Annotated in this window: 98 protein-coding genes and 1 riboswitch (2 of these 99 running past the window's edge); of the genes, 66 read left to right on the forward strand and 32 right to left on the reverse strand. The window is 72.2% G+C overall.

The genetic code is table 11. The features are described 5' to 3' along the window. The 4 genes in view from ACLJOK_RS23195 to ispG are tightly spaced (at most 43 nt apart) and all read left to right on the forward strand, a layout consistent with a single transcriptional unit that may run on beyond the window. Positions 1-251, forward strand: partial view of a Uma2 family endonuclease gene (locus ACLJOK_RS23195; RefSeq protein ID WP_410820748.1) — the end only. The gene continues 385 nt to the left of window position 1, outside the view; the window shows 251 of its 636 coding nt (coding positions 386-636); its start codon lies off the left edge, out of view; its stop codon occupies positions 249-251. Positions 252-294: 43 nt separating this feature from the next. Next, complete coding sequence (gene dxr, locus ACLJOK_RS23200; protein ID WP_410820749.1) at positions 295-1,506, forward strand: 1-deoxy-D-xylulose-5-phosphate reductoisomerase; 1,212 nt, start codon at positions 295-297, stop codon at positions 1,504-1,506. Next, complete coding sequence (locus ACLJOK_RS23205) at positions 1,506-2,756, forward strand: M50 family metallopeptidase (protein WP_410820750.1); 1,251 nt, start codon at positions 1,506-1,508, stop codon at positions 2,754-2,756. The genes dxr and ACLJOK_RS23205 overlap by 1 nt, the downstream gene beginning before the upstream one ends. Positions 2,757-2,765: 9 nt before the next feature. After that, positions 2,766-3,938, forward strand: a complete 1,173-nt coding sequence (ispG, locus tag ACLJOK_RS23210; RefSeq protein ID WP_210787026.1) for a flavodoxin-dependent (E)-4-hydroxy-3-methylbut-2-enyl-diphosphate synthase — start codon at positions 2,766-2,768, stop codon at positions 3,936-3,938. 114 nt (positions 3,939-4,052) lie between these two features. Here ispG and ACLJOK_RS23215 read toward each other — a convergent pair whose 3' ends face one another. Continuing rightward, a complete protein-coding gene (locus ACLJOK_RS23215) occupies positions 4,053-4,646 on the reverse strand; it encodes a PadR family transcriptional regulator (protein WP_357200254.1) in 594 nt (197 codons plus the stop codon). 112 nt (positions 4,647-4,758) lie between these two features. On the opposite strand from ACLJOK_RS23215, the gene ACLJOK_RS23220 reads away from it, so the two are divergent. Continuing rightward, positions 4,759-6,099 carry an MFS transporter gene (locus ACLJOK_RS23220; RefSeq protein WP_410820751.1) on the forward strand — a complete coding sequence of 447 codons (1,341 nt, stop codon included), beginning with the start codon at positions 4,759-4,761 and terminating at the stop codon, positions 6,097-6,099. Next, positions 6,029-6,868 carry a GNAT family N-acetyltransferase gene (locus ACLJOK_RS23225; RefSeq protein ID WP_410820752.1) on the forward strand — a complete coding sequence of 280 codons (840 nt, stop codon included), beginning with the start codon at positions 6,029-6,031 and terminating at the stop codon, positions 6,866-6,868. Before ACLJOK_RS23220 ends, ACLJOK_RS23225 begins: the two co-directional genes overlap by 71 nt. A 185-nt stretch (positions 6,869-7,053) precedes the next feature. On the opposite strand, the gene ACLJOK_RS23230 is transcribed toward ACLJOK_RS23225, so the two are convergent. Next, positions 7,054-7,620 carry a hypothetical protein gene (locus ACLJOK_RS23230; RefSeq protein ID WP_410820753.1) on the reverse strand — a complete coding sequence of 189 codons (567 nt, stop codon included), beginning with the start codon at positions 7,618-7,620 and terminating at the stop codon, positions 7,054-7,056. Between the two features lie 1,057 nt (positions 7,621-8,677). Here ACLJOK_RS23230 and ACLJOK_RS23235 point away from each other — a divergent pair. Beyond that, a complete protein-coding gene (locus ACLJOK_RS23235) occupies positions 8,678-12,220 on the forward strand; it encodes an ATP-binding cassette domain-containing protein (protein WP_410820754.1) in 3,543 nt (1,180 codons plus the stop codon). A gap of 48 nt (positions 12,221-12,268) precedes the next feature. Here ACLJOK_RS23235 and ACLJOK_RS23240 read toward each other — a convergent pair whose 3' ends face one another. The 4 genes from ACLJOK_RS23240 to ACLJOK_RS23255 all read right to left on the reverse strand — a co-directional run bounded on the left by ACLJOK_RS23240 (position 12,269) and on the right by ACLJOK_RS23255 (position 16,508). Beyond that, complete coding sequence (locus ACLJOK_RS23240; protein ID WP_410820755.1) at positions 12,269-13,336, reverse strand: NADH:flavin oxidoreductase/NADH oxidase; 1,068 nt, start codon at positions 13,334-13,336, stop codon at positions 12,269-12,271. Between the two features lie 69 nt (positions 13,337-13,405). Next, a complete protein-coding gene (locus tag ACLJOK_RS23245) occupies positions 13,406-14,698 on the reverse strand; it encodes a dicarboxylate/amino acid:cation symporter (protein ID WP_410821570.1) in 1,293 nt (430 codons plus the stop codon). 168 nt (positions 14,699-14,866) lie between these two features. Next, entirely contained in the window at positions 14,867-15,550 is a 684-nt protein-coding gene (locus ACLJOK_RS23250; protein ID WP_410820756.1) for a DUF998 domain-containing protein, read from the reverse strand. Further along, complete coding sequence (locus ACLJOK_RS23255) at positions 15,543-16,508, reverse strand: glutathione S-transferase family protein (protein WP_410820757.1); 966 nt, start codon at positions 16,506-16,508, stop codon at positions 15,543-15,545. Before ACLJOK_RS23255 ends, ACLJOK_RS23250 begins: the two co-directional genes overlap by 8 nt. A 107-nt stretch (positions 16,509-16,615) precedes the next feature. Between ACLJOK_RS23255 and pcaF the strand changes: the two genes are divergently transcribed. The 5 genes from pcaF to ACLJOK_RS23280 all read left to right on the forward strand — a co-directional run bounded on the left by pcaF (position 16,616) and on the right by ACLJOK_RS23280 (position 23,604). Then, positions 16,616-17,821, forward strand: a complete 1,206-nt coding sequence (gene pcaF / locus ACLJOK_RS23260; RefSeq protein WP_410820758.1) for a 3-oxoadipyl-CoA thiolase — start codon at positions 16,616-16,618, stop codon at positions 17,819-17,821. 104 nt (positions 17,822-17,925) lie between these two features. Next, positions 17,926-18,744 (forward strand): SAM-dependent methyltransferase, encoded by an 819-nt coding sequence (locus ACLJOK_RS23265; RefSeq protein WP_410820759.1) that lies wholly within the window; start codon positions 17,926-17,928, stop codon positions 18,742-18,744. Between the two features lie 4 nt (positions 18,745-18,748). Then, positions 18,749-20,965 carry a putative bifunctional diguanylate cyclase/phosphodiesterase gene (locus ACLJOK_RS23270; RefSeq protein ID WP_410820760.1) on the forward strand — a complete coding sequence of 739 codons (2,217 nt, stop codon included), beginning with the start codon at positions 18,749-18,751 and terminating at the stop codon, positions 20,963-20,965. Positions 20,966-21,090: 125 nt separating this feature from the next. Next, positions 21,091-21,591: a DUF456 domain-containing protein gene (locus tag ACLJOK_RS23275; protein WP_238679981.1), complete on the forward strand. Its 501-nt coding sequence runs from the start codon at positions 21,091-21,093 to the stop codon at positions 21,589-21,591. A gap of 426 nt (positions 21,592-22,017) precedes the next feature. Further along, on the forward strand, positions 22,018-23,604 hold the full coding sequence (locus ACLJOK_RS23280; protein ID WP_410820761.1) for an amino acid permease: 1,587 nt from the start codon (positions 22,018-22,020) through the stop codon (positions 23,602-23,604). An 18-nt stretch (positions 23,605-23,622) separates the two neighbouring features. On the opposite strand, the gene ACLJOK_RS23285 is transcribed toward ACLJOK_RS23280, so the two are convergent. Then, on the reverse strand, positions 23,623-24,765 hold the full coding sequence (locus ACLJOK_RS23285) for a PQQ-dependent sugar dehydrogenase (protein ID WP_410820762.1): 1,143 nt from the start codon (positions 24,763-24,765) through the stop codon (positions 23,623-23,625). Between the two features lie 90 nt (positions 24,766-24,855). On the opposite strand from ACLJOK_RS23285, the gene ACLJOK_RS23290 reads away from it, so the two are divergent. The 6 genes from ACLJOK_RS23290 to ACLJOK_RS23315 all read left to right on the forward strand — a co-directional run bounded on the left by ACLJOK_RS23290 (position 24,856) and on the right by ACLJOK_RS23315 (position 33,682). Then, positions 24,856-26,220 carry a glutamine synthetase family protein gene (locus ACLJOK_RS23290; RefSeq protein WP_410820763.1) on the forward strand — a complete coding sequence of 455 codons (1,365 nt, stop codon included), beginning with the start codon at positions 24,856-24,858 and terminating at the stop codon, positions 26,218-26,220. A 111-nt stretch (positions 26,221-26,331) separates the two neighbouring features. Next, positions 26,332-27,705, forward strand: a complete 1,374-nt coding sequence (locus ACLJOK_RS23295; protein WP_410820764.1) for an aldehyde dehydrogenase family protein — start codon at positions 26,332-26,334, stop codon at positions 27,703-27,705. A 5-nt stretch (positions 27,706-27,710) separates the two neighbouring features. Beyond that, positions 27,711-28,478, forward strand: a complete 768-nt coding sequence (locus ACLJOK_RS23300; RefSeq protein ID WP_030489498.1) for a 3-oxoacyl-ACP reductase — start codon at positions 27,711-27,713, stop codon at positions 28,476-28,478. A 20-nt stretch (positions 28,479-28,498) separates the two neighbouring features. Next, complete coding sequence (locus ACLJOK_RS23305; protein WP_410820765.1) at positions 28,499-29,230, forward strand: gamma-glutamyl-gamma-aminobutyrate hydrolase family protein; 732 nt, start codon at positions 28,499-28,501, stop codon at positions 29,228-29,230. Positions 29,231-29,277: 47 nt separating this feature from the next. Further along, positions 29,278-29,829, forward strand: a complete 552-nt coding sequence (locus ACLJOK_RS23310; RefSeq protein WP_410820766.1) for a pyridoxamine 5'-phosphate oxidase family protein — start codon at positions 29,278-29,280, stop codon at positions 29,827-29,829. Positions 29,830-30,022: 193 nt separating this feature from the next. Then, entirely contained in the window at positions 30,023-33,682 is a 3,660-nt protein-coding gene (locus ACLJOK_RS23315; protein WP_410820767.1) for a SpoIIE family protein phosphatase, read from the forward strand. A gap of 22 nt (positions 33,683-33,704) precedes the next feature. Here ACLJOK_RS23315 and ACLJOK_RS23320 read toward each other — a convergent pair whose 3' ends face one another. Then, positions 33,705-34,019 carry an STAS domain-containing protein gene (locus ACLJOK_RS23320; protein ID WP_238671738.1) on the reverse strand — a complete coding sequence of 105 codons (315 nt, stop codon included), beginning with the start codon at positions 34,017-34,019 and terminating at the stop codon, positions 33,705-33,707. Positions 34,020-34,114: 95 nt separating this feature from the next. Between ACLJOK_RS23320 and map the strand changes: the two genes are divergently transcribed. Together map and ACLJOK_RS23330 are read left to right on the forward strand one after the other, a co-directional pair. Continuing rightward, positions 34,115-34,972: a type I methionyl aminopeptidase gene (map, locus tag ACLJOK_RS23325; protein ID WP_410820768.1), complete on the forward strand. Its 858-nt coding sequence runs from the start codon at positions 34,115-34,117 to the stop codon at positions 34,970-34,972. After that, the gene (locus ACLJOK_RS23330) at positions 34,969-35,682 is read left to right on the forward strand and encodes a VIT1/CCC1 transporter family protein (RefSeq protein WP_410820769.1); all 714 of its coding nucleotides are present in this window, start codon (positions 34,969-34,971) and stop codon (positions 35,680-35,682) included. The genes map and ACLJOK_RS23330 overlap by 4 nt, the downstream gene beginning before the upstream one ends. A gap of 6 nt (positions 35,683-35,688) precedes the next feature. Here ACLJOK_RS23330 and ACLJOK_RS23335 read toward each other — a convergent pair whose 3' ends face one another. The 7 genes from ACLJOK_RS23335 to ACLJOK_RS23365 form a co-directional block, all read right to left on the reverse strand. After that, on the reverse strand, positions 35,689-36,417 hold the full coding sequence (locus ACLJOK_RS23335) for a nucleotidyltransferase domain-containing protein (protein ID WP_410820770.1): 729 nt from the start codon (positions 36,415-36,417) through the stop codon (positions 35,689-35,691). A 151-nt stretch (positions 36,418-36,568) separates the two neighbouring features. Continuing rightward, a complete protein-coding gene (locus ACLJOK_RS23340; protein WP_410820771.1) occupies positions 36,569-37,069 on the reverse strand; it encodes a nitroreductase/quinone reductase family protein in 501 nt (166 codons plus the stop codon). 75 nt (positions 37,070-37,144) lie between these two features. Further along, positions 37,145-39,922, reverse strand: coding sequence for an FtsX-like permease family protein (locus tag ACLJOK_RS23345; RefSeq protein WP_410820772.1), 2,778 nt, complete (start codon positions 39,920-39,922; stop codon positions 37,145-37,147). Further along, positions 39,919-40,653, reverse strand: coding sequence for an ABC transporter ATP-binding protein (locus tag ACLJOK_RS23350; protein WP_410820773.1), 735 nt, complete (start codon positions 40,651-40,653; stop codon positions 39,919-39,921). Before ACLJOK_RS23350 ends, ACLJOK_RS23345 begins: the two co-directional genes overlap by 4 nt. Continuing rightward, positions 40,650-41,252: a PadR family transcriptional regulator gene (locus ACLJOK_RS23355; RefSeq protein ID WP_410820774.1), complete on the reverse strand. Its 603-nt coding sequence runs from the start codon at positions 41,250-41,252 to the stop codon at positions 40,650-40,652. The genes ACLJOK_RS23350 and ACLJOK_RS23355 overlap by 4 nt, the downstream gene beginning before the upstream one ends. 53 nt (positions 41,253-41,305) lie before the next feature. Then, positions 41,306-41,743 carry a ferritin-like domain-containing protein gene (locus ACLJOK_RS23360; RefSeq protein WP_410820775.1) on the reverse strand — a complete coding sequence of 146 codons (438 nt, stop codon included), beginning with the start codon at positions 41,741-41,743 and terminating at the stop codon, positions 41,306-41,308. Then, on the reverse strand, positions 41,740-42,267 hold the full coding sequence (locus tag ACLJOK_RS23365; RefSeq protein WP_410820776.1) for a hypothetical protein: 528 nt from the start codon (positions 42,265-42,267) through the stop codon (positions 41,740-41,742). The genes ACLJOK_RS23360 and ACLJOK_RS23365 overlap by 4 nt, the downstream gene beginning before the upstream one ends. A gap of 154 nt (positions 42,268-42,421) precedes the next feature. Between ACLJOK_RS23365 and rimP the strand changes: the two genes are divergently transcribed. The 9 genes from rimP (at position 42,422) to ACLJOK_RS23410 (ending at position 50,397) form a co-directional block, all read left to right on the forward strand. Further along, complete coding sequence (rimP, locus tag ACLJOK_RS23370) at positions 42,422-43,111, forward strand: ribosome maturation factor RimP (RefSeq protein WP_410820777.1); 690 nt, start codon at positions 42,422-42,424, stop codon at positions 43,109-43,111. After that, complete coding sequence (gene nusA, locus ACLJOK_RS23375) at positions 43,108-44,151, forward strand: transcription termination factor NusA (protein ID WP_410820778.1); 1,044 nt, start codon at positions 43,108-43,110, stop codon at positions 44,149-44,151. The genes rimP and nusA overlap by 4 nt, the downstream gene beginning before the upstream one ends. A gap of 16 nt (positions 44,152-44,167) precedes the next feature. After that, positions 44,168-44,500, forward strand: a complete 333-nt coding sequence (locus ACLJOK_RS23380) for a YlxR family protein (RefSeq protein ID WP_112624296.1) — start codon at positions 44,168-44,170, stop codon at positions 44,498-44,500. A gap of 93 nt (positions 44,501-44,593) precedes the next feature. Then, entirely contained in the window at positions 44,594-47,617 is a 3,024-nt protein-coding gene (infB, locus tag ACLJOK_RS23385) for a translation initiation factor IF-2 (RefSeq protein WP_410820779.1), read from the forward strand. A 90-nt stretch (positions 47,618-47,707) separates the two neighbouring features. Then, positions 47,708-48,004: a DUF503 domain-containing protein gene (locus ACLJOK_RS23390; protein ID WP_091400377.1), complete on the forward strand. Its 297-nt coding sequence runs from the start codon at positions 47,708-47,710 to the stop codon at positions 48,002-48,004. 126 nt (positions 48,005-48,130) lie between these two features. Further along, complete coding sequence (gene rbfA / locus ACLJOK_RS23395; RefSeq protein WP_112624086.1) at positions 48,131-48,631, forward strand: 30S ribosome-binding factor RbfA; 501 nt, start codon at positions 48,131-48,133, stop codon at positions 48,629-48,631. Continuing rightward, the gene (locus tag ACLJOK_RS23400; protein WP_410820780.1) at positions 48,628-49,677 is read left to right on the forward strand and encodes a DHH family phosphoesterase; all 1,050 of its coding nucleotides are present in this window, start codon (positions 48,628-48,630) and stop codon (positions 49,675-49,677) included. Before rbfA ends, ACLJOK_RS23400 begins: the two co-directional genes overlap by 4 nt. A gap of 103 nt (positions 49,678-49,780) precedes the next feature. Next, on the forward strand, positions 49,781-50,188 hold the full coding sequence (locus ACLJOK_RS23405; RefSeq protein ID WP_410820781.1) for a hypothetical protein: 408 nt from the start codon (positions 49,781-49,783) through the stop codon (positions 50,186-50,188). Continuing rightward, positions 50,188-50,397: a DUF6186 family protein gene (locus ACLJOK_RS23410; protein WP_181548655.1), complete on the forward strand. Its 210-nt coding sequence runs from the start codon at positions 50,188-50,190 to the stop codon at positions 50,395-50,397. Before ACLJOK_RS23405 ends, ACLJOK_RS23410 begins: the two co-directional genes overlap by 1 nt. 444 nt (positions 50,398-50,841) lie before the next feature. On the opposite strand, the gene ACLJOK_RS23415 is transcribed toward ACLJOK_RS23410, so the two are convergent. Then, the gene (locus tag ACLJOK_RS23415; RefSeq protein ID WP_410820782.1) at positions 50,842-51,678 is read right to left on the reverse strand and encodes a hypothetical protein; all 837 of its coding nucleotides are present in this window, start codon (positions 51,676-51,678) and stop codon (positions 50,842-50,844) included. A 204-nt stretch (positions 51,679-51,882) separates the two neighbouring features. On the opposite strand from ACLJOK_RS23415, the gene ACLJOK_RS23420 reads away from it, so the two are divergent. Next, positions 51,883-53,205, forward strand: a complete 1,323-nt coding sequence (locus tag ACLJOK_RS23420) for an MATE family efflux transporter (RefSeq protein WP_410820783.1) — start codon at positions 51,883-51,885, stop codon at positions 53,203-53,205. 21 nt (positions 53,206-53,226) lie between these two features. Here the strand turns inward: ACLJOK_RS23420 and ACLJOK_RS23425 are convergent, their stop codons facing one another. Both ACLJOK_RS23425 and ACLJOK_RS23430 read right to left on the reverse strand, forming a co-directional pair. Continuing rightward, positions 53,227-54,222: a hypothetical protein gene (locus ACLJOK_RS23425; protein ID WP_410820784.1), complete on the reverse strand. Its 996-nt coding sequence runs from the start codon at positions 54,220-54,222 to the stop codon at positions 53,227-53,229. Between the two features lie 10 nt (positions 54,223-54,232). After that, a complete protein-coding gene (locus ACLJOK_RS23430; protein ID WP_410820785.1) occupies positions 54,233-54,535 on the reverse strand; it encodes a hypothetical protein in 303 nt (100 codons plus the stop codon). 201 nt (positions 54,536-54,736) lie between these two features. Between ACLJOK_RS23430 and truB the strand changes: the two genes are divergently transcribed. From truB to ACLJOK_RS23470, 8 genes are all read left to right on the forward strand, one after another. Then, positions 54,737-55,621 (forward strand): tRNA pseudouridine(55) synthase TruB, encoded by an 885-nt coding sequence (truB, locus tag ACLJOK_RS23435; RefSeq protein ID WP_410820786.1) that lies wholly within the window; start codon positions 54,737-54,739, stop codon positions 55,619-55,621. A gap of 76 nt (positions 55,622-55,697) precedes the next feature. Continuing rightward, positions 55,698-56,627 carry a bifunctional riboflavin kinase/FAD synthetase gene (locus ACLJOK_RS23440; RefSeq protein ID WP_410820787.1) on the forward strand — a complete coding sequence of 310 codons (930 nt, stop codon included), beginning with the start codon at positions 55,698-55,700 and terminating at the stop codon, positions 56,625-56,627. Positions 56,628-56,826: 199 nt separating this feature from the next. Next, entirely contained in the window at positions 56,827-57,096 is a 270-nt protein-coding gene (gene rpsO / locus ACLJOK_RS23445; RefSeq protein WP_030337594.1) for a 30S ribosomal protein S15, read from the forward strand. A gap of 227 nt (positions 57,097-57,323) precedes the next feature. Beyond that, positions 57,324-59,714: a polyribonucleotide nucleotidyltransferase gene (locus ACLJOK_RS23450; RefSeq protein WP_410820788.1), complete on the forward strand. Its 2,391-nt coding sequence runs from the start codon at positions 57,324-57,326 to the stop codon at positions 59,712-59,714. Positions 59,715-59,761: 47 nt separating this feature from the next. Further along, a complete protein-coding gene (locus ACLJOK_RS23455; RefSeq protein ID WP_410820789.1) occupies positions 59,762-61,186 on the forward strand; it encodes a M16 family metallopeptidase in 1,425 nt (474 codons plus the stop codon). Between the two features lie 108 nt (positions 61,187-61,294). Continuing rightward, positions 61,295-62,062, forward strand: coding sequence for a 4-hydroxy-tetrahydrodipicolinate reductase (gene dapB, locus ACLJOK_RS23460; RefSeq protein ID WP_410820790.1), 768 nt, complete (start codon positions 61,295-61,297; stop codon positions 62,060-62,062). A gap of 69 nt (positions 62,063-62,131) precedes the next feature. Further along, entirely contained in the window at positions 62,132-62,602 is a 471-nt protein-coding gene (locus ACLJOK_RS23465) for a GNAT family N-acetyltransferase (protein ID WP_410820791.1), read from the forward strand. A 164-nt stretch (positions 62,603-62,766) separates the two neighbouring features. After that, the gene (locus tag ACLJOK_RS23470; protein ID WP_410820792.1) at positions 62,767-63,231 is read left to right on the forward strand and encodes a carbohydrate ABC transporter permease; all 465 of its coding nucleotides are present in this window, start codon (positions 62,767-62,769) and stop codon (positions 63,229-63,231) included. Between the two features lie 41 nt (positions 63,232-63,272). Here the strand turns inward: ACLJOK_RS23470 and ACLJOK_RS23475 are convergent, their stop codons facing one another. Further along, on the reverse strand, positions 63,273-63,854 hold the full coding sequence (locus ACLJOK_RS23475) for a GNAT family N-acetyltransferase (protein ID WP_410820793.1): 582 nt from the start codon (positions 63,852-63,854) through the stop codon (positions 63,273-63,275). A gap of 35 nt (positions 63,855-63,889) precedes the next feature. On the opposite strand from ACLJOK_RS23475, the gene ACLJOK_RS23480 reads away from it, so the two are divergent. Then, positions 63,890-65,164, forward strand: a complete 1,275-nt coding sequence (locus ACLJOK_RS23480; protein WP_410820794.1) for a glycosyltransferase family 87 protein — start codon at positions 63,890-63,892, stop codon at positions 65,162-65,164. Here the strand turns inward: ACLJOK_RS23480 and ACLJOK_RS23485 are convergent. Continuing rightward, on the reverse strand, positions 65,063-65,614 hold the full coding sequence (locus ACLJOK_RS23485; RefSeq protein WP_410820795.1) for a GNAT family N-acetyltransferase: 552 nt from the start codon (positions 65,612-65,614) through the stop codon (positions 65,063-65,065). The genes ACLJOK_RS23480 and ACLJOK_RS23485 overlap by 102 nt on opposite strands. A gap of 79 nt (positions 65,615-65,693) precedes the next feature. Between ACLJOK_RS23485 and ACLJOK_RS23490 the strand changes: the two genes are divergently transcribed. From ACLJOK_RS23490 to ACLJOK_RS23510, 5 genes are all read left to right on the forward strand, one after another. Then, on the forward strand, positions 65,694-66,923 hold the full coding sequence (locus ACLJOK_RS23490) for a winged helix-turn-helix domain-containing protein (protein WP_410820796.1): 1,230 nt from the start codon (positions 65,694-65,696) through the stop codon (positions 66,921-66,923). Between the two features lie 4 nt (positions 66,924-66,927). Next, positions 66,928-67,560, forward strand: coding sequence for a DUF2752 domain-containing protein (locus ACLJOK_RS23495; RefSeq protein WP_410820797.1), 633 nt, complete (start codon positions 66,928-66,930; stop codon positions 67,558-67,560). A 632-nt stretch (positions 67,561-68,192) separates the two neighbouring features. Then, positions 68,193-68,933 (forward strand): FAD-dependent thymidylate synthase, encoded by a 741-nt coding sequence (gene thyX / locus ACLJOK_RS23500; protein ID WP_124816891.1) that lies wholly within the window; start codon positions 68,193-68,195, stop codon positions 68,931-68,933. A 47-nt stretch (positions 68,934-68,980) separates the two neighbouring features. Then, positions 68,981-69,907 (forward strand): 4-hydroxy-tetrahydrodipicolinate synthase, encoded by a 927-nt coding sequence (dapA, locus tag ACLJOK_RS23505; protein ID WP_410820798.1) that lies wholly within the window; start codon positions 68,981-68,983, stop codon positions 69,905-69,907. Between the two features lie 52 nt (positions 69,908-69,959). Beyond that, the gene (locus ACLJOK_RS23510) at positions 69,960-71,648 is read left to right on the forward strand and encodes a ribonuclease J (RefSeq protein ID WP_091400429.1); all 1,689 of its coding nucleotides are present in this window, start codon (positions 69,960-69,962) and stop codon (positions 71,646-71,648) included. Positions 71,649-71,727: 79 nt separating this feature from the next. On the opposite strand, the gene ACLJOK_RS23515 is transcribed toward ACLJOK_RS23510, so the two are convergent. From ACLJOK_RS23515 to ACLJOK_RS23525, 3 genes are all read right to left on the reverse strand, one after another. Beyond that, positions 71,728-72,768 (reverse strand): LPXTG cell wall anchor domain-containing protein, encoded by a 1,041-nt coding sequence (locus tag ACLJOK_RS23515; protein ID WP_410820799.1) that lies wholly within the window; start codon positions 72,766-72,768, stop codon positions 71,728-71,730. 123 nt (positions 72,769-72,891) lie between these two features. Beyond that, positions 72,892-74,490, reverse strand: a complete 1,599-nt coding sequence (locus ACLJOK_RS23520; RefSeq protein WP_410821571.1) for a YbjN domain-containing protein — start codon at positions 74,488-74,490, stop codon at positions 72,892-72,894. A gap of 62 nt (positions 74,491-74,552) precedes the next feature. After that, a complete protein-coding gene (locus ACLJOK_RS23525) occupies positions 74,553-75,032 on the reverse strand; it encodes a YbjN domain-containing protein (RefSeq protein WP_410820800.1) in 480 nt (159 codons plus the stop codon). Positions 75,033-75,145: 113 nt separating this feature from the next. On the opposite strand from ACLJOK_RS23525, the gene ACLJOK_RS23530 reads away from it, so the two are divergent. Then, complete coding sequence (locus tag ACLJOK_RS23530) at positions 75,146-77,605, forward strand: DNA translocase FtsK 4TM domain-containing protein (protein WP_410820801.1); 2,460 nt, start codon at positions 75,146-75,148, stop codon at positions 77,603-77,605. Between the two features lie 68 nt (positions 77,606-77,673). On the opposite strand, the gene ACLJOK_RS23535 is transcribed toward ACLJOK_RS23530, so the two are convergent. Continuing rightward, positions 77,674-77,919, reverse strand: coding sequence for a hypothetical protein (locus ACLJOK_RS23535; protein WP_410820802.1), 246 nt, complete (start codon positions 77,917-77,919; stop codon positions 77,674-77,676). Between the two features lie 83 nt (positions 77,920-78,002). Next, complete coding sequence (locus ACLJOK_RS23540; RefSeq protein WP_091400443.1) at positions 78,003-78,317, reverse strand: DMT family transporter; 315 nt, start codon at positions 78,315-78,317, stop codon at positions 78,003-78,005. A gap of 62 nt (positions 78,318-78,379) precedes the next feature. Next, positions 78,380-78,449: riboswitch (guanidine-III (ykkC-III) riboswitch) on the reverse strand. Between the two features lie 92 nt (positions 78,450-78,541). Here ACLJOK_RS23540 and ACLJOK_RS23545 point away from each other — a divergent pair. The 7 genes from ACLJOK_RS23545 (at position 78,542) to pspM (ending at position 84,951) form a co-directional block, all read left to right on the forward strand. Continuing rightward, positions 78,542-79,465 (forward strand): ornithine cyclodeaminase family protein, encoded by a 924-nt coding sequence (locus tag ACLJOK_RS23545; RefSeq protein WP_410820803.1) that lies wholly within the window; start codon positions 78,542-78,544, stop codon positions 79,463-79,465. A gap of 80 nt (positions 79,466-79,545) precedes the next feature. Next, a complete protein-coding gene (rimO, locus tag ACLJOK_RS23550; RefSeq protein ID WP_410820804.1) occupies positions 79,546-81,054 on the forward strand; it encodes a 30S ribosomal protein S12 methylthiotransferase RimO in 1,509 nt (502 codons plus the stop codon). Positions 81,055-81,131: 77 nt separating this feature from the next. Further along, positions 81,132-81,722 (forward strand): CDP-diacylglycerol--glycerol-3-phosphate 3-phosphatidyltransferase, encoded by a 591-nt coding sequence (gene pgsA, locus ACLJOK_RS23555; RefSeq protein WP_410820805.1) that lies wholly within the window; start codon positions 81,132-81,134, stop codon positions 81,720-81,722. Positions 81,723-81,892: 170 nt separating this feature from the next. After that, on the forward strand, positions 81,893-82,417 hold the full coding sequence (locus tag ACLJOK_RS23560; RefSeq protein ID WP_410820806.1) for a CinA family protein: 525 nt from the start codon (positions 81,893-81,895) through the stop codon (positions 82,415-82,417). Between the two features lie 219 nt (positions 82,418-82,636). Then, a complete protein-coding gene (locus ACLJOK_RS23565; RefSeq protein ID WP_091400451.1) occupies positions 82,637-83,071 on the forward strand; it encodes a helix-turn-helix domain-containing protein in 435 nt (144 codons plus the stop codon). Positions 83,072-83,269: 198 nt separating this feature from the next. Then, positions 83,270-84,142, forward strand: coding sequence for a PspA/IM30 family protein (locus tag ACLJOK_RS23570; RefSeq protein WP_410820807.1), 873 nt, complete (start codon positions 83,270-83,272; stop codon positions 84,140-84,142). Positions 84,143-84,165: 23 nt separating this feature from the next. Next, complete coding sequence (gene pspM / locus ACLJOK_RS23575; protein WP_410820808.1) at positions 84,166-84,951, forward strand: phage shock envelope stress response protein PspM; 786 nt, start codon at positions 84,166-84,168, stop codon at positions 84,949-84,951. A gap of 38 nt (positions 84,952-84,989) precedes the next feature. Here the strand turns inward: pspM and ACLJOK_RS23580 are convergent, their stop codons facing one another. Beyond that, positions 84,990-88,601 carry a hypothetical protein gene (locus ACLJOK_RS23580; protein ID WP_410820809.1) on the reverse strand — a complete coding sequence of 1,204 codons (3,612 nt, stop codon included), beginning with the start codon at positions 88,599-88,601 and terminating at the stop codon, positions 84,990-84,992. Between the two features lie 165 nt (positions 88,602-88,766). Beyond that, positions 88,767-89,576: a DNA-formamidopyrimidine glycosylase family protein gene (locus ACLJOK_RS23585; RefSeq protein ID WP_410820810.1), complete on the reverse strand. Its 810-nt coding sequence runs from the start codon at positions 89,574-89,576 to the stop codon at positions 88,767-88,769. Between the two features lie 109 nt (positions 89,577-89,685). Here ACLJOK_RS23585 and ACLJOK_RS23590 point away from each other — a divergent pair, with 109 nt between their 5' ends. Then, positions 89,686-90,945, forward strand: coding sequence for a hypothetical protein (locus tag ACLJOK_RS23590; protein WP_410820811.1), 1,260 nt, complete (start codon positions 89,686-89,688; stop codon positions 90,943-90,945). Between the two features lie 33 nt (positions 90,946-90,978). Here ACLJOK_RS23590 and ACLJOK_RS23595 read toward each other — a convergent pair whose 3' ends face one another. Beyond that, a complete protein-coding gene (locus ACLJOK_RS23595; RefSeq protein WP_238671784.1) occupies positions 90,979-91,221 on the reverse strand; it encodes a CPCC family cysteine-rich protein in 243 nt (80 codons plus the stop codon). A 173-nt stretch (positions 91,222-91,394) separates the two neighbouring features. Between ACLJOK_RS23595 and ACLJOK_RS23600 the strand changes: the two genes are divergently transcribed. Continuing rightward, entirely contained in the window at positions 91,395-91,952 is a 558-nt protein-coding gene (locus ACLJOK_RS23600) for a hypothetical protein (RefSeq protein ID WP_410820812.1), read from the forward strand. A 75-nt stretch (positions 91,953-92,027) separates the two neighbouring features. Here ACLJOK_RS23600 and ACLJOK_RS23605 read toward each other — a convergent pair whose 3' ends face one another. After that, complete coding sequence (locus ACLJOK_RS23605) at positions 92,028-96,698, reverse strand: DEAD/DEAH box helicase (protein WP_410820813.1); 4,671 nt, start codon at positions 96,696-96,698, stop codon at positions 92,028-92,030. A 178-nt stretch (positions 96,699-96,876) separates the two neighbouring features. Here ACLJOK_RS23605 and ACLJOK_RS23610 point away from each other — a divergent pair, with 178 nt between their 5' ends. From ACLJOK_RS23610 to ACLJOK_RS23645, 8 genes are all read left to right on the forward strand, one after another. After that, positions 96,877-97,263 carry a hypothetical protein gene (locus tag ACLJOK_RS23610; protein ID WP_410820814.1) on the forward strand — a complete coding sequence of 129 codons (387 nt, stop codon included), beginning with the start codon at positions 96,877-96,879 and terminating at the stop codon, positions 97,261-97,263. A gap of 271 nt (positions 97,264-97,534) precedes the next feature. Further along, on the forward strand, positions 97,535-100,369 hold the full coding sequence (locus ACLJOK_RS23615; protein ID WP_410820815.1) for a Na+/H+ antiporter subunit A: 2,835 nt from the start codon (positions 97,535-97,537) through the stop codon (positions 100,367-100,369). Beyond that, positions 100,366-100,845 (forward strand): Na(+)/H(+) antiporter subunit C, encoded by a 480-nt coding sequence (locus ACLJOK_RS23620; RefSeq protein WP_410820816.1) that lies wholly within the window; start codon positions 100,366-100,368, stop codon positions 100,843-100,845. Before ACLJOK_RS23615 ends, ACLJOK_RS23620 begins: the two co-directional genes overlap by 4 nt. Then, on the forward strand, positions 100,845-102,350 hold the full coding sequence (locus ACLJOK_RS23625) for a Na+/H+ antiporter subunit D (protein ID WP_410820817.1): 1,506 nt from the start codon (positions 100,845-100,847) through the stop codon (positions 102,348-102,350). Before ACLJOK_RS23620 ends, ACLJOK_RS23625 begins: the two co-directional genes overlap by 1 nt. After that, a complete protein-coding gene (locus tag ACLJOK_RS23630; protein ID WP_410820818.1) occupies positions 102,347-102,958 on the forward strand; it encodes a Na+/H+ antiporter subunit E in 612 nt (203 codons plus the stop codon). The genes ACLJOK_RS23625 and ACLJOK_RS23630 overlap by 4 nt, the downstream gene beginning before the upstream one ends. Further along, positions 102,955-103,218 carry a monovalent cation/H+ antiporter complex subunit F gene (locus ACLJOK_RS23635; protein ID WP_030489433.1) on the forward strand — a complete coding sequence of 88 codons (264 nt, stop codon included), beginning with the start codon at positions 102,955-102,957 and terminating at the stop codon, positions 103,216-103,218. Before ACLJOK_RS23630 ends, ACLJOK_RS23635 begins: the two co-directional genes overlap by 4 nt. Next, the gene (gene mnhG, locus ACLJOK_RS23640; RefSeq protein WP_410821572.1) at positions 103,218-103,547 is read left to right on the forward strand and encodes a monovalent cation/H(+) antiporter subunit G; all 330 of its coding nucleotides are present in this window, start codon (positions 103,218-103,220) and stop codon (positions 103,545-103,547) included. Before ACLJOK_RS23635 ends, mnhG begins: the two co-directional genes overlap by 1 nt. Positions 103,548-103,726: 179 nt before the next feature. Beyond that, the gene (locus ACLJOK_RS23645) at positions 103,727-108,742 is read left to right on the forward strand and encodes a fibronectin type III domain-containing protein (protein WP_410820819.1); all 5,016 of its coding nucleotides are present in this window, start codon (positions 103,727-103,729) and stop codon (positions 108,740-108,742) included. Here the strand turns inward: ACLJOK_RS23645 and ACLJOK_RS23650 are convergent. After that, on the reverse strand, positions 108,706-108,849 hold the full coding sequence (locus tag ACLJOK_RS23650; RefSeq protein WP_410820820.1) for a hypothetical protein: 144 nt from the start codon (positions 108,847-108,849) through the stop codon (positions 108,706-108,708). The genes ACLJOK_RS23645 and ACLJOK_RS23650 overlap by 37 nt on opposite strands. A 93-nt stretch (positions 108,850-108,942) precedes the next feature. Between ACLJOK_RS23650 and ACLJOK_RS23655 the strand changes: the two genes are divergently transcribed. The 3 genes from ACLJOK_RS23655 (at position 108,943) to ACLJOK_RS23665 (ending at position 112,437) form a co-directional block, all read left to right on the forward strand. After that, positions 108,943-110,298, forward strand: a complete 1,356-nt coding sequence (locus ACLJOK_RS23655; RefSeq protein WP_410820821.1) for a hemolysin family protein — start codon at positions 108,943-108,945, stop codon at positions 110,296-110,298. Then, complete coding sequence (locus tag ACLJOK_RS23660; RefSeq protein WP_410820822.1) at positions 110,295-111,359, forward strand: hemolysin family protein; 1,065 nt, start codon at positions 110,295-110,297, stop codon at positions 111,357-111,359. Before ACLJOK_RS23655 ends, ACLJOK_RS23660 begins: the two co-directional genes overlap by 4 nt. A 148-nt stretch (positions 111,360-111,507) precedes the next feature. Further along, positions 111,508-112,437, forward strand: a complete 930-nt coding sequence (locus tag ACLJOK_RS23665) for a sporulation protein (RefSeq protein WP_410820823.1) — start codon at positions 111,508-111,510, stop codon at positions 112,435-112,437. A gap of 8 nt (positions 112,438-112,445) precedes the next feature. Here the strand turns inward: ACLJOK_RS23665 and leuE are convergent, their stop codons facing one another. After that, on the reverse strand, positions 112,446-113,117 hold the full coding sequence (leuE, locus tag ACLJOK_RS23670) for a leucine efflux protein LeuE (protein ID WP_410821573.1): 672 nt from the start codon (positions 113,115-113,117) through the stop codon (positions 112,446-112,448). Next, complete coding sequence (locus ACLJOK_RS23675; protein ID WP_410820824.1) at positions 113,117-114,361, reverse strand: bifunctional pyridoxamine 5'-phosphate oxidase family protein/GNAT family N-acetyltransferase; 1,245 nt, start codon at positions 114,359-114,361, stop codon at positions 113,117-113,119. Before ACLJOK_RS23675 ends, leuE begins: the two co-directional genes overlap by 1 nt. A 36-nt stretch (positions 114,362-114,397) precedes the next feature. Here ACLJOK_RS23675 and ACLJOK_RS23680 point away from each other — a divergent pair, with 36 nt between their 5' ends. After that, a protein-coding gene (locus ACLJOK_RS23680; RefSeq protein WP_410820825.1) for an aminotransferase class I/II-fold pyridoxal phosphate-dependent enzyme crosses the window boundary here: on the forward strand, positions 114,398-115,343 show its 5' portion. It continues 395 nt past the right edge of the window; only the first 946 of its 1,341 coding nucleotides appear in the window; the start codon lies at positions 114,398-114,400; its stop codon lies beyond the right edge, outside the window.

The raw sequence follows: 115,343 nt of genomic DNA on the forward strand, positions 1-115,343 counted from the left end.
CGGGTAACTGGCGTAAGGACGTGATCGACCGGCCCCGCGAGTACGCCGCCGTCGGGGTGCCGTTCTTTCTCCGGGTGGACCTGCGTAACCGGGTGCCGACCATGGCCCTGTTCGAGCTTTCCGACGGGGAGTACCGGCCGCTGGCCGCCGCTGCGGCGGGCAGCACCTTCGCGATGCGGGAGCCGTTCGAATTCTCCATTGACCCCGCCGAGTTGCTGGACGAGGAGGAGCTGGCGGAGGGGGAGGGCTGAGGCTCCCAGCGGGCGTGCAGCGGGGGTGGGGAAGAATGGCCCTGTGACTTCCCCCCGCGACCTTGTTCTGCTCGGGTCCACCGGCTCGATCGGCACCCAGGCCATCGACATCGTCCGGCGCAACCCGGACCGGTTCCGGGTGGTCGCCGTGGGTGCCGGCGGCGGCAACGTTGAGCTGCTCGCCGCGCAAGCCCTCGAAATGGGCGTCGAGGCGGTCGGGGTGGCCAAGGCGTCCGCCGCGCAGGACCTGCAACTCGCGTTCTACGCCGAGGCGAGCCGGCGCGGGTGGGCCACCGGCGACTTCAAACTTCCCAAGATCGTGGCTGGCCCGGACGCCATGACCGAGCTGGCCCAGTGGCCGTGCGACATCGTGCTCAACGGGGTGGTCGGCTCGCTGGGTCTCGCTCCTACGCTGGCCGCGCTGCGCGGTGGTCGTACTCTCGCGTTGGCAAACAAGGAGTCGCTCGTGGCCGGCGGCCCGCTGGTCAAGGCCGCTGTGACGCGGCCGGGGCAGATCGTCCCGGTCGACTCGGAGCACTCGGCGCTGGCCCAGTGTCTGCGCTCCGGGACGCGCGGTGAGGTGCGCCGGCTGATCGTCACGGCCAGCGGCGGCCCGTTCCGGGGTCGGCAGCGTGACGAGTTGACGCAGGTCACACCCGAGCAGGCGCTCGCTCACCCGACCTGGAACATGGGGCCGGTCGTCACGATCAACTCCGCCACCATGGTCAACAAGGCGCTGGAGGTGATCGAGGCGCACGAGCTGTTCGACGTGCCCTACGCCGACATCACAGTGATGGTGCACCCCCAGTCGGTCATCCACTCGATGGTCGAGTTCGTCGACGGGTCGACGATCGCCCAGGCCAGCCCACCGGACATGCGGCTGCCGATCGCGCTCGGCATCGGTTGGCCGGACCGGGTGCCCGAAGCGGCCACCGCCGTCGACTGGACGGCCGCGCACAGCTGGGAGTTCGCGCCGCTCGACGACGAGGCGTTCCCGGCCGTCGCCCTGGCCAAGGCGGCTGGAGAGACCGGGCGTTGCCGGCCGGCGATCTACAACGCGGCGAACGAGGAGTGCGTGGCCGCGTTCGTGGCGGGCCGGCTGCCGTTCCTCGGCATCGTCGACACCCTCGAACGGGTCTTGGAGGAGGCTCCGGACTTCGACGAACCAGGTACCGTCGAGGACGTGCTCGCGGCCGAGTCGTGGGCACGCGCGCACGCGCAGGAGATCATCGCGGGTTCGGTGGAAGGAGCTTGATGTCGTACCTGCTCGGGGTGGTCCTCTTCGCCCTGGCCATTCTCATTTCGGTGAGCCTGCACGAGGCGGGTCACCTGCTGACCGCCAAGGCGTTCGGGATGAAGGTCACGAAGTACTTCGTCGGTTTCGGCCCCACCATCTGGTCGTTCCGCCGGGGTGAGACGGAGTACGGCCTCAAGGGCATCCCCCTCGGCGGCTTCTGCAAGATCGTCGGGATGACGCCGCAGGACGACGACGTCGAACCGGGCGACGAGTCGCGCGTGATGTGGCGCTACCCCGTCTGGAAGCGGACGATCGTGATGGCCGCCGGGTCGATCACGCACTTCGCGCTCGCCCTGGTCACGATCTGGATCCTCGCCGTCTCCGCCGGCCTGCCCAACCCCGATTTCCCGACCACCGACGCGCAGGCCCGCCAGGAGCCCGCCGTCATCCAGCTCAGTGAGTGCGTGGTTCCGGAGAACGCGGTGCGGGCGTGCACCCCCGCCGACGCGGCCAGCCCGGCCGCCCAGGGGCAACTGCGCAACGGCGACCGGATCACCTCGGTCAACGGCACCCAGATCAACTCCTACGGCGACCTGCTCACCACGCTGCGCGGGCTCAAGCCGGGCGACACCGCGCAGATCGCGTACGTCCGCGACGGGCAGCCGGGCACCACCAGCACGGTGCTCGCGCAGACCCAGCGTCCACCGCTGAACGACCCCACCGGCGCCGCCGCACCGGTGGCCGCGCTCGGCGTCGGGCTCGTCCCCAGCACCCCGACCCGCGTGACGTACGGCCCGATCGGCGCCTTCGGCGCCACCGCCGACTTCACGGGTCAACTGGCCGTCGGCACCGCCCAGGCGCTCCAGCGCCTTCCGCAGAAGGTCCCCGCCCTGTGGACCGCCCTCACCGGCGGCGAGCGGGACATCGACACCCCGATCAGTGTGGTCGGCGCCAGTCGACTCGGCGGCGAGGCGGTGGAGAACAACGCCTGGCTGGTCTTCTTCATGCTCTTCGTGTCGCTGAACTTCTTCATCGGTGTGTTCAACCTGCTGCCGCTGCTCCCGGTGGACGGCGGCCACATCGCCATCGCCTGGTTCGAACGGGCCCGCTCCTGGCTCTACGCGCGGATCGGCCGGGCCGACCCCGGCCGGGTGGACTACCTCAAACTGATGCCCTTCACGTACGCGGTGATCCTGATCGGCGGCGCGTTCACGCTGCTGACCATCGCCGCGGACGTCGTCAACCCCATCACGCTCTTCTCAAGGTGAGTGCCTGAAGTGACAGCTATCAGTCTCGGTATGCCCGCCGTGCCGCCCCCGCCGCTCGCTCCCCGTCGGGCCAGCCGCCAGATCATGGTCGGTTCGGTCCCGGTCGGTGGTGGCGCGCCGGTGTCCGTGCAGTCGATGACCACGACCCTCACCTCCGACATCAACGCGACCCTTCAGCAGATCGCCGAGCTGACCGCGTCCGGCTGCCAGATCGTCCGGGTTGCGGTGCCGTCCCAGGACGACGTCGAGGCATTGCCCGCGATCGCCAAGAAGTCGCAGATCCCGGTGATCGCCGACATCCACTTCCAGCCCAAGTACGTCTTCGCCGCGATCGACGCCGGCTGCGCGGCCGTCCGGGTCAACCCGGGCAACATCCGGCAGTTCGACGACAAGGTCAAGGAGATCGCTCGTGCCGCGGGAGCGGCGGGGACGCCGATCCGGATCGGCGTCAACGCCGGGTCGCTGGACAAGCGCCTGCTGAGCAAGTACGGCAAGGCCACCGCCGAAGCGCTTGTCGAGTCGGCGCTGTGGGAGTGCTCGCTGTTCGAGGAGCACGGCTTCCGCGACATCAAGATCTCGGTCAAGCACAACGACCCGGTCGTGATGATCCGGGCGTACCGGCAGCTCGCCGAGCAGTGCGACTACCCGCTGCACCTCGGCGTCACCGAGGCCGGGCCGGCGTTCCAGGGCACCATCAAGTCGGCGGTCGCCTTCGGCGCGCTGCTGGCCGAGGGGATCGGCGACACGATCCGGGTGTCGCTGTCCGCCCCGCCGGTCGAGGAGATCAAGGTCGGCAACCAGATCCTGGAGTCCCTCGGTCTGCGCGAGCGGGGCCTGGAGATCGTCTCGTGCCCGTCCTGCGGGCGGGCCCAGGTGGACGTCTACAAGCTCGCCGAAGAGGTCACCGCCGGCCTGGAAGGGTTGCCGGTGCCGCTGCGGGTCGCCGTCATGGGCTGCGTGGTAAACGGTCCGGGCGAGGCCCGGGAAGCCGACCTCGGCGTCGCCTCCGGCAACGGCAAGGGCCAGATCTTCGTCAAGGGGCAGGTCGTCAAGACGGTGCCCGAGGCGCAGATCGTCGAGACGCTGATCGAAGAGGCGCTGCGGATCGCCGACGAGATGGGCGCCGAGCTCCCCGAGGAGCTGCGCGGGCTGGTCACCGGCCCGACCGTCACCGTGCACTGATTTTCCATTTGGAAAAAGCGGCCGTTCCCCGTGTGGGGAACGGCCGCTGTGGTTTGTGCTGATCTTGCGTTGCCGTGCTGCTCGTGCCGTGCCGTGCTGTGGTGCGGCCTGGCGTCACTCGGATTCGGCGAGGATCGCGTACAGCTTGCGCCGGGTCTCGTCGAGCACCTGGGCGGCCCGCTCACGCTGGTCGTCGGTGCCGTTCATCATCACCTGGCGCAGCGCGTTCATCGCCTGAGTGCCGGAGTCACGGATGTCGTGCCAGCTGCTCACCGTGCCCTGGGCGACGTCTGCCCACGGCGGGGTCTGCGCGGCCTCGGTGGCCTCCGCCTGACCGGCCTCGGTGACAGTGAAACGCTTCCGCCCGCCACCGGACTCCTCGGTGCTGGCGACGATCACGCCCTCGTCCTCCAGTAGCTGGAGGGTGGGGTAGATCGAGCCCGGGCTCGGCCGCCACGCACCGCCGGTGCGGGAGTCGATCTCCTGGATCATCTCGTAGCCGTGCATCGGCCGTTCGGTGAGCAGGGCCAACACGGAGGCTCGAACGTTGGGGCGTCGGCCCCGACCCCGTCCACGACCCCGGCCGCCCCAGGGGCCGCCGTGTCCGTGCTCGTGGCCATGACCGTGCGGACCGGGCGGAACCGGCGGGAAGCCGAACCCCCGCATCCGGGCCTCGTGCATCGGGTGGTGCTGTCGGTGGAACCTCATCGGGTTCTTCCTTCCGTAGGACTATCGCTGATGCATCAACGATATATCGGCAATGCATCGCTGACAACCCCGATTTACCAAACCGTACGTACGTCTTGTTAGAGTGTCGGTCATGCGCCTGCTTCCCCCGCCGGGTCCGGCCCGGGTCCTCACCCTCGGCACGCTGGTCAAGACCGTTGGACGGGGCCTCTGGCTCGTCGCCAGCGCGCTCTTCCTCACCCGGTCGGTCGGTCTGTCGGCAACCCAGGTCGGCATCGGACTGACCATCTCGGCCCTGGTCGGTGTGTTGGCCAGCGCCCCGAGCGGCTACCTGGCCGACCGCGTCGGCCCACGCGGTGTGCAGGTCGGCGCGCTCTTCGTCGCCGGCACCCTGACCATCGGCCTGATCGCCGTCCGGTCGTTTCCCACGTTCGTGCTGGTGGGAGCGGCCACCGCGCTTGCCGACGCGGTCGAGCGTGGTGCCCGCGGCGCGCTGATCGCCGGAGCGATCCCAGCCGACCAGCGGGTCCGCACCCGCGCCTACCTGCGAGCCACCACGAACGTCGGGATCTCCGTCGGCGCCGTCCTCGGGGGGTTCGCCATCGCCGCCGACACCCGAACGGGGTACGTCGCGCTGATCCTGGCCTCGGCGGCGACGTCACTGGCCGCAGCGGTGGTCTTCCTCCGACTGCCCGCCGTCTCCCCGGTCGCCGCCCCGACGCAGGGCCCTCGGCTGGTCGCCCTCCGGGACCGCCCGTTCCTCGCCTTCACCCTGGTCGACGGGCTGATGTCGATGCACTTCAGCCTGCTCACCATCGCCCTGCCGCTGTGGATCGCCGGCCACACCCGGGCGCCCGCCTGGATGATCTCCGCGTTGACGCTGGTCAACACCGTGCTGGTGGTGCTCCTTCAGGTACGCGCCGCGGGTGCCGCCGCCACACTGCCCGGGGCCGCCCGCGCCGCCCGTCGAGCAGGCGTGGCCATCGCCCTGGCCTGCGTACTCTTCGCCGCCAGCGGCGCGCTGCCCACCGCCGGAGCGGTGGGCCTGCTCGGCCTCGGGGCACTCGCGCACGTCACCGGGGAACTGTGGCACTCCGCCGCCGGCTGGGGGATCTCCTTCGGGCTAGCGCCAGCGGACGCCCAAGGGCAGTACCAGGGGGCGTACGGCATGGGCTACGAACTGGGCAAGATGCTCGCACCGGTAGTGGTGACCACCCTCGCGCTCGGCTGGGGCGTACCCGGCTGGCTCGTACTCGGTGCCCTGTTTCTCCTGCTCGGAGCCCTGGTGCCCCCGGTCGTCCGCTGGGCCGGGCGGACCCGGCCGCTCAGCGGGCCAGCAGAACCGGTGCCGGCCTCGGCACTCGACCGGCGGAGCGGGGGGTCGATCTGGCAGGCTGATAGTCGTGCTGACGGTGCCGGTACGCCAACTGGGGGAATCGGAGCGCCGCGCGGTCGAGCGACTGCTCGACCATGACCCGTTCGCGGGTGCGCAGGTCGCCGAGCGGATCTCCGCGCGCGGACTCTCCTGGTGGCGGGCCGAGGGCAGAATCCTGGGGTACGGGGCCCGCCGCAACCTCGAATCACTCTGCTGGCTCGGCGGCAACCTGACCCCGGTGCTGGCCAGTGATGCTGCGGTGGCTGCCTTCGCCGACCTGCTCGCTGGCGAGGAAAGGCTCTGCTCCTCCATCGTCGGTCGCGCCGATGCCGTCCTCGGATTGTGGGACCGCCTCTCCGACACCTGGGGGCCAGCGCGAGACGTTCGCCCCAATCAGCCACTGCTGGTCACCGACTCGCTGCCACCCGTACCGGCCGATCCGGAGGTACGCCAGGTTCGCTCCGGCGAGGTCGACCGGCTCTTCCCGGCGGCGGTCGCCATGTACACCGAAGAGGTCGGCGTCTCCCCGCTGGCCGAGGACGGCGGACGCAGCTACCGCCGGCGGGTCAACGACCTGGTCCGGACCGGTCGCGCGTACGCCCGCATCGTCGACGGCAAGGTCGTGTTCAAGGCCGAACTCGCCGTGGTGACCAAACGGACGGCCCAGGTCCAGGGCGTCTGGGTGGCACCGGAATGGCGAGGTCGGGGGATCGCCACCGCCGCCATGGCCGCCGTGGTCCGCGACGCGCTGCTCCGGGTCGCCCCCACCGTCAGCTTGTACGTCAACGACTTCAACCTCCCGGCCCGCCGCGTCTACGAGCGCTGCGGCTTCCAGCCGATCGGCACCCTGGCCACCGTCCTCTTCTGACCGCTGCGGGTTGGCTCGCGGTGATGCATCGCCGCAGATCTTGGACACTATCCGTTCGCGCGGAACGAAAAGTGTCCAAGATCTGCGGGCTCCGAGCGCAGAAAGGCCGCTGGCCGGCACCCGGTGTTGCGGGTGCCGGCCAGCGGTCGGTGTCGTGCTGCGGTGCTGCGTGCTTATCGTGTGGGTCAGCTGTTCCAGTGCTGGGCGACGAGGTCGGTGGCCTGCTGCTCCCACTGGGCGTAGGCGTCCGGGTAGGCCGACACCTGCACGGTCTGCGCCGCCTGGGTCAGGGGCATGTCCTGCCACCCGTCGACCTGCTTGAGGCCCTTGAGGAACGCGGTGGTGGAGTACTCAGGGTTGGTGATCTGCTCCGGGGTGCCCCAACCGCTGGAGGGGCGCTGTTGGAACAGGCCCAGCGAGTCGTGGTCGTTCATGTCGCCCAGGTGGCCGAGGTTCTCCAGCTTGGACTCCTGCAGGCTCGTCGCGATCGAGATGACCGCGGCCCGCTCGGGCAGGCCGGCCTTCTTCGTGGCGGCGATGATCGCCTTGGCGTTCGCGGTCTGCTCGTCGTTGAGGCTGATGTGGGACTGGTCGCCCTGCGGCTTCGGCGCCGACTGCTGCACGGCCACGGCGACGGGCTTGGCGTCCACGGCCGGGGTGGCGGCGTGGGCGGCGATCGGACCGGCGAACACACCACCGGCGAACGCGAGACCAGCAACAGACAGCATGCTCTTACGGAAGATCGTGTTCATGGGGGGAGCTCCTTCGGGGGTAGGACACCCGCACATACCGATCGGGGAAACGGCAGTCACGGGTGTGAGCACCTCGTCCGGCGCTGCACTAACAAAGGGGGGAAAGTCTGGGGGGTGACGCCTGTCGGGCGTCGGGGTCGGCGGCCTGGCGAGCGGAGGGCTCGTGGCGCCGGGTCCATGTGTAACGACCGGGGGGCCGGGGTCATTCCGGGGTTGGCCCATCCGTTGGCACCCTCGTCGGGGCGGTGCCCGTCGGTCGTTCGTGGGGACTGCAACGACCGGGTGCTGGCTGGCATTCCCACCTGCGCGACCAGCCCCCAGCGCTCGGGCGGCGGGTCGGTGGTACTGCGATCGTCAGGGTATGTAACGACCCCGACCCCGCCAGGATTCCGGCCCACGGGTGCGGCCGGTCACCGGCCCAATCGACACCCCAGCGGACAAACCGCCCACACGGCCCCGCCAGCACGGCCCCAGACGGGGCTGATCCACTCGGGTTCACGGAAGTCGGGGCATCCCGGACGGCCGGACACCCCGACATCAAGGAACCCGAGTCGATCAAGGAGCCCCGGACGGCGTCGCGGTTGGCTAGATCGCATCAGATCGGGCAAAACGTCTAGGGTCCGGCACCCCGCAGGCGTTCTGCCGGCGCTGACCCAGGCCTGTCGGACCTGGCCTGCCCACCGCGCCGGCTTCGATCCGGGTCTGCCGGCTTCGATCCGGGTCTGCCGGCCTTGGCTCCGGCCTGTCGGCACTGACCTGCCCACCGCGCCGGCTCTGGCCGGGACCGCAGCGGTGGCCCGAGACCATCGGCCTCGGTCCGCTCACCGTGCCGGCTCTACCTCGCGGCTGGCGGGGCTGACCCGAAAACCGCCGGTTCGGTGCCCCCTGTCTGGTTCAGGCATCGGGCGGCGCGGCTGTGGCCGCGGCATCGAGCAGGTCGGTCGCCGCCGCTGGCGAAACTGATGGATGCCCTGCTCAGGACCGGAAAATCGGTTGAGTTGGCGGGGTGGTGCCGGCAGGCTGAGGTCTCCGCCACCCACGTCCCGGAGGACTTCCCATGCGCCTGCTCCGTGATCTGTGGGGTACTTCGACCCGTCGTATGACGATCGTGGCCGTCCTGATCGTGCTGGGGGCCGCGGGGCAGGCGGGCGCGTCGGCGCTGGCCGGCGCGGTGCTGGTGCATCGCTCGGCGGGCTTCTTCGCCGTACTGGCCGTGGCCCTGGTCGCCGTGGTCCTCAGCGACCTCGCGGTGAGTCTGCTGATGGCCGGTCTGACCGCCGACTGGTCCGCTGACGTGCGTCGCCGGCTCTGTCGCGTCGCTTTCGGGCAGGACCTGCCCACTCTGGAGACCACCCCGGTGGGCGAGTTGCTGGACCGGATCGACGGGGACGTCTATCAGGTGGCGTCGGCAATTCGTAACCAGGGCACCCGACTCGCCCAGGGCCTCTGCGTCGGTCTGCTGTCGATGGTCGTGGCGCTGTTCGTGTGGTGGCCGGCGGGGATCGCGATGGTGCTGCTCACTGTGGTGCTCGCGGTCGGCCTGCGCCGGCCCACGGCACGGATCGGCCCGGCCCGGATGGCCGAGGAGGAGGCGTGGTCCGACCTGGCCGCCGTGATGGAGGAGGCGGTGCACGGCCAGGACGACGTACGCACCAGTTTGGCGCGGCCGTACGTGCTGCAGTTGTACGCCCGGCGGGCCGCCGCCGTGCTGTCCCGGGGCCTGGTGGTCTGGGTGCTGTCCGCCCGGGTGGCGACGGTGGCCACCGCGACGATCCGGGCGGGCATCGGGGCGGTGGTGCTCGGCGGTGCCTGGGCGTTGGCCACCGACCGCATCGACGCCGCCCGTCTCACGGCTATCTGGCTGCTCGCCCTGGCCTTCGGGGCGACCGCGGAGCACGTCAGCCGGATGGTGCCGGAGATCCAGGAGGCCCTCGGCGCGTGGGCGCGGGTGCAGTTGCTCTACAAGGCCCGCCAGGAGCCGGTGGGCGGGGCCAGCCCGAGCGAGGGTGACCTGCGCATTCGGGACCTGACATTCGGGTACGGCGAAAGTGACCGGGGGGCCGCGCTGCGCGGGCTCAGCCTCACCTTCGCGCGCGGTCGCTCGTACGCGCTGATCGGACGGACCGGTTCGGGCAAGTCGACGCTGGCGAAGGTGCTCACCCGGGCGGTCGACGTGCCGCCGGGCACTGTCTTCCTCGGGGGCACCGACCTGTGCGACCTCGACGTCGAGCAGTTGCGCCGCTGGGTGGCGTTGGTGCCGCAGCGCACCGAGATCCTGGCCGGCACGCTCGCCGAGAACGTGGCGCTCTTCGACCCGGAGTTGCTCGACGCGGCGGCAAGGGCGCTCGACGAGCTGGGCCTGGCCGGTTGGATCGCCGAGCTGCCGGACGGGTTGACGACCCGGTTGGGGGAGGGCGGGCATGTGCTCTCCGCCGGTCAGGAGCAGTTGGTGGCGTTCGCCCGGATCCTGGTCCGGGAGCCGCACGTGGTGATCCTCGACGAGGCCACCGCGCGGCTGGATCCGGTCACCGAGGCACGGGTGCAGCGGGCCACCGAACGACTGCTGCGCGACCGGATCGGCATCGTCATCGCGCACCGACTCTCCTCGGTGCGCCGCTGCGACGAGGTGGTCGTCCTGGCCGACGGCGCTGTGGTCGAGGCCGGTCCGCTGGAGACGTCGACGCGCTTCGCCGAACTGTTGGCGACCAGCCACGCCGCCGCGTACGCCACTGTGGCGCCAACCGGTCGCACCGGCGTCGGCACTGACCTGCTGGTCGGCCCCGGCCCGGCCGACCCCTGGCCGACCGAGCCGGCACCGACGCGGGTCGAGCCGAATGAGCAGGCCACGCGGCAGACACCGCCGGACAGCACGCAGGGCGCGGTCGGGCCGACCCGGGCCGACCCGCCGCCACTGCCGCCGGTGCCGCCGGCTCGGACGCTGCGGGAGATCTTCCGACTCTGCACCAACGATCCCCGGTACGGGGCGGCGGCGATCGTGCTGTTCCTCGGGCTCAGCCTGCTCGGGCTGGATGGCCCGGTGCTGCCCTGGCTCTGGGCGGACCTGGTCGACGGGACCGGCAACCCGTACCTGCCGGCGATGGGGATCGTCGCCGGGCTGCTGGTCACCCTGCCGCTGCCGTTCTACACCCACGTCTGGTTCCCGCAGTGGTGGGTGCGGCAGATGCTGCGGATCGGCCTTCGCCTGGTGCACGGCCAGACCGGGCCGCGTCGGGTCAGCTCCCACACTCCCGCCGAGGTGGTGGCGCAGGGTGGGGACACCGAGCGGGTGGTCCAGCTCGCCGACAACGTGCTGGACCAGACCGTGGCGCTGGTGCTCGTGGTCGCCATGACGGCGGTCACCGGCAGTGTCGTACCCGGGCTGTTCTTCCTCGGCACGATGGTCGTCTCCGGGCTGGCCGCGACGTTGTTCGGGCCGAAGCTGGAGCGCGCGGCCCGGGCGACGGTGGCGGCGCGGGCGGCGTTCGCCACGGCGCTGGTCTCCGCGCTCTCCGCGGCGCGGACGGTGAAGCTCGCCGGCGCGACCGCGGCGGTGCTGCGCCATCTGGCCGGCCTGGACGTGCTGCGCAGCGACCGGCAGCGGCGGGAGATCTCGGTGCAGGTGTGGGCGCGCTCCACACCGTCGATGGCCAGTGGGCTGTTGCCGATCGGCGCCTGGGCGCTCTACCTGAACGGTTCGCTCTCCGCCGGGGCGGTGCTGGTGGCCGTCTCCACACTGGGCGCGGCCCGCTGGTTCGCCTGGACGACGGCGTCGTTGATCTCGCAGCTGCCCTCGGCGCGGGTGTGGACCCGCCGCACGGCGGCGATGACCGGTGTGAGCGCGTACTCCGCGGGGGTGCCGGAGGTCGACCTGACCGCAGGGACGGCGCCCGCGCCGACCATGCCGCCCCGGCATCCGCTGCGCCGGCTGGAGCTGCGTCGCTTCGGGGTGGTGCACTCCGACGGCACGGTGGCCGTCCGGGACGTGGACCTGACCGTGCAGCGGGGGCAGTTGGTGCTGGTCGTCGGGCCGGTGGGGTCGGGCAAGTCCTCGTTGCTACGGGCGCTGGCCGGGATCGTGCACCACACCGGCGAGCTGGCCTGGAACGGTGACCCGGTCACCGAGCCGGAGCTGTTCCTGCGTCCCAACCAGGTCGGCTACGTCGGTCAGTTGCCCCGGGTGCTCTCCGGCACTGTGGCCGACAACATCGCCCTCGGGCACCAGGTGGACGCGGCGGGGGCGGTCAGCACCGCCCAGCTCGACCATGACCTGGCCGCCGCCGGTGGCGGGCTGGGCCTGCTCATCGGGCACAAGGGCACCCGGCTCTCCGGCGGGCAGTTGCAGCGGTTGGCGCTGGCCCGGGCGCTGGCCCCACGTACCGAGCTGCTGGTCGCCGACGACGTGTCGTCGGCGCTGGACGTCACCACCGAGCTGGCGCTGTGGCAGGCGTTGCGCGGCCACGGGGTGACGGTTGTCGGCTCGACAGCGAAACGCGCCGCGTTGGTCCGGGCCGACCACGTGGTGGTGCTGCTCGGGGGCACTGTGGCCGCCCAGGGCACCTGGCAGGACCTGGAGGGCGACTGGTCGCACCTGGCCGGCTGACCGACGGTCGGGCGGCCGCTCACGCGGCGGCCGCCCGACCGGTCGGGATCAGGCGGCGCGGGCGTACTGGGCGGGCCCGGAGTACGCGACGCCGAGCTTCGCGGCGGCCCGGCGCGGCCAGTACGGGTCGCGCAGCAACTCCCGACCCAGCAGCACCAGGTCGGCCTCGCCGCTGGCGACGATCTGCTCGGCGTGCTCGGGCTCCACGATGAGGCCCACAGCGCCGGTCGGCACGCCGGCCTCGCGGCGGATCTGGGCGGCCAGCGGCACCTGGTAACCCGGGCCGAGCGGGATGCGCTGGTCCGTGCTCACCCCACCGGAGGACGCGTCGATCAGGTCGACGCCGACGCCGGCCAGCTCACCGGCGAGCGCCACGCTGTCATCGATCGTCCAGCCGCCCTCGACCCAGTCGGTGGCGGAGATCCGGGTCAGCACCGGCACGTCCTCGCCGACCGCGGCGCGCACCGCGCGGGCCACCTCGAGGGTGAGCCGCATCCGGGCGGCCCGGTCGCCGCCGTACGCGTCGGTGCGGTGGTTGGTCAGCGGCGAGAGGAACTCGTTGAGCAGGTAGCCGTGGGCGGCGTGGATCTCCACGGCGGCGAAGCCCGCGTCCAGGGCGCGAACGGCTCCCGCCGCGAACGCCTCGACCACACCGGCGATGCCGGCCTCGTCGAGGCTGGTCGGCGTCCGGTAGTCGGCGGTGAACGGCTCCGAGCCGGGGGCGACGGGCGTCCAGCCGCCCTCGGCGTCCGGCACGCCACCGCGCTCCGGCGCCCACGGCCGGTAGGTGGAGGCCTTGAATCCGGCGTGCGCGAGCTGTACGGCCGGCACTGCGCCGTGAGCGGCGACGAACGCCGTCACCGGTCGCCAGGCGTCGACGTGCGCACCGGACCAGAGGCCGGTGTCCTGCGGGCTGATCCGGCCCTCGGGGAGTACTGCGGTCGCCTCGGTCAGCACCAGGCCGGCGCCGCCGACCGCGCGGCTGCCCAGGTGGATCAGGTGCCAGTCGGTGGGCAGACCGTCGGGGCCGGCGGAGTACTGGCACATCGGTGCCATGGCGATCCGGTTGGGCAGTGTGACCCCGCGCAGGGCCAGGGGAGTGAACAGGGAACTCATGGGGTCATCCTCTCCGACACGGCGACGGGCCCCCGGGGAGAGGGGCCCGTCGCCGTACTGGTGAATCGGTCAGGCGGGAACAGGGGTGAGCTCGGGCCGGGTGTCGGCGACCGGCTCCGGGTCGGTCAGGTCACGCCGGCCGGCGGACTCGTACGCGGCCCGGTCGAGGGTGCCCTCGCGGGCGGCGACCACTGTCGGCACCAGCGCCTGCCCCGCGACGTTGGTGGCGGTGCGGATCATGTCCAGGATCGGGTCGATGGCCAGCAGCAGGCCGGCGCCGGCCAGCGGCAGGCCCAGCGTGCTGAGGGTCAGGGTGAGCATCACGATCGCGCCGGTCAGGCCGGCGGTGGCCGCCGAGCCGACCACCGAGACGAAGGCGATCAGCAGGTAGTCGCCGATGCCGAGCTGCACGCCGAACACCTGGGCCACGAAGATCGCGGCGAGCGCGGGGTAGATGGCGGCGCAACCGTCCATCTTCGTGGTCGCGCCGAAGGGCACCGCGAACGAGGCGTACTCGCGGGGCACACCGAGACGCTCGACGGAGCGCTGGGTCACCGGCATGGTGCCGACCGAGGAGCGGGACACGAAGCCCAGCTCGATCGCCGGCCAGGCGCCGGCGAAGAAGCGCAGCGGGTTGAGGCGGCCGGCGAGGATCAGCACCAGCGGGTAGACCACGAACAGCACGATGGCGCAGCCGACGTAGACGGCGGTGGTGAACTTCGCGAGGGGGGCCAGCAGGTCCCAGCCGTACGAGGCGACGGCGTTGCCGATCAGGCCGAGGGTGCCGATCGGGGCGAGCCGGATGACCCACCAGAGCGCCTTCTGGACGATCTCCAGCAGGGAACGGTTCAGCGCCACGAACGGTTCGGCGGGCTCGCCGACCAGCAGGGCCGCGGCACCGATGACGACGGCGAGGAAGACGATCTGGAGGACGTTGCCCTCGACGAACGCGCCGACCGGGTTGGTGGGCACGATGCCGGTGAGGAAGTCGGTCCACGATCCGGTGTTCTTCGGCGGTGCCGCGCCACCCAGGTCGAGGGTCACGCCCTTGCCGGGGTTGGTGAGCAGGCCGAGGCCGATGCCGATGCTCACCGCGATCAGCGCGGTGATGCCGAACCACAGCAGGGTCTTGACGGCGAGCCGGGCGGCGTTGGCGACGCCGCGCAGGCTGACCACGCTGACCACGATGGCGGTGAAGACCAGCGGCGGCACGGCCAGCTTGAGGAGCTGGACGAAGAGGCTACCGACGGTGTGCAGGGTGCTGGTCAGCCAGCTCAGGTCGTTGCTGCGGGCCAGGAAGCCCAGCGCGACACCGAGCACGAGGCCGAGCAGGATCTGCACGGAGAAGGGAATTTTGCGCAGGCTGAAGGGCATGAGGATGTATCCAATTGTCCGGTCCGATCGGGGCAGGCGTAGGAACGCGGCTAGCCCGGACAGATGCCACTGGCCTGCAGTCGGAGATCGACATACAGGCGGACAGTGAGGCCCCAGACATTGGTCATCGCTGGCCGACGATACGCCGATTCCCGCTCATCGGAAGGACCGGACGGCGTGAGGCTCCTTACAGAGGGCCAGCGCGGTGGCGGTGCCCAGGCCCCACAGCACCGAGAGAGCGAGGATCAGCCGTTCCAGCACCCCCACCACCGGGCCCCGACCGATCACGAGCATCGCCAGCCCCACAGTGGCACAGAGCGGCAGGGCCAGCGCGGCGACCACGCCGGCCAGCCGACGCACCGTCCGTCCGGCTGGCCCGGAGACGGCCAGCGTGATCATGGCGAAGACCAGCGCCGCGGTCGCCGCGATGCTCGCGCCGCCGTGCACCAGGTCCGCCGTCGTGGCGCGCTCGAACGGCGGCAACGGGCAGCCGTCGGAGCAGGTCACCGCCCCGGACACGGCGGTGAACACGGCGCTGGTGGCGAGCAGCGCCGGGGCCGCCGCCCACACCCCGGGGGGCAGCGCCGCGCCGATCAGCAGCAACGCGCCGGCAAGGGCCAGGACCCCGATCCGGTACGTCGCGGCGTGGGCGCTGCCGGCGATGCCCGCCTCGCTGACGTACCCGGTGAGCCCTGGACCGGGACCGGCGACCACGGCGAGCGTCACCGCCACCGCACCGGCCAGGGTGCAGCCGGCCGCGGCGGACCCGGCGACCCGGCGGGCGACGTCGCCGCGGGCCCTCGGCACGGTCGGGGCGGCGGGCCGACCCGGCTCAGCCACGCCCGTGCGGCATGCTCCAGCCGGACTCGTCCGGCCCGAGTGGCACGATGCCGCTGGGATTGATCTCCCGGTGCGTGCCGTAGTAGTGCCGCTTGATGTGGTCGAAGTCCACCGTCTCGCCGAAGCCCGGCGTCTGGAACAGGTCCCGGGCGTACGCCCAGAGCACCGGCATCTCGGTCAGCTTGTCGCGGTTGCACTTGAAGTGCCCGTGGTACGCGGCGTCGAAGCGGACCAGCGTGGTGAACAGCCGCACGTCCGCCTCGGTGATCGCGTCACCCATCAGGTAGCGCTGCCCGGCCAGCCGCTCGGACAGCGCGTCCAGCCGGGCGAAGAGCGCCCGGAACGCCTCCTCGTACGCCTGCTGGGAGGTGGCGAACCCGCACCGGTAGACGCCGTTGTTCACGTCGGTGTGGATCTCGGCCATCAGCGCGTCCATCTCGGGGCGCAGTGCCTCCGGGTAGAGGTCCGGCGCCCCCGCACGGTGCAGCGACCGCCACTGCGTGGAGAAGTCGAGGGTGAGCTGCGGATAGTCGTTGGTGACCACCCGGCCGGTCAGGGTGTCGACGAGCGCCGGCACTGTCACCCGGCCGGTGTAGTCCGGGTCGGTGGCCAGGTACGCCTCGGAGAGGAAGCTCACGCCGAGGACCGGGTCGAAGCCGTCCGGGTCGAGGGCGAACGCCCAGCCCCGCTCGTCCCGGATCGGGTCGACGGTGCCCAGCGAGATCGCGTCGTCCAGCCCGAGCAGGCCACGCACGATCCGAGCCCGGTGCGCCCACGGGCAGGCGCGGCACCAGATCAGTCGGTAACGGCCGGCCTCCAGCGGCCAGCGGCCCTGCTCGTCCGGGCCGCCGCCGGGTGGGGAGGTCGAGTCGGCGGAGACCCGACCGGTGAACCGGTTCGGCTGGCGGACGAACGCGCCGCCGCCGCTGGTCTCTGCGCTGAACTGGGCCCGGGCCATGCCGTCAACCTATCCGCTGCCGGCGCGGATATCCTGGCGGCCGGCAGCCCTCGTGACCCGGTGGGCGTGCCCCACCCCCCGCCGTCTGCACTCCCTAAGGACTCGCGATGACCGTGGCATACCTGGTGGCCGGTGTCCGCACCCCGATCGGCCGGTACGCGGGCGCGCTGGCCGGCGTCCGCCCCGACGACCTGGCCGCGCACGTGATCCGTGAACTGGTCGCCCGCCACCCGTCGGTGGACTGGTCCCGGGTCGACGACGTCGTGCTCGGCTGCGCCAACCAGGCCGGCGAGGACAACCGCAACGTGGCCCGGATGGCGGCGCTGCTGGCCGGCCTGCCCGAGGAGGTGCCGGGCAGCACTGTCAACAGGCTCTGCGGCTCGGGCCTGGACGCGCTCGCCACCGCCGCCCGATCCATCGTCGCGGGGGACGCGGAGCTGGTCATCGCCGGCGGGGTGGAGAGCATGAGCCGGGCGCCGTTCGTCATGCCGAAGGCGACGTCGGCGTACTCCCGCTCGGCCGAGGTGTACGACACCACACTGGGCTGGCGGTTGGTGAACCCGTTGATGCGTGACGGGTGGGGGGTCGACTCGATGCCGGAGACGGCGGAGAACGTGGCCGCCGAGTACGGCGTCAGCCGGGCCGAGCAGGACGCCTTCGCGTACCGGTCGCAGCAGCGCGCGGCCGAGGCGCAGGCCGACGGCCGGTTCGCCGAGGAGATCGTGGCGGTGTCCGTGCCGGCCGGTCGTCGGGAGACCCGGCTGGTCGAGGTCGACGAGCACCCCCGGGAGACCTCGCTTGCGAAGCTGGCCGCGCTGCCCACCCCGTTCCGCGACGGTGGCACTGTGACCGCCGGCAACTCCTCGGGCGTCAACGACGGCGCGGTGGCGCTGCTGGTGGCCAGCGAGGCGGCGGTTGCCCGGTACGGCCTGACCCCGCTGGCCCGGATCGTCGGCGCGACGGCGGCCGGTGTGCCGCCCCGGATCATGGGGATCGGTCCGGTGCCGGCCACTCGCAAGCTGCTCGACCGCCTCGGCGTCGAGATGGGCGCGGTGGACGTGGTGGAGCTGAACGAGGCATTCGCCGCGCAGTCCGTGGCGGTGCTGCGCGAGCTGGGGCTGCCCGTGGACGCCGACCATGTCAACCCGAATGGTGGGGCCATCGCGCTGGGGCACCCGCTCGGCGCCAGCGGCGCGCGGCTGGCGCTGACCGCCGCCCTGGAGCTGCGCCGCCGCGGCGGCCGTCGGGCTCTGGCCACCATGTGCATCGGCGTTGGTCAAGGCATCTCGCTGTTGCTGGAGTCAGCCGCCTAGAGTGGTCCACACCACACGACCCGCGGGTCGACCGGTGCCCACGCGTGCCCGCTGCGCGACCCGACGCCGGTGCCGTCCCGCGACGCGGCGATGAACTGGGGAGCATGCTGATGCCGGACGGACTGCCGACCGAGATCGATCTGACCAGGCCGAGCGCGGCCCGGGTGTACGACTACTTTCTGGGTGGGGCGCACAACTTCGAGATCGACAGGCAGTTGGCCGAGCAGATCGCCAGCATGACCCCGAATCTCGCCGCCACCATGCGCTCCGGCCGGGAGTTCCTGCGCAGGGCCGTCCGGGTGCTGCTCGACGCCGGCATCGACCAGTTCCTCGACATCGGCTCCGGAATTCCCACCGTGGGCAACGTGCACGAGGTGGCGCAGGGGGTGAACCCCAAGGCCCGCGTGGTGTACGTCGACATCGACCCGGTGGCGGTCGCACACAGCCGGGAGTTGCTGGCCGGCAACGAGCTGACCGGGGTCATCCACGCCGACCTGCGTGAGCCGGAGCGGATCCTCGCCGAGACCCGACAGCTCGGGCTGATCGACTTCGGTCGACCGATGGGCATCCTGCTGGCCGGGGTGGTGCACTTCATCCCGGACACCGACCGGCCCGAGGCGATCCTGGCCACCCTGCGGGCCGCCGCCGCGCCGGGCAGCTTCCTGGTCGTCTCACACTCCACCTTCGAGGACCAGCCGCAGGAGATGCTGGACGCCCAGCGCCTCTCCGCCCGCACCGCCACCGAAATCACCCTGCGCTCCCGCGCACAGGTCACCGGCTTCTTCGGCGACTGGACCGTCCTGGAACCGGGCGTTGTGCACATGCCGCTCTGGCGCCCGGACTCACCGTCCGACGTGGACGAGCACCCGGAGCGGTTCGGCGCCTTCGGGGGCGTCGCCCGGTACGACCAGCCCGCCGGCTGATCTCGTGGCCGCCGTCCCGGACCCGACCGGGGTCGACGCCGGCCGGGACCCCGCCGGGGTCAACTCCGGCCGGGACCCCGCCGGGGTCGACGCCGGTCGGGCGGACGCCCAGGGGTACGCCGCCGACTGGGCCCGCGCGGTGCGCCGGCTCGGTTTCGTGCCGCTCAGCGTGGCCGAGACCGAGCGGCTGCTGCTGGCGCACACGCGCCGGCTGGCCCAGGCGGTACGGACCGAGCCGTTCAGCGCTCACCCGGCCGAGGAGGTCGGGCGGGCCCTGGTGGAGGCGCAGATCACCGAGCCGCAGGCCCTGGAGTGGACGCTGCATGCGCTCGGCGCGACCTTCGGGCGTCAGGTACTGGGCGACGGTGACTGGCCGGCCGACCTCGCCGACCGGGTCGCGGCGGTGCAGGGCGGGCTGGCCGCCGGGTTCGCCCGTGCGCTGCGCGACCGCACCTTCAGCCAGCAGGAGCGGATCGCCCGGTCGGCCTGGCAGGCGCGCGACGAGGTCGAGCAGGCGCTGCGTGCGAGCGAGGCACGGTTCCGGGCGGTGTTCACCGGCGCCGCGGTCGGGATCGGGATCGCCGGCGTGGACGGTCGGATCATCGACGTCAACCAGGCGTTCGCCGACATGCTCGGCTACTCGATCGAGGAGTTGCGCGAGATCAACGTGGCGGCGCTGTTCCACGCCGACGACGCGGCCGGGATGTGGGACCTCTACCAGGAGATGATCGAGGGCAAGCACGACGCGGCCCGGGTGGAGAAGCGCTACCACCGCAAGGACGGCACAGTGGTCTGGACGGATCTGGCCGTCTCGCTGATCCGACACGAGGGCCGGCCGCGATTCACCGTCGCGATGATCGAGGACATCACCGAGCGGTACGAACTCCAGCAGCGGCTGCGCTTCCAGGCGCTGCACGACCCGCTGACCGGGCTGCCCAACCGGACGCTGTTCTTCGAGACGTTGGGACGGGTGCTCGACACCGCGGGCGTCGGGCAGCAGGTCGGGGTGTGCTTCCTCGACCTGGACGGCTTCAAGGCGATCAACGACAGTCTCGGCCACGACCTCGGTGACCGGCTGCTCGTGATGATCGGCCGACGCCTGGCCGCGTGCGTCGCCGACCACGGCCACCTGGTCGCCCGGATGGGGGGCGACGAGTTCGTGATCCTCGTCGACGGAGGGGACGACACCGACGACCCGGTCGCCGTCGCGGAGGCCGCACTGGCCGCCGTCGCGGCCCCGGTCCACGTCGGTGAGCACCAGTTGGCCGTTTCGGCCAGTGTGGGCATCGTGCAATGCCCGGCCTCGGAGACCAGCGCGTCCGAGCTGATGAAGGCCGCGGACACCACGCTCTACTGGGCCAAGGCGGCGGGCCGGGGCCGGTGGGCGGTCTACGACCCGGAGCGCGGCGCGCGGGACATCGCCCGCTCGGCGCTGGTCGCCGGGCTGCCCGCCGCACTGGACCGGGGCGAGTTCGTGCTGCACTACCAACCGATCGTGTCGCTGCTGGAGGGCACCATGCTCGCCGTGGAGGCACTGGTGCGTTGGGAGCATCCGGAGCTGGGCCTGATCGGGCCGGACCGGTTCATCGGCCTGGCCGAGGAGACCGGTCTGATCGTCCGGCTCGGCGAGTGGGTGCTGCGGCGGGCCTGCGAAGACGCCGAACGGTGGTGGCGGGAGTTCCCCGACGCCAGGCTGGTCGTCAGCGTCAACCTGGCCGCCCGGCAGGCCGACGAACCGGCCATCGTGGACACCGTCGCCGACGCGTTGCAGACCAGCGGGCTGCCCGCCGAGCTGCTCCAACTGGAGCTGACCGAGAGCGCCGTGATGGGCAGCGCCGGTGAACCCCTGCGCAGCCTGCACCGGCTCGCCGCGCTCGGCGTCCGGCTGGCCGTGGACGACTTCGGCACCGGGTACTCCAACCTGGCGTACCTGCGCCGGTTGCCGATCCACTGCCTGAAGCTCGCGGGTCCGTTCGTCGAGGGCATCCGCGCGGACGGGACCGACGTGGCGGCCGACCACCGCGACGAACGGATCGTCGACGCGTTGGTCCGGTTGGCGCATGCCCTGGAGTTGTGGGTCACGGCCGAGGCGGTGGAGACCGGCGTGCAGGCGGAACGGCTACGGGCGCTGCGCTGCGACACCGGGCAGGGCCGGTACTTCGGTGCACCGGCCCCGGCCGACGTGATCACGGCCCGGCTGCGCGGCGGGGTGCTGGCGTGAGCGAGCGCAGCGAGCGAACCAGCAGGCACAGCAGCGTGGCGCGAAGCGACAGCAAGGAGCGAGTGGAGTGCTGGCGTGAGTGAGGGATTGTTTCGATCCGGAGGGTGGCGACGGAGGGTGGCGGCGTGGACCTGACGGACTCGCAGACGGCGGTGACAGTGGTGGCCGGCCTGGCCATCCTGGCCGGGTTGGCCGGCGTGGTGGTGCCCGGTCTGCCGGCGCTGCCGCTGTGCTGGGGCGGCGTGCTGCTCTGGGCGGTCTTCGGCGGCGCCGGCCTGGGTGGCTGGGCGGTGTTCGCCGCCGCCACGCTGGTCGCCGGGGGTGGCGCCGTGATCAAGTACGCGTGGCCGGGCCGGAACCTGAAGCGCACCGGTGTGCCGACGTCCACGCTGCTCGCCGGCGGGGTGCTCGGCATCATCGGCTTTTTCGTGGTGCCGGTCGTCGGCCTGGTGCTCGGCTTCGTCGCCGGGGTGTGGGCGGCCGAACGGCTTCGGCTGGGCAGCAACCAGCTCGCGTGGCCCTCCACGGTGCAGGCCCTGAAGGCCGCCGGCCTGTCGATGCTGGTGGAGTTCCTGGCCGGCCTCGTGGTCGCGGCCCTTTGGGTAGCCGGCCTCCTTTTGACCTGACCCCCCACCCACCGCCCCGACCCTGCCCCGCCCCCGGCCCTGCCCCGCGATCTTGCACTTACTGCGCCGGCATATGGGACATCCCGCCGATATCGACGACCGAAACTGCAAGATCGGCGGGGCGGAGGGCGGGTGCGCAGGGGGCGCGGGGGTGGGGTGGGGCGCGGGGCACTTTTTTGGGTACGGCGGAGTGGCCGTACGTGAGAGAGAGGCGTGCCCCGCGCCACCGGGTCGGGCGGTCCGAGCGCCCGGGTTGGGCCCTTGTCGGGCCTGGTCACCGGTCCAGGATGCCGGCCGGGGCGGCCGGTCGGCAACGCAATTAGCCCGACGGTGGTGAGATTCCCACCTACTACGTATTGACCGCCTTGATCGGCCGGGTCGACACTTTGCCCACTCGCACGCGGAACCACCTCAGGGAGGTGTGCAGTGGCTACGACGCCCGTGCCGACCGCCGAGCAACCTTTGGACGACGACGCCCGGCGGCTCGCCGAACTCGGCTACAAACAGGAGTTGCGCCGCAAGTGGAGTGGCTTTTCCAACTTCGCCATCTCCTTCTCGATCATCTCGATCCTGGCCGGCTGTTTCACCACCTTCGGTCAGGCGTGGAACAACGGCGGGCCGGTCGCCATCTCCTGGGGCTGGCCGCTGATCTCGCTGTTCATCCTGATCATCGGCTTCTGCATGGCGGAGCTGGTGTCGGCGTACCCGACAGCTGGTGGGATCTACTGGTGGGCGGCCACCATGGGCCGCCCGGTGCACGGCTGGTTCACCGGCTGGCTGAACCTGATCGGTCTGGTGGCGGTCACCGCCTCGGTCGACTACGGCTGTGCGACGTTCCTCAACCTCACCCTGTCGGCGCTCTTCGACGGCTGGGCCGGGACGCTGCGTCAGGCGTTCATCCTCTTCGTGATCATCCTGGTGCTGCACGGGATGATCAACATCTTCGGGCACCGGATCATCGACGTACTCCAGAACGTCTCGGTCTGGTGGCACGTGGCCGGCGCGGCCGTCGTGGTGGCCATCCTGGTCTTCGTGCCCGACAACCACCAGAGCTTCCAGTTCGTGTTCACCGAGCGGTTCAACAACTCCGGCTTCGGCGACGGGGACATCGGCGGGCTGACGTTCTGGTTCTACGTGCTGCCGCTGGGTTTCCTGCTGACCCAGTACACGATCACCGGCTTCGACGCCTGCGCGCACGTCTCCGAGGAAACCCGGGGCGCCTCACAGGCAGCGGCCCGCGGACTCTGGCAGTCGATCTTCTATTCGGCGGTCGGCGGCTGGATCCTGCTGCTGGCGTTCCTCTTCGCGGCCACCGACGTCGAGGCGGTCAACGCCGCGGGCGGCTTCTCCGGGGCCATCTTCGAGTCCGCGCTGACCCCGGTCTTCTTCAAGATCGTCATCATCATCTCGACCATCGGTCAGTTCTTCTGCGGCATGAGCTGCGTTACCTCGATGAGCCGGATGGCGTACGCGTTCAGCCGGGACCGTGCCGTACCCGGATGGCGGCTGTGGTCGAAGGTCGACCGCAACGGCACACCGGTCAACGCGATCATCGGCGCCACACTGGCCGGCCTGGTGCTGACCCTGCCGGCGCTGTACGAGAGCTCCGCCGGTATCCCGATCGCCTTCTATGCGGTCGTCTCCGTCGCGGTGCTCGGGCTCTACCTGTCGTTCCTCATCCCGATCGCGCTCCGGCTGCGGATGGGCGACCGGTTCGTCCCCGGGCCGTGGACGCTGGGCCGCAAGTACAAGCTGCTCGGCTGGATCGCGGTGATCGAGATCGCGATCATCGCCGTCTACTTCGTGCTGCCGATCGTGCCCGCCGGGGTGCCCGGCAACGACGGGTTCACCTGGTCGGCGGTGAACTACGCGCCGCTCGCCGTCGGCGGGGTGCTACTGGTGGTCGCCGTCTGGTGGTACGCCTCGGCCCGCAAGTGGTTCACCGGCCCGGTTCGTACCGTCGAGGAACCCGCTGACGAACGACGGTCGGCGGCGGTCGACGGGTCGGAATGACCGGTGTCCAGCGGTGGGTCAGGGCTGCGCCGCGTCAACGGCGTGGGATCCGGCACGGCCGGCGGGCGGCGGCTGCCGCTCGCCGGTCGTGAACCGCAGGATGCGGTCGTCCGCCGGCGCCGGCGTGCCATTGGCGTCGCGGTTGCTGGTGGCCACCCAGAGCGAGCCGTCCGGTGCTGCGACGACGGTACGAAGGCGGCCGTAGGCGCCCACGAGCTCGGCGACCGGGGTGCCAACCTGTCCGGAGGCCCTCACCGGCACGGTCCAGAGCCGTGTGCCTCGCAGAGCGGCGACGAACAGGGTGCCGTTGGTGAAGGCGGCACCACTCGGCGACGCCTGCGCCGGCGGCCAGACGACCACCGGGGCGCGGAACCGGGGGTCGTTGCTCGGGCCCTCCACGATCGGCCAGCCGTAGTTGCCGCCCCGGACGATGACGTTGACCTCGTCCCAGGTGGCTTGACCGAACTCGGTGGCGAACAGACGACCGCGCGGGTCCCAGGCCAACCCCTGCACGTTGCGGTGCCCGTAGCTGTAGACCGGCGAGCCGGGGAACGGGTTGTTCGCCGGGATGCCGCCGTTCGGCCGGACCCGCAGGACCTTGCCGTTGCGGCTGGCCAGGTTCTGCGCGTTGGAGGCGACACCGGCGTCGCCGATGCCTGCATACAGGAGCCCGTCCGGGCCGAAGGCGATCCGCCCACCGTTGTGTACCGACGCCCGCGTGAGCCCGCTGAGGATCACCTGCTGGGTCTGCGGCGTGCTGAGCCGGAACCGCGTGATCCGGATGTCGGAGGCGGTGGTGAAGCAGACGTACACCCACCTGTCCAGCCAGTAGCGGGGGGAGACGGCCAGGCCGAGCAGCCCCGCCTCGCCGCCGGCGACCACCCCGGGGATCCGGGCGACCTGCACGGGAGGCTGCCCTGGTCGTATCCGCACCACGGTGCCCAGGTCGCGCTGCGCCACGAGGGCGCTGCCGTCAGGAAGGAAGTCGAGCCCCCAGGGGACGTCGAGACCCGTTGCGACGACCTCCGGGTCGGTGAAGTCGAAACCGCCGGCACCCAGTGCGATGACCGGCCCAGGCGTTGGCTGCGCCTCCGCCTCGGCCTTAACCGTGCCCAGCCCGGTGACGAGGACGGCGACGGCCAGGATTGCTCGAAGACGCATGACAGCTCCTCGCGGGTTTGCCGCCGACCGGGCCGGGGGCATTGACGGTGATCCGGATTGCCAGTAGACCTTGGTGATGGAGGCCCCCTGATGAGCAGAACGCCGTTTTCGCTGGAAGAGTTGCGGGTCGCCGTCCAAGCCGGCGAGATCGATACGGTGGTGCTGGCCCTGGTCGACATGCAGGGCCGCTTGCAGGGCAAACGGTTTCACGCGCCGTTCTTCCTCGACCAGGTGGCCGAGCACGGCAGCGAGGGCTGCAACTACCTGCTCGCCGTGGACGTCGACATGAACACCGTCGACGGGTACGCGATGTCGAGCTGGGAACGCGGTTACGGCGACTTCGCGATGGTGCCGGACTTCGCCACCCTGCGCCGGATGCCCTGGCAGCCCGGCTCCGCACTGCTGCTGGCCGACCTGGCCTGGCTCGACGGCTCGGGTGATGTGGTCGCCTCGCCCCGGCAGATCCTGCGCCGGCAGCTGGACCGGCTGGCCGAGCACGGGCTGACCGCGTACGCCGGCACCGAGTTGGAGTTCGTGCTGTTCCGCGACTCGTACGAGGACGCCTGGCAGCGTGGCTACCGCGACCTCACCCCGGCGAATCAATACAACGTCGACTACTCCTTGCTCGGCACCGCCCGGGTGGAGCCGCTGCTGCGCCGCATTCGCGTCGAGATGGCCGGCGCGGGGCTCACCCCGGAGAGCGCCAAGGGCGAGTGCAACCTCGGGCAGCACGAGATCGCCTTCCGGTACGACGAGGCGGTGGCCTGCGCTGACCACCACGTGATCTACAAGAACGGCGCCAAGGAGATCGCCGCCCAGGAGGGGATGGCGATCACCTTCATGGCCAAGCCGAACGAGCGGGAGGGCAACTCCTGCCACATCCACTTCTCACTGCGGGACGAGTCCGGCTCGTCGGCGATGCTCGGCGACGGGCCGGCGCACCTGTCGCAGACCGGGCAGCGGGTGCTCGCCGGGCTGCTGGCCACCATGCGGGAGTTCAGCCTGCTCTTCGCCCCGAACATCAACTCCTACAAGCGCTACCAGCCGGGATCGTTCGCCCCGACCGCGCTGCGCTGGGGTGTCGACAACCGCACCTGCGCACTGCGGGTGGTCGGGCACGGGCAGGGCATGCGGGTGGAGAACCGGGTGCCCGGCGCCGACGTCAACCCGTACCTGGCGATCGCCGGGCTGGTCGCCGGGGCGCTGCACGGCATCGACGGCGAGCTGGAGCTGGGCGCGGAGTGCACCGGCAACGCGTACGACGACCCGGAGGCCGAGCGGGTCCCCGGCACCCTGCGCGACGCCCTGACCCTCTGGGAGAACTCCACGGTCGCCCAGCAGGCGTTCGGCCCCGAGGTGGTGGCCCACTACGCCAACCAGGCGAGAGTCGAGCTGGCCGCCTTCGACGCCGCGGTGACGGACTGGGAGCTGACCCGTGGCTTCGAACGCCTCTGACCACGTGCCGCTCCCGCCCGCGCCCTGCCCGCGCCGATCATGGACTTGTGGTGGGCGGAATGTCGGTCGAGGCAGCTTTTGTGGGGCACCACAACTCCATGATCGACTGGAATGGGCAGGGGTGGGCGTGTGACGGTTCTGGTGGACCCGGCTCGCGGGGTGAAATTTCGGGAGATTGCCGCGGCCTCGGTGGACGAGGTGGACTCCGCCATCTCGCGGGCGGCTGCCGCTTTTGAGACCTGGCGTCAGGTGGGGGCGGGGGATCGGGCGCGGTTGTTGCGGCGGTTCGCCGCCGTGGTCGACGCCCATTTGGACGAGCTGGCCCTGCTGGAGGTGCGGAACTCCGGGCACACCATCGGCAACGCCCGGTGGGAGGCGGGCAACGTCCGCGACGTCCTGGACTACTACGCCGGCGCGCCCGAGCGGTTGACCGGGCGGCAGATCCCGGTGTCCGGCGGGTTGGACGTCACCTTCCACGAGCCACTCGGTGTGGTTGGCGTGATCGTGCCGTGGAACTTCCCGATGCCGATCGCCGCCTGGGGGTTCGCTCCGGCGCTCGCCGCTGGCAACACAGTGGTGCTCAAGCCCGCCGAACTGACCCCGCTCACCGCGCTGCGCCTGGCCGAACTGGCCCGCGAGGCGGGCCTGCCCGACGGCGTCTTCACCGTCATCCCGGGCGAGGGCTCGGTGGTGGGGGAGCGGTTCGTCAGCCACCCGGCGGTCCGCAAGATCTGCTTCACCGGCTCCACCGAGATCGGCACCCGGATCATGGCCGGCTGCGCCGCCCAGGTGAAGCGACTCACCCTGGAGTTGGGCGGCAAGAGCGCGAACATCGTGTTCGCCGACGCCGACCTGGAACGCGCGGCCGCTACCGCGCCGGGCGCGGTCTTCGACAACGCCGGCCAGGACTGCTGCGCACGGTCGCGGATCCTGGTCCAGCGTTCGGTGTACGACCGGTTCCTGGAACTGCTCGAACCGGCGGTACGAGCGGTGCGCGTCGAGGACCCGTCCCGCGACACCGCCGAGATGGGCCCGCTGATCTCCGCCGCCCACAGGGACCGGGTAGCCGGTCACCTCGCTGGGGCGACCGTCGCCTTTACCGGCTCCTGCCCCGACGGCCCCGGGTTCTGGCACGCGCCCACCGTGCTGCTGGCCGACTCGCCGGCCGACCGGCACTGGCGGGAGGAGATCTTCGGCCCGGTGGTCTCGGTACTGCCGTTCGACGACGAGGCGGACGCGGTCCGGCTCGCCAACGACACCGAGTACGGCCTGTCCGGCTCGATCTGGACCCGGGACGTGGGTCGGGCCCTGCGCCTGGCCCGCGCCGTCGACTCCGGCAACCTCAGCGTCAACTCGCACTCCTCGGTGCGCTACTGGACCCCGTTCGGCGGGATGAAGCGCTCCGGGCTCGGCCGTGAGCTGGGCCCGGACGCGCTGCACTCCTTCACGGACGTCAAGAACGTGTTCATCGCGACAGAGGAGTGACGCCAGTGCAGGGTCGGTTGCAGGACCGGGTGGCAGTGGTCACCGGAGCGGGCAGTGGCATCGGGTTGGCCACCGTGCGGCGGTTCGCCGCCGAGGGGGCCCGGGTGGTCTGCGTGGACATCGACGCGGCGGCCGGTACGAAGGCCGCCGAGGAGTGCGGCGGCGAGTTCGTGGCCACCGACGTGGCCGACGAGTCGGCGGTACGCGACCTGTTCGACGGGGTGGCCGACCGGCACGGCCGGGTGGACATCGCGTTCAACAACGCCGGCATCTCACCGCCGGACGACGACTCCATCCTGGACACCGGCCTGGACGCGTGGGAGCGGGTGTTGCGGGTCAACACCACGAGCGTCTACCTGTGCTGCAAGTACGCCATCCCGCACATGCGTCGACAGGGCAAGGGCTCGATCATCAACACGGCCTCGTTCGTGGCGTTGATGGGTGCGGCGACGTCGCAGATCGCGTACACCGCGAGCAAGGGCGGGGTGCTGGCGATGACCCGGGAGTTGGGTGTGCAGTTCGCCCGCGAGGGCATCCGGGTCAACGCCCTCTGCCCCGGCCCGGTGGCCACCCCGTTGCTGCTGGAACTCTTCGCCGCCGACCCGGAGCGGGCCGCCCGTCGGCTGGTGCACGTGCCGATGGGTCGCTTCGGGCAACCGGAGGAGATCGCCGCCGCTGTGGCGTTCCTGGCCAGCGACGATGCCTCGTTCATGACCGCCGCGCAGTTCGTGGTCGACGGCGGGATCACGGGCGCCTACGTCACGCCGCTGTGAGCGCGAGGAGTGAGCCGGTTTTGCGAGCCCCGCAGTCGCGAACCGCGCCAGCCCTGAGGAGAAGGCCGCTGATCGGGATCAGCGCGTACCTCGAACCCGCCGACTGGGCGGCCTGGCGGGGTGTGCGGGCGGTGCTGGTACCGGAGGCGTACTCGCGGGCGGTGGCGGATGCGGGTGGCCGGGCGGTGGTGTTGCCGCCGGACGACGTGGACGCGGACGTGGTGGCCGTCCTCGACGGGCTGCTGTTGGCCGGTGGCGCGGACGTCGGCCCGGGGCGGTACGGCCAGCCGCCCGACCCGCGTACCGAGGACCGGCCGGACCGGGACGCCGGCGAGCTGACACTGTTGGCCGCCGCGCTCGCCGCCGAACTGCCGGTGCTGGGTGTGTGTCGGGGGATGCAGTTGCTCGCTGTCGCGTACGGCGGCGCCCTGCACCAGCACCTGCCCGACGTGGTGGGTCACGAGGCGCACCGCCCGGCGCCGGGCGTGTACGGGGCGCACGCGGTGCGGTTCGCGCCGGGGAGCCTGGCCGCCTCGGTGCTGGCCGGGGTCGACCAGGTCAACTCGTACCACCACCAGGCGGTCGCCGATCCGGGCCGGCTCACGGTGACCGGTTGGGCGGGGGACGGCGTGGTCGAGGCGGTTGAGGACCCGGCCCTGCCGTTCGTGCTCGGGGTGCAGTGGCATCCGGAGAACGAGTCGGATCCCCGCCCGATCACGGCGTTGGTGCGGGCCGCCGGCCGGCGGGTGTGACTGAGATCGCCCCCGCCGGTCGATGGCACCGGTGGGAGGATCGGCGCATGGGCAAGGTTTATCCGGAGATCGACGGTCGACTGCGTGACTTCATCGTGGCCCAGCCGCTCTTCTTCGTGGCGACCGCCCCGTCCGGCGTCGAGGGGCACGTCAACGTGTCACCGAAGGGCATGCGGGGCACATTCGTGATCCTCGGACCGCACCGGGTGGCCTACCTCGACTACCACGGCAGTGGGGCGGAGACCATCGCCCACCTGCGGGACAACGGCCGGATCACGTTGATGTTCTGTGCCTTCGACGGCCCGCCGAAGATCGTCCGGTTGCATGGTCGGGGCAGCAGCGTCGCGGTGACCGAGGACGCCTTCGCCGATCGGCTCGCCGAGTTTCCCGCACCACCGGACGTGCACGCCGTCCGGGCGGTCATCACTGTCGACGTGGAGCGGGTCAGTGACTCCTGCGGATACGCGGTGCCTCTGATGGACTTCCGGGCCGAACGCGATCTGTTACTCACCTCACACTCCCGCCGTAGTGCCGATGATCTGGTCGCCTACCGGGCCACCAAGAACGCGGCAAGCATCGACGGACTGCCGGTCTTCTGACTCGTCAGAGCGTTCCCGCCACCACCGTTCGAAGCCGCCGTCCACCCGCACTGTCCGGTGCCAGACGGCTCCGGCGTACGTAAGCAGCGTCCATCGCGCGTGATGCGTTACGTTGCTCGTTCGCTGGGGTACAAGTCGGAGCACGGCGGGTGAAGATCAACGGTCGAGGGGTACGGCCGGAGTGGGAGGCTGCATGAGCTCGGCCCAGGGGGGCGCGGACATCGGGCATCCCGCCCTGTCCGGCCGCGAGACCCCACCGATGCTGGCGGCCGCGTTCGCGGCCGGCGGCGAGATGGGCGAGCGGCTGGCCTCCTTCGACTGGTCCTCCGGCCCGCTGGGTGAGCCCGGTCAGTGGCCCCCGGCGCTCTCCAGCGCGGTTGGGATGATGCTCGCCTCCAGCGCGCCGATCGTCATGTTCTGGGGCGACGAGCAGTTGGCCTTCTACAACGACGCCTACCGGCCGACCATCGGTGGCAAACACCCGGACGTGATCGGCCAGCCGGCCCGCTCGAACTGGGCGGAGACCTGGGCGGTGCTCGGCCCGCTGCTCGACGACGTCCGGAGCGCCGGCCGTTCCTACCGGGGTGAGGACCATCCCTTCCTGCTGGACCGTTACGGCTTTGTCGAGCAGACCTACTTCAACGTCTCGTACGACCCGATCCGCGGTGACGACGGCTCGGTCAGTGGCGTTTACTGCATCGTCAGCGAGACCACCGGGCGGGTGCTCGGCGAGCGTCGGCTGCGGGCGTTGTCCGAGTTGGGCGCCGAGCTGAGCGACATCGGCAGCGCCACGGAACTGGGCCGGGCCGCCGCCGGGGTGCTCGGCCGGCACCGGGCGGACGTGCCGTTCGCCCTGATCTATCTGGCCGACGACAACGACCAGCTCACCCTGGCCGGTTGCACCGGCACCACCCCGCCCGCCGTCGATGTCACAGCGCAGTTGTCGGCCCGGCTGACCGCCGACGGCGCGCCCGCCACGATCGAGGTGGCCACTCTGCTCGACGTGTTGCCTGTCGACGCCGCCGACCAGGCGCTCGTGCTGCCGCTCACGGCGACCAGCCAGACGGTCGGCGCGCTGGTCGTCGGCGTGGCCCGTCAGCTGCCGCTCAGCGACGACTACCGCGACTTCCTCGGACTGGTCGCCGCCCAGATCTCCCGGGCGGTCGGCACCCAGCGGGCGTACGAGCAGGAACGGGCCCGCGCCGCCGAGTTGGCCGCGCTGGACCGGGCGAAGACCAACTTCTTCGCCAACGTCAGCCACGAGTTCCGCACCCCGCTGACCCTGGTGCTCGGCCCACTGGAGGACATGCTGGCCGACCCGGAGCTGCCCGCCACCGAGACCGACCGGCTCACCATGATGCACCGCAACGCGCTGCGCCTGCTCAAGCTGGTCAACACCGTGCTGGACTTCTCCCGACTGGAGTCTGGTCGGCTCGCCGCCCGCTACCAGCCCACCGACCTCGCCGGTTACACCGCCCGGCTGGCCAGCACCTTCCGCTCGGCCACCGACCGGGCCGGATTACGACTGGTGGTGGACTGTCCGCCGCTGCCGACGCCGGTCTTCGTCGACCGGGACATGTGGGAGAAGATCGTCCTCAACCTGGTGTCGAACGCTGTCAAATTCACCTTCGACGGCGAGATCCGGGTGCGGATCCGGCCCGTCGGGGGCGCGGCCCGGCTGGAGGTGACGGACACCGGCATCGGCATCGTCCCGGACGAGCTGCCGCACGTCTTCGAACGATTCCACCGGGTCCCCGGGGCGCGGGCCCGCACCCACGAAGGCACCGGCATCGGCCTCGCGCTGGTCCGGGAACTGGTCGAGATGCACGGCGGTGAGGTCGGGTTGACCAGCCAGGTCGACGTGGGCAGCACCTTCACGGTGACCGTGCCGTTCGGCTCGGCGCACCTGCCGGCGGACCGGGTGGCGGCGTTCGACCCGCTGCCCGTGGGTGAGCCCGAGCAGGCCCGGCTCTTCGTGGCGGAAACCGCGCTGTGGGCCGGTGTCGCGGCGACACCCGAACTCGACCGTCAGCCGGCGAAGGGCACCTCGGCCGGCCGGATCCTGGTCGTCGACGACAACGCCGACCTGCAGGAGCACGTCAGTCGGCTGCTCTCCCCGACCTGGGACGTGGTCACAGCGAACGACGGGCTCGATGCCCTGTCGCTGGCCCGCGAGGGCGGGTTCGACCTGGTGCTCACCGACGTGATGATGCCCCGGCTGGACGGGTTCGGGCTGGTGAGCGCGCTGCGCTCGGACTCGCGTACCCGGCATGTGCCGATCGTGCTGCTCTCCGCCCGCGCCGGCTCCGCGGAGGCCGTCGCCGGTCTCGGCGTCGGCGCCGACGACTACCTCACCAAGCCGTTCTCCGCGCAGGAGCTGGTCGCCCGGGTGCGGGCCAACGTCGAGCTGGGCCAGCTGCGGGGGCAGATCATCCGCCGGCTCCGGGCGCTGGCCGACGCGGCGGTGGCGGTGAACACCGCCCGATCCACCGCCGACGTGCTCCAGGTCGCCGCCCGGCACGCGTTGAGCCTCGCCGAGGCGGCTCGGGTGGTGGTCACCGCGGCCGAGGCCCGCTTCGAGGCGGACGCCGGCGGCACCACCGCCGCCGACCCGTCCTTTGTGGCCGAGCTGACCGGCACCACCGGCAAGCAGCTCGGTGAGTTGCAGGTCTGGCGGGCGGCCGGCGACGAGGCGCAGGCCGACGACGCCGCGCTGACCCAGCTGGCCAGGCTCGTCGGGGTGCGACTGGAGAACGCCCAGCTCTACGAGGCCGAACACCGCATCGCCACCACCCTTCAGCACAGCCTGCTGCCCCGGTCACTGCCCCAACTGCCCGGCGCGGTGGTGGCCAGCCGTTACCTGCCCGGCAGCGCCGACGTCGAGGTGGGCGGCGACTGGTACGACGCGATCGCGCTGGACAGTGACGAGCTGGTGCTGGTCATCGGCGACGTGGTCGGCAAGGGCGTCCGGGCCGCCGCGGCGATGGGGCAACTGCGCAACGCGCTGCGGGCGTACGTGCTGGAGGGCTTCGATCCGGGTGAGTCGCTGACCCGGCTCAACCGGCTGGTCGGCTCCACCGAGGGCCACTCCTTCGCGACAGTGGTCTGCCTGCTGTTCAACCCCCGCACCGGTCGGCTGCGGTACGCGAGCGCCGGTCACCCGCCCCCACTGTTGATCACCGGAGGTGACGTGGCGTTCCTGCACGACCGGGCGCTCGGTCCACCGGTCGGCGCCCTCCCCGCAGCGACGTACGAGTCGGTCGAGGGCGAGTTGCCGGCCGGCACTCGACTGCTGCTCTACACCGACGGGCTGATCGAGGACCGTCAGCTGGGCATCGATGCCGCACTGGCCCAGCTCCGCGTTGACGCGGCCACCCCGAGCGAGCACGTGGTGGACCTGATCGACGCGGTCGTCGAGCGGGTCACCGGACGGCCACGCCGCGACGACGTGGCGGTCCTCGCCCTGGAGGCGGCGGAGCTGAACCGCTTCGCGCTACGGCTACCGGCGGACCCGACCCGGCTCAGCGTGCTGCGGAAGCGGCTGGAGGACTTCCTGGTCGCGCACTCCGTCGGCGAGACCGACCTGTTCGACCTGACCGTCGCCGTCTCCGAGGCCGCCGCCAACGCCATCGAGCACCCGGTCCACCCGGCCGAGGCCATGATCAGTGTGGAGGTGGCCATCGAGGATCGGACGGTGACGGCCACTGTGCGCGACAGCGGGCAGTGGCGGGAGTCGACCGGCTCCGGCTTCCGGGGCCGGGGCCTGGACCTGATCAGAGCGCTGGGCGAACTGTCGGTACTGCGTACCGCTCAGGGCACCGAGGTGACGCTGCGCCGGCAGTTGCAGGACTGACCGCGCGCGGCGGGCGCCGGCCCTAGGCCGGGTCGAGCCAGCCCTGCTCGCCGAGGCCGGAGATTTCCAGCACCCGACGGACCTGCCGGGACGGACGAACGGTGAGCCGCCCCGGAAACTGCTGGGCGAGTCGGACCAGGGCGTGGATGGCGGCCGAGTCGAAGAAGGTGACAGCACTCAGGTCGAGAGTGATCTTCCCGGCGGGCTCACGCAGCGCCGTCTGGAGCATCGTGTCCGCGGTCGCCATGTCGACCTCGCCGGCCACCACGACGTGGAGGTGGTCACCGTCGATCTCGGCGCTGGCGGAGAAGACGGGCGGTGCTCCCCCTTGATCCACGCTGACACCATGGCACAGCCACCCTGGCAGGGCAACAACCTCCACCGGGCGGCCGTGGCGCGGGTCACCAGCGGCCCCGGCGATAGGCTTGCGGCATGACCGTCCGTCCGCCGCTGACACCAGGCACGCTCTCCCCGATGCGACCGGTGCCATCTCAGATCGCCCGACCGGAGTACGTGGGCAAGGCGCGCCCGCAGGAGTGGCGTGGCTCGCACGTGCAGACGCCGGAAACCATCGAGAAGATGCGGCTCGCCAGCCGGCTCGCCGCCCAGGCGACCCAGCTCGCCGGCGAGCACTGCAAGCCCGGCGTGACCACCGACGAGATCGACAAGGTGGTGCACGAGTTCCTCTGCGACCACGGCGCGTACCCGTCGACGCTGGGCTACAAGGGCTTCCCGAAGTCCTGCTGCACCAGCCTCAACGAGGTCATCTGCCACGGCATCCCGGACACCACGGTCCTCCATGACGGCGACATCATCAACGTCGACGTGACCGCGTACATCGGTGGAGTGCACGGTGACACCGACGCCACGTTCTGCGTCGGCGAGGTCAGCGAAGAGGCCCGGCTGCTGGTCGAGCGGACCCACGAGGCGATGATGCGCGGCATCCGCGCCGTCGCCCCGGGTCGCCAGATCAACGTGGTGGGCCGCGTCATCGAGTCGTACGCCAAGCGGTTCGGTTACGGCGTGGTCCGCGACTTCACCGGCCACGGCATCGGCGAGACCTTCCACAGCGGCCTCTACGTGCCGCACTACGACAGCCCGCGCCCCACCGACATCATGGAGCCGGGCATGACGTTCACCATCGAGCCGATGATCACCCTCGGCACCTACCAGTACGACATGTGGGACGACGGGTGGACCGTGGTCACCAAGGACCGGAAGTGGACGGCGCAGTTCGAGCACACCATCGTGGTGACCGACGACGGCCACGAGATCCTGACCCTGCCGTGACCGACACCCCAGCGGCGCTGCGCGAGGCGCACCACGCGGACGTCTCCGGCGGCTGGCTTCGCCCGGCCGTCTTCGGCGCGATGGACGGCCTCGTCACCAACATCGCCCTGATCGCCGGCGTCGGCGGTGGCGGAGTGTCGCCGCGCAGCATCGTGCTCACCGGCAGCGCCGGCCTCGTCGCCGGTGCGATCTCCATGGGGCTCGGCGAGTACACCAGCGTGCGCTCCGCCAACGAGCAGGTCGCCGCCGAGGTGGCCAAGGAGCGACGGGAATTGGAACGGCACCCCGAGGCGGAGGCCCGGGAGTTGGCCGACGCGTGGGTGGCCCGGGGTCTGCCCCGGGACCTTGCCACCCAGGTCGCCGAGGCGGTGCGGCGCGACCCGGAGGAGGCGCTGCGGGTGCACGTCCGCGAGGAGCTGGGCGTCGACCCCGACGACCAGCCCAGCCCGTGGGCCGCGGCGATCTCGTCGTTCCTGTTCTTCTCGGTCGGCGCGCTGGTCCCGCTTCTGCCGTACCTGCTCGGCGCCACCGAGTTGTGGCTGGCGCTCGCCGTCGGCGGGCTCGGGCTGTTCGCCGCCGGTGCCGTGGTGGCCAGCTTCACCAACCGTCCTTGGTGGACCAGTGGGCTGCGCCAGCTGCTGCTGGGCGCCGCAGCGGCCGGCGCCACCTACCTGATCGGCTCGCTGATCGGCGTACCGGGCGGGCTGTGACGCGCCTCAGGTGCTGAGCAGCTCGTCGATCGTGCCGTCGACCGCGCGACCACGGGCGGCCAACTCCTCGGCCTGCCGGGCCAGCACCACACCCACCTCGGTCATGTCCGCCCCGGCCAACCCGGTGCGCCGCACCGCGTCCCCCGGGTCACGGAAGTAGGTGCGACTCAGCAGACCGGTCACCGTGGCCGCCGCCAGCCGGGCCTCACCGAGCATCAGCAGAGCCTGATCGGTCTCGTACCACTCGGCGAGCCGGGCCGCCCGGGAGTGCGCCGCGCTGCCCCGGTACCACGCCTGCCGGGCCGCCGTGCTGAACTCCGCCGGCCGGGCCCGGGCCAGCCGGCCGAGATGCTCGTCGCGCAGCGTCCGCAACCAACCCGTCGGATCGTGCAACGCCTGCGTGGTGACGTACCGGTCGGCGGTCAGCGGCCAGAGCGGGGAGAGCACCCGGGCCTGGGCCAGGTAGTCCTCGGCGGCGGCCACTGTCAGGTCGACGAGCACCCCGTCCACCCGCCGGGTCGCCGGCGGCGGGCCCGTCCCGGGCCGATAGGTGACCACCAGCATTCCCGCCTCGCGGTCCCCGCCGCCGTCGTCGTCACCGTGCGCCAGAGGCCCGTGCACCGCGATCGCTAGCGCATCGGCCGGGAACCGCCGTCGGACCGCCCCGGCGACCTGCTCCGCGACCGTCCACCGTCGATCGTCGACGCCCCGGTCGACGCCGGCCTGCTCACTCACCGGACCAGCTCTGTTCGCGGCTGCGGGGCTCGCAACCCCGGCTCACTCCTCGCGCTCACGGGACCGCCTTTGCTCGCGGCTGCGGGGCTCGCAACCCCGGCTCACTCCTCGCGCTCACGGGACCACCTCGCCTTGACTACCGAGCGTCAGCCTAGCCAGCCGGCGGCGGAGCTTCGGGCGCGCCGCGCCCGGTCGGGGCCAGCCGGAAGATGTGGATCTCCCGGCCGCCGGCCCGCTGCACGTACGTGCGGTACGCGGGCCACTCGGTGACCAGCAACTGCCACAACCGCTCCCGTTCGGCGCCGGACGCCCGCTCGGCCCGCACCGCGACCCGCCGCCCCTTCACGTCCACCTCGGCGGCGGGATCGGCGAGCAGGTTCATCGCCCAACCGGGGTGCTGGGTCTGCCCCCAGTTGGAGCCGATCACCACGAACGCGTCGCCGTCGGGCACGAAGACCAGCGGATTGCTGCGGGGCTTACCGGAACGGCGGCCGGTCGTGGTGATCACCAGGGACGGGATCAGGCCCAGCGCGACCACCCGGCCCCGGGTGAGGCGACCGACCACCCGATCGGCGGGGACCAGCAGACGCGCCGCCTTGCCGAACCAACGATGATGACCGAGCCGACGGGTGACTCTTCCCAGCACTGACACGCCGATCAGTCTGCCGGCTGCCCGGCCCCGGCGGCACCCCCGCCCGGTCCCCCTTTCGGCCGCCCGGCGGATCGGTCAGTCCAGTCGCCGTTCGATCGGCAGCCGGGCCCGAGTGAACAGGCCCGCCCCGAGCATCGCCACCACCGGCACCAGCACCAGAACCCCGAGCGCGGGCCACGGCACCAAAAAGGGGTACGGGTCTGATGCCGGCCAGTCACTGGCGTACTGCCGGTTCACCGAGACCAGCACGATCGCGGCGGTGCCGAGGCCGGCCACGATGCCCAGCACCGAGCCGAGACCGGCGATGACACCGGCCTGGCAGATCGCCAGCAGCCGGCGTACCGCTGGGGCCGCGCCGACGGCCGCGAGGGTGGTCAGCTCGGCGCGTCCCTCGGCGGCGGCGAGCGCGGTGGCGATCCCGGCCGCCCCCACGGTGATCAGCCCGGCCGCCGCCGCGAGCAGCAGGAGCAACGGCGAGACGTCGCGGGGGGCACCGCCGTTCTCCACGCTCAGCGCGAGCGTCCCGAATGGCCGCAGGACGGCGGCGAACCGTGCCTGTTGCTCCTCGTCGGGCGGGGTCGTGGTGCCGATCACCCAGCCGGTCTGAGACCAGCTCACGCCGAGTTGCCGGGCGGCGGCGGCGGACAGCAGCAGACGGGACTGGCCGGTCGCCCGCGGCAGCGCGTACCCCGGAAGGTCGTGGGCGGTGACCGGCGCGTCCGGCCCGGCCTCCACCTCGGTGACCCGGACGGTCACCAGGCCGTCGTGCAGGTAGCGCGGGTCGGTCACCACCACGCCACCGGCGCGCAGCACGGCCGCGGCGGCGGCGGTCGTCGCCGGGTCTACGCCGGTGAGCAGGGGGAGTGCGGTCCCGTCGTCGACTCCGGGTTCCACGTAGCCGCCGAAGTAGTCCGCCTCGCGGTTCTGGCAGCGGGGGTCGGCGCGGGCCTGCTCGCGCTGCGCCGCAGGGAGTTGAACGCCGGGCTGCCAGGGGCAGGCCCGGTTCAGGGGAAGCACTGGTGCGATGTCGCAGTAGCCGGTGCGCCCCGCCCCGCAGCTCGGTGTCTGCACCGGGGCGACCGCGCCGACCCCGAGGTGATTCCGGGCCGCGTCGGTGATCTGGGCCAGCGTGGGCTGCCCGGCCGATCCGACCGGGCTGACCATGACGTGGCCGGTCGGCAGCGCCGGCCGGTAGGCGCGCGCGTCGCGGGCGCCGTCACTGGCCAGGTATCCGCCGAGGGCGACGCTGCTGGCGACGGCGGCCATCACGGCGCAGATGGCCGGTGCCGCGGCGGCCCGGTTGCGGCTGGCATCGCGCAGCGCGATCCGTGGGGCCAGCGGCAACACCCGGCCGAGGCGGGCGAGCATCCCGAGGAGCGTGGGCGTGCAGCAGACCAGGCCCAACTCGCCGAGGATCAGCCCGGTGAGTACCACCGCGGGGGAAATCCGGGTGGCTCCGAACGCCGCCAGCCCCGCACCGCCGACCACCAGCGCCAGCCCGAGAGCCAACCACCGGCCCGGGGATTTCGCTGGGGTGCGTCGTCCGGCGAGCCCGGCGCTGACGTCCTGCCGGGCGGCGGTCCAGGCCGGCGCCAGCGCGGCGAGCACCCCGGCCAGCACCGCGACGCCCCCGAGCAGGACCAGCGCGGCCGGCCAGCAGCGGTAGCCGCCGAAACGGGCGCTGAAGACGTACTGCTCCATCAGCGGGCGACCGGCGAACGCCGCGCCGACGCCGACCAGCAGGCCGGCGGCGGCCCCCAGCACACCCAGCACCACACCGTCGGCCAGCACGACCCGGCGAAGCTGGGCGGCGTCCCCGCCCGCCACCGCGACCAGCGCCAGATCGCGTCGGCGGCGACGGACGCCGACGGCGAAGGCCGGCCCGACCAGCAGGACGACCTCCAACAGCCCGAGGCCGGCGATCAGGACGCCGGTGCTCAGGTCGTTCGGGTTGTCCCCCATGATCGACCCCAGCCACGTCCGGTCCGCTCCGGTCGCCGCGCCGATCCGGTGTCGCGCGGTGACCACCACCCCACTGTCGTTGAGCCGGGACACCAGCGCCGCGTCGACGGTGCCCGGCACGTCCGCCAGCCAGACTCCGTCCGGCTCCGGACCGGTCGATGGCACGGCCCCCGGGTGCAGCGCCACCACCGGTCCGAGGTCGTCGGGAAACTCGACCACCCCCACCACTGTGTACGCCCTGCTGCCGTCGGCGGCGGCCACGGCGTGGCCGAGGCGCAGGTCCAGGCGACGCAGCGCCCTCGGACTGACAGCGACCTCACCGGGCTGCTGCGGCGCCCGGCCGGCCCGGAACCGCACCAGCCCACGGGCCAGCGGGTCGGTGAGGTCCAGCACCCGACCATCCACTACCTCGTCGCGGTGCGGGCCGCGCAGGGTCAGCGGGACGTGCGGACGCACCTCGGTGACCCGGCTGCCCGGCCCGAGCAGTGCGGTCAGCTGGGCCGCGGTGACCTTCGCGGGGAGTTCCCCATCGCGGGTGTACCAGCCCTCACCCCACTCGTCCTGCCTCACCGGGGCGTTGGCGATCCACTGCAACTGCGCGTCGGCAACGCCGAGCCGGCGGTCGACGCGTTCCTGTGGGGTCAGCTCGGCCATGTCGTAGCTCGCCGCCAGGAAGGCCAGCGCCGCCACCGGCATGGCGATCATCGCGAGCACCAGTGCGGTCCGCCGCCGGGACCGGCGTGACTCCCGCCGGGCGATCCGCAGCGCGGCCCGCCAGGAGCCGGTCAGCTCGGCGAACCGCCGCCGGCCGACCGGGGCAGGCGGCGCGACCGGCCGCGGCGTCGCGATGTCGGCCCGACCGGGGGCCCGCGTCGGACGGCGACTGGTCACCGGTCGCTGCCGGACAGCAGCTGCTCGACACTGCCCAGCGGTGCCGTCGTGTCGACCAGCACGCCGTCGCGGAGGAACACCACCCGGTCGGCCCAGCCGGCGTGCCGCGCCTCGTGGGTCACCAGCACTCCGGCGGCGCCCGCGTCGATCCGGCGGCGCAGCAGGTGCAGCACCGCCTCACCGGTCTGGGAGTCCAACGCCCCGGTGGGCTCGTCGGCGAGGACCAGCCGGCGTTCGCCCACCAGCGCGCGGGCGATCGCCACCCGCTGCTGCTGCCCGCCGGAGAGCTGGTCCGGGAAACGGTCACCCATCGCGGGTAGGCCCACCTCGGTGAGCGCGGCCATGGCCAGTGCGCGGGCCCGACGTCCGCTGGTTCCGTCGAGTTCCAACGGGAGCGCCACGTTCTCCAGTGCGCTCAGACTGCCCAGCAGGTTGAGCTGCTGGAAGATGTAGCCGATCCGACGGCGGCGCAACTGGGCCAGCCCGCGGCGGTCCAGTGCCCCCAGTGGTTGCCCCTCGACCCGGACCTCGCCGCCGGTCGGACGGTCCAACCCACCGGCGAGAGCCAGCAGGGTCGATTTGCCGGAGCCGGACGGCCCCATCACGGCGACCAACTCGCCGGGCCGGACGACCAGGCTGACGCCGCGCAGCGCGTGCACCGCCGCCGGCCCGGCGCCGTGGGTGCGGTGGACGGCGCGTAGCTCCAGCACCGCGTCGTCCGATCCGCTCACCGTCTTGCCTCCTCGCCGGCCCATCGAGCCGCGTCCCGCACGTCAGGGCCATCGGCTCGGGGAGCGGGAGGCGCCGGGCCGCTGGGTTGGTGCCGGACCAGACTGGTCTCGCAGTGGTCCAGCCAGCGCACCTCGGCCTCGGCCTGGAACACCATCGAGTCCAGTACGAGGCGCCAGGGAAGGTCCTCCGGCCGGTTGCTGCCGTACTTCAACCGGGTCAACTCCTGAAGGGCCCGCATCGTCGCGCTGCGTTGGGCCTGCACCACCGACCGCACGTCGACCCCCGGGGTGGTCAGCGCCAGCGCCAACTTGATCGCCAGCTCGTCGCGGGGTCGGTCGTTACGGCTGATCGGGGTGGCGAACCACAGCGCCAGGTCCGCCCGGCCGGCGTCAGTGATCTCGTACGGGCGCTGCCCGGCCTCGCTCTCCGGCAGCGGGCGCACCAGACCGTCCCGTTCCAGCCGGGACAGCGTGGTGTAGACCTGCCCGATGTTCAGTGGCCAGGTCGAGCCGGTCGACTCCTCGAACGCGGCGCGCAGCTGGTAGCCGTACATCTGGCCGCGTTCGAGCAGGGCGAGCAACCCGTGACGGATGGACATGGCAACGGAGTATGCATACCTGGTATGCGCACCGCAACCGGAGTGGACCGGGTTCAGGTGGGTCGACCGGGAAACGGGACAGTCAGCGGGCTCTGCCCGGCCGTCTTCCGCCACCGGGTGGCCCGCACCGCGTACTCGACAAGGGCGGCCAGCGCCTGGTCCCGGTCGGCGCCGGTGGTGGACGCCAGGGCGGCCCGCCAGTGCGCAGCCGTGCGCTCCTCCACCTCGGCGGCGAGCCGCAGGGCGCTGGCCCGATCGGTGACCGGGAACGGCAGGGCGTACCCGGCGCGGTCCGGTGGGACGACGCCACCGGCCGTGGTGAGCTGCACCACCAGCGCGTCACGCCGACGTCGGTGCGTGGCCTCGGCCTGGCGTGCCGCGTCCCGTGCCGCCCCGCTGAGCCGGACACCGATCCGTCCGTAGGCGTAGATGGCCGCGTACTCGGCGGACAGGGCGGCGGCGAGTGCCTCCCCGGCGGACGGCTGCCTCACTTCAGTGCCTCCTGGTGAGTTGCCCGGGCGGCGACGATCGACCCGAGTAGCGCCGCCCGCTCGGCGGGCGCTGCGGCGCAGGCGGCGGTGGCGGACTGCTGAGCGGTCTTCTCCAGCGCCCGCAGAGCGGCGCGCGCGCCGCTCGGATCGGCGGCCGGGGCGGCGGTCGGGGCTGCGGAGGCCGCCGACGGCACTGTCACACCGATCACCCGGGCCAGCTCGGTGGCGTGCGCTGTGTGCGTCTCGGCGATCGGGTTGAGCCGGTCGGCGAGCTCGGGATGGGCGGTCGCGCTCGCCCGGTACGCGGCGGCCAGCGCGAGTGACTCGTCCACCATCGGCCGCAGCGGGTCGGGCGGCGGGGCTGGTTGGTCGTCGCGGTCGAAAAGATCACAGCCGGTCAGCGGCGTCACGGCGCCACCGAGCACCAGCAGCGCCCCGGCACTCAGGAGCTTTCGCCGGGAATGTCCGGATACTTGGTCGCGCTGTGTCGTTCTGCCGATCCCCACCGGCCAAGTCAACACCATCCGTGCCGGTCCGGGGGGCACCGGCGTCGGTGCGCCGCCCGGTCCGCCGCCGGGCAGGCGCGTTACGCTCTGCGCAACCACCGGCGTGTCCACTCCGGTGGCGTGCCGGCATGGCGGGACGACCGGCCCCGTCGACCAGGGAGAGGGTGCGGAGATGACGCAGCGTGGCCGTGCCACCAGGCCGACGGGTCGACCCCGCGGTGCTGCGGGCCCCCGCGGCGGTGACCTCGCCGCCCGACGGGACCGACTGCGGGCCGTGATCGAGCCGGTGGTCAACGACGCCGGCTACGACCTGGAGGACCTGTCGGTTTCCCGGGCTGGCCGACGACACGTGGTGCGGGTGATGGTGGACACCGACGGCGGGATCGACCTGGACGCCGTCGCGGACGTCTCCCGCGCGGTCTCGGCCGCGCTGGACGCCGCGGAGGAGACCGGTGGCGACATCGTCGCCGGCGAGTACCAGCTGGAAGTCAGCTCGCCCGGCGTCGACCGGCCGCTCACCCTGCCCCGCCACTGGCGGCGCAACGTGGGCCGACTGGTCAAGGTCACCGCCCGGGGCGCGGCCGCGCTGCCCGGCCAGCGGGGCGAGCAGCCCGCCGGTGACCGTCAGCTGACCGGCCGGGTGGTCGCGGCCGATGACGAGAACGTGCACCTGGAGACCGATGGCGGCCGCGCCGCCTGGGCGTACGCCCAGCTGGGCCCCGGCCGCGTGCAGGTCGAATTCACCCGGCTCGCCGAGCTCGGTGAGCCGGACGACGAGTTCGCCGACGCGGACGATTCCGACGAGATCGACGATTCAGACGACATCGACGACGAAGATGATGTGGAGGACGAGGAGAGGTGAACATCGACCTCGCGGCGCTGCGCGCACTCGAGCGCGAGCGGGAGATCCCGTTCGACACGATTCTCGCGGCGATCGAGACCGCGTTGCTGACCGCCTACCGGCACACCGACGGGGCCGAGCCGCACGCCCGTGTGGAGATCGACCGCAGGTCGGGTGCCGCCCTGGTGTACGCGCAGGAAATGGATGCCGACGGCAGCCTGGTGCGGGAGTGGGACGACACTCCGCACGACTTCGGCCGGATCGCCGCCATGACCGCCAAGCAGGTGATCCTCCAGCGGCTGCGGGAGGCCACCGACGAGGTGCACTTCGGTGAGTACGTCGGCCGCGAGGGTGACCTGGTCACCGGCGTGGTGCAGGCGCACGAGACGCGTACCGAGAAGGGCATCGTCAGCGTCGACCTGGGCAAGCTGGAGGGCGTGCTGCCGCAGTCCGAGCAGGTGCCCGGCGAGCGGTACACGCATGGCGAGCGGGTCCGCTGCGTCGTGGTGCACGTGGCCAAGGGCATGCGCGGGCCGCAGATCACGCTGTCCCGGTCGCACCCGGCGCTGGTCAAGAAGCTCTTCGCGCTGGAGGTGCCGGAGATCGCCGACGGCACCGTGGAGATCGGCGCGATCGCCCGTGAGGCGGGCCATCGCACGAAGATCGCCGTCCGCTCCACAGTGCCCGGGGTGAACGCCAAGGGCGCCTGCATCGGCCCGATGGGTCAGCGGGTGCGTGCCGTGATGAGCGAGCTGCACGGTGAGAAGATCGACATCATCGACTGGTCGGACGACCCGGCCACCTTCGTCGGTAACGCTTTGTCGCCGGCCAAGGCGCTGCGGGTCGAGGTGGTCGACCTGGCCAACCGGGCGGCGCGGGTGACCGTTCCCGACTTCCAGCTCTCGCTCGCGATCGGTCGGGAGGGGCAGAATGCCCGACTCGCGGCCCGATTGACCGGTTGGCGGATCGACATTCGCTCCGATGCGGAGCAGACCGCACCGGCTGCTCGTGGGGTAACTGATCACGTGCGGGAGCCGGGCGGCGCGATCTCGGGGAGCTAGGGGTAGACTTCCTCCAGTGGTACGACGCGCGCAGCCGGAGCGCACCTGTGTGGGTTGCCGGCAACGTGCGCCGGCCAGCGAATTGCTGCGGATCGTCGCGGTCAGGGACGAGGCTGGTCACAGCCTCCGGCCTGATCCGCGCCGCAGGCTGCCGGGTCGGGGAGCGAACATGCACCCGGATCCGGCCTGCTTCGCGCTGGCAGTGCGCCGCCGCGCCTTCGGGCGTGCGCTGCGCAGCACCGAGGTCCTCGACCACGGTGCGCTGGCGGAACACGTCGATGCGCCAACCACTACGTCCGGTCAGCCCGACCGGGCGAGGGTCGCTAGCAGGGTAGGACGACCGACATGAGCACACGATGAAGTCCCTGAAATGACCAGGCTTCAAGTGCACGAGTGAGGTCGCTGCGGGTGCTGCCCGCACGACCTCGGAGTGAGGAGTGCAGTGGCAGGCAAGGCCCGCGTACACGAGCTTGCAAAAGAGCTCGGGGTCGAGAGTAAGACCGTTCTCGCCAAGCTGAAGGAAATGGGCGAGTTCGTGAAGTCCGCGTCCAGCACCGTCGAGGCGCCCGTCGCCCGGCGGCTGCGTAACGCATTCGTCGCGTCCGCCGGAGCCCCGGCTCCGGCCGCCCCGTCGGCGCCCGCGTCGACGCCGGCTTCAAACCCGACCCCGACGCCAACCCCGGCCCCGGGCGCGCCCCGGGTTTCGGCCAAGCCGATGCCGCCTCGGCGGCCGGCCGCGCCGGCACCCGGTCCGAAGCCCAAGGGTCCGGTTCCCGGTGCACCGCAGACGGTGACCCCGGTCGCCAAGCCGGCGAGTGCCCACGACATCGAGGTGGCGGCCGCGGAGGCGCGTGCCGCCGCGCTGAAGGCTGAGCAGGAGGCTGCGGTCAAGGCCGCGCAGGCCGCCCGCCAGCAGCAGCGGGACAACCCCGTTCGCCGGGAGCCTCCGGCAGACGGTGGCAACCGCCCCGGCCCTCGGCCGGGTCCTGCGGCGATGCCGCCCCGTCCCGGTTCGCCGGCAGCTCGTCCGAGCACGCCGGCTCCCGGTCCGGGTGCCCGGCCGGGCGGTCGTCCGCCGGCGCGCGGTGCCGGTAACAACCCGTTCGGCATCCAGGGTGGCCAGCAGCAGCGGCCCCCGGCCGCCGGTGCGGGTGGCCCTCGGCCCAACAGCCCGGCGGGCATGCCGCCGCGGCCGAGCCCGAACTCCATGCCGCCGCGGCCCAGCCCGGCGTCCATGCCGAGCCAGCGGCCGGCTGCCGGTCGCCCCGGTCCCGGTGGCGCCGGTCGTCCCGGTGGCGGTGGCGGCGCAGGTCGTCCCGGTGGCGGTGGCGGTGGCTTCCGCGGTGGTCCCGGCGGCGGCGCCGGTGGCGGCGGCGGTTACCGAGGCGGCCCTGGTGGCGGCGCGGGTGCCGGCGGTGGCGGTGGCTACCGTGGCGGTCCCGGCGGCGGTGCTGGTGCTCCCGGTGGCGGTTTCCGTCCGGGTGGTCCGGCTGGTGGCGGCGGTCGTCCGGGTGCGGGCGGTCGTGGCCGTGGCGGCGGCGCCGCGGGTGCCTTCGGGCGTCCGGGTGGTCGGCCGACGCGCGGTCGCAAGTCCAAGAAGCAGCGCAGACAGGAGTTCGACAACCTGTCGGCTCCGACCATGAGCTCGGGTGCTCCCCGGGGTCAGGGTCAGATCGTCCGGCTCTCCCGTGGCGCCTCGCTGTCCGACTTCGCGGACAAGATCAACGCCAACCCGGGTTCGCTGGTCCAGGAGATGTTCAACCTGGGCGAGATGGTGACAGCGACCCAGTCCTGTTCTGACGACACCCTGCACCTGCTGGGTGAGCACCTGGGCTTCGACATCCAGATCGTCAGCCCGGAGGACGAGGACCGCGAGCTGCTCGCGCAGTTCAACATCGACCTCGACGCGGAGGTGGCCGAGGAGCGTCTGGTCAGCCGTGCGCCGGTGGTGACCGTCATGGGTCACGTCGACCACGGTAAGACCAAGCTGCTCGACGCCATCCGTAAGGCGAACGTCGTGGCCGGTGAGGCGGGTGGCATCACCCAGCACATCGGTGCCTACCAGGTCCACGTCCCGCACGAGGGCGAGGACCGGGCGGTCACCTTCATCGACACCCCGGGTCACGAGGCGTTCACCGCCATGCGTGCTCGTGGTGCCCAGGTCACGGACATCGTGATCCTGGTCGTCGCGGCCGACGACGGTGTGATGCCGCAGACGATCGAGGCGTTGAACCACGCCAAGGCGGCCGACGTGCCGATCGTGGTCGCGGTCAACAAGGTCGACAAGCCGGACGCCAACCCGGACAAGGTCCGCCAGCAGCTGACCGAGTACGGCCTGGTCGCCGAGGAGTACGGCGGCGAGACCATGTTCGTCAACGTGGCAGCCAAGCCGGGCATCGGCATCGAGGAACTGCTCGAGGCTGTCCTGCTGACCGCCGACGCGTCGCTGGAGCTGACCGCTCCGATCGACGGGCCGGCGCAGGGTGTGGCCATCGAGGCACACCTGGACAAGGGTCGCGGTGCGGTGGCAACGGTGCTGGTGCAGAAGGGCACCCTGCGGGCGGGCGACTCGATCGTCGCCGGTGGGGCGCACGGCCGGGTTCGGGCCATGCTCGACGAGAACGGCAACCAGCTCACCGAGGCTGGGCCGGCGCGTCCGGTCATGGTGCTGGGTCTGACCGCGCCGCCCGGCGCGGGAGACACGTTCCTGGCTGCGGCGGACGACCGCACGGTGCGGCAGATCGCCGAGCAGCGGCAGGCACGGCGGCGGGCGGCGTCCTTCGCCAACTCCCGTGGTCGGGCCACCCTCGAGACGCTCATGGAGCAGCTCAAGGAGGGCGAGAAGACCTCGCTCAACCTCATCCTCAAGGGCGATGTCTCCGGTTCGGTGGAGGCTCTCGAGGACGCGCTGTTCAACCTCGACATCCCCGAGGAGGTCCAGCTCAAGGTCCTCGACCGGGGCGTGGGCGCGATCACCGAGAGCAACGTCATGCTCGCAAGTGCCTCGTCCGAGCCGGTCACGATCATCGGCTTCAATGTGCGGGCCTCGAACAAGGTCCGTGAGATGGCCGACCGCGAGGGCGTGGAGATCCGGTACTACACCGTCATCTACCAGGCCATCGAGGAGATCGAGGCAGCGCTCAAGGGCCTGCTCAAGCCGGAGTACGAGGAGGTCGAGCTGGGCAGCGCGGAGATCCGCGACGTCTTCCGCTCGTCCAAGATCGGCAACATCTCCGGTTGCATCGTCCGGTCCGGTGTCCTTCGGCGCAACGCCAAGGCGCGCCTGCTGCGAGACGGGGCGGTCGTGGCGGACAACCTCACGATCAGCTCGCTCAAGCGGTTCAAGGACGACGCAACCGAGGTCCGCGAGGGCTTCGAGTGTGGTCTGACCCTGGGTGGTTACAACAACGTCCAGGTCGGCGACGTCATCGAGACCTTCGAGATGCGGGAGAAGGTTCGCGCCTGATCCGGCAGTGACACGCTGATCAAGGGGTTTACGCCACTCGGCGTAAACCCCTTGATCATGCGGGGCGGGTTGGCGGTATCGTCCGGGGCGATGTTCACCGGAACCGCGGTCTTCGACCTGCTGCTGCCGGGCGACTCCCGGTCGCTCAAAGCCAAGAGATCATATGTACGGCCGATCGTGGCGGCGCTGCGCCGCTTCGAGGTGTCGGCCGCCGAGGTGGGTGCGCTCGACCTGCATGGTCGAGCGCAGCTGGCGGTGGCCGTGGTGGCCGCCGAAACGGCGCACGTCCGCGAGGTGCTCGACTCCTGTGAGCGCCTGGTGGCCAATCGCCCCGAGGTCGAGTTGCTGTCCGTCCGACGCCGGCTCTACGGCGTGGACGACGACTGACCATGGTGCCGGCTGTGCCGGGCGACCGGAGCGGCCCCGAAGGTAATGTTCGAGATGTTGGCCGGTCGGCCGGCGGCCTCCGGGCCGCCGGGTCGACCGGAAGCAGGACGCCGTGGAGGTGGCGAGATGTCTGATCCGGCCAAGGTACGCCGGCACGCGGAACGGGTGCGTGAGCTGGTCGCGTCGGTGGTGCGGAGCCAGATCAAGGACCCGCGGCTCGGGATGATCACCATCACCGATGCCCGGATTACCGCTGACCTGCGTGACGCGACGGTCTTCTACACAGTGCTCGGTGACTCGGTGGCCCAGGCGGACACCGCGGCGGCGCTGGAGAGCGCCAAGGGGCTGCTACGCAGCACTGTCGGCAAGGCCCTCGGGCTGCGCCACTCGCCGACCCTCACGTTCGTCCTCGACGACGTGCAGGACCAGGTAAAGCACATCGACGACCTGCTCGCCGCCGCCCGCAACGCCGACGCCGAGGTGCAGCGGCTCGCCGCCCAGGCGAAGTACGCGGGCGAGGCCCAGCCGTACCGGGTGGACGACGAGACCGATGAGGCAGACGAGACGGACGAGGCCGACGAGGCCACCGACGTCAAGGAAACCCCGCGGGGTGGGGAAACGCGGTGACCAGCACCGCCAGCGCCCCGTTCGCCGGGGCAGCCGGGCTCGGCCCCGCCGAGGCGGACTGGGCCGCGGCCGAGGCGTTGGTGCGGGCTCTCCCGCCGACCGCCCGGGTGCTGCTGATCTGCCACATCAACCCGGACGGCGACGCGCTGGGCAGCATGCTCGGCTTCGGTCTGGGCCTGCGGCAGTTCGGCGTACGCGACGTGCAGGCGACCTTTCCCGGGCCACCGGAGGTGCCGGAGCCGTTCCGGGGGCTGCCCGGGCTGGACCTGCTGGTCCCGGCGGACGCCGCCGACCCGGCGCCCGATCTGGTGATCTGCTTCGACGCGGCGAGCGAGTCGCGTCTCGGCGAGTTGGCCGGGCGGTTGTCGTCGGCGGGTGCGGCGCTGGTGCTCGACCACCACGCCTCCAACCCCGGGTTCGGCACTGTCAACCTGGTCGACCCGGGTGCGGCGGCCACGTCGGTTGTTGCCGAACAGCTGCTGGCCCGGCTCGAGGTGGTGGTGGATCCGGCCATCGCCGAGTGCCTCTACGTGGCGCTGACCACTGATACCGGTTCGTTCCGGTTCGAGGCGACCACTCCGGCGGTGCATCAGATGGCCGCCCGATTGCTGGCGACCGGCATCTCGCCGGGTGACATCTCCCGGCGGGTCTTCGACACCCGGCCCTTCGGCGCGGTCCGCCTCTTCGGTGAGGTGCTCGGCCGGGCTCGACTGGAGCCGGCCGCCGCCGGAGGTCGGGGCCTGGTCTGGACCTTCGCCACGCTCGACGACCTGGCCCGGCACGACCAGCGGCCGTACGTGCTGGAGGCACTCATCGACTCGGTGCGCTGCACCGCCGAGGCGGACGTGAGCTGTGTGGTGAAGCAGACCAAGCCTGCCGAGTGGGCGGTGTCGATGCGCAGCAAGGGCGCGGTGGACGTCAGCCGGGTCGCGGTGGCGCTGGGCGGTGGTGGGCACACGTTCGCGGCCGGGTTCACCGGTCGGGGCACCGTCGAGCAGGTGGTCGAGTCGATCCGCGGTCAGCTGGACGCGGCGCTGATCGGCTGACGCCGGCCTTCGGCCGTCATCGATCCGTCGGTCTGGAAGATCAGGGTCAGCTCCGGGGAGTGTTGGTCTTCCCGCGTTCCGTGATACCGGGAAGAATTGCGGGATGGAGCAGCCGCACGACCTCACCGTGGAGGCCCCCCGCGTCTGGGACCGGCCCGCCGTCTCCGTTCCCGTCCTCGTCTGCCTGTCGCTCGTCGGTGGCCGGTTCGCGTCCTTCTCCACCGAGGCGAATCTCTTCACCCTTGGGACGGGTGGGGTGCTGATCTGGCTCGGTCTGAGCAACCGGGTGGCCCGCCGACCGGCGCCGCGCCGGCTGGGCGCGGGGGCGGCCTGGTGGGCGGCGCCGGTGGTGGTCTTCGGGGTTTTCGAGGGCGTGACCTTCGTGCTGGCTGCGGGCGACGACTTCCCCACCTTCTCCCGGTTGGCCGATCCTCTCCTGGAGGATCAACTGACCCGGTCGGCGGTCTGGTTCGCCTGGTTGGCCGCCTTCTGGGGGCTGGTGCGGCGATGATGCGCGCGCTCGCGATCGGCGGCTTCCTCGCCGCGCTGATCCTCTTCGCGGTGGTTGAGTGGATGGCTCGGCGGGAGGGGTCGCGGATCCCCACCCTGGGCGAGGTCTGCGCCTACGTGATGCGCTACGAGGTCGGTTCGGTGCCGGTGGGCCGGATCGGTCTGTTCGGGTTCTGGTGGTGGCTGGGCTGGCACTTCCTGGCTCGCTGAGCCAGGTTGCCGACTGTCCAGATGGCGGGAACCGTAAGCAGTATGTGGACCTGAACGATAACTTGGGAGAAGGCCGGTGCCGCCTGGCGGTGCAGGTCATGGGCGGTGGTGCCACACCCCGTGCCGCCTCCCTCCAGGGTCGGATCGACCCGGGCTCACGCTGCCCAGTCGGCTGCTCCGGTAACCCCGGACCGCCGTGGGGCGCTCAGCAGGACCGCCCGTGAGGGCCGCCGTGTGTCGGCGGCTCACGCCCTGGGAAGAGGAGCGCCACCATGCCGAACAAGCCCAAGCCCGAGACCACCACCGACGACGCTCGCGAGCAGGCCCGCCGCGCGCTGCAGACGTCGATGGACACCCGCCAGTGACTCATCTCGACCGGTGGTGACGCCGTCGACGTGCCGCGCCGACGGCGTCACCGTCCGGCCACCAGTGGGGGCGAGTCGTTCAGGACAGGAACGTGTCCAGGGCCGCCTCGATGGTGCCGGAGTCCGGCGTCGCGTACGCCCTCATGGTGCTCTTGTCGTATGAGATGAAACTCGGGCACCTGTTCGTCGGGGCGGTCACGGTGCCGCCGTCGCCGATCTTCTCGGCGGTCCTGGCCGCGTGGAAGGTCAGGGTGTAGCGCGACGAGACGTAGTCGATGGTGACCTGCTTCTCCGCCTTGTCCTTGTACTGACACTTCTTCGGGGCGCCCTGGCTGCCCTCGTCGAACGTCAGGCAGCCGACCACCGACACCCTCTGGAAGTCCGCGCCCTTGGCGTAGTAGGACTTGTCCGAGGGGACGTACGTCGACGACCAGGACGTCGGCCGGTCGGGGTTGTTCGAGAACGTGTACGCCTTGGCGCCGGCCGGGCCGCTGTAGGGCGACGCGTTCAGGATCGGGCTGCCTTCGCAGACGTTCGCCAGGTCACTGGAGTAACGGGCGGTCATCGAGTTGTTGTTCGGTGGATCCGCCTGCCCCGGCGTGGGGACGGTCCCCGTGCCCGGCGTGCTGCCGGTGCCGAGCGTGGGGGTGGAGGACGTGCCCCGTGCGGGCTCGTCGTCATCGGAGGCGAGCAGGACGCCGATTCCCGCGCCGCAGATGGCGAGTATGAGGACCACCGCGCCGGCGACCAGCCCGATGATCAGGCCCTTGTTCGACGTGTTCGGAGGCGGCAGTGGCGTGCCGTAGTACGGCTGGGGTGGTGGCTGTCCGTACGGCGGGTAGCCGCCCTGCTGCGGGGCCGGCGGGCCGCTCCAGGGGGTGACGTTCGGGTCGGGCGGAGGGTAACTGTCGCTCACTGTATTAAGGCCTATCGCTGTCGTGGTGCCCCCCGCGTGGGAGCCTCGGACAGGGTAGTGAGCGTCGCAAACCGGGATGCCGGCGACAGGGAGCGCATCAGGGCCTCGATCGCCGGTGACGTCCGCCGAGCCGGTCGAGCAGTGCGCACGTAAGTAACCAGCAGCCTTGTGCTCCTTACCGCAGCCATGCCAGGATCGGCGGCGATGAACCACGCCGCCACCGCTCACCGACCCGCCTCGCCTCGGCGTATCGCCGCGCTCGCCCTGCCGGCCCTCGTGGTGCTGGCTGCCGAGCCGCTCTACGTGCTGGTCGACACCGCCGTGGTCGGTCACCTCGGCCGGGTGCCGCTCGCCGCGCTCGCCGTCGGCGGCACTGTCATGACGCTCACCGCCTGGGTGGGCACCGTTGTCGCCTACGGCACCACCGGCCGCGCGGCCCGCCGCTTCGGCGCGGGTGACCGGGCCGCCGCGGTCGCCGAGGGCGTCCAGTCGTCCTGGTTGGCGTTCGGTGTCGGTCTGCTGATCGCGATCGGCATGCAGGTCGGCGGCGGCGCGCTCGCGCGTACCCTCGCCGGTGGTGGTGGCGAGGTGGCCGACGCCGCCGCCCAGTGGTTGCGGATCGCGGCCCTCGGCGCTCCCGGCCTGCTGCTCGCCGCGGCCGGCAACGGCTGGCTGCGCGGTGTGCAGGACACTCGCCGCCCGCTGTTCTTCGTGCTCGGCCCCAACCTGCTCTCCGCGCTGCTCTGCCCGCTGCTGGTCTACCCCGGCGGGCTGGGCCTGGTCGGCTCGGCCGTGGCGAACGTCGTCGCGCAGACGCTCTGCGGGGTGCTCTTCGCCGCCGCCCTGGTCGGCGAGCGGGTGTCACTGCGGCCCCAACCCCGCGTGATCCGCCAGCAACTGGTGCTCAGCCGCGACCTGCTGATCCGTGGGCTGGCGTTCCAGGCCAGCTTCCTGTCCGCGACCGCCGTCGCCGCCCGCTTCGGCGCCGCCGCCGTCGGCGCCCACCAGATCGCCCTGCAACTCTGGTTCTTCACCGCGCTGGTGCTCGACGCCCTCGCCATCGCCGCGCAGTCCCTGGTCGGTGCCGCGCTCGGCGCCGGCGACGACTCCGGTGCGCGCGCGCTCGCCCGACGGATCGGGCTGCTCGGCGGCGTCTGCGGCGTGGGCTTCGCGCTGCTCGTCGCCGCCGGCGCCGGCGTCGTGCCATCGTGGTTCAGCTCCGATGCGGGGGTACGCGAGCAGGCAATGGTGGCCTGGCCGTGGTTCGTCGTCATGCTGCCGCTGGCCGGGGTGGTGTTCGCCCTCGACGGCGTGCTGATCGGCGCCGGCGACGTGCGTTATCTGCGCAACCTCACCATCGTGGCGGCGCTCGGCGGCTTCCTGCCGGCCATCTGGCTGGCGTACGCGCTCGATCTGGGGCTGGGCGGCATCTGGGCCGGGCTCACAGTGTTCGTGGTGATCCGGCTGGTCGCCCTTCTGCTGCGACTGCGCAACGGCAGGTGGGCGGTGACCGGCGCGGTCCGCTGACCGGGTCGCCGGGCCCGCCGGTCAGCAGCGCGTGGTGGTCGGCGCGGGAGCGTCAAGGTCGAAGATCGTGCCCGGGTCGCCAGCGGGTATCTGATCCCGGTGCACGTCGGCTATCCAGAACTGCTCCTGCACCCAGCCCTCACGGAGTTGGGCGCAGTCCGCGTTCCAGGTCACGGCCTCCGCCGAGGTGATCCAGAGGCCGCGCGCGGAGGCCGGCACGTCGTCCGGGTGCGGCACCTGCCACACCACCCGGTCGCGCAGCGCCACCACTGTCGCACCGGCGGGCGCCCGCAGGTCCACGTCGAACGGGTACGCCCAGACGAACTCCGTGGAGACCTCCAGCAGTCGAACGCTGTTCTGCCTGGTGGCCCGGTAGCTGACCCGGCCGTCGGCGCGGACGCCGAAATCCCACTCCGACGGCGACGCCATCCTCGTGGCGTACCGCAGGAAGCTGCCGTTGGTGAAGTCTCCGCGGCTCCGTTCGCGGGCCTCCGGGGCGAGCAGCGCGAGGAACGGCTCCGGATCACCCATGAACATCGAGGCGTCGACCCGACTCTCGATCAGTGCCTTGCGCACCGACTCCAGCGCGGTCCGTACCTGGGCCGCTGTGAACGGCCCGGTGCTCTTGGCCGCCGGCATCCGCACGGCCTCCTCGGCCGGCGCGAAGGCTGCCGCCGGCGACCCGGCGAACAGGTCCCGTGGTTCGCCGACCCTGCTCAGCGGTGGGGTGGGGCTCGATGTGGGGCTCGCCGAGGCGGACGTGCGGACACCATCGGCGACGCGACCGACCAACACCACGCCGCCGACGACCATCAGCAGTGCCAGCACCAGCCCGAGGCCGAGCAGGAGCGCCCCGTTGTGCCGGGCCGAGAAGAAACGGACCCGGTCCCACCCGGTGGGCTGGTGCTCGGTCTGCGCTGACCGCAGCCAATCCGGTAGCTGCACCGGGTTGACCTGCGCTACCGAGGCGGGCGGCGGTGGCGGGTCGACCGGGTCCCTCGGCGGGGTGTTCTCCATGGTTCCTCCGTCAGTATCCGCCGCTGGCGGCCAGCGCGAGCAGGTAGTAGGTGCCGGTCACCAGGGCGGTCCCGAGGATGGCGGCCACGACGAACGACAGCACGGCGACGATGTTCGGGTGCGACTGGCTCCATTTTCTCCGGCCGCGCCAGTGCCACACCGCCCGGCGGGCGGCCCGCAGCGCCGGCCACGCCTCGATCAGGTCGTCGACGAAGCCTGCCGGGGTCCGCCGCTTCGGCGTCGGATGCCGCATCCAGTCCGGCAGGTCGACCCGAGCGCGGTGCTCGTGGCCCGGCGGTCGGTCGGTGGTCATCGGCAGTCCTGATCTCACGGTGACGGCAACGGGCGGATGATCTTCGCATCCGGGGAGGTCGGCCGGCTGTCCCCGTCTGACAAAACGCCGAATGGACGCCCCGGCGCGACAAACCCGGCGCAGCCCTCGGGCGGAGGCTGGGGTCACGCCGGGCGTGCCCACGCACCGCGGAGTACAGGCCATCTGGCAGGCTTGGCCGACGTGAGCACCGATGGTCTGATCGTGGTCGACAAGCCCGGCGGCATGACGTCGCACGACGTGGTGGCACGCATCCGCCGACTGGCGAAGACCCGACGGGTCGGTCACGGTGGCACCCTCGACCCGATGGCGACCGGCGTGCTGGTGATCGGTGTCGGCCGGGCCACCCGGCTGCTGACCTACGTGATCGGCGCTGGCAAGAGCTACACCGGCACCATCCGGCTCGGCCAGACCACCGTCACCGACGACGCCGAGGGCGACGTGACCGCCACAGTGCCGGCCGGCCAGGTCACCGACGACGCGATCCGGGCGGCGCTGGCCGGGCTGAGCGGCGAGGTCGACCAGGTGCCGAGCGCGGTCAGCGCCATCAAGATCGACGGGCAGCGGGCGTACAAGCGGGTCCGCGACGGGGAGAGCGTGGAGCTGCCGGCGCGGCGGGTCACCATCTCCCGGTTGGAGGTGCTGGCGATCCGCCGCACCGAGCCGGACGTGGTGGACGTGGACGTGGACGTGACCTGCTCCTCCGGCACGTACATTCGGGCGATCGCCCGGGACGCGGGCCTGGCGCTCGGCGTCGGCGGGCACCTCACGGCGCTGCGGCGCACCGCGGTGGGTGGCTTCACCCTCGCCGAGGCGGCGACCCTCGACGAGTTGGAGCAGCGCTCCCCGGACGTGGTGAACCTGCCACTGGACGCGGCGGCCGACCGGTTCTTCGCGCGCCGGGAGGCCACGCCCGACGAGGCGCGGGTGCTCGCCCACGGCGGACCACTGGACCCGGCCGGCCTCACCGGGCCGTACGCCGTCTTCGGGCCGGCCGGCGGTCTGATCGCTATCGTCAGCGAGCGGGACGGGCGGGCCCGCGCGGAGATCGTGCTCGCCCCGGCCTGACAGCGGGGCGCAGGTTCGCCGGCCCGCAGCCGGCGGTGTCGACCCGCCGGCCGGCGGGACAGCAGAGAGGAACGGCATGCAGCGGTGGCGGGGCTACGACGCGGCGCCCGGCGGGTGGGGACGCTCGGTGGTCACCATCGGCGTCTTCGACGGCGTGCACAAGGGACACCAGGCGACGATCGGACACGCCGTGGCCCGGGCCCGCGAACTGGGTGTGCAGTCGGTGGTGGTCACCTTCGACCCGCACCCGGCCGAGGTGGTCCGCCCCGGTTCGCACCCGGCGGTGCTCACCGAGCCGGCCCGTAAGGCCGAGCTGATCGAGGCGCTCGGCGTGGACGTCCTCTGCGTGGTGCCGTTCACTCCGGAGTTCTCCCGGGTGCCGGCCGAACAGTTCGTGCACGACGTCCTGGTCGAGCACCTGCACGCGGCGCTGGTGGTGGTCGGCAGCAACTTCCGCTTCGGGCACCGGGCCGCCGGCGACGTGGCGTTGCTGGAGCGGCTGGGTCAGACGTTCGGCTTCGGCGTGGAGGGCGGCCCGCTGATCGCCGAGGACGGCACCGTCTTCTCCTCCACGTACATCCGGTCCTGCGTCGACGCGGGCGACGTGGGCGCGGCGGCCGCCGCGCTGGGCCGCCCACACCGGGTGGAGGGCGTCGTGGTCCGCGGCGACCAGCGGGGCCGGGAGCTGGGCTTCCCCACCGCCAACCTGCTCTGCCACAGGTACGCGGCGGTGCCCGCCGACGGCGTGTACGCGGCCCGGCTGATCCGCCGCGGCCAGCACGAGCCGCTGCTGGCGGCGGTGTCCGTGGGCACCAACCCGACCTTCTCCGGCCGGGAGCGGCGGGTGGAGGCGTACGCGCTCGACTTCTCCGGCGACCTGTACGGCGAGCGGCTGGCTCTGGACTTCGTGGCGCACCTGCGTGGTCAGATCCGGTACGACTCGATCGAGCCGTTGATCGCCCAGATGAATCAGGACGTCGAGCGCACCCGGCACGTACTGGCCTGATCGTGGTGGGGTGACGGGCCGCCACCGAGGCCCTTCGCCGGGTGTTACCGGCGAGTGCTGGTAGTCTTGCCGGGACGTCGGGTGACCGGCGTGGGGCCTCGCGTGCCTGCTCGACGCCGCGGGTGCGAGGTACCGGTCCGTTCCCGGTCCACCGGGACGACGGACACCCACTTGATCAACCCATCGAAACAGGGAGAACATGGCGCTCGATCAGGAAGCCAAGGCCAGCATCCGCGCGGAGTACGCGACCGCCGAGGGCGACACCGGTTCGCCGGAGGTCCAGGTAGCGGTCCTCACCAAGCGGATCGCCGAGCTGACCGAGCACCTGAAGGTGCACAAGCACGACCACCACAGCCGCCGTGGGCTGCTGCTGCTGGTCGGCCGGCGCCGTCGGTTGCTCAACTACGTCCAGAAGAAGGACATTGCCCGCTACCGGTCGCTCATCGAGCGGCTCGGTCTGCGCCGGTGACGTGACGGGGGAGTGGCCGGACGGCCGCTCCCCCGTACCGCGTCCCACCTGAAGGAAACACGGGCCGCGCGACCACCCGAGAGGGAGCCGGTCAGCGTACCGGTCTCCGGTAGTGGCCCCCGGGAACCCGGCATCATGCCGGCCACCCGGGCGCTTCGATCGAAGACCGGCCGGCTGAGCAGCTCCCCGATGTCGTGGGCCCACGACGCGAAGGAGCACGACAGCACATGACCGAGACCAAACTCGGCACCGAATCCCGCACCGCCGTGATCGACAACGGGTCCTTCGGCACCCGCGAGATCACCTTCTCCACCGGTCGGCTGGCTCGCCAGGCCGCCGGTTCCGTCATCGCCCAGCTGGGCGAGACGGTCGTTCTCTCCGCCACGACCGCCGGTAAGCACCCGAAGGAGCAGTTCGACTTCTTCCCGCTGACCGTCGACGTCGAGGAGCGGATGTACGCCGCGGGCCGCATCCCCGGCTCGTTCTTCCGCCGTGAGGGTCGGCCCAGCGAGGACGCGATCCTCACCTGCCGGCTGATCGACCGGCCGCTGCGCCCGTCCTTCGTCAAGGGCCTGCGCAACGAGGTCCAGGTCGTCGAGACGATCCTCGCGCTCGACCCGCAGCACCCGTACGACGTCGTGGCGATCAACGCCGCCTCGATGTCGACCAAGCTGTCCGGCCTGCCGTTCTCCGGCCCGATCGGTGCGACCCGCGTCGCCCACATCGACGGCCAGTGGGTCGCCTTCCCGACCCTGGAGGAGCTGGCTCGCGCCACCTTCGACATGGTCGTGGCCGGCCGCACGCTCGAAGACGGCGACGTCGCGATCATGATGGTCGAGGCCGAGGCCACCCCGAACGCCGTCGCCCTCATCTCGGCCGGTGCCACCGCCCCGACCGAGGAGGTCGTCGCCAGCGGTCTGGAGGCCGCCAAGCCGGCGATCCGTGAGCTGTGCCGCGCGCAGAGCGAGCTGGCCGAGGTCGCCGCCAAGCCGGTCACCGAGTTCCCGGTCTTCCTGGACTACCAGGACGACATCTACGACGCCGTCTCCGAGTTGGCCCGCGCCGACGTGGCCGAGGCGATCACCATCGCCGGCAAGGCCGACCGCGAGGAGGCCCTGGACCGGGTCAAGGCCCGGGTCGCCGAGGAGTTGGGCGCTCGGTTCGAGGGTCGGGAGAAGGAGCTCAGCGCTGCCTTCCGGTCGCTGACCAAGTCCGAGGTGCGCAACCGCGTACTGCGCGAGCAGGTCCGCATGGACGGGCGTGGCCCGCGCGACATCCGAGCGCTGACCGCCGAGGTCGGCGTGCTGCCCCGGGTGCACGGTTCGGCGCTGTTCGAGCGGGGCGAGACCCAGATCCTGGGCGTCACCACGCTGAACATGCTCCGCATGGAGCAGATGGTGGACACGCTGTCCCCCGAGAACCGCAAGCGCTACATGCACAACTACAACTTCCCGCCGTACTCGACCGGTGAGACCGGCCGGGTCGGCTCGCCGAAGCGTCGCGAGATCGGCCACGGCGCCCTCGCCGAGCGCGCGCTGATCCCGGTGCTGCCGTCGCGCGAGGAGTTCCCGTACGCCATCCGGCAGGTGTCGGAGGCGCTCGGCTCCAACGGCTCCACCTCGATGGGTTCGGTCTGCGCCTCGACGCTGGGCCTGCTCTCCGCGGGTGTTCCGCTGAAGGCGCCGGTCGCCGGCATCGCGATGGGGCTCATCTCCGACGAGGTGGACGGCAAGACCCAGTACGTGACGCTGACCGACATCCTCGGTGCCGAGGACGCGTTCGGTGACATGGACTTCAAGGTCGCCGGCACGCCGGAGTTCGTCACCGCGCTCCAGCTCGACACCAAGCTCAACGGCATCCCGTCGGACGTGCTGGCCGCCGCGTTGCAGCAGGCGAACGAGGCCCGCCAGGTCATCCTCGGGGTCATGAAGGCGGCGATCGAGGCTCCGGCCGAGATGTCCGACTACGCGCCGCGGGTCACCACCGTCAAGATCCCGGTGGACAAGATCGGCATGGTGATCGGCCCGAAGGGGCAGACCATCAACGCGATCCAGGACGAGACCGGCGCCGAGATCTCCATCGAGGACGACGGCACGATCTACGTCGGCGCCACCAACGGCCCGTCGGCCCAGGCGGCCGTCGACCGGATCAACGGCATCGCCAACCCGACGCTGCCGAAGCAGGGCGAGCGGTTCCTCGGCACGGTGGTCAAGACCGCCGCGTTCGGCGCGTTCGTCTCGCTCCTGCCGGGCCGTGACGGCCTGCTGCACATCTCCAAGGTGGGCGACGGCAAGCGGGTCGAGCGCGTTGAGGACTTCCTCAACGTCGGTGACCGGGTCGAGGTCGAGATCGCGGACATCGACGCCCGCGGCAAGATCTACCTCGACAAGGTCCGCCCGGAGGGCACCGAGGCTCCGGCCGCCGGTGAGGCCGCCGCTGGCGACCGGCCGGCTGGTCGGGACCGGGGCGACCGGGCTCCGCGTGACCGCGGCGACCGTGAGCGTGGCGGCGACCGTGGCGGGCGTGGCCCGGAGCGCGGCGGCGAGGGCGGCGAGGGCGGCGGCGGCGAGGGTGGCGAGGGCGGCGAGCGTCCGCGCCGCCGGACCCGGCACAGCTGACAGTCGTACAACGCATCACCCACCCCTCGTCGAACCGGGAGCAAGTCGTGAGTCGGGCCATCAGCGCGCCGTTTCCACCGGATCGACGGGGGGTGGCCTCCGATTGGCAGGCCAGCCAATCGAGTCGAGCCCGGGACACCGGGGCGGGCCGCTCCGGCGGCACCGCCCGCGCGGTGACCCGGACGCTCAGCGACGACCCGCTGGGCGGCACGGTACGTCGTACCGTGCTGCCCAGCGGTCTGCGCGTCCTCACCGAGGCGATTCCGGCGATGCGCAGCGTCTCGTTCGGCATCTGGGTGGCGGTCGGCTCGCGTGACGAGACCGGCCCGCAGGCCGGTGCCGCGCACTTCCTCGAGCACCTGCTCTTCAAGGGCACCCACAAGCGCACCGCTCTGGAGATCTCCTCGCAGATCGAGGCGGTGGGTGGCGAGACCAACGCCTTCACCACGAAGGAATACACCTGCTACTACGCCCGCGTGCTGGACGAGGACCTGCCGCTGGCGATCGACGTGATGTGTGACCTGGTCGCGGACTCGCTGTTGGAGCCGGCCGACGTCGAGACCGAGCGTGGCGTGATCCTGGAGGAGATCGCCATGCACGACGACGAGCCGGGTGACGAGGTTCATGACCTCTTCGTCCAGGCCGTCTACGGAGATCACCCGCTGGGCCGGCTGATCTCCGGCACCGCGGAGACCGTCACCCCGATGACCCGGCGGCAGATCCAGACCTTCTACCGGGGTCGCTACACCGCGCCGCAGATCGTCATCGCCGCCGCCGGCAACCTCGACCACGCCGCGGTGGTCAAGCTGGTCCGTCAGGCCGTGCGCGGCACCCCACTGGACAGCGACCCGGCCAGCCCGGCGCCGTACCGCGCGGCGACCCCGGCGGTACGCACCAAGCCGGCGACCACAGTTGTGGAGCCGAAGGAGACCGAGCAGGCGCACGTCATCCTCGGCTGCCCCGGCATCGACCGGCTCGACGATCGGCGCTTCGCCCTCGGGGTGCTCAACAACGTGCTCGGCGGCGGCATGTCCAGCCGCCTGTTCCAGGAGATCCGCGAGCAGCGCGGCCTCGCGTACTCGGTCTACTCCTACGCCAGCCAGTACGCCGACACCGGCCTCTTCGCCGTCTACGCCGGCTGCGCGCCGGGCAAGGTGGACGAGGTGCTGGCCCTGACCCGCGCCGAGCTGGCCCGGGTGGCCGCCGACGGGTTGACCGACGCCGAGGTGGCCCGGGGCAAGGGGATGAGCAAGGGCTCCTTCGTGCTGGGCCTGGAGGACACCGGTTCCCGGATGAGCCGGCTGGCCAAGGGTGAGCTGCTCTACGGCGACCTGATGCCTGTCGACGAGCTGCTTCGCCGGGTCGACGAAGTCACCGTGCAGGACGTGAACGTCCTCGCCGCCGAGCTGCTCAGCCGGCCGATGTCGTTGGCCGTGGTGGGCCCGTTCGGCGCCGGCGACTTCGCGGTCTGAGGTCTGCCGCCCCGGCCCGGTCGAGGCACCCCGGTCGGGCGTCCCGACGGGTGGAGCACAGCGGATCCTGCCGGAAGGGCCCGTCCCGATTGGGATAGGTTGTGCCCCGTGACTGACGAGCAGGGAAGGACCCCGGCCCAGCAGCTGCGGGTCGGCGTGTTTGGTGCACGCGGCCGGATGGGCATCGAGGTCTGCAAGGCGGTCGACGCCGCCGACGATCTCGCCCTGACCGCGGCGATCGACCAGGGCGACAGCCGCTCCTCCGTCTCCGCAGCCGAGGTGGTCGTCGACTTCACCACGCCGGACGTCGTCATGGACAACCTCCAGTGGTGCATCGAGCAGGGCATCAGCGCGGTGGTCGGCACTACCGGCTTCACCGAGCAGCGGCTCGAGCAGGTGCGCGGCTGGCTGGCCGACAAACCCGAGGTGGGCGTGGTCATCGCCCCGAACTTCGGCATCGGCGCGGTGCTGATGATGCAGTTCGCCGCGCGGGCCGCCCGACACTTCGAGTCCGTCGAGATCATCGAGCAGCACCACCCGCGCAAGCTGGACGCCCCGAGCGGCACCGCCACCCACACCGCCCGGCAGATCGCCCAGGCCCGCGCCGAGGCCGGCCTCGGCCCGGTGCCGGACGCCACAAAGGACGAGGTGCCGGGTGCGCGGGGGGCCGAGATCGACGGGGTACGCGTCCACGCGGTGCGCGCCACCGGCCTGGTCGCCCACCAGGAGGTGCTGTTCGGCGGCACCGGCGAGACGCTGACCATCCGGCACGACTCGTACGACCGGGTGTCGTTCATGCCGGGTGTGCTGCTGGCCGTCCGCGCGGTGCGCAACCGCCCCGGCCTCACCGTCGGCCTGGACGCCCTGCTCGACTGACCGGCCTGGGTTCTTCCGGGGGCCGAAACCTGGTCGCGGGTCGGGTCCGGCCGCCCCTAGGCTGCCCCGATGATCGATGGTGGACATGGTGACCGGGCCGGGCGGCGAGTGACGCTGCGGCCGGTCGACGACGACAACTGGCGGGCGGTCGCCGACGTCGCCCCGCGTGACGACCAGCGCCGGTTCGTAGCCGCGCTGGGCGCCCGCTATCTGCTGCTGAGCATGCGTTCCGAGGTGTGGAACTCGGTCGCGGTGTACGCCGACGAGACAGTCGTCGGCCACGTCATGTGGGGCGTGGACGACGACGGCTCGCACTGGATCGGCGGGATGCTGATCGACGCCGCCGAGCAGGGCAAGGGCATCGGCCGGGCCACAGTGCAGACGTTGGCCCCCTGGCTGGCGGCCCGGGACGGCAACCCCCCGGTCCGCCTGTCGTACCACCCCGACAACACCCCAGCCGCCGCCCTCTACGAGTCCCTGGGCTTCCACCCCACTGGTGCCATTGACGACGACGAACTGATCGCCGAACGAACCCCCTGAACCCCGCGATCTTGCAGTTTCTGTAGCGACATAAAGAACATTCGACCCATCTAGACAACCGAAGCCCCAAGATCGCCGGCGCGTCCGGCCCAGCCAGGGTCGATCATGGAGTTGTGGTGCCTCGCATAAGGGGCACATATGGAGCTGTTGCCCACCACAACTCCATGATCGACGGCGGGGCGGGGCGGGGCGGGTCCGGGGTGGGTCCCGGGTTGGGGGTTAGTGGGGGAGGGCTGGGTTTTTGGGGCGTGTTCATCATGAAGCAGTTCTTCGAGTCGATCCCGGTGAGTGTCGAGGAGGCCGCCCGGATCGACGGGGCGAGCATCTTCCGCACCTTCTGGTCGGTGGTGCTGCCAATGGCGAAACCGGCGCTGATCACCCTCACCATCCTGTCGTTCCAGGGCTCCTGGAACGAGTTCCCGCACAGCCTGGTGTCGGTGCAGGACCCGGACCTGTTCACCCTGCCACGCGGACTGGCCGACCTGGTCAGCGGCTCACTCGGCAAGGGCACCCAGTACCCGCTCAAGCTCGGCGCCGCGCTGCTGGCCACCATCCCGGTGGCGATCATCTTCGTGGTGTTCCAGCGATACTTCGTCCGCGACGCCAACGACGGCTCCGACAAGGGCTGACCGGCCCGGTGTGGCGGCCCGGTCGGGGCCGCCACACCGGTTCACTCGGCCGGTACCTTCTCGGTCGGCACGCCCACGTGCAGACGCACCTGGGGCACCAGCATGTCGTCGACGTCCAGCGCCCGGGCCGCGCCGTCGGGCTCCCACCCGGTGCTGGTGAGGAACTTGCGGGTCGCCTCGTCGGCGTCGAACGCCCAGGCCACCGCCCGACTCATCCCGTCCTCCCGCCACAGGTCGACGGTGGCGGCGAGCAGCCGACTGCCGTGCCCCCGCCGGCCCCACCGCGGCTCGACCAGCAGGTCGGTCACCGCCGCCACGTCCGAGCCGAGCGCGTCGGCCGGCTCACCCGGTGCCAACGCCTCGCCGTCGGCCGGACCGGAGGCGGCGAATCCCACCAGATACGATTGCTCGGCCTGTTCGACGGCGACCAGCACCCGGTGCGCGCCCGAGGGCGGCTCCAGCACCGCGGCGCTCCACCGCCGGGCGAGGAACGCCTCGTCCAGGTTGTCGAGCACATGCCGAGGCAGGATCCGGCGGTACGCGACCCGCCAGGTCGCGAGCTGGATGCGTGCGATCTCGCCGGCGTCCTCGGGACGCGCCGGGCGGACGTACCCGAGAGCCATGGGACGGAAGCCTACGCAGGGCGAGGGAGACGACGGTGGCGCAGGGTGCCAACAGGACGAGCGTGCAGGTCGTCGGGGTGGTGGTGCTCGCCGCGGCGGTCACCGGGTTCCTCGCCGTCGCGGCCGTCCGGCACGGGTTCTTCGACCTGAAGGTCTACTACGGCGCGTTGACCTGGTGGGTGCACGACGGCGGGGAGATCTACGACTACCTCAAGCCGGGCACCCAGTACGGCTTCACCTATCCGCCGTTCGCCGCGCTGGTCATGCTGCCGATGGCGTACCTGCCGTGGACGGCCGCGATCGTGGTGAGCGTGCTCGCCAGCGTGGTCACCACCACTGTGCTGATCTGGTGGCTGGTCGACCCGATCGCGCGCCGCGCCGGCTGGACCCGGTGGTTCGCCCTCGCCGTGGCGCTCTGCCTGGCCGCCGCGTTCGAGCCGATGCGGGAGACGGTCAACTTCGGCCAGGTCAACACGCTGCTGCTCTTCCTGGTGGCGGTGGACCTGCTGCGGCTGCTGCCGGCCGGCAACCGGTGGACCGGGGTGGGCATCGGCCTCGCCACCGCGATCAAACTGACTCCTGGCGTGTTCATCGTCTACCTGCTGGTGACCGGGCGGTGGCGGGCGGCGCTCACCGCCAGCGGCACCGCCGCCGGGGTGTCGCTGCTGGCCGCCGCGCTCTTCCCCGACGCGTCCCGGGAGTTCTGGACCGAGGCGCTGTGGAACACCGGGCGGGTGGGCGAGCTGGCCTTCGTCTCCAACCAGTCGCTGCGCGGGGTGGTCGCCCGGCTCGACCCGGAGCACCCGAGCACAGTGCTGTGGCTGCTGCTGGTGCTCGGCACCCTGACGCTCTGGGCCTGGCGGTCCCGGGCCGCCGTCGCGGCCGGCGACGAGGCAACCGGCCTGGCGCTGACCGGCGCGGTGATGTGCCTGGTCAGCCCGGTCACCTGGGTGCACCACCTGGTCTGGCTGCTGCCCGCGTTGATCCTGCTGGTCGACAACGCGATGGCCGCGCCGGCCGGCCGCCGACGGCAGGTCCTGCTGCTCGCCGCGACCATCGGGTACGCGCTGCTGATCAGCCGGACCGTCTGGCTCTGGGAGAAGGACTTCACCGGCGTCGACGGCTTCCTGGGCAGCAACGCCTACGTGTGGGTCAGTCTGGCGCTGCTGGCCTTCCTGCCGATCCGCAGGTGGCTGACCCCGAACGGGTCAGCGGTCGAGGCGTCCGGCGTACCGCAGCTCGACCAACCCGACCGGCGGGCCCCCACCGGCCAGCGGCACCTGGTAGGTCGACCGCTCACCGTCAGGTGACAGGCCGGCGCGCTCGCAGAACCGCCGGGCCCGCTGGTTGTCCGCCAGCACCCACGCCCGGTACCCGGCCCAGCCCCGCTCGCTGAGCCCGCCCCGGGCGGCGTCCAGCAGCGCCGCGGCCGTCCCGTCACCCCAGTGGGCCGGCTCCACGTAGAGAGCCACCACCTCGCCGACCGTCGGGTCCAGGTCGTCCCGGTCCTGGTTGCGGCGATACGGCCCGAAGGTGGTGAAGCCCACGACCGACCCGTCCACCTCGCCGAGCACTGTGGTGAACGGGTGTTCCGGATCGGCGGTGCCGACGTCGCGACGACGCTGCGCCCAGGCCACCACGTTGAGCCGCCCGAGCACCTCGTCCGGCATGAAGCCGGCATAGCCCGCCTGCCAGCCGTGCACGTGTACCCGGGCGACCGCCTCGGCGTCGTCCGGCTCCTCCCGACGGATGGTCAGCATTGCACCGTTCTATGCCCCGTTGGTCGTCACGTCCAGCTTCCCGCACCGGCGTCGTACCGATGAATTAAGGTCGCCGACGATGACCGCACCGGAATCACTCTCGCTCGCCCAGGCCCGCCGCGTGGCGCTCGCCGCCCAGGGCTTCGCCGACCCGGCGCCGACGGGCGTGCCCACCCGCCGGCACCTGCGTCGCGTGCTGGGCCGGGTCGGGCTGATCCAGATGGACTCGGTCAACGTGCTGCAACGCGCGCACTACCTGCCGCTCTACAGCCGGCTCGGGCCCTACCCGACCACGTTGCTCGACCAGGCCGCCTACCGGCGCCCGCGTGAGCTGTTCGAATACTGGGGCCATGAGGCGTCGCTGGTCCCGGTGGAGCTGCACCCGCTGCTGCGCTGGCGGATGGCCCGCGCCCACAGCGAATCCTGGGGCGGCATGCGGCGGATCGCCCAGGAGCAGCCGGAGCTGGTCGCCTGGGTCCGAGACGAGGTTGCCGCCCGAGGGCCGCTGACCGCCGCCGAGATCGAGCACGACGCGCCCCGGGAGACCGGCAACTGGGGGTGGAACTGGTCGGCGGTCAAACGGGCGTTGGAGTTCCTGTTCTGGGCCGGGGAGGTGGTCGCCGCCGAGCGCAGCACCTCCTTCGCCCGCCGCTACGACCTGCCCGAGCGGGTGCTGCCCCCGGCGGTGCTGGCCGCGCCCACCCCGACCGACGCCGAGGCGTACCGGACGCTGGTGGCCCTCGCCGCGCGGTCGCTCGGGGTGGCCGCCGAGCCGGAGCTGCGCGACTACTTCCGGTTGCCGCTGGCCGGCGCCCGGCAGGCCGTCGCCGAGCTGGCCGAGGCCGGTGAGCTGGTGCCGGTCACAGTGCCGGGCTGGCGACAGCCGGCCTGGCTGCACACGTCCGCCCGGCTGCCCCGCTGGGTGCGGGGCAACACACTGGTCAGCCCCTTCGATCCGCTGATCTGGGAGCGTGCCCGCACCGAGCGGCTGTTCGACTTCAGCTACCGGATCGAGATCTACGTTCCGGCGCCACAGCGGGTCTACGGCTACTACGTGTTGCCGTTCCTGCAGGGCGACCGGTTCACCGCCCGCGTCGATCTGAAGGCCGATCGCAAGGCCGGGGTGCTGCTGGTGCCGGCCGCCTGGCTCGAACCCGGCGCCGACCCGGGGGAGACCGCTGTCGCGCTCGCCGCCGAGCTGTACCGGCTCGCCGGCTGGCTCGGCCTGGACGCGGTGGCACCGCCGGCGGCCGGCGACCTGGCCGGTCCGCTCACCGCCGCGTTGGCCGGCGTGTCCGGTGTACCGTGAGCGCGTGACGAGCGCTCCCGGACCGGTCGACCAGCCGCACCCCGCCCCCGGCGCTGTCCACACGGCGCCGGCCGACGGCGCTGCCGGTGGCTCGGTTCCCGGCGGTTTCGGTCCCGGTGGCTCGGGTCCCGGTGGCTCGGGTCCGGAGGGTTGGCCGGCGACCCCGCCGGGTGGCTACCCGGCGCCTGAGCCGGACCGGCTGACCCGGTTCGTGCTGCGGCTCTACGAACGTTCCCCGCGCTGGGCGGTGCCGCTGGCCGCGGTCGGCTGTGTTGCCATCGGCATGAGCTACGCGCTGCTCAGCAACCCGACCTACGCCGACCCGGACGCCGCACCCACCTGTCTGCTCAAGTTGACCAGCGGGCTGGACTGCCCAGGCTGTGGTGGCACCCGCGCTCTCTGGTACGTGCTGCACGGCGACCTGCCGGCCGCCGCCCGGCACCACTTCCTGTTCGTCTTCGCACTGCCGTTCCTCGCGTACCTCTTCGTGGCCTGGGCGGGAAGCCAGGCGTTCGGTTGGCGACTGCCCGAGCTGCGGATCAGCTCCAAGGTCATCGGCGGTTTCCTGGCCGCGTGGCTGGCCTTCTCGGTGCTGCGCAACCTGCCCTGGGCGCCGTTCACCTCCCTCTACGTCTGACCGCGCCGCCGCCGAACGCGCTGCGGCCCCGACCTGCCGGCGCCCGCCGCGCCCAGTGCCCGCGGCGCTGCCAGTGCCCACCGCTCATGATCGACTCGGCATGCAGGAAACCGGGCCATCCGTCCGACCCGGATACCCCGACTTCCAGGAACCCGAGTCGATCAACCCGGTGGGCTGCCGCACGCCCGCGTCTGCGGCGGACGGCGGCCGACGCATCTCGCCCCAAGATCGCGCTCGATCCTGGATCTAGTGGGGTCGTGCACGACGGATGCCACTACATCCATGAAGTTGCGCGATCTTGCGATCGGAAGCGGTTGCCGGGCCGCTCGGGCCGCTCGGGCGGCGCTCGGGCCTCAGCCGTCGGCTGGGGCGGCCCATCCGCCGGGGCTGATGTCGCCAACGATTCAGCTCCACAGGACGCCGATGGAACTGTCCGCCCGGCTCGACGAGGACCCCGGACCCGGACCTCGGACCCGGACCTTAGACCTGGACCTGGACCTGGACCTCGGATCCGGGACCCGACGCCGGGGGCGTCGGCGGGTCCATCGTTACCTGAGTGATCGACATTGCACGGGGCGCGCCTGAGTTGGGCCGGGCGGCACCCCACCACTACAGTCCCAGGAATGCCGGACATGGTGCAGCCCCAGGTCAAGTTGATCGCGTGGACCCAATTCGCGGCCCCGGACGACGTGCCGTGGTCGACCGACGCGGAGGGCGGCCAGGCGCTCGCCGAGTTCGCCGGTCGGGCCTGCTACCAGTCGTGGAAGAAGCCGAACCCGGCGACCGCCACCAACGCCGGCTACCTGGCGCACATCCTCGAAGTGGGCCACCTGAGCGTGCTGGAGCACGGGTCGGTCACCTTCTACTTCACCGGGGTGTCCCGCTCCTTCACCCACGAGCTGATCCGGCACCGGCACTTTTCGTACTCCCAGCTGTCGCAGCGCTACGTCCCGGAGCGGGACGCGGCCATGGTCGAGCCCGCCGTCATCGCCGACGACCCGGAGCTGCACAAGAAGTTCGTGGAGGCAGCCGAGGCGAGCGTTCGGGCCTACACCGAGTTGCTGGAGGGCCTCGAGCAGCGCTTCTCCGACGAGCCCAACCCGACGCTGCGCCGCAAGCAGGCCCGGCAGGCGGCCCGCGCGGTGCTGCCCAACGCCACCGAGACCCGGATCGTGGTCTCCGGCAACTACCGGGCCTGGCGGCACTTCATCGCGATGCGGGCCACCGAGCACGCCGATGTGGAGATCCGTGAGCTGGCCGTGGAGTGCCTGCGCCAGCTCCAGGGGGTCGCCCCGAACGTGTTCGCCGACTTCGTGATCTCCACGCTGCCGGACGGCACCGAAGTGGCGGCAAGCCCGCACGAGGCGTCCTGAGCCCTTCCCCGGCGGGCCCCGGCTGGTCGTCCGCTAGGTTGGAGGGTATGACGCACGACCACCTCGACGCCGCGGCCCGACCGGCGTCCCGCCCCTTCGGCCGGCTGCTCACAGCCATGGTGAGCCCGTTGACCCCTGACGGTTCCCTCGATCTCGACGGCGCCGCCCGGCTGGCGAGCCACCTGGTCGACGAGCAGGGCAACGACGCGCTGGTGGTCAACGGCACCACCGGCGAGTCGCCGACCACCACCGAAGCGGAGAAGGAACACCTGATCCGGGCCGTGGTGGAGGCCGTCGGTGACCGCGCCAAGGTGGTCGCGGGCGTCGGCACCAACGACACCCGGCACACCATCGAGCTGGCCGCCGCCGCCGAGAAGGCGGGTGCGCACGGCCTGCTGGTGGTCACCCCGTACTACAACAAGCCGCCGCAGAGCGGGTTGCTGCGACACTTCACCGCGGTGGCCGACGCCACCGGCCTGCCGGTGATGCTGTACGACATTCCGCACCGCTCCGGCGTGCCGATCGACACCGAGACGTTGGTCCGGCTCGCCGAACACGGCCGGATCGTCGCGGTCAAGGACGCCAAGGGCGACCTGACCGCCACCAGCTGGGTCACCAGCCGGACCAGCCTCGCCTTCTACAGCGGCGAGGACGCCCTCACCCTGCCGGCGCTGGCCGTCGGATGCGTGGGCGTGGTCGGCACCTCGACGCACTTCACCGGGGCGCTGACCGCACAGATGATCGAGGCGTACGACGCGGGGGACATGCCGACCGCGCTGGCCCTGCACCGGCGGCTGCTGCCGCTGTTCACCGGCATCTTCCGCACCCAGGGCACCATCCTGGTGAAGGCGGGCCTGGCGTCGCTGGGCCTGCCGGCCGGTCCGGTGCGACCCCCGCTCGTGGACGCCACCGACGACGAGATCGCCCAGCTGCGCGCGGACTTCGCGGCAGCGGGCCTGGAGCTGCCCGAATGATCGAACGACACGATGGACGTCGAGTAACGGCGTCGCAGAATGAGGTGGACGCGTGACCGAGGCGCACATCGAGGCGGAACTACCCCCGCCGCTGCCGGAAGGTGGCCTGCGGATCATCCCGCTCGGCGGGCTCGGCGCCATCGGTCGGAACATGACCGTCTTCGAGTACGACGGCAAGTTGCTGATCGTCGACTGCGGGGTCCTGTTCCCCGACGTCGAGCAGCCGGGTGTGGACCTGATCCTGCCCGACTTCGGGCCGATCCTGGACCGGCTGGCCGACGTCCAGGCGATCGTGCTGACGCACGGTCACGAGGACCACATCGGCGCGGTGCCGTACCTCCTCGCCCACAAGCCCGACATCCCGCTGGTCGGCTCACAGTTCACCCTCGCCCTGGTCGAGGCGAAGTTGGCCGAGCGGCGAATCCAGCCGTACACGCTGACCGTGCGGGAGGGCGGCCGTGAGCGGCTCGGCCCGTTCGAGTGTGAGTTCTTCGCGGTCAACCACTCGATTCCGGACGCCCTCGCGGTGGCCATCCGCACCCCCGCCGGCCTGGTGCTGCACACCGGCGACTTCAAGATGGACCAGCTGCCGCTGGACGGCCGGATCACCGACCTGGCGGGCTTCGCCCGGCTCGGCGCCGAAGGCGTCGACCTGCTGCTGTCCGACTCCACAAACGCGGAGATCCCCGGCTTCGTCACCCCGGAGCGGGAGATCGGGCCGGTGCTCGACTCGATCTTCGCGAAGGCCAAGGGTCGGATCATCGTGGCCTCGTTCGCCTCGCACGTGCACCGTGTGCAGCAGGTCTTCGACTCCGCCGCCGAGCACGGCCGCAAGGTCGCGCTGATCGGCCGGTCGATGGTCCGCAACATGGGCATCGCTCGGGATCTCGGCCTGCTCAACATCCCGGCCGGCCTGGTCATCAGCATCGACGAGGCGACCACACTGCCGCCGGATGAGATCGTGCTGATGTCCACCGGTTCCCAGGGTGAGCCGATGAGCGCCCTGGGCCGGATGGCCAGCGGCGACCACCGGCACATCACCATCGCGCCCGGTGACACCGTCGTGCTGGCGTCGTCGCTGGTGCCGGGCAACGAGACCTCGGTCTACCGGGTGATCAACCGGCTCGCGCGGGCCGGCGCGGTGGTCGTGCACAAGGACGTGGCCAAGGTGCACGTCTCCGGGCACGCCCCCGCCGGGGAACTTCTCTACCTGCTCAACGTGGTCCGGCCCAGCAACCTGATGCCCGTGCACGGCGAGTGGCGTCACCTGCGCGCCCACGCCCGGCTCGGCATCGAATCCGGGGTCGCTGCCGATCGGGTGGTGCTCTGCGAGGACGGCGACGTGGTCGACCTGGTCGAGGGCCGCGCCAGCGTGGTGGGGCACGTGAAGAGCCGGTACGTCTACGTGGACGGCCTCGCCGTCGGTGACGTCAGCGAGTCGCTGCTCACCGAACGGCGGATCCTCGGTGACGGCGGTTTCATCGCCACCACAGTGGTCGTCGACTCGGTCACCGGCAAGGTGGTCGCCGGCCCGACGCTCTCCGCGAAGGGCTTCTCCGAAGACCCGGAGGCGTTCAACCCGGTGGTGCCGCTGGTCACCGAGGCGCTCAACCGGGCCGCGGCGGACGGCATCACCGACCCGCACCAGCTTCAGCAGATCGTCCGGCGGACAGTGGGGCGGTGGGTCAACGACAAGTACCGTCGTCGGCCGATGATCGTGCCCACCGTCGTCGAGGTCTGACCGCACGCGTCACGATGCCCGTCCGCACCCCGTGTGCGGACGGGCATCGTCGTTTCACGATTGGGCCCGCCGTCCCGGGTCAGTCGCGCTGGAGCCGGCGTCGCAGTAGCAGCAGTCCGCCGCCGAGGGTCAGCAGTGACACGCCGATCAGGCCGTACGCGACGGTGGTCGTGCCGGTGCGCGGCAGTTCCGTCGCCTCCGGGGCGGGCGTGGCCGGTGGCGTGGTCGGGTCGGCCGGTGGCGCGGTGGTGGCCCCGCCGCCCCCGGATCCGCCGCCGGTCAGGCGGAGCGTCACCGAGGTGTCCCGGTTGGTGTAGCGGTTGGTGGGCGCGAGCCACAGCCGAACGCTCGTCGTGCCGCCAGTGGCCGCCACCCGTACGTCGAAGCTGTCCGTGGCGCCGCTCGCGAGGCGGCGTTCGCGCAGGATCTCGCAGCCCACACCGTTCATCCGGCCGCTGTCGGAGCACCCCGGTGCGGTCACCCGCACCCCATCCGGGGTGGCGACGTTCACCGAGTACCCGCCGATGTCGAACGTGCCGGTGTTCGTGACCCGTACCCGGAGGGTCGCGGCGCCGTCCACGACCGGGCCGGCGGTGGCCCGTAGCCGCAGTGTCGTGCGGTCCGGCCAGTTGATCCGAAAGTCGGTGGGTCGGTCCTCGCGGCCAGTGGCATCCCGACCGGCAACGGAACCCCACCCGGTCACCCCGAAGACCGGCTGCGCGGCCGATGAGGTCACCGTCAGGCGGTACGTCCGATCGCCCCCGGCGGGCAGTTCCGCGCCGCCGCAGACCCAGGTCCTCGGCGCACCGTCGCCGGCCCGGCAGTCTCCGCCAGCGGTCAGGTCGACATCCGGTGGCAGGCGGAGCACGAAGAAGCCCTTCGCCGCTGTCCCACCCTCGTTGACGACCTTGACCTCCAGCGGACCCGACGGGTGCCACGGGTCACCGCCGAGGAAGACGATGTCGCCCCGGGCCAGGATCGTCGGCGCGGCGCCCCCGGCCGTCGTGCTCGGCGAGACGGTCGGCTTCGCAGCGGCGGCACCGGCAACGGCCGGGGTGGCGAGGGCGGACAGGGCGAGCACGGCGGCACCGAGAATGCCGGACCGGAGCGGACGGTTCATGACGACTCCCGAGGGGTTGCGGTGGGCTGACGGCGATATCACCCCGGTGCCGTACCCCCGGTTGCGAGCTGTCGGATGTCGTGCAATCGCGCGGCGACTGCAACCGTTGGCGCGCCCGGTGAATCAGGGCAGCGCGGCGACGGCCTCGGCGTACGCGACGCCAGTGGCGATGGCGGCGTCCATGAGGACCCGCAGCTGCGCCGGGGCGACCCCGTGCGCCAGGTCGGTGGCCACGTCGCCGGCCAGCACCAACTCGTCGCCGAGGTCGTGCGCGTACGCCTTGGGCAGCAGCCGGTCGTGGTTCCACGCGTTGCAGAAGGCGTACGCCTCGGCGCGGCGGGCCGCCGGCAGCCGGCGGTTGGCCATGGCGCGGGCGTGCAGCACCTCACCGCGCTCACCGGCCCGCCGGAACTGGATGACCGCACCCTCCCAGTGGCCGACCACTGTCTCGCCCTCGTCCACCAGGTACCGGTCGCCGCGCCCGTCGAGGATCGCCGTGATCATGCCGAGGGAGAGCGCCGACAAGTCGCGCTCGCCCAGCTCAGCGCTGGCGTCGGCGTCGGGCCGGTCGGTGTCGGGCTCGTCGATTTCGTCGGGTTCGTCGTCGCTGGGCAGTGGAACCGGCGCCGCGAGTGGACGCTCGGCCAGCCAGGCGGCCATTCGGCCGGAGTGGTGCCCGGTGCCGTTGCGTGCGTCGAAGCTGCCGGCCAACTCGCTGGCCACCCCGAGCAGCAGCGCCCCGAGCGCGGCGACGTCCAACTCGGTGGCCGTCCGCTCGCCGTACGCCGGGCGAGGCATCGTCCGCCCGCCAAGCCCGGCGTCGGCGGCCAGCCCGCAGACCAGGGCCCCGGCGGCGGCGAACTCCATGGCGGCGAGATCGTCTGTCGGCCGGTCCAGCCGGGGCAGCTGCTCGGCCAGAATAACCAGCCCGCGCTCCAGGTGCCCGCCCAGCGCGCAGAACCGCAGGTGCGCGGCGAGGTGCGGGAACGCCGCGCGCTCCCGCCGGTGCCGGCGGTACGCCCGCACGTGCGCCGTCGCCGCCCGCGCCGGCTCGCCGGTGCGCAGTGCCGGCAGCAGACCGGCGACCAGGTCCCGCTCGGGCTGGTCGGTGCAGGACTGCGGGTCGCCGTCGGATTCCTCAAGCTCGGTGACCGCGGCATTCCACTCGCCCCAGCCGGCCAGCAGCTCGGCACGCCGGGCCGAGGCGCAGCCCGGGCAGCCGCCGGCCGGGCCGGGCCGTTTCCCGGACCACCGCTCGTACCAGTGCCGGGCGGTGGGCTCGTCGCCCAGGTGGTCGGCGATCCGGCAGTGCAGCTCCGCGACGGTCGGTGTGTCCGGACCGTCCGCGCCGACGCGGTGGGCCAGGTCGTGCAGCAGGGACCGGGTCTGGTCCAGCCCGACCCGGGGGGTGCCGAGCAGCGCCTCCACCGCGTACCGCTGGTAGCGCAGCAGCAGCACGGTCTCCGTCTCGGTGAGTAGGTCGGGGCGGTGGTCGGCGGCGGCCCGGCAGCGCCGGACCGGCTCGACCAGACGCCACCGCTCCCCGTGCAGCAGGTACGCCTCGATCAGCGCGAACCGCGCGTCCATCCCGGACCGGACGTCGCCGGCCGCGTCGGCGCGCTCGGCGAGTCGTTCCAGGGCCACCTGCCGGGCCGGGCCGTCGGGGAGGTCCCGGGCCTCGGCGAGCGCGGCCTCCAGTGCCGGTGCGCGGCCCCGCGCCAGGCGGTCACCGGAGCCGGTGGGTGGCGTGCCGGTGCGGCTGCCGGTGAACTCGTCCCGGCCGGTCACGACGGCACCGCGCCGGGCAGTCGACGGACCGCCACTGCCAGCTGGCAGCCGGTGGAGATGCCACAGTCGAGCAGTTGGTCGAGCTGGTGTGGTGTCACGCCGCGTTCCAGGTCGGTGATCACCTCTCCGTACACCCGGGCCCGACCGTCGTCGTCGACGTGCACGAACGCCTTCGGCCAGAGCCGGTCGTGGTTCCAGGAGTTGCAGAACGCGTACAGGTCGGGCACCCGTTCGATTCCGAAGGTCGGATCGACCATGGTGCGGATCTGGAGCAGCTCCCCGTCCCCGCCGACGCGGAGGAACCAGATCAGGTTGTCGTCGAAGTGGCCCACCAACTCGCCGTCCGGAGTCGGGCCGACGGACCGCCCACGGGCAGCGAGCACCGCGGCGACCAGTTCACCGGTCAGCGGACGCAGCGCGCCAGGGTGCCCGGCCAGCGGATCGTCCGGATCGCCTTCGATTTCCGGCGACGCCATGGGGCATCCCTTCTGAGGCGGATATCACGACCGGCGGTGGGGTTCGTGTTACGACGCGCGGACACGACCCGGAAAAGCGGGGATCTGCCCGGCCCCACCGTTACCGTGACTCTATGGCGGGCCGTACCTCTCAGGCGAGCCGGCGGCGCGGCGCGTCGCCGCGCGGTGGCACCAACAGTCGTGCCCGTCAACCGGCGAAGAAGGCCACCCGGGCGCCGGTCCGACGTCGCACCACGCCGCCCCGGCCCGGCCCGGCGGTCTACGTCGGCCGTGCGGTCGGTGCACTGTGGATGGGGCTGGCGCACGGGATGGGCTGGGCGGTGCGTGCCGCTGGCAGGCAGGCCGCCTCGGCCCGTGACCTCGACCCGGAGCACCGCCGGGACGGTGCCGGGCTGCTCATGTTCGGGCTCGCCCTGCTGTCCGCAGTGGCGCTCTGGCTGTCCGGAGCGGGGCCGGTGGGCGCGCGACTGGCCGACACGATCCGGCTGTTCCTGGGCGCGATCTCGGTTGTCGTCCCGGTGCTGCTGATGATCGGGGCGTGGCGGCTGATGCGTCAGCCGGCCGATCCGGAGCACCGGGGTCGTGGGTTGATCGGCTGGGGTTCGCTGCTGGTGTCGACCGCCGCGCTGCTCCAGATCGGTCAGGACCCGGTTGACCCGCTGGAGCGTGACTTCGCCGGCGGTCTGGTCGGTGCGGGCGTCGGTGGGCTGCTGGAACGGGCCGTCACCGCCTGGGTGGCGGTGCCGCTGCTCATCCTGCTGCTGCTCTTCGGCCTGCTCGTGGTGACCGCGACGCCGATCAACAAGATCCCCGAGCGGCTGGGTCTGCTCGCCGGCGGGCTGGTCGGCGCACCGGAGGCCGACGGGGAGGCGGACGAGGAGACCGCCAAGCCGGCGCGCAAGCGACCGACGAAGCGGATGCCCGCGCCACTGGACCCGGACGACTTCGAGGACCTGGACGGCGCGGACCTCCAGGAGACCATGGTGCTGCCGCGCAAGTCTCCGGCTAAGGTGCCGGCGAGCCGCAAGCCGTCGGTCGAGCCCCCGGAGCACTCGCCCGCTCCGACCCGGGCCGAGCAACTCGCGTTGACCGGGCTGGCGGGGGACTACACCCTGCCGCCGGCCAACATGCTCAGCGCCGGGGCCGCCGCGAAGACCCGCAGCAAGGCCAACGACGAGGTGATCGCCGCGCTGACCGGCGTGTTCGACCAGTTCGATGTGGACGCTGCGGTCACCGGCTTCACCCGCGGCCCGACCGTCACCCGCTACGAGGTGGAGCTGGGGCACGGCGTCAAGGTCGAGCGGATCACCCAGCTGTCCCGCAACATCGCGTACGCGGTGAAGTCACCGGACGTTCGGATCCTCAGTCCGATCCCGGGCAAGAGCGCCGTCGGCGTGGAGATCCCGAACACCGACCCGGAGAACGTGGCCCTCGGCGACGTGCTGCGCTCGCGGGCGGCCACCAGCGACCACCACCCGATGGTGGTCGCGCTGGGCAAGGACATCGAGGGTGGCTACGTGGTGGCCAACCTCGCGAAGATGCCGCACATTCTCATTGCAGGAGCCACCGGAGCTGGGAAAAGTTCGTGTCTGAACACCCTGCTGGTGTCCGTCCTCACCCGGGCCACCCCGGACGAGGTGCGGCTGCTGCTGATCGACCCGAAGCGGGTCGAGATGACCGGCTACGAGGGCATTCCCCACCTGGTCACCCCGATCGTGACCAACGCCAAGAAGGCGGCCGACTCGCTGGACTGGGTGGTCCGCGAGATGGACATGCGCTACGACGACCTCGCGGCCAACGGGGTCCGGCACATCGACGACTTCAATCGCAAGGTCCGCAACGGCGAGATCAAGGCGCCGCCGGGCAGCGAACGCGAAATGCGTCCGTACCCGTACCTGCTGGTGATCGTGGACGAGCTGGCCGACCTGATGATGGTCGCGCCGCGCGACGTGGAGGACTCGGTCGTCCGGATCACCCAGCTGGCCCGGGCCGCCGGCATCCACCTGGTGTTGGCCACCCAGCGTCCCTCGGTGGACGTGGTGACCGGTCTGATCAAGGCGAACGTGCCGTCCCGACTGGCGTTCGCCACCTCCTCCCTCGCGGACTCCCGGGTCATCCTCGACCAGCCGGGCGCGGAGAAGCTGCTCGGCCGTGGTGACGGGCTCTTCCTGCCGATGGGCGCTTCCAAGCCGGTCCGGATCCAGGGCGCCTGGGTCACCGAGCGCGAGATCGCCGACGTGGTGAAGTTCTGCAAGGACCAGCGTGAGCCGGAGTTCCGCACTGACGTGCTGGCCCCGGCGCAGGAGAGCAAGAAGAAGATCGACGAGGACATCGGCGACGACCTGGACCTGTTGGTGCAGGCTGTGGAGCTGGTGGTCACCTCGCAGTTCGGCTCGACCTCGATGCTGCAACGCAAGCTGCGGGTCGGTTTCGCCAAGGCGGGTCGCCTGATGGACCTGATGGAGACCCGGGGTGTGGTCGGGCCGTCCGAGGGGTCGAAGGCGCGCGACGTGCTGGTCAAGCCGGACGAGCTGGACGAGGTCCTGGTCGGCCTGCGCGGCGACGTGGACTGACCGACGGTCGACCCCGGACGCACGACGGGCCCGCCGGTATTCGGCGGGCCCGCGACGTGGGGGAGCAGTCAGTTGTTGATCAGCGCGGCGAAGACCACGAGACCGAGGATCGCGGCGACGACGCTGGCCGCGGCGGCGTACCAACCCAGCGGCTTGTCACCGAGCACCGCGCCGACGACGCCCGCGATGACGCCGAGCACGCCGAAGATGATCGGGTTGAGCAGCAGGGCCAGGACCGCGAAGACGAAGCCCACGATGGTGATGATGCGGGCGGCGTTGCTGCGGGGACGAGCGGTGCTCGGCATGTCGGCCATGTCTTCCTCCGGTTTGAGAGCCTGTCGTGACGGATCGATCACTACCCACTGTGGGCGCTGGCCACGCCTGCCGACGGGGCAACTCAGTGGAAGATCTTGAGACCGATCACGCCGGCGACCACCAGCAGGAGACAGAGGATCCGGGGCAGGCTCGCCGACTCGCCGAGCGCCAGCATCCCGACCAGCGCGGTGCCGACCGCGCCGATGCCGACCCAGACCGCGTAGCCGGTGCCGACGGGGATGTCCCGCAGCGCATACGACAGCCCGGCCATGCTCAGGAGCAGGGTCACCACGAACACCACGGACGGGATCAGCCGGCTGAAACCAGCGCTACGGTCCAGGGCGATAGCCCAGGCCGTCTCCAACAGTCCAGAGATCACCAGTACGAGCCAGGCCATCGTTCACCTCACCGGAAAGCGCCCGGGGCTGCCGCGCCGGGACGAGTCGAGTCTGCACGTCACGCGGGGCGTCTTGGCCTGACCGGGTACGCCCACCACTCGTCCGGAGCGGCCACGAACTCCGGCCACCGGTGCCGACGCTAGCACCGACCCCGGTGGCGGGGCGGTGACCATCACCACGGCCCGTTGACCTGCACCTGACTTCAACTTGCAGTATCGCCAGCATGACCATGCTCTACGCCGACCCCGAGGTCGCCGCCGCGCTGGACGCCGCCACCACGGTCGACGCCATGCGCGCCGCCCTCCTGGCCGCGTACGAGGGTCGCCTGATCGCGCCGCCCCGGGCCGCCGCACCGCTGAGCGGCGGGCGGATGGTGCTGACCGCCGGGCACCTGGTGGGCGAGTGGTACGGCTTCCGCTCGTACGACACCTTCGGCCACCCGCAGGGCGAGCAGTTGGTGGTGCTGCACGACGCCCGGACCGGGGCGATCCGGGCGGTCGCCGTCGGCGAGGAGCTGGGCTCCCGTCGTACCGGAGGGTTGGGGGGCCTCGCGGTCGACGCGCTGGCCCGTCCCGACGCCGCCACCCTCGGGGTGATCGGCTCCGGCCGACAGGCGTGGACCCAGGTCTGGGCCGCCGCCGCCGTCCGCCCGTTGCGCGAGGTGGTCGTGCACAGCCGGTCCGCCGCCCGCCGGGAGGCCTTCGCCGCCCGGGTCCGTGCCGAACTGGGCGTGCCGGCCCGCGCGGTGGCCGACCCGGGCTCGGCCGCCGCCGGGCGGGACCTGGTGGTGCTGGCGACCACCAGCCCGACCCCGGTGCTCTGCGCCGCCGACCTCAGCCCCGGCACGCACGTCAACGCGGTCGGCTTCAAGCAGCGCGACCGCAGCGAGTTCGGCACCGACCTGCTGGACACCGCCGACCTGCTGGTCACCGATTCGCCTGCACAGGCGGCGGACTACCAGCCGCCGATGCTCGCGGCCACACCCCCGTACGCCGGGCGGTTGCGCGACCTGGGCGGCATCCTGGCCGGCGCGGTCCAGGGCCGGACCAGCGCGGACCAGATCTCGGTCTTCTGCTCCACCGGCCTGGCCGGCACCGAGGTGTTCCTGCTCGACGCGCTGACCCGGGTTGGCGCCGAGGCGCGCTGACCGGAATGACGTTCGCCTCCGTGTCGACCGTCTCCGCAGCCCGCGTGCGTGGGGTTACCCGGCCGGCCCGGTACCCTCGGATGGTGTCTGCCACCTCTCCTTCTCCCGCTGACCACGCCGAGGGCCGTCGCGTCGCCCTGCTGACCCTGGGCTGTGCCCGCAACGAGGTCGACTCGGAGGAGCTGGCCGCCCGCCTGCACGCCGACGGCTGGCAGGTGACCACCGACGGCGAGGGCGCCGACGTGGTGGTCGTCAACACCTGCGGTTTCGTGGAGAAGGCCAAGCAGGACTCGATCCAGACCCTGCTCGCCGCCGCCGGAACGGGCGCCAAGGTGGTCGCCGCGGGCTGCATGGCCGAGCGGTACGGCCGGGAGTTGGCCGACAGCCTGCCCGAGGCGCAGGCGGTGCTGAGCTTCGACGACTACCCCGACATCGCCGCCCGGCTGAACGCCGTCGTCGCCGGCGAGCAGATCACCGCGCACACCCCACGGGACCGGCGCGAGCTGCTGCCGCTGACCCCGGTGCAGCGCCGCGACAGCGGTGTGTCGCTGCCCGGCCACGGCACGGTGACCCGCACCATCGTCGACACCGACGAGCACACCCCGGCGCACCTGCGTCAGGTGCTGCGCCGACGGCTCGACACCGGCCCGGTGGCCTCGCTGAAGCTGGCCAGCGGCTGCGACCGCCGCTGCGCGTTCTGTGCCATCCCGGCCTTCCGGGGGGCCTTCGTCTCGCGTACCCCTGACGAGCTGCTCGCCGAGGCGGAGTGGCTGGCCAAGACCGGCGTACGGGAGCTGGTGCTGGTCAGCGAGAACTCCACCTCGTACGGCAAGGACCTGGGTGACCCGCGCGCCCTGGAGAAGCTGCTGCCGCAGCTCGCCGCGGTGACCGGCATCGTCCGGGTGCGGGCCAGCTACCTCCAGCCGGCCGAGACCCGGCCCGGGCTGGTCGAGGCGATCGCCACCACCCCGGGCGTGGCACCGTACTTCGACCTGTCGTTCCAGCACTCCAGCGAGCCGGTGCTGCGCCGGATGCGGCGTTTCGGCTCCACCGACCGGTTCCTGGAGCTGCTGGCCAGTGCCCGCGCCCTGGCCCCGGACGCGGGCGCCCGGAGCAACTTCATCGTCGGTTTCCCCGGCGAGACCCGCGCCGACGTCGACGAGCTGGTCCGGTTCCTGACCGAGGCCCGGCTCGACGCCATCGGCATGTTCGACTACAGCGACGAGGACGGCACCGAGGCCGCCGGTCTGCCCGGCAAGGTCTCCGCCGCGACGATCAAGCGGCGCTACGACCGGCTCAGCGCCCTCGCCGACGAGCTCTGCTCGCAGCGGGCCGAGGACCGGCTCGGCTCGACCGTCGAGGTGCTTGTCGACTCGATCGAGGACGGCGTGGTGGAGGGCCGGGCGGCCCACCAGGCGCCGGAGGTGGACGGTTCCACCACCCTGGTCGCCCCGGTCGCTGGCGGGGTCGACCTGGCCGCGCTGCGCCCGGGCGATCTGGTGCGTGCGACGGTGACCGGCACCGAAGGGGTGGACCTGCTCGCTGTGCCGGATGAGATGATCTCGGCGGCGCCCGGCGCGGCACGGTGACGGCGGGCCCGAGCGGAGCGGGGGACCCAGGTGGTGCGGTGCCGGGAACACCACGGCGGCCCGAGCGGAGTGCGGCGGTGACCGGGGCGACGGAGTCGACGCCGGGCCGGGTGGTGGCAGTGGTGCCCGTCGTCAACGCGGCCAACGCGCTGACCGCCCTGCGGCTGGTGCTGGTTCCGGTCTTTGGCGCCTCGGTGATCGTGTCCGGGATGACCCACGCCGGCTGGCGGATGGCAGCCTGTCTGATCTTCGCGGTGGCCTCGGCGACCGACCTGGTGGACGGCTGGATCGCCCGCCGATTCGGGCTGGTCACCTCGGTCGGCAAGGTGGCCGACCCGATCGCCGACAAGGCACTCACCGGCGCGGCGCTGGTGCTGCTCTCCTGGTACGACCAACTGCCCTGGTGGGTGACGGCGCTGATCCTCGTCCGCGAGCTGGGCATCACCGGGCTGCGGTTCTGGGTGATGCGGCACGGCGTGATCGCCGCCAGCCGAGGCGGCAAGGTCAAGACCGCGCTCCAGATCCTCGCCATCGCCTGGTACCTCTGGCCGATGCCGGCAGCGCTCGCCGCCGTCGGCCCCTGGATCATGGCCGCCGCCGTCCTGGTCACGGTCGCCACCGGCTTCGACTACATAGCCCAGGCCCTCCGCCTCCGCCGCCCCCGCTAACCCGCCCCCCCCGGCGCTCTCCCCGCGTTGATCTTGAGGTTATTGCCAGTCGGGTCGGCGTGTCGCGACGCTAACTCCATGATCGACGCGATTGGGTCGGGGTTGGGGACTGGTGGGTGGGGAAGGACGGTGGGGTGTCGGTGAACGGTGGCGGGGCGGACGGTGCTGGAGTGAGCGGTGCTCAGGCGGACAGTGCTGGGGCCGACGGTGCCGAGGTGGGTAGTGCGGCGGCCGGGGTCGTGCACCGGCTGGCCGAGCGGCACGAGACCCTGGCCACCGTCGAATCGCTCACCGGTGGGTCGTTGGCCGCTTCGATCGTGAACATCGCCGGGGTCAGCGGGGTCTACCGGGGTGGCCTCGTGGTCTACGCCACCGAGTTGAAGGCGACCCTGGCTGGCGTACCGGATGATCTGCTGGCCGAGCGAGGCCCGGTGGACCCGGAGGTCGCGGCGGCGCTCGCCGAGGGCGGCCGGCAGCGGTGCGGCGCGGACTGGGGGCTGGCCACCACCGGGGTCGCCGGCCCGGAGCCGCAGGACGGGAAACCAGTGGGCCTGGTCTACGTCGCTGTCGCCGGCCCGAACGGCGGCGAGGTCCGCCAGCTCGACCTGGGCAGCGGGCGGGACCACGTCCGCGCGGGGGCGGTGGTCGAGGCGCTGCGGCTGCTCGCCGACCGGCTGGCCGCCGCAACCTCGTGAACGCCAGGGCCGAAGCGGTCAGAGCCACCCAAGCCGACGCCACACGGGCGGCGGCGCGCCCCGGTGATCCCGTCCCGGCGAACCGACGGGCGGGGCGGGATGTCGCCCGGGCCCGCAACGGGTACGGTTGCGGGAAGGCTCCGACGTTCGGGGTCGGCGCGGTCCGCCGCGGCCGGCTGCCCAGCGGCGGGCGCGAGGTATCCCTCAGGGGGAGGTGCGATGATCCTGCTACGCCGGGTGATCGGTGACGCACTGCGGGCGCGCCGGCAGGGCCAGCAGCGCACGCTGCGTGAGGTCTCCACCGCCGCCAACGTCAGCCTCGGCTACCTCTCCGAGATCGAGCGCGGGCACAAGGAACCGTCGAGCGAGCTGCTCGCCGCGATCTGCGACGCCCTCGGCGCCCGCCTCTCCGAGCTGCTGCGCGAGGTGAGCGACACCGTGGCGCTCGCCGAGCAGATGCCCGGGGTGCTCGTCTCGATGCAGGACGAGCCGGCCGACGCCGCAGCCAAGAGCACCAACCGGGGTGTCCGTCAGGTCACCTCCGACGGCAAGGTCGCTGTCTCGGTCCGCCAGGACTCGCCGCTCAAGGCCACCCTGCGCAGCACCCGCGTCCGCCCCACCGAGCGCGACCGGGACGTGGTCTGCGCGGCCTGAGCCGCCGATCCAGTTGACCATGGGCGGGCTGGCCCCGGCCGCGTAGGGTTGCTCGCAGGAGCCGCCGGTGCTGTCGACCGCCCGGTACGGATGCCTCGTTGGCGTTCTGCTGGGACGATGGAGACCGGCCGGTCACGGTCGGTCGGTTCAGCCGGCCCGGCCGTGGTGGAGCGACGCTACTGAGGGGATACCACGGAGATGGCGAACCCGTTCGTCAAGGGTTGGAACTACCTGATGGCACTCTTCGGTGCGAAGATCGACGAGCATGCCGATCCCAAGGTGCAGATCCAGCAGGCCATCGAGGATGCACAGCGGCAGCACCAGGCGCTGGTTCAGCAGGCTGCCGCGGTGATCGGCAACCAGCGTCAGCTGGAGATGAAGCTGTCCCGGCAGATGTCCGAGGTCGAGCGGTTGCAGGGCAACGCCCGGCAGGCCCTGGTGCTCTCCGACCAGGCCCGGGCCAAGGGCGACGAGGCCGAGGCGGTGCGGTTCGAGCAGTCCGCGCAGACGCTGGCCAGCCAGCTCGTCTCCGCCGAGCAGGCCACCGAGGACCTGAAGACCCTGCATGACCAGGCGCTGGGCGCCGCCGCCCAGGCCCGCCGAGCGGTCGAGAACAACTCGATGATCCTCCAGCAGAAGCTCGCCGAGCGCACCAAGCTGCTCAGCCAGCTGGAGCAGGCCAAGATGCAGGAGACGGTGGCCCGCTCGTTGGAGTCGATGTCGTCGCTGACCGCGCCCACCAACACCCCGTCGTTGGACGAGGTGCGCGACCGCATCGAGCGGCGGTACGCCAACGCGATGGGTCGCGCCGAACTGGCCGGCAACTCCGTCGAGGGCCGTATGTTGGAGATTCAGAAGGCCACCATCGACTCGGCCGGCTCCGCCCGGTTGGAGCAGATCCGGTCCAGCATGGCGGGGGAGCAGCTCGGCGGCGCTGCCCAGCGACCGGCAGTGCCGCAGGCCGAGAAGACCGGCCCGGCCAACGACCCGACGGCCGCCGCCCGATTGGACGAGCTGCGCGCCAGCATGGCTCGCGAGCGGGGCACCGGCGACCCGACCGCCGCCGGCTGAACGACCGGATCGAGGGGGTCACTGTGGCAGACGAGCGGACACGGTACTTCCGGAGGCTGGGTCGGCTTCGCCGGTCGGCCCGACGGTGGAGCGTGCTGGCCGGTGGGCTCGGCGGCGCGGCGATGGTGCTGACTCCGTACGCCGGCCTTGGTCTGCCCGACGCGGCCTGGGCCGGCGCCGCGGGCAGTGCTGTGGCGCTCGCCGCCTGGCGCTGGATCGACGTGCGCGCCCTGGCCGCCCAGCCGGCGCCTCCCGCGCTCGACCCGGCCGAGGCTGCGGCCCGGTCGCGGGCCCGGTTGATCGCCGCCGTCGAGCGGCTGCCGGTCGGCCCGGGCGTGCTGGCCGAGGTGCGCCGAGTCCGCTCCCGGATCGCGCTGCGCGGCACCAGCGCTGGGGAGCAGTGGGCCCGACTGGACCGGGCGGCGCTCACCCTGGCCGGGATGGCCCCCCGGCTCACCGGGCTGGCCGAGCCGGCGGTGCTGGAGGCCGCCGCCGCCGACCGCTCGCTGCGCGACCTGGCCGCCCGGGTAGCCAGCGTCGAACGCGCGCTGCGGCTGGCCCCGGCCGACGCCCGGCCGCCGCTGGCCGAGGCGCACGCCGCGCTGACCGCTCAACTGGAGGGCGGGGTGGCGGCGTACGAACGGCTGGTGGTCGCCGCCGCCGGCTACCTGGCCGAGGACGCCCGACCGGAGACCGCCCACCCGGCCGCCGACCGGCTCACCGAGGCGACCGACCTGCTGCACGGGGTGGCCGGGGCCCTGGCCGAGCTGCGGGCCGTGGGCACCCCGCTGCGCGCCCCGACGCGCTGACGGCGCCCGCCCCGAGAGGGCGCACCGACCCTGGGCGGTCACTGTGGTGTCGTCACCAGGACCTGCCCGGTGTACGGCGAGGTGCCCACGACGTTGAACGACCGGATCCGGTAGTGGTACGTCACGCCTCGGGCCAGCCCTGTGTTGGTGAAGCCGCGGCCGGTCACGGTGAATGTGGCCGTCTCCTGCTCAAAGGCCGGGTCGAGGGCCCGCTGCACTGTGAACCCGGACCCCGGACCGCTGGGTGTGCTCGCCTCCCAGGTCAGGGTCACCGTCGCGGTGTCCGGCCCGGGTGCGCCGGCGGTGGCGCTCACTCCGCTGGGGGTTCCCGGCGCGGGTGGCGAGGTCACAGTGGCGACCGTCGACCACGCCGAGGCGGCGCCCAGGTAGGTGGTTCGCACCCGGTAGTAGTACGTGGTGTCCGGTGCCACTGCAGCGTCCAGGTGGCTGTCCCCGACCCCGATCGCCGTGGTGCCCGGGCCGCTGGTGAACGTCGGGTTGGTGGCCCGCTGCACGTCGATGCCGGTGGCGAACGAGCGGTTCGTCCAGCGCAGCGCCGCGCGCAGCGGCGCGGCCGGCGGGAGCGTCGCGACCAGACCGCTCGGCGCGGCCAGGTGCACCGAGGCGGGCACCCCGTTCGACCAGGACGAGTAGCTGACCGCGTTCTCCGCCCGGATCCGGTAGTGGTAGGTCACCCCGGGGGTGACTGTCGCGTCGGTGTAGCGGGTGGCGGCGGCCGCGACGGTGATCGTGGTGACCTCCCCGCCGAAGGTCGCGTCGGTGGCCCGTTGCAGCAGGTGGCTGGTGGCGGGGGGTCGCCCGCCGTTGCTGGTCCAGGTCAGCGCGATCGCGGGTAGCGCGGTGGCCGAGCCGGGCACCGGTGTGGCGGTCAGCCCGGTCGGTGCCTTCGGTGCCACCCGTAGCACCAGCGGTCGGCTCATCCCGCCGTCGCGGTGCCCGGCGAGCTGACTGTGCCAGCGGTACTCCCAGCCCAGGTTGACCAGTTGGTTGACCACAGTGGCCGGTCGCCCGTCGGCCGGGCTGACCGGCGTCGACCCGGTCCGCGCTCCGGCCGGCCGACAGGGGTCGAGCAGCCGGACACTGTCACCCAGCTTGAACGGCAGAGCCGGCGCGACCGGGCGCAGCGCCACCACCACGTCCTCCCGGGGGTTCACCCGGATGATTCCCTTCCAGCCCAGCTCCGTGCCGTGCGGGAGTCGCAGCGTGCCGTCCCAGCCAACCCGGTTGACCACCTGTACGTCGCATCCACCGACGTGCAACGGCTCGGTCTGTCGGACGTTGCCGCTGATCCGCCAGAGCTGCGTGCCGTCGGTGGGGGCGCCCACCGGCACGGCGGGGTCGGTGGCGAAGAGCACCTCGGTGACCGGGTCGGTCGCACCGAGCGGCAGCGTCGTCGGGTTGAGCGGCCCGGCGTACGGGTGCCCGACGCCGAGCCGGCCCGCCAGCCGGCCGTGGTCCGGTTCGAAGATCTGCTGTGCGGCCTTGACCGCGATCGGCACTGTCACCGGGCCGGTGCCGGCCGTCGGCGTGAACGTCACAGTGGTGGCGTGCACCGGCACCGTCGTCTGCGCCGGGGTCCGGGTGCCGAACGCCGGGTCGTACGCCGGCTGCGGGACGATCGGTGGGCGCTGGCTGGCCGCGTACGCCAGGGGCAGCTGTTTGCGCAGCCGGCTCAGGTCGTACGGCGGCTCGGGCGTCCCGGTGACCCGAAACTGGAGCACGGTGCGGGTGTTCGGGCCGTACCCCGGTTCGGTGGGGGGCGGGCCACCCTCGGCGCTGCGGTCTGGGGCATCGGTGTGCTGGTCGTAGCGGGGGTCGAAGCCGGGCAGCGGGGCCGGAGCGTCGTTGTACAGGATCAGCGTGCTGCCCGGCGGCACGGCGGAGAAGTCGACGAGCACGTCGGCCCGTTCGCCCGGGGCGAGCAGCACTGTGTGCCCGTCGACGTTCAGCACCGTCGGGTCGAGCCGGTCGTAGCGGTAGCCGATCGGTCGGTTCGGCAGCACCACCGGCGCCGGCAGGAGGCCGGACTCGTTGCCGATCTGGATGAACTCCGGCCCGGCGGCGCGCGGGTCCGGCACGCCGCCGTCACGTCCGTCGGTCGGCCACCCCGCCGGACGGTCCGCCGCCCGCGCGGCGGGCACCATCGGCACCTCACCGGCGTCGGGGTCGGCGAGCGCCCCGTCGGTCGTCCACATCGCCGCGTCGGAGCAGGCGCGGTACAGCTGGAGGTTCAGGCTGCGGTCCAGGCAGGCGTTGAGGATCCGGAACCGGTACGTGCGCGGCTGCACCTCCAGGTACGGATAGGCGACGCCGTTGACGAGCGGGGTGTCGCCGTACGCCTCGGGAACTGCCGACGGGTGCGGTACGCCGGGGCTCAGCGGCGGCTCGTCCGGCGCGCCGACCGGGTCGTGGTACGGGTTCGGCACCCAGCCGTCGGCGCGGGTGTCGTCCGGGCTGGAGTTGTGGGACCAGGGTCCGTAGTCCCACCGGCCGGTGGGGTTGCGTCCGCCGGACCGGTACGGGTTCTGCCGGGGTTGGTAGACGTGCGGGTGCCAGAGGCTGCCCCGGGCGCCCCAGCGTTCCCGGTCCCAGGTCGGGTCTTCGGCGGCGAGTTGGGTGTCGTCCGGAACGAACGTCTTGTCCTCGATCACCAGTGGTATCTGGTCGGCCGGCAGCACCGCGTCGGCGACGAGCTGGTCCTCGGCCGGGTCGGTGAGCAGGTAGAGCGCGAGCTGTCCGCCGTAGACGGTGAGCCGGGCCAGGCCGAGGGTGTTGTCGTGGAACCACAGCAGCCGACCGCTCTGCTCGTTCGGGAAGTAGAGCGTGGTGGCCCCGGCGCCGGGCGCCGGCATGTCCGGCACGTGGGCCAGGCCGGGCCCGGTCGGGTACGGGGTGATCTCCCCGGCCGGGGTGATCCACTGCCCCGGGTTGCCCGCGCTGGTCCAGCCGGTCTGCGCCCCGGCCAGGTGCAGCACGGCCCGGTTCTGCGGGTAGGGCGCCGGTCCGTCCAGGGGGCCCAGGCCGGCCCCCTCGATGGTGTCGTCGACCGGCAGGAACAACTCGCCGGCCCGGCCGGCGGGGAGCTGGTTGATGAACTTCACCCGGACCGGTCGACCCCGACGGGCGCGGATCATCGGCCCGAGGTGCCACTGTCGCTCCGGAGGCACCACGGTGTTGTGCCCGGCCGGGTCGGTAGCCAGGTTGAGTTGCCGGTAGCCGCGCAGCCGGGTGGCCGGCAGGTCCCGGTGCAGCCGCTGGGCGTACTCCTGAAGGCCGATCTCGTAGTAGTCGCAGCCCGGATAGCTGATGGTGTCCGGCACCGCCACCGGTAGGTGGCTGCCGAGATCGCCATGGCCCGGCTGGCCCGGGAGGGGCAGTGGGTCGACGAACTTGCGCAGCCCGGTCCCGGCCACCACCTGTCCGTCGGGGTCCCGGGTCGGGCGAGGGCTGTAGGCGAAGTTCGGCACCGGGCCGAAGTAGCGGGGCACGACGGCCGGGTCCAGGCTCGGCGTGACGACGGCCTCCTCGGCGGTACGCGCGGCCGGCACTGACGCCGCCCGGCCGTCGGCGTCGGTGTCGCGGGTGGTCCGCTCGAAGAAGGTGGAGCGGAGTCTGCGGAACATCGCCATGACTCTCCCCGGTTCGGGGCGCGAGGTCCGCCACCCCGGCGTGGGGGACCTCGGCACTCTGCTGACGGTCGGTGAGCGCTCAACCGCAGCATGCGACTCCGGCGGCCGGTTAGGAATTACCCAATCGTCCGTTTCTGCCATGGGTTCCGTCTGGCCAGAGCCTGGTCAGCCGGATGACGACGAACCGGAGGGCTCGGGCTGGCAGACCGGGCACCAGTAGGTGACCCGCTCGCCCAGCTCCTCCTTGCGGATGGCGGTGCCGCAGCGGCGGCAGGGCTGGGCGCGGCGGCCGTAGACGTAGCTGGTCTGCCCCCGGTGCAGCGAGCCGGTGCTGCTCTGCGTCCACCGTCCCCGGTTGGCGGCCAGCAGCCGCTGTGCGAGGGCCACCAGGCCCGGCAGGTCGGGCACCCCGCCGACCGGAGTCCACGGTGACACGCCCCGCAGGAACAGCACCTCGCACTTGTAGAGGTTGCCCACGCCGGCCAGGTTGCGTTGGTCGAGCAGCGCCTCGCCGATGGTCTGCTCCGGGTGGTCGGCGAGCCGGCGGACCGCCTCGGCCGGGTCCCAGTCGAGGCCGAGCAGGTCGGGGCCGAGGTGGCCGACCAGACGGTCCTCCTCGGCCGTCGGCACCAGGGTCAGGTCGTGCAGGTGGTAGCCGACCGCGACAGCGCCGGGGCTGCGCAGCACCACCCGGATCAGGTGCGCGGGTCGGCCGCTCCAGCGTTCCCCCGGGGCGTACGCCCGCCAGGCGCCGTCCATCCGCAGGTGGGAGTGCAGGGTCCAGTGCTCCTGGGTCGGGGCGTCGAGCCGCAGCAGCAGGTGCTTGCCCCGGCTGGCCGACTCGCGGACGGTCCAGTCGGTGAGGTCAGTGGTCGCCAGCTGCGGCACCCGGAAGTCGCTGCCGGTGATCCGCGCGCCGGCCAGCGCGCGGTGCAGCACGCGCGCGGTGTTCCAGACTGTGTCGCCTTCGGGCACCCTGCCATCCTCCCTCTTTCGAGCAAGATTCGCATGTGTCGCCATTTGTACTCAGGTTCCTCATGATCTCCCGACATGCGAAGGTCAGTGGGTTCTGAGGAGAATGCCCATGACGCGACACCATTGTCGTATCCCATCCGTCGCCCTCATTGCCACCCTCGCCCTCCTGCTCACCGCGGCGCTCCTACCCGCCGGCCCTGTCCCGGCCGCACCCGGCGGCGCCCCGATCACCCTCGTTGCCGCCGCACCCGGCGACGAGCGGTGGAGCGCCGACCTCAGCATCGTCGACCGCGACGATGTCAACGTCCGGCGCGCCGCCGCCGGCCTACGCCTGCGGGAGGTCCGGTCCACCGGGCGCGGCGCGCGCAGCCCGCACAGCGCGGTCGCCGAGGGGATGCTGCTGACCGCTCCCCGCACCCTCGCCCGGCCGGCCACCCGGGTCCGCGCCGAGGTCAACGCCGCGGTCCCGGCCGGGGCGACAGTGGAGGCGCAGGTCCGCGGCTGGCGGGCCGCCGGCTGGACGGAGTGGCGGGCGGCCACCACCGGCGCGGTCTTCGACCGGCCGGTCACCCGGGTCCAGACCCGGGTGGTGCTCACCGCGCCCGATGGTGGCGCAACAGCGACGGTACGGGGTGTGCAGCTCACCGCCGACGCGAACGCCGCCGTCTCCGCCGCCACGCCCGGCCGCACCTACCGGGTGTACGCCACCCGCATCGGACTGGTCGGTGAGCTGACCGCCAACGGCCGTACCGTGCAACCCCGGGACCACTTCGCTGCGCTGCCGTCGCGGCGGGGTCTCTCCCCGCTCAACACCGGCGACTACACGGTGCGGATCTGCACCACCAACGGCTCCCGCTGCGAGTACGCCCCGGTCTGGGACGTCGGGCCGTGGAACACCCGCGACGACTACTGGAACCCCTCATCGGTCCGGGAGAACTGGAAGAACCTGCCGCAGGGCCGGCCCGAGGCGCAGGCCGCGTACCAGTCCGGCTACAACGGCGGACGGGACCAGTTCGGGCGGACCGTGCTCAACCCGGCCGGCATCGACCTGGCCGACGGCACGTTCTGGGACGGGTTGCGGCTGACCACCAACGCCTGGGTGGACGTCGCCTATCTGTGGACCGGAGGCGGGCCGCGCGGCGTGGTCGGTGACGGACCGCTCAACATCCGCACCGGGGCCAGCACGTCGTACGGGACCCGTGGCCTCGCCGCCCGGCTGGCCCACGTGCCGATCCAGTGCTACGTCACCGGTCAGTCGGTCGCCGGCCCCTACCGGACCACCACCCGCTGGAACCGTCTGGCCAGCGGGCAGTACGTCAGCCACGCGTACATCTCCAGCGTGTACGGCGGCAGCGTCCCCGTCTGCTGAGCCACGCTCACCTCGTCGGGTGCCCCGTCAGGGTCAGGGGCGCTCGTCGGGGCGGGCCGTACGCACCATGTCCTGGTAGCGCGGGTGGCTGGCACCGTAGACGGCGTAGTTGAGACGGGCGTGCGTGAGGCTCAGGTCGCCGTTGGGGCCGCCCCGGACGGCGTCGGCGTCGGCGTCGGTCTGGCCGTCGTCGGTCCAGAAACAGACGGGGCAGGTCCCCCCGCCGGTCCGTGACGCACAGCAGGGACAGCCCACAGGAACCACATGCTCACCCACCGGAGAAGCATTCCACAGTCGAACATCAGCCCGATACCCGCAGGAGGTCCCCCGGGGAGGCCGCGAGGAGGTCCGCGGCCGGGTGGTAGAACCGCCGGTGTTGGCGGATACGGGACAGCGCAGTGGCCGACCGGCCCCTCCCGCCGACGGAGGACGTTGGGCAGACTGCCCTGGTGACAACTCGGAACCTCCCCGCAGTCGGAATCCTGCTGGTCGCCGTCGCCCTCAGCGCCGGTTGTGGCAGTGACGACGACGGCAGCCCGAACGCGACCCCATCCGTCTCGTCCGAGGCGGCCCCGACCGGCCTGCCGACGCCCCAAGCCTCATCCAGTGCCGACGGCGCGACCCCGCCCTCCGCCGCCGCACAGGGCACGACGCAGCGACGGCCGGCCAGCCCGCCGCCGGTGGTGCTGCCCAAGCGCCCGGCCAGTGCGCCCGGCGCGAAGAAGGTCATCGAGGCGTTCCGGGCTGCCGGCCTGAAGGTGTCGCACCCGAAGGACCGCTCGGTCGACTGTGGGCCGGACGGCCTCGGCCTGGGCTGTTCCGAGCTGATGGCCACCGACGCCGTCACCGTCTACGTCTTTCCGGACGAGACCAGCGCCAGCGACATCGCGGAGACCTGGGGCGGCCAGTCGTACCAGCGCGGCGCTGTGGTGCTGAACTACCTGGAGGCGAAGACCCCGGCCGCCGATCGCCCGCGCTACGAGAAGGTCCTCAACGGCCTGGGCTGAGCGCCGGTCCGCAGCGTTGAGACTGTCGCTCAATCACGTGCGTCAGGCCCGGCAGGGTGGGGTGAGTTCGGCGGGTCAGCCGCGCAGGCGCAGGCCGCGGGGGGTGGCCCGGAAGCCGGCGGCGGTCAACGCGTCCCGCAGCGGCGACGAGTGCACCGCCTCGCCGTCGGCCCGCTCCACCGACATCGCGCCCAACGCCCCCGAGTGGACGGCGTCGGCGAGCGCCTTGCCGGCCGCGGCGAGCGTGTCGGTGTCGTCGGTGAAGGAGAGCAGCGTCCGGCCGCCGCGTTCGACGTAGAGGACGAGGTCGCCGCCGACCTGCACCACCAGGGCGCCCGCCTTGCGGCCGGCCCGGTGCCCGGTCGCCGGGGTGGCACCGTCGCCGGAGTCGATCACCCGTTCCGGCCAGGGCAGTGCCGCACCGTACGGGTTGGCCGGGTCGGTAGCGGCGAGCACTGTGGCCGCCGCGCCCCGACCCCGGGCACCGTCGGTCGGCTCGGCCAGCGCGCGTAGCCGGTCCACCGCACCGGGTACGGCGAACTGCGCCGCTCCGAGCCCTTCGACGAAGTAACCACGGCGGGCCGCGCCGCGCTCCTCCAGCGCCGACAGCACCGGGTAGACCGCCGAGAACCCGCCGACCACCTGCTCGGCCATCACAGCGCCCCGGGTGACCACCCCGTGGCGCTCCAACAGCAGGTCGGCGAGCGCGGCGGCCCGCCGGGTCGGGTCGAGGTCCCGCTCCGGGAGACGTGACCAGCGGCCCGCGACAGTCGGCGGGCCACCTCGGGTCGGCAGCGCCACCCGACCGGGGCGCCGGTAACGGGTGCGAGGCGCGGACGGCCGGGAGCGGTGCGCGCCGCCGGCACCGAGCACCGCGCGCAGCGGGGCGAGGGTGTCGTTGCTGAGGTGCCCGGCCCAGACCAGGTCCCAGATCACCGCGGTCAGCGCGGCGTCGTCGGTCGAGCCGACCCGGTCGGCCAGCGGGCGGAAGAACAGCGCCTGCCCGTCGCCGAGCGCGTCGAGCACCGCGTCGTGCAGCGGGGTGCGGGTCAGCGCCTCGTCCGGCGGCGGCAGCAGCAGCGGCGCGGCGTCCGCGTACGCCAGGGTGACCCAGCCGTCGCCCCCGGAGATCGCGCCCGACCCTGCCCAGAGCACCTCCCCGCTGGCGCATAGCTCGTCGAGCTGGGCGGGGGAGTAGTCCGCGACCCGGGCGGGCAGCACCAACCGCTCCAGCGCGGACGCCGGCACCGCGGTGCCCTGCAACTGCTCCACAGTGGCGGCGAGCGCCTCCACACCCCGGGCGGACGAGCCGACCTGCTGCCAGCGCGGCAGGAACGTCGCCAACGCCCGGGGCGGCACCGGCTCGATCTCCCTGCGCAGCGCGGCGAGGGAGCGGCGGCGCAGCATCCGCAGCACCTCAGCGTCGCACCACTGGGCGCCGGCCGACTCCGGGGTGAACTCCCCGGAGACCACCCGCCCGGTGGCGCCGAGCCGGCGCAGCGCCTGCTCGACGACGAACACGCCGAGCCCGAACCGGGCCGCACAGCTGGCCGCGGCGAACGGGCCGTGGGTGCGGGCGTAGCGGGCCACCAGGTCACCGAGCGGATCGGCCACCGGGGCGAGGTACGCCTCGGCCACCCCCATCGGCAGCGCCACGCCGAGGGCGTCGCGCAGGCGGGCGGCGTCCTCGACACCCACCCAGCGCTGCTCGCCCGCGATCCGGACCCGCAGCACCCGGCGGGTGGCCTCCAGCTCGCTGAGCCACGTCTCCGGCACCCCCCGCTCGGTCAACTCGTCGTCGCTCAGGTCACCGAGCACCCGCAGCAGCTCGACGACGTCCTCGGCGTCGCGGGGGCGGCGCTGCTCGGTCAGCCACCGCAGCTGCCGGTCGGTCTCGGTGAGCACGGCCGGGTCGAGCAACTCCCGCAGGTCGACCCGGCCGAGCAGCTCGCCGAGGAGCGTGGAGTCGAGGGCGAGTGCGGCGGCGCGGCGCTCGGCCAGCGGGGCGTCGCCCTCGTAGAGGAACGCGCCGACGTAGCCGAAGAGCAGCGACCGCGCGAACGGCGACGGCGCGCTGGTCTCCACCTCGACCAGTCGCACCTTGCGGGTGGCCAGGTCGCGCATCAGCCCGGCCAGCGCCGGCTGGTCGAAGACGTCCTGGAGGCACTCCCGGGCGGCCTCCAGGGTGACCGGGAAGTCCGCGTACTCGCGGGCGACGTCGAGCAGTTGCGCGGCGCGTTGCCGTTGCTGCCAGAGCGGTTGACGGCGGCGCGGGTCGCGGCGCGGCAGCAGCAGGGACCGGGCGGCGCACTCCCGGAAACGGGCGGCGAAGAGGGCTGAGGTGCCGACCGACTCCTCCACGAGTTGGGTGATCTCGTCGGGCTCGAAGACCACCACGTCGGCGCCGGGGGGCTCGTCGGCGGTGTCCGGAAGTCGCACCACGATGCCGTCGTCGGAGGGCATCACCTGGGCGTCCACCCCGTACCGCTCGGCCAGCCGGCGGCCCACCGCGAGGGCCCAGGGTCCGTTGACCCGGGCACCGAGCACGCTGTGCACAGCCAGTCGCCAGTCACCCAGCTCGTCGCGGAACCGCTCGACCACGACCGTGCGGTCGTCGGGCAGCGAGCGGGTGGCCTCCCGCTGCTCGCGCAGGTAGGCCATCAGGTTGCCGGCGGCCCAGTCGTCCAGCCCACCGTCGCGCAGCGCGGCCAGGGCCGCCTCGTCGGTCTGGCGCAGCAGAGTTCGCACCCGGGCGCCGATGGCCCGGCCCAGCTCCACCGGCCGGCCCAACTGGTCGCCCTTCCAGAACGGCATGCGCGCGGCCTGCCCCGGGGCGGGCGAGACCAGCACCCGGTCAGGGGTGATCTCCTCGATGCGCCAGGAGGATGAGCCGAGCAGGAAGACGTCGCCGACCCGGGACTCGTAGACCATCTCCTCGTCCAGCTCGCCGACCCGGGCGGCCCGCTCGGCGCCGGCCAGGAAGACACCGAACAGGCCCCGGTCGGGGATCGTTCCGCCGCTGGTCACCGCGAGGCGTTGCGCTCCCTGGCGGCCGGTGAGCACATCGGTGGCTCGGTCCCAGACCAGGCGGGGTCGCAGCTCGGCGAACGCCGTGGACGGGTAGCGGCCGGAGAGCATGTCGAGCACGGCGTGCAGCGCCGAGTCGGGCAGCTCGGCGAAGGGCGCGGCCCGGCGGACCAGCACGGCCAGGTCGCCGAGTGGCCACGGCTCCAGCGCCACCATCGCGACGATCTGCTGGGCCAGCACGTCCAGTGGGTTGCGCGGGTAGTGCAGCTCCTCGATGGCACCGGCGGTCATCCGCTCGGCGACCACCGCGCAGGACAGCAGGTCGCCGCGGTGCTTGGGGAAGACCACCCCCCGCGAGATGGCGCCCACCTGGTGCCCGGCCCGGCCGACGCGTTGCAGGCCGGCGGCCACGCTGGGCGGCGCCTCGATCTGCACCACCAGGTCGACAGCGCCCATGTCGATGCCCAGCTCCAGGCTGGAGGTGGCCACCACCGCCGGGAGCTGACCGGACTTGAGCGCCTCCTCGATGTGCTTGCGCTCCTCGCGGGAGACGCTGCCGTGGTGGGCACGGGCGATCACGGGCGCCGCGCCGGTGGCCGCGCCGGACTGGGCCATCACCTCGGCCGGCGGCCGGTTGCGCAGCGGACCGGCGGGGCCACCCCAGCGCTGCGCGCCGGAGGCCTGGCCGTCGTCGCCCGCCGGGTCGTCGCCAACCGGCAACCCCTCCGGTACGCCGATCGCGCCCTCGCCCGACGCGGATGCGTCCACCGCCTCGGCGGCCAGCTCGTTGAGCCGGGCGCAGAGGCGCTCGGCACTGCGGCGGGAGTTGGTGAAGACGATTGTCGAGCGGTGCTGCCCGATGAGGGTGAAGACCCGCTCCTCCACGGCCGGCCAGATCGACGCCCGACGCGGCCCGGGGCCGCCGAGGTCGTCCTCCGGTGGTTGCTCCTGCTCGTCCAGGCGGGTCATGTCCTCCACCGGGACCTGCACGCTGACCTCGATGGTCTTCGGCGTGGCCGGCTGCACCACGTCGACCGGGCGGGCGCCGCCGAGGAACTGCGCGCAGGCGTCGATCGGCCGGACGGTGGCCGAGAGGCCGATGCGCTGCGCCGGGGCGGGCAGCAGCTCGTCGAGGCGTTCGAGGGAGAGGGCGAGGTGGGCGCCGCGTTTGCTGCCGGCCACCGCGTGCACCTCGTCGACGATCACCGTCTGGACGCCGCGCAGCGAGTCGCGAGCCGCGGACGTGAGCAGCAGGAACAGCGACTCGGGCGTGGTGATGAGGATGTCCGGCGGGGTGCGGGCGAAGGCCCGTCGCTCGTCGGCGGGCGTGTCGCCGGTGCGCATGCCGACGGTGATGTCGGGCGGTGCGATGCCCAGCCGGGTGGCCGCCTGCCGGATGCCGGCCAGCGGGGCGCGCAGATTGCGTTCGACGTCGACGGCGAGGGCCTTGAGCGGGCTGACGTAGAGCACGCGGCAGCGCTGGCGGGCCTCGGCCGGCGCCGGCTCGCGGGCGAGTCGGTCCAGTGACCAGAGGAAGGCCGCGAGCGTCTTGCCCGAGCCGGTGGGCGCCACCACGAGCGCGTTGCGGCCGGCGGCGACCGACCGCCAGGCACCGGTCTGCGCGGCGGTCGGTGCGGCGAAGGCGTTGTCGAACCAGGCGCGGGTGGCCGGGCCGAACCCGGCGAGCACCGCGCCGGCGTCTGCGTCTGCCCCGGTCACCGGTCCATGGTGCCCCGCCGGTCCGACATCCACGAGCGACCTCACGACGGAGTGGGCCAGCAAAAGGCAAAAAGCGTGGAACGTGCGCTTAATACGTTAAGTCTCACTTAACTGCTTGCTTCTAAGGAGCAACATAAAGTAACTTCACTCGCAACGCGAACCGGGGTGAGGGGATTTGATGGCCGGCGAGCAGCGCACCGTCGAACCGGGCACCGACGTGCTGATTCGCAAGGTCGACAGCCACCTCGCCGCGCTCCGGGCCGGTCTGCACAGCCCCGAGCTGGAGCTCGCCGAACGCCTCGCCCGCTGCCTGCGCGAGTTGGTCCTCTGCACCGCCCAGGCCAGCGCCGCCGACCGAGGTCAGGTCCGCGTTGCCGTCCACTACTTCGTGCTGCGTCGCGAGAGCCGTGGCCGCCTGCTCTCGGTGCGGTCGCTGACCGCCGCCGAGCGGGTGGTTGACCGGGTCGCCCGCCAACTCGGCCGCCCCGACCTGCTGGCCGAGCTGCGCCGCGATCGCCCCACACCCGACGACGCGCAGCCCCTCAACAACGCCCTGCTGCGCTGAGGCCGCCCCACCCCCGGGCCCGCGTCATCAAGCTTCCCACCTGCGCGATCTTGCACTTGCAGTCGCGGCCATAGGGGGCATTCCGTACATCTGGGCGACCGAAAATGCAAGATTGGCGCCCCAGGGGGTCGCGACGTGGGGTTGGGGTTGGGGGCGGGGGGTCGCAGGGGCGAATTCTGGCAAAACCGCCCGGCGGGGGAGGAACTGGCGTCTGATCGCTGCTAGGCGCCACCGCTGCCACGGGCGTCGGCCATGTCGATCGGGAGCGCAGGTGCTGGTACTGCTCATCCTCCACCTCGTGGCGGCCCTCGCCGCGCCCCTGCTCGTCCGCTGGTGGGGTCCGCGCGCGTGCTACCCGCTGGCGCTCGCGCCGGCCGCAGCGTTCTGCTGGGCGCTGGCTCGCACCCCGGCCGTCGCCGACGGCGGGGCGGTGGTCGAGACGTACCCCTGGATCCGGCAGTTGGGCCTCGACCTCGCGTTCCGGCTCACCACCCTGTCCTGGCTGATGACGCTGTTGATCGGTGGCGTCGGCGCGCTGGTGCTGGTCTACAGCGCCCGCTACTTCGGCGCCGGTTCGACCGGGCTGGCGCAGTTCGCTGCGGTCCTGGTCGCCTTCGCCGGCGCGATGCTCGTCCTGGTCTTCGCCGACGACCTGCTGCTGCTCTACGTCGGCTGGGAGCTGACCACGATCTTCTCGTACCTGCTGATCGGGCACAGCACCGAACGGCGGTCCAGCCGCTGGGCGGCGGCGCAGGCGTTGACGGTCACCACCCTGGGCGGCCTCGCGATGCTGGTCGGCTTCATCCTGCTGGGCGAGCACGCCGGCACCTACCGCTGGTCGGAGATCAGCGCGCAGCCGCTGCCCGGCGGCGGGTACCTGGTGGGCGCCGTGCTGCTGATCCTGGCCGGCGCGCTGTCCAAGTCGGCGGTGCTGCCGTTCAGCTCGTGGCTGCCGGTGGCGATGGCGGCACCCACGCCGGTCAGCGCCTACCTGCACGCCGCCGCCATGGTCAAGGCCGGCGTCTACCTGGTCGGACTGCTCGCGCCGGTGCTGGCCACGGTCGGCCCGTGGCGGCCGCTGGTGCAGATCGCCGGCGTGGCGACCATGCTGCTCGCCGGGTGGGCCGCGCTGCGCCAGACCGACCTCAAGCTGCTGCTGGCGTACGGGACGGTCAGTCAGCTCGGCCTGCTGGTGGCGGTGACCGGCTCGGGCACCCCGGACGCCGCACTGGCCGGCACCGCGATGCTGTTGGCGCACGCCCTGTTCAAGGCGGCGCTGTTCCTGGTCGTCGGCATCATCGATCACGGTGCTGGCACTCGTGACCTGCGCGAGCTGTCCGGGGTGCGGCACTGGTCCCGGCCGCTGTTCGTGGTCGCCGTGCTGGCCGCGGCGTCGATGGCCGGGGTGCCGCCGCTGGTCGGCTTCGTGGCCAAGGAGGCGGTGTTCGGGGCGTTCACCGACCAACCGGTGCTCCTCACCGGCCTGGTCGCCGGGACGGTGCTCACCGTCGCGTACAGCGCCCGCTTCCTCTGGGGCGCGTTCGCCGACCGGCCGGGTGTGGCGCCGGTCCCGCCGGGGTCGATCGCCGCGTCGATGCTGGTGCCGCCCGCGGTCCTCGCCGGTGTCGGTCTGCTCGCCGGTCCGGCCGCGAGCGTGCTGGACGACCTGCTGCGCCCGTACGCCGATCTGCTCGGCGGGGTCGACGCGCACCTGGCGCTCTGGGCCGGGCCGACCCCGGCGCTCGGCCTGTCCGTGCTGGCGCTCGTCGGCGGCGGCCTGCTCTTCGCCGTGCGTGGGCCGCTCGCCCCGGTGCTGGCCCGGCTCCGGTCACCAGTGCGGGGAAACCAGGGGTACGAGTGGGTCGTCGGCCGCTTCGACCGGCTGGCCATCGAGGTCACCAGCGCGACCCAGCGCGGCTCACTGCCGCAGTATCTGGGCATCATCCTGGTCACACTGGTGCTGGTGCCGGGTGCGGCGATGCTCTCCGCCAGCCCTTGGCGGGCGCGGATTCCGCTCTGGGACAGCGCGCTGCAGCCGGTGGTCATCCTGGTGATCACGGTGGCGGCGGTGCTGGCGGTCGGTGCCCGTCGCCGGTTGACAGCGATGCTGCTGGTGGGCATGACCGGCTACGGCACGGCGATGCTGTTCGTGCTGCACGGAGCGCCCGACCTGGCGCTCACCCAGTTTCTGGTGGAGACCTCGACGATCGCGGTCTTCGTGCTGGTGCTGCGTCGCCTGCCGGAGCGCTTCTCCGCTCGTCCGCTGCGCCGTACCCGCTGGGCCCGTCGGGTGATCGGGGTGGCGGCGGGGGTGGTGGCCGCCGGGTTGGCCCTCACCGCGGTCGGCGCCCGCCGGGCGCCGGACATCTCCGCGGCCTTCCCCGATCTGGCGGTGGCGCACGGGTACGGCCGCAACGTCGTCAACGTGACCCTTGTCGACATTCGGGCCTGGGACACGATGGGCGAGCTGGCGGTGCTGGTGGTGGCCGCGACCGGGGTGGCCAGTCTGATCTTCGAGCGCTCCCGCACCGGGCCGCGGCCGCGCCGGCCCGAGTCCGACCAAAGTGCGGGTGGGCGTGGCCGGCCGGTCTGGCTGCGCGGTGGCCCCACCCTCTACGAGGAACGCCGCTCGATCGTGTTGGAGGTGGTCATCCGGCTGATCTTCCACACCGTGGTGCTGTTCTCGCTGTTCCTGCTTTTCTCCGGGCACAACGCGCCGGGCGGCGGGTTCGCCGGCGGGCTGGTGGCGGGTCTCGCCCTGGTGGTCCGCTACCTGGCCGGCGGCCGGTACGAGCTGACCGAGGCGGCCCCGATCGGCGCCGGCGCGATCCTCGGCGCCGGCCTGGCCATGGCGGTGGGCAGTGGCGTGGTGGCGCTGCTGGTCGGCGGGTCGGTGCTGGAGAGCGCGAAGGTCGACCGAGCCCTGCCACTTGTCGGCGACGCCCATCTGGTCACGTCGCTCTTCTTCGACATCGGCGTGTACCTGGTCGTGATCGGGTTGGTGCTGGACATCCTGCGCAGCCTCGGTGCCGAGGTGGACCGGCACATCGAGGCAACCGGAACAGCCACCGGCGGGTTGGCCGTCGACAAGGGAGACCGGGCATGACGCGGAGCGGTGCGGGGCCGACGTTGGTGCTGGTACTGGCTGTCGCGGTGCTGGTCGGGTGCGGGGTGATCCTGCTGTTGGAGCGGAGCCTGACCCGGATCCTGCTCGGGGTGATCATGATCGGCAACGGGGTGAACCTGTTGATCCTTTTGGGTGGGCGGTCGGGCGGGGCGCCGATCGTCGGCACGGGCCCGGTGGAGCGGATGAGCGACCCGCTGCCGCAGGCGATGGTGTTGACCTCCATCGTGATCACCTTCGGGTTCACCGCGTTCCTGCTCGCTGTGGCGTACCGCAGCTGGTATCTCTCCGGCGACGACGAGGTGCCCGACGACCTGGAGGACCGGCAGATCATCCGCCGGGCCGGGCGCAACGAGTTGGGTGCTGTCGATCGCGGTGGGGAGGGCCCGAACGGCGACCCGGAGCAGGTCGATCCCGAGCCGGCCCGCCGCCGGTTACGGCGCGGGGACGAGTCGTGATGCACGCCCTGGTGCCGCTGCCGGTGGTGGTGCCGCTGCTCGGTGCGGCGCTGACCCTGCTGTTGGCCGGGAGACCCCGAATCCAGCGCGCGACCAGCGTGCTGTGTCTGAGCGGCACGCTCACTGTGGCGGTGCTGCTGCTGGTGCAGGCGTACCGGCACGGGCCGGTGGTGGTGGCGGTCGGGGGGTGGCCGGCGCCGGTCGGCATCGTCCTGGTGGCCGATCAACTGGCCGCGTTGATGCTGGTGGTCTCCTCGGCGGTGACCCTCTGCGTGCTGCTCTACTCGATCGGCCAGGGTCGCAGCGAGACGAGCGAGAGCTCGCCGGTGTCGATCTTCCACCCGACGTACCTGGTGCTCACCGCGGGCGTCACCAACGCGTTCCTGGCGGGTGACCTGTTCAACCTCTTCGTCGGGTTCGAGATCCTGCTGGCCGCCAGCTTCGTGCTGATCACACTGGGGGGAACAGAGACCCGGATCCGGACCGGGTCGACGTACGTGGTGGTCAGCATCCTCTCCTCGATGATCTTCCTGACCGCTGTGGGTCTGGTGTACGCGGCCACCGGCACGCTCAATCTCGCCCAGCTCGCTCAGCGCCTCGACGACCTGCCCGACGGTGTCCGACTGGCCCTGGAGCTGATGTTGCTGCTGGCCTTCGCGATCAAGGCGGCGGTGTTCCCCCTGTCGGCCTGGCTGCCGGACAGCTACCCCACCGCGCCAGCCCCGGTCACTGCCGTCTTCGCGGGACTGCTCACCAAGGTGGGCGTCTACGCGATCATCCGCACCGAGACGTTGCTGTTCCCCGCTGGGCGTGCCCACGTACTGCTCATGGTCGTCGCCGGGTTGACCATGGTGATCGGCATCCTCGGTGCGGTGGCCCAGTCCGACCTGAAGCGAGTCTTCTCGTTCACCCTGGTCAGTCACATCGGCTACATGATCTTCGGGGTGGCGTTGAGCACCGTCGCCGGCCTCTCCGGCGCGATCTTCTACGTGGTGCACCACATCACGATCCAGACCACGCTGTTCCTCGTCGCCGGGCTGGTCGAGGAGCGCGCCGGCAGCACCGACCTGCGGCGTATCGGCGGGCTGGCCCGGGTGGCGCCGCTGCTGGGTGTGCTCTTCTTCGTCCCGGCCATGAATCTCGCCGGAGTGCCACCGTTCTCCGGTTTCCTCGGCAAGCTCGGCCTGCTCCAGGCCGGGGTGGCGGCCGGCGGGCCGCTGCCCGGGGTGCTGGTCGCGGCCGGCACGCTGACCAGCCTGCTCACCCTGTACGTGGCGTCCCGGGTGTGGAACATCGCCTTCTGGCGGGCGCCCCGGCTGGCCACCAGCGAGCCGGTCGTCCAGTTGCCGAGGCTGATGGTGGGCGCCACAGTGGCCCTGGTCGCCCTCGGGCTGGCGTTGACAGTGCTGGCCGGTCCGCTCTTCGAGGTCACCGCCGACGCGGCCGCGGACCTGCGGCTGCGCACCCCGTACGTGCGGGCAGTGCTGCCGGGCGGTGTGCCGTGACCGGCACCTCTGAGCCGGCTCCCGACGCCCCCGGGCCCGCAGTGGTGGGGCGGGGCCGGCTCGGGCGCTGGCGGGACCAGGCGGTGGCGCTCGGGTGGCTGGTGGTGGTCTGGAACCTGCTCTGGGGCGACATCAACTGGGCCAACCTGGTCGGCGGCCTGCTGGTGGGCGCGGCCGTGCTGGTGTTCTACCCGCTGCCGGCGGTCAGCTTCGGTGGCCGGTTGCGACCGCGGGCGCTGCTGGTGTTCGCGGGCCGGTTCGCCGTCGAGCTGGTCAGCGCGAGCCTGCACATCGCCCGGATCGCCGTGCAGCCCGGCTACCGGCCGCGCGGGGCCATCATCGCGGTCCGGTTGCGGGTGTCCACCGACCTGAACCTGGCGCTCACCGCCGAGGCGGTCTCGTTGGTGCCGGGCACCTTGATCCTCGAGGTGGACCGGGACTCCGGAACGCTCTACCTGCACGTCCTGGACACCCACGGCCCGGGGGACCTGGACGTGGCCCGGGACCGCACGCTCGCCGTCGAGCGGCGGATCATCCGCGCGGTCGGCTCCACCAGCGAACTGCGCCGCCTCGACGTCACCTCACCCGAGAAGGGAACCCGCCCGTGACCACGTTCCTGGCCGTCGTCCTCACCGCCCTGCTGTCGGTCACCGCGCTCCTCGCGCTGGCCCGCCTCTACCGGGGCCCGTCGCTTGTGGACCGGGTGATCGCCGCGGACATGCTGCTCGCCACGATGGTCGGCGCGGTGGGCGCCGAGGCGGCCGTCAACCGGCACGCCACCACGCTGCCCGTGCTGGTGGTGCTCTCCCTGCTCGGCTTCGTGGGCTCGGTGTCGCTGGTCCGCTTCGCCGTCCGGGAGCAGCAGTGATCGCGACGGTCGCGGACTGGCTCGGCGCCGGTTGTCTGGTGGCCGGCGCGCTGCTCGGCCTGGCCGCCGGGATCGGCGTCCTGCGTTTCCCGGACGCGCTGTCCCGGATGCACGCGGCCACCAAGCCGCAGGTGCTCGGGGTGCTCCTGTTGCTGCTGGGCATCGCGTTGCGGCTGCGGTCCCCGGCGGACCTGGGCATGCTCCTGCTGGTGGCGGTCTTCCAGTTGGCGACCGCGCCGGTGGCGGCGCAGATGATCGGGCGGGCCGCGTACCGGTCGGGGCGGGTGGACCGCAGTCTCCTCGACGCCGACGAGCTGGCCGACCGGTGACCCGACCCGGCCGCCCGGACTCAGCCGGCGGTGTGGTCACCGATCCGACCGCGCCCTGCGATTAGCACACACTCCTGTTCCATCTCTAGATGTACAGGTATCTATCGCCTCGCCCGAACGCCTCTTGCTGCTACGAATCGACCGCTGTGACGATGTGCGCATCACAACGGGAGACACAAATGAAGAGAACTTCGCGGGCCCGGACCCGTGTCGCTGTCGCACTCGTCGGTGCGGTGACCCTCGGCCTGCTGGTCGGCGTGCCGCCCGGGCCCGCCGCCGCAGCCCTGCCCGCGGGCGGGATGACGGCCGCCGCACTCAACACCGAATTCAACTCGTACGGCGACACCGGCGGCAAGTGGACGAGTGGAGACAGCACCGTCTCAATCCCGTTGCCTGACGGCCGTGACGCCTGGCTCTTCTCGGACAGCCTGATCGGCACCGTCAACGCGGACCACACTCTGCCGAAGAACACCCCGATGGTGAACAACTCCATCGTCGTGCAGGACGGATCCGACCTGGTCCAGACAGTGCACGGCGGCTCGGCCGCCGCACCCGCCTCGCTCGTCCGCCCGACCGATGGCAGCGCCGACAAGTACTGGGTCGGCGACGGCACGGTCGAGAGTGGGGTGCTGCGGGTGGTCTACCAGCGGATGAAGACGACGGGCGCCGGGCCGCTGGACTTCGCCCAACTGGACAGCGCCGTGGTCACCTTCGACCTGCCGGCGCTCACCGTGCGGAGCATCGTGGACCGGGGCTACGGCAACAGGATCGCCTGGGGTTCAGCGGTGCTCGAGGACGGCGCGTTCACCTACGTCTACGGGGCCGAGTCCGTCGGCCAGATGCGCTTCGCCCACGTCGCCCGGGTACCGGCCGGCGGACTCTCCGGCGCCTGGCAGTTCTGGACCGGCAGCGGCTGGTCCAGTGCCCAGGGCGATTCCGCTCGGGTGCTGTCCGGCGTTGGTGCCGGTTTCGGCATGCAGAAGGTGGGCAGCGACTACGTTCTGGTCACCCAGGAGAACAACCTGACCTTCTCGGCCGACTTCGTGGCCTACACCGCCAGCTCGCCCACCGGGCCCTTCGCCGGTCCGGTGCCGTTGTTCACCGCCCCGGAACCGGCCTCCATCCCGGGCAGCATCGTGTACGACTCCCGCGTGCACCCGGAGTTGGCACGCGCCGGGAAGCTGTTGGTGTCGTACAACGTCAACAGTCTGGTCGCGGACGCCGTCTACGGCGACGTGAGCACCTACCGGCCCCGGTTCGTCGAGGTCGACTGGCCCCGGCCCACGCCCGATCCGGCCGCGGTGCCCGCCGCGCCCACCGCACTGACGGCGCAGGCCGACAGCAGCGGCAGTGTCAGCCTGCGCTGGCAGGCGCCCGCCGGCACCGGCCTGACGTACGAGGTCCACCAGCGGGACGTGACGGCGGGGCAGACCCACCTCGCGCGGGTCTCCACCGGGATCACCGGGAGTTCCACCGAGCTGAGTGTGTTCTACGAAACCGGCCACACCTACGAGTTCCGGGTCGCGGCCCGCAACACCGCCGGGGCCGGACCGCTCTCCGCCCCCGCCACGGTGGCCGTCACCATCGGAGTGCCCGCGTCGCCGACCGGTCTGGTCGCGGCCGCCGTCGACGGGGGTGTCATCACGCTCAACTGGAACACCGTTCCGTACGTCTGGCGGTACGAGGTCTACCGGCGTGACGTCACCGCCGGCGAAACCGAGGCCACCCGACAGTGGGACTCCTCCCCGCAGGACACCACCCTCTCGCTGAACGGCCTGGAGAACGGCCATCAGTACGCGTTCCAGGTGGTGGCAGTGCACGGCGGCGGCGAGTCGCCACGCTCGGCCGAGGTGACCGCGACGGCGTTCCACAGCAGACCGCCGACGCCCACCGGGCTGACCGCCACCACCCAGACCACCGGCGACATCAAACTCCAGTGGACGCACGCCAACAACACCGACTGGTTCTACGTCTACCAACGCGACGTGACCGCCGGCGAGACGGACTTCACCAGGCTGGAGTGGCCGGTCGACACCTGCTGCACGATGACCGCGGGCGGCCTGGCGGACGGGCACACCTACGAGTACAAGGTCACCGCCCTCGGCAAGGGCGGCGAGTCGGCGCAGTCCGGGGTGGCGGCGGCGACGGCGCAGCGACCCCTTCCCGCCACCCCCACCGGCCTGGCCGCGGCCGCGCAGGCGGACGGCAGCATCAAGCTCACCTGGCAGCAGTCGCAGCCCGATGTCTGGTTCCAGGTGTACCAGCGCGACGTCACTGCCGGCGAGATGAGTTTCACCAGGCTGGAGTGGCCGGTGACCGCCTGCTGCACGATGACCGCCGGCGGTCTTGTCGACGGGCACACCTACGAGTACAAGGTCAGCGCGCTCGGCGCCGCCGGTGAGTCATCGACGTCCGCCGTCGCCTCCGCGACCGCGGACGTCGCGGCACCCGCCGCCCCGACCAACCTGCGGGCCACGGCCGGAGACGGCCAGGCGGCGTTGACCTGGGACGGTGCTGCCGACAACTGGCACCTGGTGTACGTGCGGGACGTGACGGCCGGGGAGACGGCGTTCAGCCCGCTCGAGTTGCCGGTCACCACCTGTTGCACGATGACGGCCGGTTATCTCACCAACGGCCATCGCTACGAGTTCAAGGTGACCGCCAACGGGTCAGGCGGGGAGGGTGCGGCGAGCAACGTCGTCGCGGTGACGCCGACGGCCCCGCTGCCAGCGGCCCCCAGCGCACTGACCGCGACGTCCCAGGCCGACGGCACCATCAAGCTGGCCTGGACGGCTGCGGCCCCGGATCTGTGGTACCAGGTCTACCAGCGGGACGTGACCGCCGGGGACGCCGCCTTCACCAAGCTCGCCGCCCCGGTCACCACCTGCTGCACGATGACCGCCGGCTACCTCACCAACGGCCACTCGTACGAGTTCAAGATCGCCGCGATCGGCTCCGGTGGTGAGGGCCCCACCGGAAACGTGGTGTCCGCGACGAGCAGCCAGCCCCGTCCGGCCGCGCCGACAAACCTGCGCGGTCAACCGGCCGGGTCCGGCACCATCGAGCTGAACTGGGACGCACCGGCGCCCAGCCTCCTGTACTGGGTCTACCAGCGCGATGTCACCGCCGGGCAGGCCACCTTCACCAAGTCCGCCCTGCCCAGCAGCACGACCTCGGCAACCCGGGGCTACCTGGCCGACGGCCATGTCTACGAGTTCAAGGTGACCGGTGAGAGTCAGGGCGGGGAGGGCTCCGCCTCGGCGACCGTCCGGGTCACCGCCGTGGGCGGGGTGCCGCAGGCGCCGAGTGGGCTGACGGCCACCGCCGGCGACGGCAAGGTGACCCTCAACTGGACCGCCAGCCCGACCGGCGGTTCCTGGTACCAGGTCTACCTGCGCAACGCGAGCGCCGGCCAATCGTGGCAGAAGCTGGCCAGTCCGGTCACCACCTGCTGCACGATGACCGCTGGTTACCTCAGCAACGGCGATGTCTACGAGTTCAAGGTCACCACCATCAACGGCGCCGGTGAGTCCACGCCGACGTCCGTGGCCAGCGCCAAGCCCCTGCCGCCGGCACCGGCCGCACCGTCCGGCCTCACCGCCACCGCGGGGGACGGGAAGGTCGTCCTGGGCTGGACGGCAAGCCCGACCGGGGGCGTCTACTACGACGTCTACCTCCGCGACGTGACCGCGGGGCAGTCCTGGCAGAAGGTCGGGCTGCCGGCGACCTGCTGCACGATGACCGCGGGCTACCTCGCCAACGGCCACCGCTACGAGTTCAAGGTGGCAGCCAGCAACATGGCCGGTCAGTCGGCGACCAGCAACGTCGCGGCGGCGACCCCGCTCCCGCCGTTCCCCCAGGCACCGTCCGGCCTGACCGCCAGTGCCGGCGACGGCAAGGTGACGCTGAGATGGACGGCCAGCGCCACGGCGAAGGTGTACTACCTCGTGGAGTACCGGGTCTCCGGCGCGGCGAACTGGACCCGGTTGAAGTTGCCGGTCACCCAGTGCTGCACCTTCGTTGCCGGTTACCTCGGCAACGGCACGACCTACGACTTCCGGGTGCGCGCCACCAACCAGGCGGGGGACAGTTCTCCGAGCAACACCGCGTCGGCCCGGCCCATGCCGCCGTTCCCGCAGGCGCCGTCGGGGCTGAGCGCGTCGGCCGGGGACGGCAAGGTGACGTTGACGTGGAGCAGGAGCTCGACGGCGAACGTCTACTACCTGGTCGAGTACAAGACCAGCAGCTCGTCGACCTGGACCAGGGTCAAGGTGCCGATCACCTCGTGCTGCACCTTCGTCGCCGGCTACCTGGGCAACGGCACCACGTACAACTTCCGGGTACGGGCGACGAACATGTCCGGTGACAGCGCGCCGAGCAACGTCGCCTCGGCCAAACCCATGCCGCCCTTTCCCATGGCCGTGTCGTATGTCTCAGCCAGCTCCAACGGGGTCAGCCAGGTGAACCTGAGCTGGACCAGGAGCAGCACCGCCGGGGTGCTCTACTGGATGGAGTACCGGACCGCCGGGGATCCGTACTGGATTCGTCTGCCGCTGCCCGCCTCGGGCACCTCCGCCTCCCTGAAGTACGGATTCTCGGACGGCGAGGTGCACGAATTCCGCGTGGTCGCCTTCAACATGTCCGGGGAGAGCGCCAGATCCCCGAATGCCGAGGCGGTCGTCGAACGGTCCGAGTACGCGAGGACCCGCGGCGGAAACGACCTCAATGGCAGCAACTACGTCGCCACCCGGGTATTGGGGGGCGGAAGCTGGTGTGACCCGGGCCTCGGCTCGCGGGTGTGCTACGGCACCTCTCCCGCGGGAGATCAACCGGCAACCGTCGGAGACTACTTCTTCTACGGTGGAAGCGAGAGTTCGTACCGGGCCCGCCTGAGGTGCGAGGCGTACAAGCGGGCGAACATCCGTTACGACTATGGCCGGAGCTATGCCGACAGCAGGGGCCCGGATCTCCCAAGGCACGAGGTGATCCATTCCGACGCGTACTCGAGGTACTTGTCCGCGGGCAATTTCCTCGCGGACTACGCGATCCAGTCGGGCTACTCGAAACTGAAAACCGGCACCCCCTACCTGGAAAACAGGTTCGAGAAGGACGCCAATCTCTACTGGGGCGGATACATCCACTGGGGGGTGGGTCGTCACTACAGCGGCCCCTCGGGGTGCAACTGGTTGTACTGACACCGCATCGACCAGGCAGCCGGCCCCGGACGCAGTTCGGGGCCGGCTGCCCGCATCGCCACCATCTCCCAGCGGGCCTCCAGCCGGGGCGGATAAAATGACGGCATGATCGACTCCTCTGCCCAGGAGGGCAGCAGTAGCCAGCCGGGTCGTGCCCGGCATATCCCCGTACCGACGACCCCGGGAGCCCTGAGCGACCCGTGTTGATCGTCGTTGGTCTCCTTCTGATCATCTTGCTCACCGCCGCCACCGGTTACTTCGTGGCGCAGGAGTTCGGCTATGTCGCCGTGGACCGGGGCAAGCTGCGCCAGCTCGCCGATGACGGCGACCAGGCCGCCGTCCGGGCCCTGACCGTCACCAGCCGGCTCTCCTTCGTGCTTTCCGGTGCCCAACTGGGCATCACCGTCACCGCGCTGCTGGTCGGTTACGTCGCCGAGCCGTACCTGGGCGGTGGCCTCGCCGACCTGCTCGGCGTGGCGGGCGTCAGCGAGGCGGTCAGCCTGCCGCTGTCGGTGGCGTTGGCCCTGGTCATCGCCACCGTTGTGCAGATGGTCCTCGGTGAGCTGGCCCCGAAGAACCTGGCCATCGCCCGGGCCGTGCAACTGGCCCGGGCGCTGAGCCGCTCCACTCTGATCTACCTGGCCGTCGCCGGGCCGCTGATCCGGCTCTTCGACCGGGCATCGGTCCGGCTGCTGCGCCGCATCGGCATCGAGCCGATCGAGGAGCTGCCCAGCGGCGCCACCCCGGCGGACCTGGAACAGATCATCGCCGAGTCCCGCGAGGAGGGCAGCCTCGACGCCGAGATGTCCACGCTGCTCGACCGAGGTCTGGACTTCCGCGAGCTGACCGCCGGCGAGGCCATGGTTCCGCGCGTCGACGTGCACACCGTCCGGGCGCACGAACCGGTGAGTCGGGTGGTCGAGCTGCTGGACACCGGTCACTCCCGCTTCCCGGTACGGGGTGCGGAGGGCGTCGACGACCTGCTCGGCATCGTCGGCATCGCCGACGTGCTCGGCGTACCCCCGGGGGAGCGGGCCACCACCCCGGTGAGCGCGGTGGCCGGGCCGCCGCTGCTCGTGCCGGAGACGTTGCCCCTGCCCACGGTGCTCGACCGGTTGCGGTCCGGGCACCGGCAGATGGCGTGCGTGGTCGACGAGTACGGCGGCTTCGCCGGCGTCATCACGCTGGAGGACATCGCCGAGGAACTGGTCGGCCCGATCCGCGACGAGGACGACCCACCGGAGCGGGCACCGGCCCGGCAGGACGACGGGTCCTGGGTGGTGCCGGCCCGCTGGCGGATCGACGAGGTCGCCGACAGCACCGGCATCGCCCTGCCCGAGGCCCCCGAGTACGACACCCTGTCCGGGTTGGTGATGCGGGAGCTGGGCCGGGTGCCGGAGGTCGGTGACCGGCTGGAGATCAGCCTGCAACCCGAGGGGGCGGACGGCGAGGACAACGAGGCGGAGCCCCGGGCACTGGTCGAGGTGCTGGCCGTGGACCGACACGTGGCCGACTCGGTGCGGTTGCAGCTGACCAAGCCGGGGGTGAGCGCGTGAGCCCCGGGATCGCACTGTTCAGTTCGGTGATCCTGCTGGCGCTGAACGGGTTCTTCGTGGCCGCCGAGTTCGCCCTGGTGGCCAGCAAGCGCTACCGCCTGGAGCAGGCGGCGGCGAACGGTGGTCGGGCGGCACGCGCCGCGCTGGATGGCGTCCGCGAGCTGTCGCTGATGCTGGCCGGCGCGCAGCTCGGCATCACGCTGTGCACACTGGGTCTCGGCGCGCTGGCCGAGCCGGCGATCGAGCACCTGCTCAGCCCTCTGCTGCACGCGGTGGGCCTGCCGGACGCGGCCAGTCACCTCGTCGCCCTGGTCTTCGCCCTCGGGGTGGTGACCTTCCTGCACCTGGTGGTGGGGGAGATGGCACCGAAGTCGTGGGCGATCACCGACGCGGAGCGCTCGGCGACGCTGCTCGCGTTGCCGTTCCGCGCCTTCGCCCGGGTCTCCCGGCCGGTGCTCTCCGCGCTGAACGCCCTGGCCAACGCGATCCTGCGGCTGGTGGGCGTCAACCAGCAGGACCAGCTCGCCCAGGTGCACGGGCCGGACGAGCTGCGGATCCTGCTGGAGCAGTCCCGCGAGCACGGGCTGCTCGGTGCCGAGCAGCACCAACTGCTGACCAGCATGCTGGAGTTGCAGGGCACGTCGGTGGCGCAGGTGATGGAACCGTTCGCCACCATGGTCACCGTCCGCCGGGACGACCCGGCCGGGCGGATCGAGGAGGTCAGCCGGGACAGCGGCCGATCCCGGCTCGCGGTGCTCGACGAGGCGGGTGACGTGTGCGGGCTCGTGCACGTCCGGGAGGCGGTACGGGTGGTCACCACCGGCCGGGTCGCCACCGCCGGGCAGCTGATGACGCCCGCGTTCACACTGCCCGCCACGTCCTCGGTCACCGAGGCGGTGGCGGCGATGCGGGCCCGGCAGTCGCAGCTCGCGTTGGTCCGCAACGGCGGTGGCCCGGCCCGGCCGATCGGCTTCGTGGCCCTGGAAGACCTCCTGGAGGAGGTCATCGGGGAGTTCGACGACGAGACCGACACGGTCCCGCGCGGGCGTCGGTTGCGCTGACCTGCCGACCCGGCCGCACACACGAAGTGCGGCCGGGTCAGCGCTCGGCCTGGCGGCGCTGCTCGACGCGGGCGGGCGTGAGCCGACCCCGACCGGGTAGGCGCGCCTGGTGGGGCCGGCGGGGCCCCGTCCCGGGAGGGGGCGCGCGGTGCGGCTGACGGGAGTGTCCCCGGAGTCCGGTCGGACCGGGCTCTCCGTGCAGACCACGCTGCCCAATCCGAGCACCAGGCCGGGCCTGCGCCTGCCGGGGCGGGTGACCCTCGCGGCCGGCCCGGAGGACGTGCTGGTGCGGCACATCCGGCTCGGCCTCGTCACCACTGTCGAACCGGACGACCCGAACGAGGCCCGACGTCTCGTGCAGTTCCATCACCTGCCGATCGCCGGCCGGTTCGTCGTACCGGCAGGCCGGCGGCGGGCTGTCGACTTCGCGTTCCCGCTGCCCTGGGAGACCCCGGTGACCACCTTCGGTGGGGTGCCGCTGCTGAGCCTGCGCATGGGCCTGCGGACCGAGGTGTCGCTCGACCCCGACCGTGACCAGGCGGCCATGGTGCCGGTCTTCGTGCATCCGATCCCCACCCAGCAGCACGTGCTGGCGGCGCTGGACACGCTGGGCTTCATGATCCGCCAGTCCGGGTTGCAGGAGGGCGGGTTGCCGGGGGTTGAGCACACCCTGCCGTTGCACCAGCGCTGGGGCTACTGGGTGGGGCCGCTCTACGCCGGCCCGATCACCGAGCTGGAGGTGATCTTCGTGACCAACTCGGCGGGCCTGGAGGCCATCCTCTGGATGGACCGCCGGCTGGCGCTGGCCGGAATCACCCACCAGAGCATCAGCCGGTTCCGGATCTGGCACGAGGACGCGGACCGACGCGACTGGGTCGCCACGGTGGACGGCTGGATCCGCCAGGCGATCAACCGGCATGCCGCAGCGGCCGCCCACGCCGACTGGTCCGCGCAGATCACCGGGTCGGCCCACGTCAGCCGCCATCCCGACGAGCCGGTCCAGTCCGGCTACGGCCTCGGCGGCACCGCCGGCGGCGCCGGTGTAGGAGGCGGCGGCTCCGGCGGCGACGGAACCTGACCCGGGGGTCAGCCGGCGCTGGCGGTGGCTAGCTTGAGGCTGAAGGCTAGGAACAGGGCGGCCACGGCGGTGGTGCCACCGGCGGCCAGGCGACGGCGTTGCCGGAACTGGGCGGCCAGGAAGGTGCCCGCGAAGATCAAAGCGGTCAGGTAGAGCGCGCTGGTCACCTGCGCGATCAGCCCGAGCAGCAGGAACGACAGCGCCGGCCAGGCGTAACCGGGGTCGACGAACTGGATGAAGAACGAGATGAAGAACAGGATCGCCTTCGGGTTCAGCAGGCTGATCACCAGCGCCTTGCGGAACGGGCTGCGCATCGCCGCCGGCTCCGCGGCGTCGATGAGCCGCGGCGTGCTCGGGTCGTTGCGGTCGCGCCAGCGCCGCACGGCGCCCAGCAACATGGTCACCCCGACATAACCGAGGTACGCGGCACCTACGTACTTGATCACCATGAACAGCGGCGGGTACGCCTTGAGCAGCGATGCCACCCCGGCGGCGGAGAGAAACATCAGCACCCCGTCGCCGACGAACACGCCACCGGCGGCCCGGTAGCCGACCGCGACGCCCCGTTTGGCCGCGGTGGAGAGCACGAAGAGTGAGTTCGGCCCGGGCAGCAGGATGATGGCCACGGTGCCCAGCACGTACGTCCAGATGTCGTTGATCCCCAGCACGCCCGCCATCATCACGCCACCGGTGCCGTCCGCAGAAGTCTTTCCCGCAGCCTGGCCTGTGCGTTCGGCCACTCGTCGACGGTCATCGCGTACTGCACGGTGTCCCGCCAGGAGCCGTCCGGGCGTTGCCGGTGCATCCGCAGCACCCCTTCCCGGGTCGCGCCGAGCCGTTCGATGGCCGCCTGGGAGCGAACGTTGCGGATGTCGGTGTGCCAGGCGACCCGTACCGCGCCCAGGTCGTCGAAGGCCCGGCTGAGCAGCAGCAACTTCGCCTCGGTGTTGATCCCGGTACGCCACCAGGGCCGGCCGAGGAAGGTGTGTCCGATGGCCACCGCCCGCCGCTCCGGGTCGATGTCGTAGTAGGACGTGCTGCCCACCACCGCCCCGGTTGCCGCGCAGCGCTGCACCCAGGCCACCCGCTCGCCCCGGTGCTGGGCGGCCAGGGCGGTGCCGATCACCTCGGCGGTCTCGGCGGGCGCGGTGGGCGGCGCGACGCTGAGGTGCCGCCACACCTCCGGGTCCGCGGTGGCGGCGTGCAACTCGTCGGCGTGCGCCAACTCCAGCGGCTCCAGCCGAACGTGCTCGCCGTGCAGCGACGCCGGGTCGTGCCAGGGCGTGCGGGGCATGCGCAGGTACGCCGGCAGCGGCGCGGTGACCCCGGCGTCCGGCTCGGGTGCGCCGGCGGTCAGTCGCAGTGGCAGCACGCCGGCCCAGTGCGGCAGGCCCAGGTCGGCCTCGTCCTCGCGGACCCCGCCGCTACGGGCCCGGACGGACACCTCGCGCAGTGGCAGCGCCAGTACGGCCGTCTCGGCCAATTCGCGACGGCTGGGCGGACGGGTGGCGGTGCTGCGTCCCGCGCCGACCTTCTCGACCAGCGCGGTGAGCATGGCGAGCTTCTCCCGCTCGTCGGTGACCAGTCGGGCGGTGCCGTGTGCGACGACCGAGCGGTAGTTGGCGCTGTGGTGGAACTGGGAGCGGGCGTAGACCAGCCCGTCGAGCAGTGTCACCGCGACGCAGACCGGCAACCCGTCGTCGCCCCGGGCGGCGAGCAGCGGCCGACTCCCGGTGGAGCCGTGCAGGTAGAGGGTGTCGCCGATGCGGACGTGCAGGGTGGGCAGCACCCGTGGCTGGCCGTCGACGGTGAAGCTGAGCGCGCAGTCGTACGCCTCGTCGAGCACTGCGTGCGCGGCGGCCCGGTCGTAGCTCATCTTGTCGCGGGAGCGGTGGGGTGTGGTCCGGGCGGTGGGTGGATACATGCGCTCGCCCCTTTGTTCTAGTACAATCTCTTATTTGTGTCAGCACACTATCAGCTCACCGGTACGACGGCCGTCGAGATTTCGGCCAGCATCGAGTCGGGCATCCGTACCGGCGCCCTCTCACCGGGGGCCGCCCTGCCACCCGTGCGGGCACTCGCCGCCGAATTGGGGGTCAGCCCCGCCACCGTCGCCCGCGCCTACCAGGAGCTCCGCCAGCGCGGCCTGCTCGCCACCGCCGGTCGCCACGGCACCCGGGTGCGCCCGCGCCCGCCGGTTGCCGCCCGCCGCTCCGCGCTGCGCCCTCCACCGTTGCCCGGCGCCCGAGACCTGTCCCGGGGTGAACCCGACCCCCGGCTGCTTCCCCCGCTGGGCCCGCACCTGGCGGCGCTCGCCGCCGACGACGGCCCGCCGGTCGGCTACTCCGATGCCGGAGTGCTGCCCGAACTGGCCGAGGCGGCCCGCGCCCGGCTGCGCGCCGACGGCGTCCCGGCCGGGGAGTTGACGCTCACCGGCGGCGCGCTGGACGGCATCGAGCGGCTGCTCGGCGCCCACCTGCGCCCTGGCGACGCGGTGGCGGTCGAGGACCCGGGCTGGGCCAACCTGCTCGACCTGGTCGCCGCGCTGGGCCTGCGCCCGATCGGTGTGCCGCTGGACGACGAGGGGCCGCTGGTCGCCGGGGTGGCCGCGGCGCTCGCCGCTGGAGCGCGGGCGCTGATCATTACCAGCCGGGCGCAGAATCCGACCGGTGCCGCCGTCTCCGAGGAGCGCGCGGAGGCGTTGCGGGCGCTGCTCGCCGGCCGGCGGGACCTGCTGCTGATCGAGGACGACCACGCTGCCGAACTGGCCCGCGTAGGCCTGCACCCGCTCGCCGGCGCGACAGCGAGTTGGGCCTTCCTCCGCTCGGTGAGCAAGCCCTTCGGCCCGGACCTGCGGCTGGCGGTGCTGGTCGGCGACGAGACGACGGTCGCCCGAGTTAGCGGCC

The organism is Micromonospora sp. 050-3 (genome assembly GCF_046549335.1).
GTDB classification, from domain to species: domain Bacteria; phylum Actinomycetota; class Actinomycetes; order Mycobacteriales; family Micromonosporaceae; genus Micromonospora; species Micromonospora trifolii.

Excerpts from the sequence above, each read along its gene's own strand:
- ACLJOK_RS23620 (WP_410820816.1), top strand. The coding sequence starts at position 100,366 with ATGACGCGGAGCGGTGCGGGGCCGACGTTGGTGCTGGTACTGGCTGTC.
- ACLJOK_RS23290 (WP_410820763.1), top strand. The coding sequence starts at position 24,856 with ATGAGCAGAACGCCGTTTTCGCTGGAAGAGTTGCGGGTCGCCGTCCAA.
- ACLJOK_RS23255 (WP_410820757.1), bottom strand. The coding sequence starts at position 16,508 with ATGGCCCGGGCCCAGTTCAGCGCAGAGACCAGCGGCGGCGGCGCGTTC.
- ACLJOK_RS23475 (WP_410820793.1), bottom strand. The coding sequence starts at position 63,854 with ATGGCTCTCGGGTACGTCCGCCCGGCGCGTCCCGAGGACGCCGGCGAG.
- map (WP_410820768.1), top strand. The coding sequence starts at position 34,115 with ATGACCGTCCGTCCGCCGCTGACACCAGGCACGCTCTCCCCGATGCGA.
- ACLJOK_RS23295 (WP_410820764.1), top strand. The coding sequence starts at position 26,332 with ATGGGCAGGGGTGGGCGTGTGACGGTTCTGGTGGACCCGGCTCGCGGG.
- ACLJOK_RS23235 (WP_410820754.1), top strand. The coding sequence starts at position 8,678 with ATGCGCCTGCTCCGTGATCTGTGGGGTACTTCGACCCGTCGTATGACG.
- dapA (WP_410820798.1), top strand. The coding sequence starts at position 68,981 with ATGACGCACGACCACCTCGACGCCGCGGCCCGACCGGCGTCCCGCCCC.
- ACLJOK_RS23215 (WP_357200254.1), bottom strand. The coding sequence starts at position 4,646 with ATGAGGTTCCACCGACAGCACCACCCGATGCACGAGGCCCGGATGCGG.
- ACLJOK_RS23230 (WP_410820753.1), bottom strand. The coding sequence starts at position 7,620 with ATGAACACGATCTTCCGTAAGAGCATGCTGTCTGTTGCTGGTCTCGCG.
- ACLJOK_RS23285 (WP_410820762.1), bottom strand. The coding sequence starts at position 24,765 with ATGCGTCTTCGAGCAATCCTGGCCGTCGCCGTCCTCGTCACCGGGCTG.
- ACLJOK_RS23590 (WP_410820811.1), top strand. The coding sequence starts at position 89,686 with ATGACGCGACACCATTGTCGTATCCCATCCGTCGCCCTCATTGCCACC.
- ACLJOK_RS23675 (WP_410820824.1), bottom strand. The coding sequence starts at position 114,361 with ATGTATCCACCCACCGCCCGGACCACACCCCACCGCTCCCGCGACAAG.
- ACLJOK_RS23645 (WP_410820819.1), top strand. The coding sequence starts at position 103,727 with ATGAAGAGAACTTCGCGGGCCCGGACCCGTGTCGCTGTCGCACTCGTC.
- ACLJOK_RS23405 (WP_410820781.1), top strand. The coding sequence starts at position 49,781 with ATGGAGCAGCCGCACGACCTCACCGTGGAGGCCCCCCGCGTCTGGGAC.
- ACLJOK_RS23570 (WP_410820807.1), top strand. The coding sequence starts at position 83,270 with ATGGCGAACCCGTTCGTCAAGGGTTGGAACTACCTGATGGCACTCTTC.
- ACLJOK_RS23565 (WP_091400451.1), top strand. The coding sequence starts at position 82,637 with ATGATCCTGCTACGCCGGGTGATCGGTGACGCACTGCGGGCGCGCCGG.
- ACLJOK_RS23220 (WP_410820751.1), top strand. The coding sequence starts at position 4,759 with ATGCGCCTGCTTCCCCCGCCGGGTCCGGCCCGGGTCCTCACCCTCGGC.
- ACLJOK_RS23310 (WP_410820766.1), top strand. The coding sequence starts at position 29,278 with ATGGGCAAGGTTTATCCGGAGATCGACGGTCGACTGCGTGACTTCATC.
- pcaF (WP_410820758.1), top strand. The coding sequence starts at position 16,616 with ATGACCGTGGCATACCTGGTGGCCGGTGTCCGCACCCCGATCGGCCGG.
- ACLJOK_RS23410 (WP_181548655.1), top strand. The coding sequence starts at position 50,188 with ATGCGCGCGCTCGCGATCGGCGGCTTCCTCGCCGCGCTGATCCTCTTC.
- rpsO (WP_030337594.1), top strand. The coding sequence starts at position 56,827 with ATGGCGCTCGATCAGGAAGCCAAGGCCAGCATCCGCGCGGAGTACGCG.
- ACLJOK_RS23610 (WP_410820814.1), top strand. The coding sequence starts at position 96,877 with ATGGCCGGCGAGCAGCGCACCGTCGAACCGGGCACCGACGTGCTGATT.
- ACLJOK_RS23355 (WP_410820774.1), bottom strand. The coding sequence starts at position 41,252 with ATGTCCATCCGTCACGGGTTGCTCGCCCTGCTCGAACGCGGCCAGATG.
- ACLJOK_RS23315 (WP_410820767.1), top strand. The coding sequence starts at position 30,023 with ATGAGCTCGGCCCAGGGGGGCGCGGACATCGGGCATCCCGCCCTGTCC.
- ACLJOK_RS23390 (WP_091400377.1), top strand. The coding sequence starts at position 47,708 with ATGTTCACCGGAACCGCGGTCTTCGACCTGCTGCTGCCGGGCGACTCC.
- ACLJOK_RS23265 (WP_410820759.1), top strand. The coding sequence starts at position 17,926 with ATGCTGATGCCGGACGGACTGCCGACCGAGATCGATCTGACCAGGCCG.
- ACLJOK_RS23365 (WP_410820776.1), bottom strand. The coding sequence starts at position 42,267 with ATGGTGTTGACTTGGCCGGTGGGGATCGGCAGAACGACACAGCGCGAC.
- ACLJOK_RS23465 (WP_410820791.1), top strand. The coding sequence starts at position 62,132 with ATGATCGATGGTGGACATGGTGACCGGGCCGGGCGGCGAGTGACGCTG.
- ACLJOK_RS23205 (WP_410820750.1), top strand. The coding sequence starts at position 1,506 with ATGTCGTACCTGCTCGGGGTGGTCCTCTTCGCCCTGGCCATTCTCATT.
- ACLJOK_RS23625 (WP_410820817.1), top strand. The coding sequence starts at position 100,845 with ATGCACGCCCTGGTGCCGCTGCCGGTGGTGGTGCCGCTGCTCGGTGCG.
- ACLJOK_RS23650 (WP_410820820.1), bottom strand. The coding sequence starts at position 108,849 with ATGCCGTCATTTTATCCGCCCCGGCTGGAGGCCCGCTGGGAGATGGTG.
- ACLJOK_RS23490 (WP_410820796.1), top strand. The coding sequence starts at position 65,694 with ATGACCGCACCGGAATCACTCTCGCTCGCCCAGGCCCGCCGCGTGGCG.
- ACLJOK_RS23470 (WP_410820792.1), top strand. The coding sequence starts at position 62,767 with ATGATCGACGGCGGGGCGGGGCGGGGCGGGTCCGGGGTGGGTCCCGGG.
- ACLJOK_RS23450 (WP_410820788.1), top strand. The coding sequence starts at position 57,324 with ATGACCGAGACCAAACTCGGCACCGAATCCCGCACCGCCGTGATCGAC.
- rimO (WP_410820804.1), top strand. The coding sequence starts at position 79,546 with ATGGTGTCTGCCACCTCTCCTTCTCCCGCTGACCACGCCGAGGGCCGT.
- leuE (WP_410821573.1), bottom strand. The coding sequence starts at position 113,117 with ATGATGGCGGGCGTGCTGGGGATCAACGACATCTGGACGTACGTGCTG.
- ACLJOK_RS23425 (WP_410820784.1), bottom strand. The coding sequence starts at position 54,222 with ATGGAGAACACCCCGCCGAGGGACCCGGTCGACCCGCCACCGCCGCCC.
- rbfA (WP_112624086.1), top strand. The coding sequence starts at position 48,131 with ATGTCTGATCCGGCCAAGGTACGCCGGCACGCGGAACGGGTGCGTGAG.
- ACLJOK_RS23440 (WP_410820787.1), top strand. The coding sequence starts at position 55,698 with ATGCAGCGGTGGCGGGGCTACGACGCGGCGCCCGGCGGGTGGGGACGC.
- rimP (WP_410820777.1), top strand. The coding sequence starts at position 42,422 with ATGACGCAGCGTGGCCGTGCCACCAGGCCGACGGGTCGACCCCGCGGT.
- ACLJOK_RS23535 (WP_410820802.1), bottom strand. The coding sequence starts at position 77,919 with ATGGCCGACATGCCGAGCACCGCTCGTCCCCGCAGCAACGCCGCCCGC.
- ACLJOK_RS23515 (WP_410820799.1), bottom strand. The coding sequence starts at position 72,768 with ATGAACCGTCCGCTCCGGTCCGGCATTCTCGGTGCCGCCGTGCTCGCC.
- ACLJOK_RS23545 (WP_410820803.1), top strand. The coding sequence starts at position 78,542 with ATGACCATGCTCTACGCCGACCCCGAGGTCGCCGCCGCGCTGGACGCC.
- ACLJOK_RS23530 (WP_410820801.1), top strand. The coding sequence starts at position 75,146 with ATGGCGGGCCGTACCTCTCAGGCGAGCCGGCGGCGCGGCGCGTCGCCG.
- ACLJOK_RS23240 (WP_410820755.1), bottom strand. The coding sequence starts at position 13,336 with ATGAGTTCCCTGTTCACTCCCCTGGCCCTGCGCGGGGTCACACTGCCC.
- ACLJOK_RS23525 (WP_410820800.1), bottom strand. The coding sequence starts at position 75,032 with ATGGCGTCGCCGGAAATCGAAGGCGATCCGGACGATCCGCTGGCCGGG.
- ACLJOK_RS23420 (WP_410820783.1), top strand. The coding sequence starts at position 51,883 with ATGAACCACGCCGCCACCGCTCACCGACCCGCCTCGCCTCGGCGTATC.
- ACLJOK_RS23430 (WP_410820785.1), bottom strand. The coding sequence starts at position 54,535 with ATGACCACCGACCGACCGCCGGGCCACGAGCACCGCGCTCGGGTCGAC.
- ACLJOK_RS23540 (WP_091400443.1), bottom strand. The coding sequence starts at position 78,317 with ATGGCCTGGCTCGTACTGGTGATCTCTGGACTGTTGGAGACGGCCTGG.
- thyX (WP_124816891.1), top strand. The coding sequence starts at position 68,193 with ATGGTGCAGCCCCAGGTCAAGTTGATCGCGTGGACCCAATTCGCGGCC.
- ACLJOK_RS23580 (WP_410820809.1), bottom strand. The coding sequence starts at position 88,601 with ATGGCGATGTTCCGCAGACTCCGCTCCACCTTCTTCGAGCGGACCACC.
- ACLJOK_RS23485 (WP_410820795.1), bottom strand. The coding sequence starts at position 65,614 with ATGCTGACCATCCGTCGGGAGGAGCCGGACGACGCCGAGGCGGTCGCC.